This is a genomic window from Haloarcula sp. CBA1129 (genome assembly GCF_008729015.1).
Lineage (GTDB): Archaea > Halobacteriota > Halobacteria > Halobacteriales > Haloarculaceae > Haloarcula.
This window is the reverse complement of sequence record NZ_RKSM01000001.1, coordinates 2,521,981-2,630,330: the sequence shown is the minus strand read 5'-3', so window position 1 is coordinate 2,630,330 and position 108,350 is coordinate 2,521,981. Positions and strand designations below refer to the sequence as shown.

The following is a 108,350-nucleotide window of genomic DNA, read 5'->3' as shown; positions in this document are numbered from 1 at the left end:
GGCTCCGGATCGCCAAACAAATCGCCGAGGCCCACGGGTGGGAGATCCGTGTTACCGACAGCGAAGATGGGGGTGCCCGGTTCGAGATCATCGGTGTCGACTTCCTCGAGTGACGTGGTCCCCGCGAAGGACAGCGGCCGCTCCCCTACAGTACTACGGAGAATCTTCGGAACGGCGACCGATTGCTACAGGTCCTTGTTCTCAAAGACGTAGTAGCCGGCGACCAGCGGGACGACCAGCCACAGCAGCAGGTAGCCGATAACTGCGACAGTGCTGTACTGAGGCGGCAAGGCGGCGTTGGTACACTCGGCACCGGCCTGCGTTACTTCGAGTGTGCCACCCAGCATTTCCTCACACGTCACCTGCGGACTCGACGTGAGGAGGAGCCGCGAGCGGATCGGCGACCCCTGTAATACCTCTTGGACGAGCGTGCGGTACGCCGCGATGGGGCTCAGGAGCGAGACGAACAGTTCGATGTGAAGTTGAGTCACTTGGCCGATGTTCGCGTGGTCCGATAGCAGGTTTCCGAGGCCTGCCCCGAGGTTCGACCAGAACACCTGCAGGTACACGTAGATTCCGAGCGACGCCGCCATCGCCCGCCGAGCGGTCTTCATCGCCGCTGAGAGGCCGATAGCGAACGCCGTGAACACGACGCCGTATGCCATCGTGGCGAGCGCGAACAGCAGGAACGACTCCCACGCAATCTCGATCTCCGACGGGAGCAACACTAGCAAGGTTGTCAGGAACCCGACCGTGACCGGGATAAGCGTGATGGCGCTCCGGCCGACGAACTTGCCGGCGAGTAGTTCACCGCGCGTGTATGGGAGCGAGAGCAGTATTTTCAGAGAGCCACGCTCACTCTCACGGGCGATTGCAGCGTAGCCGATGACGATTGCCACAGCGGGAAGCAGCGGTGCTGCAATCGGCAGCGCAAAGCGGACGTATGCGTCCGTCGTCAGCGACGCTCCGGCCTCGGCGAACTGCTGGCCGATGTTGAAATACAGGCCCAGCACCGCCGGGAGCGCGAAGAGCACGATGAAGATGAGCGAGAGGACCCAGATCCACGGCGAGCGGACCGTGTCACGGAACTCCTTTTTCGAGATGGGGTACCAGTCGGCGAACTCGGAGTTCTTGATGCTCGTGTCGACGTCGCCGAGGAACTTCTTGACGGGGTTCTGTTCGGCGCTCATGCGTCGACCTCCGCCTGCTCTTCCTGTTGCTCGGTGTAGGCGGCGAACACTTCATCGAGCGAAGCTTCCTCGGTCTCGAAGTTGGCGACCTCGCTCCCGCTTTCCTCGACAGCGTTGAGAACGCCCATCTTCGCGTCGCTGTCACAGCCGACGGTGAGCGTGGTCCCGTCCGCAGTCACGGTCGACACCTCGTCGAGCCCCTCGATAGCCGCGACTGCGGCGTCGGTGCCGTCGCCGTCGGAAAGCGTCACACGGAGGACGGTGTCTCCGGCAGCGGCCTCGCGCAGCCCCGCGACGCTGTCTTTCGCGATGAGACGGCCGTCCTGAAGGATGCCGACCGTGTCACAGACGGCCTCGACCTGACCGAGGATGTGGCTGGAGAAGAAGACGGTCGCGCCGCGTTCGTTCTCCTCGCGGATGAGCTCCCGCATCAGCCGGGCCCCATTGGGGTCCAGTCCGGTTGTCGGCTCGTCCAGAATGAGGAGATCGGGTTCGCCGACGAGCGCCATCGCCAGCACGAGGCGCTGTTGCATCCCCTTGGAGTAGCCGCCGGCCTTGCGGTCGATGGCGTCGGCGATGCCGACCCGTTCGGCCAGTTCGTCGGCGTCGGCGTCGGCGTCTTTCGATTCGATGACAAAGGAGAGGTGCTGACGACCGGTGAGCCGGTCGTACACGTCGTAGCCTTCGGGGAGGACTCCAGTGCGGGCACGGATTTTCTTCGGTTCTTCGTGGATGTCGTGGCCGAGCACCGTCGCCGACCCGTCGGTCGCGCGGACGAAATCAAGGAGGATATTGATAGTCGTCGACTTCCCGGCCCCGTTCGGGCCGAGGAAGCCGAAGATTTCGCCCTCCTCGACGGTGAGGTCGACCCCTTGCAGTGCGGTGAGGCTCCCGAACTGCTTGGTGACGCCATCCAATTCTATCGCTGCCATACGGCCGGTTTGTGACGGCCGCGTGTATAGTCTTTCGTGTTCCAAATATCAATCAAAACACTCGACGCGCGGACTCTGGCCGCCACAACGGCCGTTCAGACTTCGGCGTCTGGGTCGTGGCGCTCGGCCATCCGCTGGGCCTCCGTCGCGTAGCGTTCCTGTGTCTCCTCGTCGTTTACGGGTTCGAGTCGCTCCGGCTCGACGTCGATGGCCGCCGTAATCCGCTTGCGCCTGAGTAGATTCGGCGAGAGCTGTTTGGTCAGGTGGCGGTCGCCCGCCGGGGGCGCGTAGATGAGCGTCACCATGCGCTCGTCGCCGAAACTAGAGCGTTCGACCAGCCAGCACTGGACCGTCTCCTCGTCGTCAGTCATTGCCGTACCGTTTGCAGGCCGGCGGTTTATATCTTACAACCCCCTCCTGAACCGCCGTTACCGGGTCACGTTCAGTCCCTGCTCGATGCTCGCGGTGAACTCCTCGTCGATGTCGATTGCGGTCTCGGCGTTCCGAACCGTGTTCGTCGCGACCACGCCCGCGTCGCCCGAACGGAGTCGGATGCCGGCCGCCGATGCGTTGCTGACCGTGTTCCCCGTGATGGTGAAACTGTACGGACGCTTCTCGGCTCGTACGTCGGTGTCATCCGCGTCTGCCGGAACGGTTCGCGCGAGGACGCCGACCGGACAGTTGTCGACCTGATTGCCCGAGACCGTGATGTCGGCCGACCGGGCTTTGGGAGTCCCGGCTACCTCCTCCCGAAGATGTGTCTCCTTGTACTCGATTTCGATGCCCGCCTCGCCGCCGGGGTCGGGCGCGAATTCGGTCAGGTCCCGGCAGACGTTCCCGACGATGGTCCCGCGCTGAGCTGGCGAGCAGGCGATGAGGCTGTGGCCGCCGTCGACGGCGACGTTCCCGATGACGGCGAAGTTCGAGACGTTGTACGGGGCGATGTTGTTGAACTTCACACCGACGACGCGATTGCCGGCGATGACTACATCGTTGGACTGCCGCAGGTCCCGGCCGCTGCCGGTCGGTGCGGCCCGGCTGGTGATGCCGTACCAGTTCGGGTTGACGACCTCGTTGTGTTCGACCGTCACACCCGTACACCGTGTGAACGACAGCGCCATCTGGAAGCCGTTCACCGTCCGGTTGCGGGCGACGTAGACGCCGTCGCACTGATCTGCCTGAATGGCCTGATTGTTCAGTTGGGTCCCGTTGGCGTCGAACTCGATGTCGGTGACGGCGGCGTTGTCACCGCGCACGCGGATGAGGTCGTGGCCGGCCGGCAGCGGGTTCGACTGTGACGCCGACGGCGCGGGGTCCTCGTCCGTCCCCGTCTGCGATGCGACGAAACGGGTTCCCTGCTGTCCGGTCAGTGTGGTGTTGTCGCCCATCGTCGCCGGCCCGCCAAAGCGGAAGGTATCAGCGCTCGCGATAACAGTCCCGCCGCTGTCCGGCATGGTGTCGAAGGCATACTGAAATGCTTCGTCGGCAGTGCCGCCGGTCGAGAACGCGACGCTGCCGCGGCCGCCATCGAGCACTAGGTACTTCGTCCTGTTTCCGTTTCCGTTCGCACTGCCGTTCGACTGGCCTGCTCCGGTCGTGACGAAATACACTGCCCCTGTCCCCGTCAGTCTAGTGCTCGCCTGTGCCTGCCCGGTGCCGCTGCACAGTCCGATGCCCGCCGCGGCACCGATACTCGACAGCACGGACCGACGTGTCGCCCGCCAGTCCGACTGCTGTGACCCGGTACTACCACTATTTCTGTCAACAGTCATGTATGGACGGCTGCCCGGCCGCTCGCAATAACCGCTTATAATAGCGGTCTGACCCGTACGTACCCGTCAATACCTGAACTGTCCGGCCCTGCTGACTTCGACTGGTGACTCTCTGGGTGCTCGGGTGATGGCGACAGGATACTTTCGTCTCCAGAACGCGACGTCTGGTCTCACTCTTTCCGCCGCTGACAGCAGATTTATGCCGACAGCGCCGGGACGATACGGTAATCCGACGTGGTCTCCGACGACTCGCCGTTCGATGATGTATCGGCAGACCGGGACTCTCTCCGGGTCCTGCTCACTGCCGTGTGTGTTGTCGCCGTAGTGCTGGCGACGGCAACGCTCCCGATTCTCGCGCCTAGTGGGTCACAGAGCCCGATGGAGTCACTTGTGCCGCTCCCACAGGAGAACCCGTTCGGGGAGGCTGGGGGGACCTCGACCGGCGGCAGCGGGGGGCAACTCGGCGCGCTGAACCCGGGGAGCCAGACCAGTGTGGGCGGGTCGCTCGACAGCGGCGACAGCCCGTTCCAGTCACAGGACACGGAGCCACATTTCACTGTCACGAGTTCCGAACCGGCGTACTGGCGGACCGGCGCGTACGAAACCTACACCGGCACGGGGTGGGACGGGCGCGCGGCCCCGCAGGCCTACGAGGGGCCGATGGCGGTCGACGGGATGGCCGATACGACAGTCGATTACGAGGTGCAACTGGCCAAATCCGCCACGTCGCTGCCGACCGTCTGGCGGCCGAAATCGGTGTCCCGCGATAATGTGATGGTCACCGAGTACGGCGCGGTCACGTCCGAGCGGCCGCTGCCCGCCGGCACGACCTACAGCGCGACCAGCGTGACGCCCCCCGACGACCCGGCGGTGCTACGGACGAGCGGGCGCGACTACCCTGACGCCATCGAATCGCGCTATACGAACGTGCCGGCGTCGACCTCGGCGCAAGTAGGGCCGTTCACCGACCGGCTGACCGAGGACAGCGGCTCGCCCTACGAGTCGGCGACGGCTATCGAGCAGTGGCTGGAGGCGAACAAGAACTACTCGCTGAATGTCAGCCAGCCCCCCGAGGACGACGTGGCCTCGGAGTTCATCTTCCAGATGGACGAGGGGTACTGCGAGTACTTCGCTACATCGATGGTGGTGATGCTGCGGAGTCAGGATATCCCGGCGCGTTACGTCGTCGGCTACTCGACCGGCGAACAGACCGGCCAGAACCAGTACACTGTCCGCGGGATGAACGCCCACGCGTGGGTCGAGGTGTACTTCGAGGGCGTCGGCTGGGTGCAGTTCGATCCGACGCCGGGCCGGGAGCGTCTGGCGTCCGAACAGCAGGCGATGCAAAACAGTAGTCAGGGGTACAGCGCGTCGGAGTCCGGCAGCCCTGACGAGGAGTTCGCCGTCGGGACGCCGACGGACGAGCCACAGACCGAAGCCCCGACTGACGGGGCTGGGCAGGAGTCACAGAGCGATGCAACCGAGGGCACCGAGGCGGGTGCAGACGGGACCGGTGACGGCGACGGAGCCGGCGACTCGGGCGACGGCGGGACGGTCTCTCAGTCCGGCGAGTACGTTATCGAACTCAACCGGACGGCGACACCGGGCGCGGCGGTGGCGGCAACGGTGACCCGCGACGGCGCACCGGTCGACGGCGCGGACGTGTACTTCAACGGCGAGCCGGTCGGAACGACGGGGCCGGACGGCACCGTTTCAGGGACGGTCCCCTACGAAGACGAACTGACGATCACTGTCGACTCAGCGAGTGACGAAGCCGCCCTCGCTGTTCCAGCCGTCCCGCGTGTCAGCGACCGCTCGTTTGCTGTTGCCGACCCGCAGGCCCAGCAATCGACGAACGCGAGCTACGAACTGAACACCAGCGCGTCGGTGACCGTCACCGGCGAGCAGGTCACCGGCGGCGAGGTGACTGTCACCGCGACTGTTGACGGCGTGCCGGTACGGGACGGCGATGTGCTGCTCGATGGCAAGCAGGTGGCGACGACGGACCGCCAAGGCCGTACAGCGGTCACGCTCCCGACCGAGCCCGGCAACGTCTCGATTGCCGTCGAGCGAGACGCTGTCAGCGGGAACACGACCGTCGTGCTCGAACGGCTCTCCGTGGCAACGTCACCGACGCTGCCCCTGTCCCTGCCCGTGGCCGGCCAGACGGTGAACGCAACGATGGGCGGGGACCCGGCCACGAACGCCACAGTCGCAGTCGGCGGGGAGCCGACAGCACGGACCGGCGCGGCCGGGCAGGTGACGGTCGGTCTGCCGTTCGCGGCCAGTACCGAGATTACCGTCTCGAAGTACGGTCAGACGGCAACGACGACGATTGGCGGCCTGTTTGTCAACGCCGCGGGAGTCGGGGTTGCTCTCGGCGTCCTCATCGCTGGAACGGTCGTCGGCGCTCGTCGACGGAACGTCACGCCGAGGACAGTCTGGGGATGGGTGCGGGCCGCACGCGAACTCGCCGTCGGGGCGCTCGTCGGCGTCGCGGTGGTGGCCGATGGTCTGCTGGGCCGCGTCCGAACACGACTCGAACTCACTGTCACAGCGCTCCGGGACCTGCTCGCCGGCCACCGGTCGCCGGCGGCGTTGCTCGACGCATTGCGAGCGTGGGTCACTGCACGCCTTTCAGCGGCCGAAGACGCTGCCACCGGAGCGGTGGCGACCGTCTCAGCGACAGCATCGAACGGGGACGACGAAACGTCCGCAGCTCGGGTCACCATCCGCGAGGCGTGGACGCGCTTCCTGACCCACGTCTCGCTCCGGCGATACTGGACGCGGACGCCCGGGGAGATCGCGACCCACGCCATTGAACGGGACGACCTCCCGCCGGCCGCGGTTCGGACAGTCCGGGACGCCTTCCGGGCGGTTGAGTACGGCCAGCGGGACCCACAGGAGCACGTGGCGGCCGTCGAGGATGCGATTCGGACCATCGAGGCACAGGCAACCGACGACACTGACAACACGACGGAGGAGCGGCCCTGATGCGCCTGCGAACGGTCGTGTTCGGGACTGGAGGGCTGCTGGCGACCACCGTCGCTGTCTTTCTGATTTTCGTGCCGACGGTCGCCGGCGAGTCGCTGGTCGCCGTGTTCGGTCGTGTTGCCCCGACGACCACCCTCCTCGTCGGGAGTCTGACCGTCGGCGTCTGTGCGGTCCTTGCCGGCTGGCTCGGTGGGCTTCTCGGCGGTGGCTCGCCGACCACCTTCGATGTGGCCGTCGACAGTCCGCCGGAAGCCGTGACGGCGACGGAGAGTCGGCTGGTCGCCGCCGACATCGACGCGGCCATCGACGACGCGGTTGCGGGCGATGACGCGGCGATGGACACGGTCACCGAGCGACTCACTGCGGCGGCGACGACAGCCTCTGCCATTGGAGCCGGCGTCTCACAGGCGTCCGCTCATCAAGCAGTCCGCGCGGGGACGTGGACCGACGACGCCGTCGCGGCGGCGATGCTCTCGCCGACGGAGCCCCAGTCGCTGCTGGCTCGCCTCCGCCTGTGGCTCGACCCGGAGAGCGAGCGCCGCCGCCGCATCCGCCGGACGGTCGACGCTATCGAGCGGGCATCGGGAGGTGAGCGCTGACAATGCATCGCCGTCTGCGGCGCTGGAGCGGCGGGCTCGCAGCCGCGCTGTTTCTCGTTAGCGTCTCGCTTTTGACTGCCGAGCCGCTGTTGCTCGCGGCGACTGCAATCCCGCTCACCTACGTCGCCTACGGTGCGCTCTCGCGGGTGCCGGCGGGAACTGACTTACAAGCAGCACGCTCCGTCTCCGACGCCCAGCCGACGCCGGGCGAACCGGTCGCGGTCGAACTCACCGTGACCAACACCGGTAGCAGTTCGCTGACCGACGTGCGGGTCATCGACGGCGTGCCCGAGGAACTGGCGGTCGTCGACGGGTCGCCGCGGCGCTGTCTCTCGTTGCGGCCTGACGAGAGCGCGACGCTGTCTTATGCTGTGATGGCAAAGCGGGGGACCTACACGTTCGACGCCGCCGCGGTGCGGGTGCGGACGCTGTCGGCCAGCGACGAAGTGACCGTCGACCTGCCCGTCGCCGGTGACGGGACGCTGACGTGCTCGAACACCGTCTCCGAGGTGCCGATGGCCGACGCGACGCTCCCGCGAGCGGGAACGCTTCCCACCGACACTGGGGGGAGCGGGCTGGAGTTCCACTCGACGCGGAGCTACCAGCCCGGGGACCCGGTCAACCGCATCGACTGGCGGCGCTACGCCAAGACCGACGAGCTGACCACCATCGACTACCGGGAGGAACAGGCCGTCAGGACGGTGCTGGTCGTCGATGCGCGGCCACCGGCCCGCGTGACGCCGGAACCGGGATTCCCGACCGGAGCCGAACTGTCGGCCTATGCTGCCGAGCGCCTGTTCGACGCGCTCTCCCGGACTAGCGTCGTCGCGAGCGTCTGTGCTGTGGGGCTCGCTGACTCTGATGTCCCCGGCGGGATCGGTCCCGACGGACTGGCGTGGGTTGACGCCTCGGGCGGCCACGCGGCCGCTCACGCGAGACAGCTGTTCGACAGCGTTGGCCGTGCCGCGGCCCGGCAGTCGGACGCCGACGCGGCCAGTGTCGCTGACGTGTCCGGGGACGCCTCTCCAGAGCAGCCCCGGGGCGGAGCTGCGAAGGTGACGACGGCCGACGGCGGCACCATCGAGGACCCGGACCTGCTCGCAGTGCTCGCTCGGCTCCCGCCGACCGCGCAGGTGGTCGTGTTCTCGCCGGCCGCCGACGACTGGCCCGTCTCGCTGGTGTCGTCGCTTGCGGTCCGTGACTACCCGACGACGCTGGTCAGTCCGTCGCTCGCCCGCGGGGACTCACTCGGTGCAGCTGTCGCAGGCACCGAACGCACTGCTCGCCTCCAGCGGGCTGAACTATCCGGCGCGACCGTTATCGACTGGGACCTCGACAGCCCAATCGATGTGGCGCTCCGCGCCTCGCTCGCGGACCTGTTCAGCGTGTAACTATGGAGGACACAAGCTCGTTCCCGTCCCGGATGCCACGGACCAGCTTCGCGACCGTCGTCGGCGTGACAGCGCTACTGGTCGCGGGTCTGCTGGGAACCGTGAGTGCCGACCGGGCCGCGCTCGTCGGTGTGGCCACTGGCGGTCTGCTAGCGCTATCGCTGTGGCTGAGCGGCTGGGACCGCTGGCAGGCGGTCGGGACCGTTCTGGCTAGCGTCCTCGCGCTCCCGGTCGCCGTCGGGCTTTCGGTCGCCACCGGCGGCGCGGTCGTTTCGCTCGGCGCCGAACTGTTCCCCGTTGCCTCACAGGCCGGCGTCCGACCGGCAGTTGTCACGCTGGTATCGCAGGTGGTTGTCGTCCTCGGCTGCCTGACCGCCGTCTTCGGTGCAACTGCGGCCACCCGCGGCATCGTCGACATTGAGCGGGTCGAGACATACGGTGGCGTCGTCGTACGGACGACCGCCGTTCCGTTCGCCGTTGCCCTCGTGTTGTTCGCGCGGGGGGCCGTCGACTTCTTGCAGTCCAACGCCGGGACACCGGGCGTCCAGCAGCTGACGGGTGACGTCCTCACTCGGGTTCTGGACCCGGTGTTCGACCCGGTTCCCGGACGGACGCATATTGCCATCTTCAGCCTATTGGTCGCACTCGCCGCTGCGGCGCTGACCCGCGGCCTTGACGCCTTACCGCTGGCCGAACTCGTTCCGGAAACGAGCGACGCCCCCGCCATCGACGGGACCGTCAACACCGTTTTGCGAACCATCCGATGGACGGAACTGCTCGCCTTACTCATTGTGCCGGTTGCCGGGCTAATCGAACTGACTCTCGGCCAGCAGTTCCTCACCCGCACGCTTCCGAGCGGGCTGTACGACCCCCTCGTCGCAGTCACGGCTGCACCGGGCCTCCGGGGCGTTCTCTGGTGGCTGGCCCTCGGCGGGACAGCCGTCGCGGTGGCCGTCTGGTTCCTCCGGCGGACGGTCCAGAGTTCGGCCGACCGCGTCGGGACCGTCCTCGCGCCGTACGTCGGCGGCGGCGTCATCACGCTCGCCGCGGTAGCGGTCGCAGGGCCGGCAGTCGATGCCATCGAAACGGCGCTCCGGGCGACGCCGGCCGCGGCGACCGTCGAGCAGTTCCTCGTTCCGATACTGGACGTGTACGGTCCCGAGACCGTCACGCTGGCGCTGGCCGTCGTGGCGCTGTTTTCAGTCATCAGCGCGACTGGACAGCTATGGGTGGCGCTGGCGACAAACTACTTGCGTGAGCAGACAGCCGGCATCACGCTCGCCGCGGCCGGGCTGTTTGGTGCGAGCGCCTTCGCTGCCACGCTTTCGGCGCCGACGTGGCTGGTGCTCGCGGGTCTGGTCGGTGCAGTCGTCGTCTGGGACGCCGGTTCCTTCGGGACGACGATGGGCCGCGAAGTCGGTACCGAGGCCGCGACGCGTCGCACAGAACTCGTCCACACCGGGGGAACGGTCGCGGTCGGCGGCGTCGGCGCGGCGGCGACGCTGGGTCTGGCCGGCGTCGCCCGGGGCGCTATTGCTGTCGAGCCATCGGTCGCTATGGCGGGCCTCGTGGTCTGTCTCGTCGCCGTGCTGGCGCTGGTGGCTGCGATACGATAGGACTGCACCGAACAATCCATTGTGGCGTGGTGACAAGCCAGCAGTATGACCGACCAGTCCCCGCTGGAGCGAGCCAGAGACAATGTGACTGAACTCGCCTCTCTAGCGGTCACCGGGTTCTGGCTCGTTGCTCTCCTCACCGGACAGGAGTGGTGGCTCGCGGCGCTGCTCGTTGGCTACGTCGTGATCGTCCCGCTGACGGAACTGTTGTACGGTGATCCGGACGAGGAGGAAGATATCGAGGAGGCGGACCCAGCGCCGTCGCGCGATGCTGGCGACGAAACACCGCTCGAACGCCTGCGCCGCCGGTACGCCGAGGGAGAACTGACTGACGACCAGTTCGAGCGGAAACTGGAGCGACTGCTCGAAACAGAGACGCTGGAGGATGTTGCGGACGGCGCGGCGGTGCGGGAGCGTGAGACCGAACGAACCTGAGAATCTAGGGACTGACGGCCGGTACTTCGACGCTGTCCAGCACGTCGTCGACGACGGTCGCCGGGTCGACACCGCGGACACCCGCGTCAGCGGTCAGCACGAGTCGGTGGGCGAACGCCTCCTCGACGACGGTTTTCACATCGTCCGGGACGGCGTAGTCGCGGCCGTCGAGGGCCGCAGCGGCGCGGGTGGCTTCGAACAGTCGCTGGATGCCCCGTGGAGAGACACCGACTTCGACGCGGTCGTCCTCGCGGGTGGCCCGTCCGAGTTCGACGACGTAGTCCCGGAGCGTGTCGTCGACGGTGACTGATTCGACGGTTCGCTGGAGCGCCGGGAGACGGTCGCCGTCGATGACGCTCGTGACGCTTGGCGCTTGCGCGGTCCGGTCGGCCCGCCGGTCGATGAGTTCGCGCTCGCCGCCGAAGTCGGGATACCCCATCGACGTTTTGACGATGAAGCGGTCCCGCTGGGCCTCGGGCAGGCCGAAGGTCCCCTCCTGCTCGACGGGGTTCTGCGTGGCGATGACGAAGAACGGCTCGGGCAGGTCGTGGGTCACACCGTCGACGGTCACCTGCTTCTCGCCCATCGCCTCAAGCAGCGCGGCCTGTGTCTTTGGCGGTGCGCGGTTGATTTCGTCCGCGAGAACGACGTTGGCGAAGACGGGGCCGGGCTGGAAGTCGAACTCGCCGGTGGCCTCGTTGAACACGTTCGAGCCGGTGATGTCGGACGGCAGCAGGTCCGGGGTGAACTGCACCCGCTTGAAGGAGAGGTCGAGCGCCGTTGCGAACGACTGGGCGGTGAGTGTCTTCCCCGTGCCCGGCACGTCTTCCAGCAGGACGTGCCCCCGGGCGAGAATCCCGGTCATGACGGTTTCGAGGAAGCGGTCGTCGGCGATGACAGCGTCCCCGACAGCATCGAGAACCTGCCGGCTCGTCCGCCCGGCAGTGTCGTGGTCCATACCGGCGTGAAGACAGCCATCGACAAATACCCTCTCCCTCGGTTTCGCCGGCGGGCGGACCGAGACCATGTCAGAATATCACAATCAGAGAGTATTGCCGTAACTCTGAGTTATAGATAGCTAGAGATATATGCATACTGCACATGACTAACGACTACGGATTCGGGACGCGCTGTGTCCATGCCGGTCAGGAGGAGCCGGACCCGGTCACAGGGGCGCGCGCGCCGCCCATCTATCAGACCTCGTCGTATGTCTTTGAGGACGCCGACACCGCGGCCGACCGGTACGCGCTGGAGGACGACGGCAACGTCTACTCGCGCTTTGACAACCCTACCGTCAGGATGCTCGAAAACCGCATCGCGTCCTTGGAGAACGCCGCTGACGCCGTCGCGACAGGGTCTGGGATGGCTGCTCTCGACGCCGGGACGTTCGTTCTCGCAGCCAACGGCGACAACATCGTGACGGCTTCGTCCATCTACGGCGGCACCCACTCGTACTTCTCGAAGGCCGCCAATCGCCGCGGCATCGAGACGCGGTTCGTCGACACGCTCGACCCGGACGCCTACGCCGCGGCCATCGACGAGGACACGGCCTACGTCCACTTCGAGACCATCGGCAACCCCTCGCTCGTGGTTCCGCCGATGGAGGAGATCGCTGAAGTGGCGCACGACCACGGCGTCCCTGTTTTCGTCGACAACACGTTCGGGACGCCGGCGCTCTGTAATCCGCTCGACCACGGCGTGGACCTCCTCTGGGAGTCGACGACGAAGTGGATTCACGGCTCCGGGACGACTGTCGGCGGCGTCCTCGTCGACGGCGGTTCGTTCCCGTGGGCGGAGTACCCCGAGAAGTTCCCGGAACTTGGCGGTGAGAACGAGGCCTTCGGCAAGAACTTCTCCGAGGCCTTCGGCGACCGCGCCTTCTCCGTCGCCGCCCGACAGCGTGCCCTCCGCTCGCTCGGTGACGGCCAGAAACCGTTCGACGCTTGGGCGACCCTCCAAGGGGCCGAGACGCTCTCCCTGCGAATGGAGCGCCACTGCGAGAACGCGATGACCGTCGCACAGCACCTTGACGACCACCCCGAGGTCGCTTGGGTCACCTATCCCGGGCTGGAGAGTCACGAAACCCACGACTTGGCACAGCAGTACCTCTCTGGCGGGTTCGGCGGCATCGTCACGTTCGGCCTCGAAGGCGGCTTCGACGCGGGGCGGCAGTTCTGCGAGGAGACGGAGCTCGCGCAGTTCCTCGCCAATATCGGCGACGCCAAGACGCTGGTCATCCATCCGGCATCGACCACTCACGCCCAGCTCAGCGAGGCGGAACAGCGCGCCAGCGGCGTCACGCCGGACCTCATCCGGTTCAGCGTCGGCATCGAAGACGCAGAAGACATCATCACAGACATCGACGACACAATCGAACGAGTCACATGAACGTCGAACACAACACCATCTCGCTCGGTGAGTTCGAGTTCGACTGCGGGGAGACGATTCCTGACCTCGAACTCACCTACGAGGCCTACGGGGAGTTCGACGGCGACAACGCGGTGCTGGTCTGTCACGCGCTGACCGGCAGCGCCCACGTCGCCGGCCGCGACCGGGTCGACAGCGCCGATCAGGCCCGCGCTTGGTGGGACGACATCGTCGGCCCGGGGAAGGCCATCGACACCACGGAGTACTACGTCGTCTGTGCGAACGTGCCGGGCTCCTGTTACGGCTCGACGGGGCCGAAAAGCGAGAACCCGGAGACGGGAGAGCCCTACGGCACCGACTTCCCGCCGGTCACCGTCACTGACTGGACCGAGGCCCAACGGGCGCTGCTTGACGAACTCGGGATTCCACACCTCCACGCCGTCGTCGGCGGTAGCGTCGGCGGCATGAACGTCATCGAATGGGCCAAGCGACATCCGGACCACGTCGACCGCATCGTCCCAATCGCTGCCGCCGCGCGACTGGACACACAGTGTCTCTCGCTCGATGCTATCGCCCGCCGGGCCATCACGACCGACCCGAACTGGAATCAGGGCCACTACTACGGCGAGGACGACGACCCGCCCAGCGACGGGCTGGCGCTGGCCCGCCAACTTGGCCACGTCATGTATCTCTCGAAGGCGTCGATGGAGCGCCGCTTCGGTCGTCGCGCCGCCGGCCGGGACGCCGTCCGTACGTTCCCCACCGACGCCGCGGGGGCCTTTTTCCCGTACCGTGACGTGGAGTCGTATCTCGATTACAACGCCGAGAAATTCACCGAGCGCTTCGACGCCAACAGCTACCTCTACCTGACGCGGGCGATGGACAACTACGACCTCGCTGCGGGGTTCGAGTCCGACGCTGACGCGCTGGCGGCCTTCGACGGTGACGCGCTGGTGATGTCCTTTACTGCTGACTGGCACTTCACCTCCCAGCAGGCGGAGGCGCTGGCCGACTCGCTCCGGGACGCCGACGCGAACGTCGCCCACCACGTCATCGACTCCGACCACGGACACGACGCGTTCCTCGTCGAACCGGACAACGTCGGGCCGCCACTGTCTGACTTCCTCGACGCGGGGGTCGACGGCAAGGCTGTGACCGACTCGGTAGTCGAAGACAGTCAGGAGAGCGACTTCGCGCCGGTCCACAACAGCCTGTTCTCGCGGTAGCGACGCGGGCGTATCAGCCGCCGACTGGCTGGTTCGGTTTCGCCTCGTCAATCATGCATGCTTTGTTTCACGGTAGCATTTAACACATTCCGACACGTCTGTCCCTATGTATGGCTGACATGACCACGAACATCGAAAGCGAGGAGTACTCGTTCGGACAGACGGTGTACGACGAGGACGGCAACGAACTCGGGACTATCCGCGGGTTCGACGAACACGGCTTCTACGTCACGGTCGAGGACGGCATCGAATCGCTGTCGAGCGAGCATCTCAGCGCCGGGGCCGCCGGTGAGGCAGAACTGATGTGGCGCTGCTGGGAATGTGGCGAGATGGGCCAGATAGAGGATATTCCCGATGAATGTCCGTCCTGTGGCGCACAGAAAGAGGACATCTACTACTGGCAGGAGGATTGAAACTACACCTGTTCGAACCGCTCGGCGTCGGCCGGTCCGACTGTCTCCCGCACGGTTTCGGCGGCCGACGGCGGAAGCGAGAACCGTAGCGTCGTCCAATCTCGCTCGAGAATCGCCCGCCCGTCGTCGTCACAGACGACCGCGTACACCAGCGTCTCGCCGTGGACTCGCGCCAGTGCGTCGAACGTCTCCGCCGTTATCGGCACCGTCCCGGTCGTGTGGGTGTCGGTGGCCGAGACCTCAGTGTGGTCCGCAATAGTCTCGACAGCGAACCGTTCGATACCGGGGTTGTCTCGTCGCCCCAGCCCGAGGTGGACGAACGCTTCTGTGGGGGTTCGTGGGGATGCATCCAGCACCGCCGAAAACAGGTCCAGCCCGACCGCTTCATCGGGGGCGGACAGTTCGAACCGGTGTCTGGCTTCGTCCTGTGGCCAACTCGGTCCCGGTTCGACGCCGCCGAGTCCCTCCCACGCCGCGACAATTGTCTCGGTCAGCCGGTCGATGCCGATCTCGTCGATGGCCCGAACTACCGCCGCAGCGTCGTCGGAATCGCCCATGCCCGTCTGTTCGTCGCTCGCAGGCAAGTGCGTGCTGATTCCGCCACGCCGGTGGTAGGTTTTTGTCCGGGCCGTCCCTGCTCGTCGGTATGGATATTGTCGTCGTCGGTGCCGGGAGCCTCGGCAGTCTCGTCGGTGGCCTGCTCGCCCGGGAACACGATGTGACACTCGTCGGACGGGAGCCACACGTGGGCAGTGTCACCGAAGACGGCCTCTCCGTCGTCGGAACAGAGCAGTTCCGGGTTCACCCCAGCGCACAGACGACGGTTCCGGCCAGCGCCGACCTCGCGGTAGTGACGGTCAAGGCCTACGACACCGCCGCCGTTGCGGCGGACCTCGCGGACTGCACGCTCGATGCCTGCCTCTCACTGCAGAACGGGATGGGAAACGAGGCGCGGTTAGCCGCTGAAATCGACTGTCCGGTGCTCGCAGGGACGTGTTCCTACGGGGCACGGCTTCGGGAACCGGGCACCGTCGCGTTCACCGGTCGCGGTGACATCGTGCTGGGGGACCGCAATAGCGGCCGGTCCGCGGTTGCCGACGATGTCGGGACCGCGTTCCGTGCGGCCGGTCTCGAAACGACCGTCGCCGCCGACATGCCGACCCGCCTCTGGGAGAAACTCGCCGTAAACGCCGGCATCAACGCCGTGACGGCGCTCGCTCGCGTGGCGAACGGCGCGCTCGCCGATTCGCCGGCCGACGCCGTCGCCGCGGACGCCGCCCGTGAGACGGCCGCCGTCGCCCGTGAGCAGGACATCGATCTTTCGGACGAGCGTGCGGTATCGCTCGTCGAGCGTGTCGTTGACGACACCGCCGCCAACCACTCGTCGATGTATCAGGACATCTCGGCCGGCCACCAGACAGAAATAGACGCTATCAACGGCTACGTCGCCGACACCGCCAGAGAGCCAGCCCCCGTGAACGAGACGCTTGCCCGTCTCGTCCGTACGTGGGAGCGATACCGCGAGCAATAAGCAATCGTGACGGTCCCGGCACGATGGACGGCGGTTACCGTACCAGTCAACGCAAGAGCGGCACACGGCTGTTCTGGAATCACACAACGACTATATACACGTCTCCTATGTGTGTCTCACATGACTCCACAGACCGACGGAATGGGGCCCGGAACGCCGCGTAGTGCTCTTGGCGGGACCGGTTCGCATGGCACGAGGGGGCCACTGGAATGACAGCGGACGACGCGAGTGGCAACCGCATCGTCGACTACGAACTGTTCGAGGTCCCGCCGCGCTGGCTCTTCCTCCGTCTGGAGACGGCCGACGGGACCGTCGGCTGGGGCGAACCCGTTGTCGAGGGCCGGGCTCACACCGTGCGCGCGGCCGTCGAAGAGCTGTTGGAGGCGTATCTCATCGGCGAGAACCCCGAGAACATTCAGGACCACTGGCAGGCGATGTATCGCGGCGGCTTCTACCGCGGCGGCCCGGTCCTGATGTCCGCTATCGCCGGCATCGATCAGGCGCTGTGGGACATCAAAGGGAAGCAACTCGGCGCGCCGGTCCACCAGCTCTTGGGCGGTCAGGCCCGGGACCGGATTCGGGTGTACCAGTGGATCGGCGGCGACGAGCCCTCTGACGTGGCCGACGCCGCCCGCGAGCAGGTCGAGGCCGGGTTCACGGCGCTGAAGATGAACGCGACGCCGGAAATCGAGCGCATCGACGACCCCGCGACGGTCGAGGCGGCCGCGACGCGCCTGCGTGAGGTCCGGGAGGCCGTCGGTCCCGAGGTCGACATCGGCGTCGACTTCCACGGTCGCGTCACGAAACCGATGGTCAAGCGCCTCGCGTCCGCGATGGAACCGTACGACCCGATGTTCATCGAGGAACCGGTCCTCCCGGAGCACAACGACGCCCTGCCGGCTATCGCCGCCCACACCGAGATTCCCATCGCGACCGGCGAGCGGATGTACTCGCGCTGGGACTACAAGGAGGTGTTCGAGAACGGTGCCGTCGACCTCATCCAACCGGACCTCTCCCACGCCGGCGGCATCACCGAGGTCTACAAGATCGCGTCGATGGCCGAGGCCTACGACGTGGCGATGGCCCCTCACTGCCCGCTCGGCCCGGTCGCGCTGGCGTCGTGTGTGCAGGTCGACGCCTGCTCGCCTAACGCACTCATTCAGGAGCAGAGCATCGACATCCACTACAACGAGACCACTGACGTGCTGGACTATCTGGCCGACCCGTCAGTGTTCGACTACGAGGACGGCTTCGTCACCGTGCCCACGGACCCCGGACTCGGCATCGAGATCGACGAGTCGTTCGTCCGTGAGCAGGCCCAGCAGGATGTCGACTGGCACAACCCGGTCTGGCGACACGACGACGGCAGCGTCGCCGAGTGGTAGTCCGGCGGCGATTCCCCGCCTCGCTTATCGGTGACTGTGTGGTGACAGTACGGACACACACCAAAGGAAAGGGCTCATATCCCGCGCCCGATACGTACCTGTATGGCCTCCTCAACGTCGTGGAAGCGCGATTTCGCGAGCGGCCTTATTATCCTGTTACCGCTGCTGGTGACGGTTTACGTTATCATCTATCTCTACTCTATCCTCGCGTCCGCGGCGGTTATCCCGGCGATTGACGCCAAACTGCTATCGGCGCTCGGTCTCCCCTCGGGAACGTCGTCTGTCGAACTCGCTCGGGTGTTCACGACGCTGATTATCTTCATCCTCATCGTGTTCTCCATCGGCTATCTGATGCGGACGGCCTTCGGCGACATCGTCGAACGGGCTATCGATGACGCGATGAATCACGTCCCCGGGCTCCGGGTGGTGTACAACGCTTCGAAGATGGCGGTCGAAACGGCCGTCTCGGGGACCGAAGACCTCCAGTCGCCGGTGAAACTCGAAGTGTGGAACGGGATGCGGATGACGGCGTTCAAAACGGGTCAGACGACCGACGACGGACGGGACGTGCTCTTTCTCCCGACAGCACCGAACATCACGACCGGTTTCGTCGTTGAGGTCGAGCCCCACCGCTACGAGGAAGTCGACGAACGCGTCGAAGAGGCGTTGACACGCATCCTCAGCGCTGGCTTCGGCGATACTGATCGGAGCAACGCCACGCCGATTCCGGTCGCCGACGAGGACGACCTCGCGGACGACTAACAGCGCCGCTCACCGCGCTCTCAGACGTAGTGGAACCACTCTTCGCGGTCGCCGCTCTCGATTACGTCGAAGAAGGCCGACTGGATCTCGTCGGTGACCGGTCCCTTGGTCCCTTCGCCGATCTCGTTGTCGTCGACGCTCCGGATGGGGGTGACCTCCGCTGCCGTACCGGTAAAGAACAGTTCGTCGGCGGTGTACAGTTCCCCGCGGGAGATCGTTGCCTCCTCGTGGACAGTGTAGCCCATCTCCTCGGCGAGCGTGATTGCGGTGTTGCGGGTGATGCCTTCGAGGATGCTCTCGGCCAGCCCGGGCGTGTAGATTTCGCCGTCCCGGACCATGAAGATGTTCTCACCGGGGCCTTCGGCGACGTTGCCCTCCTTGTTCAGGACGATGGCCTCGGTGTAGCCGTTCCGGCGGGCCTCCTCGCCGGCGAGCATGCTGTTGACGTACAGGCCGGTCGTCTTGATGTTGGTCGGAATCTGGCTGGAGGCGTGTTTACGCCAGGACGACACCATCACGTCGACGCCTTCCTCCAGCGCTTCCTCGCCGAGATACGCGCCCCACGGCCACGCTGCGATGGTTGTCTTTGTCGGGCAGTCCTTCGGGCTCACACCCAGTGAGTCGAAGCCGTAGTAGACGATGGGGCGGATGTAACACGACTCGAACCCTTCCGTCTCGATGAGTTCCGTCGTCGCTTCGGTGAGTTCGTCCTTGCCGAACTCGATGTCGAGGTCGTAGGGTTTCGCGGACTTGTACAGGCGGTCCAAGTGCTCTTCCCAGCGGAAGATGGCCGGTCCCTGCTCGGTGTCATAACAGCGGACGCCCTCGAAGACGCCGGTGCCGTAATGCAGCGCGTGCGTGAGAACGTGGGTCTGTGCGTCCTCGAAGTCGACGAACTCGCCGTCCATCCAAATCCGGTCGGTCCCTTCGAACATCTCCGGACGGTCGCTCATCGAACGACCCCCTCGGTAAGTCGACAGTTGCGGTGCCCGTGGGTGATGCCTCCTGCTGTCTCGTCGTGTGTCATATTTACCCCATTGATTCCCGTGGTTAAGAGTGTTGACGGTCCGAAGAGATTCCGTCACCGAACCGACGCAGTACTGTGCTGTTGCCCTGACAGGCGCTGGCTCAGTCGAACCGCTCTAGCAGGCTTGCGCCTTCGACGTACACGAGGCCCTCGCGGTCGGCGTAGGCCCGCGCCGCCGCCGGGGGCAGCGCCGCGCCGGTCTCGTCGTCCAGCATTTCACAGACGACGGCGGCCTCGGGCAGGTCGGCCGCGGCCGCGAGCGCGAGCGCGAGTTCGGTGTGGCCTTCGCGGTCGGACAGGCCGTCCGGGGCCGCTCGGAGAAGGTGGACGTGGCCCGGCGACCGGAACGCCTCGCTGAAGGCCTCGGGGTCGGGGTCGGTCGCGACGGCGGCCAGTTCCTGAATCGTCAGCGAGCGGTCCTCATCGGTAATCCCGGTGAACGTGTCGCGGTGGTTCACCGTCAGCGAGAACGAGGAGCGCTCGTCGTACGCGAGGTCGTGGTCGGCCGCGGTGGGGTGGTCGAGGACCTCCTGCATGAACGGCAGTTCCAGCGCGTCGGCGACGCGGTCCGAGAGGGCAACACAGACGAGGCCGCCGGCGTCGTTCCGCATCCGGGCGACGGCTCCGGGGGTGACGGCACCCGCCGGATAGACGAGGTCCGTCTCGCCTTCGCGGTCGGCGGCGTCGTGGACGAGCACTGGCTCGCCGCGGGTGAAAGCGGCGACAGCGTCGGCCACGCTGTCGGCGTCGACGGCAGTGTCCTCACTCCGAGACATGGACGATCACCTCGTCACCGTCGGCCAGTTCCAGCACCTCGCGGAGCTTCTCTGGTGCGATCACTTCGAGCTGTTCCTCGCCGTGGTGGGTCCGCTCGGGCGCGATGACGTGGGCCGGCTCGTACTCGCCGTCGCTCCCCTCTATCGAGGCGGGGTAGCAGTACGCAGGGCCGTACGTCCGCTCGTCGTCCTCCCAGCCCTCGATGGTGACGGGCTCGATAGCGCTCATCCGCGCTCGCCTGCGGACGCTTTCGGACGTAAGTTCGAGGTTGAGCGTGCCTGCAAACGGCTCGTACCCCAGCCGTTCGATGAACTGCTCCATGTAGCCCGGCAGCGTGATGTAGTGACGCCCTTCGCCCATTCCCGAGGTGACGACGCCGGTCAGGTCGACGCTGGCGTCGGCTTCGAAGATGCGCCGGTAGTCGGCGTACTCAGACTGGAGACGCCGTTCGCCGTCCCCAGTGAGCTCGACCTCCTGCCCGTCGCTCACAATGTCCCGGGCCAGCAGTCCGGCGTCTTCAAGCCGCTGGAGCCGCCGCGAGGCAGTCTGGTTCGAGGCGTCCAGCCGTTCCGCGAGATCGGCACAGGACACTTTCGTCGACTCGTCGAGCGCCCCGTCGAGGGCGAGCAGTTTCAGCGTCGCCAGCTCGTCCCGACCGACGCCCTGTCCCGTTGATTCAGCCATGCAGTCAGGTAGGGATTCCCGCCGGATAAGCATACCGAAGGTGGAATGCATTCCACTTTTGGAACGGCAAAAAACTGGTATAGGGTTGGTAGCAGAAGCGCGCCTAACGCTCCGTCACGAACACAATTTAAACCGCTGCCTAACACGTTCAGTCTCATCACACTGCTGTGATTGCGCTTCCCTATCGCCGTTGCAGCTAGTAGTCCACGAGCGCGTCCTGTTCCCAGAACTCGCTCGATTTCTCCAGTTTCGGGACCCACGTGTTCTCGTCTTCGGCGAGCATCGTCACGCGGGAGTCCTCGACCTCTTTCAGCACGTCGTGGTTGGGCAGGTACTCACCCATCTCCTGTGTGAACGCCCGGACCTCGCTGTGGTCGGGCATCGAGTCGCGGTCGAGACGGCCCCGCGAATGGCCGACGTGCATGTACGCCTTCATCTCGACGAAGTCCGCGTCAGCCCGGTCACACATCGCCGCGTACCACTCGGGGTGGTGCATGTTGTGGCCCTTGACCAGCGTCGTCCGGATGACGGTACGAGTGTCGTCCTTCTCGGCGAGCACGTCCAGCGTGTCGATGAGCGAGTCCCAAGCGTCGTCTTCCATCGCCTGCACCGTCGAATCGAACGTCCCCCGGTCAGCGGCGTCGACGGAGACGTACAGTTGCGTCGGGTCACACCGCTCCAGCATCTCCGTGTTGGTCCCGTTAGAGACGAGGAACGTGGTGATATCGCGGTCGTGGAACTCCTCGATGAGTTCCGGTAGGTGGGGGTACAGCGTCGGCTCGCCGTCCAGCGAAATGGCGACGTGGCGCGGTTCCATCGCCTGATCAAACACCTCGCGTGGGACCTCGTCGTTGCCGCCGAAGCCGGAGAGGAGTTTCCGCTGGAGTTCGACGGAGGCGTCGGCCACCGCCGCGGGGTCGTCCCACTCCACGTCACCGAGTTCGTAGGCGTGGCCGGCGTGGTCACGCCAGCAGAACACGCACCGCTCGTTGCATTTGACGACCGGCGTCATCTGGATGCAGCGGTGGGACTCGATACCGTAGAAGATGTACTTGTAACACTTCCCCTCGCCGCGCAGGGCGTTTTTGGTCCAGCCGCAGGTCTGGGCGGCCGTGTGGTTCTCGCTGTGGTAGGCCGGGTCCGAGACCTGTTTCGGACCGCCGTCCGCGTCACTCATTGCTGTCGGCTTCAACAGCCAGCGGCAAAAACTCCCGGATGTTGTGCGTCAGCCACGATACTTCTGGACTGTGGTGTGCGTGCCGGCTTACGTCAGTTTGACGATGGGGTTGCTCATGTGGTGGCCGACGACGTTCCCGTTTTCCATGATCCGGTCGTAGCCGTCGTCGTCGACTTCGATCCGGGTTTCGCTGTCCTTCTGCATCAGGTAGAGTGTTTTGTTCATACATCTGTGGATGCCCCTGATAGGCAAGACCGGAACTACTAGGTGTATAGATACGCGCTGTGAGGTATGCTATATGTATTAAACTCCGACGAAGATGTATCTCAGCCGGAAGATTTTGGGGCTTTGACGCTGAGTGTACTAGTATGGGTGTGTTTAACACAGTCTCCGAGCTATTCGACTCCGGAGAACAGCACTACCGATTCCTCTGTGACGACTGCGGGACCGAGTTTGCCCAGCGCGCGGCGACGGTCGAGGACCTGACCTGCCCGGACTGTGGCGCTGAGACAGTGCGACCGGCCGAGGCGGCGTGAGGCGGGCCGTGGTCGGCACGCGGCCGCCCCTCAGCGGCCGAGGTTGTAGAACTCGTCGTTCGGGCGGATGTCGGCGAGCTGTGCGAGGCGGTTCGAGAGGTTGAAGAAGGCGGCGACGCTGCCGATATCCCAGATTGCGCGGCGGCTGTAGCCGTGTTCCTCCAGCCGCTCTAGGTCCGCGTCCTCGATACGGGCAGGCGATTCAGTTAGTTTCACTGCGAAATCGAGCATCGCCTTGTGGGTCTCGTTGATATCGGCCGTCCGGTGATTTGCGGCGACCTGCTCGGCGAGCTTTGGCGCATCAGCGTAGATACGCAGGAGTGCGCCGTGGGCGACGATGCAGTACAGACAGTCGTTGATGCCGCTGACAGCGACGATTATCAGCTCGACTTCCTCGCGTTCCAGTGCTGTCTCCTCGACCAGTGCATCGTGGTAGGCGAAAAAGGCCCGGAAATGCGAGGGGCGATACGCCATCGCCGGGAAGATGTTCGGCGTGAAGCCGGCTCGCTCGGTCTCCTCCGCGATGCGCTCCTGTAGGTCTTCGGGAAGCTCATCGATGTCGGGCGTCTCGAACCGAGCCATCACCGTGTCTGAGTCTGCCATACCATCTGTCCGTCCGGCCCCGGCTTGAAAGTTGGTTGCCTGTCCAGTCATGGCCGCCGAGAGCCGGTGTATAGTTCTTCCGGGGACGTGGCACGAGGTCGAACAGCCACGCCGGCTCTTTTGCTAGACGGCGTGACTGTTCGCATGCATGTCAACGACGACAGAAACGACACAGACGTACGATGTCGGTACCGGCAACTGGAAAGCCGGCGTGCTCGGCGGTATCGCCGGAAGCGCCGTCATGGGCGCGTTGATTCTCGTGATGAACACCGCGACGCTCGCCGTCGCAATCCCGTCCCTGTACGGGCTCGCGCCGCCGCCGAGCCCGGCGGCTGGTCTCGTCGTCCACCTCTCGCACGGGGCTGTGATGGGCGTGGCCTTCGCGGGGCTGGCGAGTGCCCTGCATCTGGACACGTCCGGCAAACTGCTCGGGCTCGGTGTCGGCTGGGGCGTCGTCACGTGGGCCGTCTTCGCGGCGCTCGTGATGCCAATCTGGCTCGGTGCCGTCGGCTCGCCGGCCTCGCCGCCGTTCCCGAACTTCGCGCCGCCGTCGCTGCTGTGGCACGTCGTCTACGGCGCTGTCCTCGCGGTCGTCTACGCTGTGACCGCTGACCGCATCTGAGGCTGGACCGTACTTGAGCTGTCGCGGTCGCCGCTACTGCTTCTGAAACACGGTCCACTGCCGCTCGTCGGTCTCGGCGTCGGCTATCGCCTCGACTTTCTCACGCTGGAGGGCGTCTAACTGCGCGGTCGCCAGCCGAACCCACGCTAGAAACTCCTCGCGGAGCCGCTCCCGGACTGTTTCGGGCGGCTGTGGCGTATAGACGTACACATGGCCGCCTTCTGGCCTGATACGCCGGCGTTTCTCGATGACACCGAGGTCGGCGAGATGGTTGAGGTGCCGTGCAACGACGCTCCGGTCGTAACCGATCTGCTCGGCCAGCTCCGCCACGGTCAGCTCACCGCCCTCCATCACGCAGAGACAGACGTCCAGTTCGGTGCCGGACATCTCGAAGACGGTCTGTAGCAAGGTTTCGAGAGACGGCTCGCTGACCGCCGTGTCCCCTGTCTCGGTCGCCGCCATTGGCTCGCCACAGCACTCCGGCCGGTTGTCGCCGATGCCGACGCCGCCACAGGTCGCACACTCGAACAGCCGCGTTTCGTCAGCTGAGGGAGTCATACGTCGGGCTACTCACCCTGCCCGTAGAAGCTTCAGGTATGTTCGGGGTAACCAACACGGGACCTTGCGGGTCACGGTTTCTCCCCCGTGATAGAGATGTTAGTCCAAAGGTCTAAGCCCTCCCGGGACGGAATACAATTCACTATGAGCACCGAGACAGACGACGGCGGAGACGAGCTTCGAGAGCGAATCACGAACTTCCTGCGCCGCAACTTCCCGCAGATCCAGATGCACGGCGGGAGCGCGGCTATCGAGGAGATCGACCGCGAGGAAGGCAGCGTCACAATCCGCCTCGGCGGTGCCTGTTCCGGCTGTGGCATCTCGCCGATGACTATTCAGGCGATCAAGACGCGCATGACCAAGGAAATCCCGGAAATCAACGAGGTTACCGCCCGAACCGGGATGGAACAGCAGGAAGGCATGGCCGGCGGCAGCGGCGGCATGAGCCCCTCGTTCCCCGGCGAGTCCCGCGGCGGCGATGTCGGCGGCGACGAAGACGAAGGCCCCGAAGCGCCGTTCTGAGGTCAGCTCTCGCTCTTTCTTAGATCCGTGGTGAGCCGCAGGTGTGGAACCGCCTGCGCGAGTCGCTGTCTCTGTGTTCGCGTTTACAGAGACTGAGACAAACACTGCAGCAGCGAGTCACACAGATTAAGACGACGGGGCCAGACCGCGAGGATATGGAGACGGTCGACACGGTCGTCTGGGCGCTGTGGGCGATGTTGCCGGCGTATATCCCGAACAACGCCGCGGTACTCGCCGGTGGCGGCAGACCGATAGACGGTGGCCGAACGTGGGGCGGGCGGCGAGTGCTGGGTGACGGTAAGACGTGGCGCGGGACGCTGATCGGCACCGTCGCCGGGACGCTACTCGCGCTTGGACTCACGCAGGTCTCACCAAGCGTGAGCGCCGCACTTGGAACCGACCTCCCGACGTTTCCGGTCCGCGCAGGGCTTGGACTCGCTTTCGGCGCGATGCTCGGGGACATCGGCGCGTCCTTCCTCAAACGTCGGACGGGCCGCGAGCGCGGAGCGGCTTTTCCCGGGCTGGACCAGCTGGACTTCGTCATCGGGGCGTTGCTCTGTGCGTTCGTGGCCGCGCCGTCGTGGTTCACTGGGACGTTCACGCTCTCGGTGCTGGTCGTCGTCGTCGTTGCGACGCCGGTGTTACACGTCGTCACCAACGGCATCGCCTACCTGCTCGGCCTGAAAAACGAGCCGTGGTAACCGAGGCTGCCGTTACTGTCGCGTTCTCCCATAGAACGACACTCATAGCACACAACACCAATTGTGATGGCCCTGACCGATTCCCTCCCGGTCGTTAGCCGTGCCCCGCCGGTCATCCGACGCGCGACGGCTGCCGGCGTGCTCTGTACGGCGGTCTTTCTACCAGTCATGTACGTGCTCCTGCACGCGTACGTAGTCCTCACTGTAAGCGTCGGTCCCGTCGACACCCTCACCGAACTGATCGACTTCGCCCTCGTCGCCGGCGGCGTGACGACGTTCATCGCGGGGTTCGTCTCGCAGTGGGTGCTCGGAACTGTGCTCGCCGAGACGACTGCGTAACGACATCGAATCGACGAAGAAGTGCGTTTTTACGCGCTGGCCGAGGAGTGTCGAGTATGACAACACGCGGGGAGACACTGCAACTGGCGACGCGGGGCTCGGACCTCGCGTTACGCCAAGCGGCGACGGTCCGGGACGCGCTGAGCAGTCGTCGACTCTCGGTCGAACTCGTCGAAGTGGAGACGACGGGCGACCAGATACGGGACGAACTCATCCACCGACTGGGCAAAACCGGGGCGTTCGTTCGCAGCCTCGACGAGAAGGTGCTCGACGGCGAACTCGACGCGGCAGTCCACTCGATGAAGGACATGCCGACCGAACGGCCTGACAGCCTCGTCGTCGCGGCGGTCCCCGAGCGGGCCGCCGCCGAGGACGTACTGGTGACGCCCGACGGCCGCTCGCTCGATGAACTGCCGGAGGGGGCAACCGTCGGCACGTCGAGCCTTCGACGCAAGGCACAGCTGCTCGCTGAGCGCGACGACCTCACCGTCGAACCGCTTCGGGGCAACGTCGACACGCGTCTCGCGAAGCTGCTGGCCCCATCGCTCCAGCAGGAACATCAAGAGCGCCACGAGGCCGAACAGGAGCGGAAGGGCGACGCTGGCGACCCCGATACCGACGAGGAAGCAGAACACCCCTACGACCGCACCGTCGAGGAGTGGTTCGACGACCTCACCGAGTTCGAACGGCGGGCGATGGAACGGGACCCGGACACCGAGTACGACGCTATCGTGCTGGCGAAGGCGGGGCTCCACCGGGCCGGGCTCACGCGCTACGTCGGCATGGCCGACCTCGACCCCGACCGGTTCGTGCCGGCTCCGGGACAAGGTGCGCTGGCAGTTACTGCCGTCGACGGCGACCTCGCGCTGGACATCAAAGACCGGATCGACGATCCACAGACGCGCGTCGAAACGACCGTCGAGCGGACGATTCTCGAAGAACTCGGCGGTGGCTGCGTCGCGCCTATCGGCGTCCACGCCCATCTGGAAGGGGGCGTCGTCCACACGCGGGTCCGAGTGCTCTCACAGGACGGCACGGAGGAGGTTTCGGTCGGTCGCGACGTCCCGGCCGAGTACCACATCGACGCGGCACAGGACCTCGCGGCCGAACTCGCTGAGCAGGGCGCGGACGACCTCATCGCCGAGGCAAAGCGAGACTCGACAGACGCTGACGACGACGCCTCGACGGCGCGAGAGGAAGACGAATAATGACGGATACCGCGCCCGGCAAGGTGTATCTGGTCGGCTCCGGTCCCGGCGATCCGGACCTGCTGACGGTCAAGGCAAAGCGCCTGCTGGAGGACGCCGACGTAGTGCTACACGACAAGCTCCCCGGCCCCGAAATCATCGGGATGATTCCGGAGGAGAAACGCGAGGACGTGGGCAAGCGCGCCGGCGGCGAGTGGACGCCTCAGGAGTACACCAACGCTCGGCTGGTCGAACTGGCCGAAGCGGGTAACACTGTCGTCCGGCTGAAAGGCGGCGACCCGACCGTCTTTGGCCGTGGCGGCGAGGAACTGGCCCACCTCGCGGACAACGGGATTCCCGTCGAAATCGTCCCCGGCATCACGAGCGCCATTGCCGGCCCCGAAGCGGCCGGTATCCCGGTCACGCACCGCGACCACACCTCCTCTGTGTCTTTCGTCACCGGCCACGAGGACCCCACGAAGGACGAATCCGCCGTCGACTGGGCCGCGCTCGCGGCGACCGGCGGCACCCTCGTCGTTCTGATGGGCGTCGGCAAACTCCCCCAGTACACCGACGCCCTGCGCGAGGCGGGGATGGACCCCGACACGCCCGTGGCGCTCGTCGAACGCGCGACGTGGCCGGACCAGCAGGTCGCAACCGGGACCCTCGACACCATCGTTTCGGTCCGTGACGAGGCCGGTATCGAACCGCCTGCCATCACCGTCATCGGCGACGTGGCCGGCGAGCGCGACCGGGTGGTAGAGTTCTTGGAGGGGTACTGATGCGCGAGGAACCCCGCCTTCGCGTCGCCGCGTTCCGCCCCGACGACGACCGCCTCGACGGCGCGGTCGAACTGCTGGAATCGCTCGGTGCCGATCCGGTGCCGGACCCGATGCTGGCGGTCGAACCGGCGACGGCGGCCGGTGACCGCGGCAATAGCGATGAGCGTAACGTCGACGAGACCCCGGTCGTGCCGCGTACCGACGCCGACTACGTCGTCCTGACGAGCAAGACCGGCGTCGAACTCGCCGCCGCGGCCGGCTGGGGCCCCGGTGAGGCGACGGTGTGCGCCATCGGCGAATCGACCGCCGAGGCGCTCCACGAGGCCGGTTACGGCGTCGACATCATCCCCGCGGAGTACTCTTCGACTGGACTGGTCGAAACGCTGGCCGGGGCGGTGGCCGGCGCGCGAGTCGAAGTCGCCCGGTCGGACCACGGCTCCGCCGTGCTGACCGACGGGCTGGAGGACGCCGGGGCGTACGTCCACGAAACCGTGCTGTACCGGCTGGTCCGGCCCCCAGAGTCGGGCAAGTCCGCCGAACTGGCTGCCAGCGGGGACCTCGACGCGGCGCTGTTCACCTCCTCGCTCACTGTCGAGCACTTCCTCGACGCGGCCGCGGACCGCGGGGTCCGCGAGGCCGCTATCGACGGGCTGAACGAGGCGACGGTCGGCGCTATCGGCGAGCCAACACGAGAGACGGCTGAGGACGCCGGTATCTCGGTCGATGTCGTTCCTGAGCAGGCCGACTTCGAGGCGCTGGCCTGCGCGGCCGTCGAAGCGGCCGCACCGACACACCACGAGTAACGAATCTGGACTCGCTTCTGACGCCTCTGTGATGCTATTCTGCCGCTTCTCCGACGGCGTCGCGCTCGTCCATCTCGGCCCGCAGCGTCGCCAGTTCGTTCTCGACAGCGCGCTCGCTGGACAGCCGGTCGAGTTCTTGATCGATTGAATCGCCCCCGTCGAGTACGGATTCGAGCTGGCCGCTCGCTTCGAGTTCCTCCAGCGCGGCCGCACGCGCCTCCATCTGCTCCGTGCGCTCTGTCGCTCGCTCGATGGAGCGATGCACGTCGGCCATCGTATCACCCGCGCCGGTAAACGCCTCTGATACCCGTGTTGACGCCTCAGCGGCCTGATAGCGGGCCTTCATCGTCTCTTTCTTCGTGCGGAACTGCTCGATCTGGCTGCTGAGTTCGGCCCGCTTGCCGACCAGTCGGTCTTGGGTCTCCTGCAGGTCCTCAATCTGGCCCGTCAGCTCCGTGATCTGGCTGACGTTCACCTGCTTCTTTTCCAGCGCCCGGCGCGCGAGGTCATCACGCCCCTCCTGTAGGGCAGCCCGGGCCTGTGTGTCGTGTTTCTCGACGTTGGACCGCAGCCGCTGGCGATGAATCTCCAGACGTTTCTTCTGCGTGGTCACGTCAGCGACACCGCGGGTCACGTCCTGCAGTTCGTCCCGCATCTGCTCGTAGGAGTAGTCTAGCTCCGCCGTCGGGTCCGAGGTGCGGTTTAGCAGGGCATTGAGCTTGGCGCGGATCGCAAACGCAAACCGTCGGAGAAGGCTCATTGGGGCCGCTCCGCCGGACACATAACTCGATTCGGCACCGGCTGCGGCTCGGCCGTGATAGCACTCATGTCCTCTCGTATGGTTGATACCATTATAATAACAGGGTATTACTCGATTTAATTCGAGTTTACCCGACTAAAACGACGGAAATCCACGGCTATTCGATCTTACCGTCTGACTACTTGATGGGGTGCCGGAATCAACGAACAAGTGACGATGACACAAACCCTACTCCGGACGGCTGGGACGCTGGGACTCGCGCTGACGCTTTTGACTGGGACGGATTCAGCCGCGCCCGCGCTTGACACCGGCGACACAACGGACGCTGTCGGTCCGCCCAGCGGGCTCCCGGATCAGGTCCCTGACTTCGTCACGACGATCATCGAAGCGATTCAGGAGTTCCTCGCCGGCGGGAGCGACGCCAGCCCGGGACCGGGCATGAGTGAGGCGACAGGATGGGACGTAGGCCGATGAACAGGAGGCTACTCGCCGCTGGCATCGTCGTCGTGCTCTTGCTTGCGGGCGTCGGCGGGGCGTTCGTCGCCGGCACCGGCCCGTTTCAGGCGGAGAGCGGCGATTCGGACCGCTCGGAGTTCCCGACGGGGACCGCTGAAGCCACTGAGAGCGGCACCGCAAACACTGAGGGTGCTGCTGGTTCTGCTGTCGGCGCGGCCAGCACCCCGCCGTTCACGTTCACTGTCGATGCCATCGAGGAGTGCGGACAGACCTGCCGAGACGTGACCTCCACACTGACGAACCAGCAAAACAGCACGGCCGAGGATGTCACCGTCTATACGCGGATCTATGCGGGCAACTCGACCGACGGTGACGTGGTCTGGGAGGGCTCTGAGGACGTGGGCACGCTCGAAGTAGGGGGGTCTTACACCACGACCCGGCGCGTCGACCTGTCGTTCGGTGACGCTTTCGCCATCGAACGGGCGGGCGGCTGGATAACCGTCCGGACGACCGTCGAGACGGCCGACCGGGCGGTTTCACTCACTGACCAGCGGAAGGTCGCCTGACTGGCCATATCAGACCACTGTGAACGACTCCACGTCTGAACGTTTTTATCCCGGAGCGCACCTATCACCAGTACAATGACTACGACCGGCCCCGTTCCAGCGCTCGCGGACCGCGCGGCGGTATGTGCCGACCGACTTCGGCAGGCCGACCGCGTGTTGCTGGCCTCCCACATCGACGCCGATGGGCTGACCAGTGCCGCTATCGCCACCGCGGCGCTGTCGCGGGCCGGCATCCCCGTCGAGACCGTGTTCAAAAAGCAACTCGACGCCGCCGAAATCGAGAGCATTGCGGCCCGCGAGTACGACACCGTCCTGTTCACTGACTTCGGCTCGGGCCAGCTCGATGTTATCTCCGAGCACGTCGCGGCCGACGACTTCGAGGCGGTCATCGCCGACCACCACCAGCCTGCGGACCCGGCCGACTGCCATCCCGATGCGGTCGTCGACACCGACGGCTACGCCGACTTCGAGACCCATCTCAACCCACTCCTCGAAGGGATCAACGGCGCGTCAGAGCTTTCAGGTGCAGGTGCGGCGTACGTCCTCGCTCGCGCCCTCGACACGGAGGACACGGACAACCGCGATCTCGCCGCGTTGGCAGTCGTCGGCGCAGTCGGAGACATGCAGGCCGTCGGCGGCGAACTTGTCGGGGCCAACGCCGGCCTCGTCGAGGAGGGCGTCGCCGCTGACGTGCTGGAAGAGGGGACCGACCTCTCGCTGTACGGCAAACAGACCCGGCCGCTGCCGAAGCTGCTTGAGTACGCCACGGAGGTCCCGATTCCGGGCATCTCGAACGATCAGGCCGGCGCGACGCGGTTCCTCGAAGGTCTCGGTCTGGACCTGCAAGCAGACGGCGACTGGCGAACGTGGGCGGACCTCTCCGACGACGAGCGCCAGACCGTCGCCAGCGGGCTGGTCCAGCGTGCCGTCGAGCGCGGCGTCCCGGCCGACAAGATAGAGACGCTCATCGGCACGACCTACACACTGACTGCGGAACCGCGCGGGACGGAACTCAGGGACGCGAGCGAGTTTTCGACACTGCTGAACGCCACGGCCCGCTACGAACGGGCTGATGTGGGGCTGGCGGTGTGTCTCGGCGAACGCGACGCGCCGCTTGCGCGGGCGCGGACGCTGCTGTCGAACCACCGCCGGAACCTCTCGGACGGACTCACGCTCGTCAAGGAGCGCGGCGTCACCAAGGCCGGGACGGTTCAGTGGTTCGATGCCGGTGACGCCATCCGCGAGACCATCGTCGGCATCGTCGCCGGGATGGCGCTGGGGACCGACGGCGTCGATTCGGACAAACCCATCATCGCGTTTGCCAGCACTGACGCGGACGAGACAAAGGTGTCCTCGCGGGCGACCGGCCCGCTGGTGGGCCGAGGTGTCGACCTGTCCGTCGTGATGCGTGACGCCGCCCAGTCCGTCGGTGGCGATGGCGGCGGGCACGACATCGCGGCGGGCGCAACCATTCCGGCTGGTGAGGAAGCGGCGTTCATCGACGCGGCTGACGAGATTATCAGCGAGCAACTATCGTAACCGAAACCCAGCAAAACGAGCGGTACGGCGAAGTAGCACTCGGCAGCCGGTATCAGCAATAAAAGCTATACGTCCGCTTCTCCGAACACCCCACGATGGACTCTCGGGGCCTGTTCGATCTCGCGCTCGTGGTCGTCGCCGGCCTGTTAGCCTACACTGAGACCTTTGGCTTCGCGAACCCGCGGACGACGCTGCAAGAGATCATCACCGCTATCGCCGGGCTAGATATCCGCGTCTTTCTCGTTCTGGGTGGCATCTTCGGCATCTGTTTCGTTGCGTATCTCACGATGTATCTCCCCCAGAAGGACGCGCGCACGATTCAACGGTGAACATCGGGTCATCTTTATCCCCAGCCCCGTACCGTTCTGGCAATGACAGAGTTCGATCCCGAGAAGTTCGAGGACAAGTACGCGAACTACTTCCCGGAGCTCCAGAAGGCCTACAAGAACGCCTTCGAGCGGATGAACGACACGTACGACTCCGAACTGGTCCACGCGATTGACCAGCAAATCCTCAACGAGTCAGAACCGTTCTACGAGGACGGCGAGTTCAGCGTCGAACTACCCGAGAACCCGACAGAGCGGCTTTCGGCGGTCATCGTCGACGACGAGAAACTCGACGCCGTACTCTCCGAATACATCGACGAAATCGAGCGCGAACTGCGTCGCGTGTTCGACATCGACGACTGACTGCACCGGCCGCGGTTCGGCAATCGCTGTTTTGCTCTTGTTCTGTCAGTATATCCGACGAACGTCGCGGTGACGCCCTACTCGTCGGACCTCATGGTCTCATTCGGTTCGGATGCCGGGGTTGTGTCCGGCTCAGATGGTAGTGCGCCGCCACCGCCCATTCCGGTCCCGGGGAGCGAGCCGCCGGGTCCAGAATCACCGGATTCTGGTGGTTGTGGTGCGTTTGCGGGCGATTTCTCTCCCGTGACGAGGAAATCAAGCAGATTCCCGACCAGTTGCTCGTTGTCGGCCCGGTAGAGGAACTCCTGTGTGAACACGCTCGTATCACCGACGGTGACGACGTTCCCCGAGCGGGCAACGACGCCGTACGTGTCCTGTCGCCGGGTCTTCGAGAGCGTTGTCTGTTCCGTGGTCGTGAGCGCGGTGTCACCGCCCTGAACTGGGAGCGCGGCGTAGAAGACCGCTCGGTCGACGCCTTCGGTGAGTGCCGTATCGCCCGTCGGCGTCGCGTAGACGTTCTGGTAGTTGGTGTCGTACTCGTGCATGTTGTACAGGTAGCCGTTCCCGTACGAGAGGCCGTACTGGCTCGCCAGTGGGGACATCGGGTTGGTTACGCTATCCGACCGAATCGGGCCGAAAAGTCCAAAGCCGGCGGGACTCGCCTGTGACGGCTCGTTCAGCAAGAGCACGCGACCGCCTGCATCGCTGAATGCGGTCAGACCGTTCAGTTCGCTCTCGGTGTAGCGTTGTTCCGCACCGAGGACGACGAAGGCGTCAGCCGAACGGAGTGACTCGTTGAGCGGGCTTCCGCTCTGTCGTTCACCGACGTGGTAGCGCACCGTTGCTCCGTTTTGGGTCAGGGTCGATACAAGCGGCGTGAGGGCTTCGCGGTCGATATCGCCAGCGTGAGCGACGTCGATAACGACGACCTTCCCGGACGCGTCGGCCGACATCGAGAGCTCACCGCTCTCGTCTGCCGGCGTCGCGACGGACTTGTCGCTGTTGAACGACGGGGCGTTCACCTGAGTGACATCGGGGGCTGCCTGACCACCACCGCCAATCGCGACGGTGCCGACAACTACTGAAAGAACGAGTATACCGATGAAAAACCCTGCTCGGGCAACCGTACTCGGACGTGATCTATCGGCTGACATTTCAGGCACCTCCCTGTGCGCTGCTGTTGTAGACGACCTGCTGGTTTTCCGGCGTGCCGTATATCATGAGGAAGTGAACTGTGTCGACGCCCTGGAACGTGTACGGGGCGCCTTCGGCGGCGACAGTAGCGTTCCCACCGGCTTCACTGCCGCCAGTGAGAAGGAACAGCCCCCGTGGGTCCGCGGGGTTGTGGTAGACGACCTGATACTCCGAGAGTTCAGCGGCTTCGGCCGCACCAGCTATCGCGGCTTCGAGTCCACCGACTTCATCCGCATAGCCGGTCTGTACGGCGCGACCGCCTTGATAGGCTGACGCTTCAGCGACAGTCTCGCGGGAGACCTTGAGCCTGTCACCGCGTTCGGTCATGACCGCACCGACGAAGGCCCGCTTCATCGATTCGAGACTGGCGTAGTACTCATCGCGTGTCATGCCTCGATGGGCCTTGTCAGGTCCAGTTGTGGCGGCGGCGCTCAGACCGTCACTCGGCGCGGTTCCGATAACGCCGACGTGCCCGACGATACTGGCCGGCGTCACGTAGATGCGGTCGCTCGGGACCGCAGTGTAGTACGCGCCGGAGGCGGCGTACTGGTTGACGCTCGTGTACACCGGCTTCTCAGCCGAAAGCCGCTTGACCGCCAGATACATCGATTCACTGGCAGCGGCGCTCCCACCGGGGCTCGATACCCGGAGGACGACTGCTTCGACTGACTCGTTGGTGCGGAGCTCGCGGAGCTCCTGTATCGTGTCCTGTGAGCTAGAGCCGGAGATTGTTTCGTCGATGTTCACTACAGCGACGTACTGTTCGTCACCCTCGGCGACCGACGCCGCATACGGCACGACGGCGGCACCAATGAGAATGGCGATAACCGCAAGTACCGTATATGATTGGAGGGCAGCTGCGACCCGTCTATCGATTGGGTTGTTCATGCGACAACATTGATTCGCTGTCACGTCGTACTAATAAAAGCACAGCCTGAACTGCTGGCCCAGAAGTCGCCGTCCCAGCACGACATGAGAAGTTTCCTTACTGTCGACCTGCAACCGTCAGCTATGGATCAACGAAAGCCGCCAGCCACGGAAGAGGGCTGGTACGCGCTGCACGATTGCCGGAGTATCGACTGGGATGCTTGGCGCGAGGCCCCCCAGCGAGTCCGCGACCGTGCGCTCTCGGAGGGGATCGGCTTCCTCGACGCGTACGAAGCCGTCGAAGACGCCGAGGAGGGCCAGACGGCGGTGTACACCATCATGGGTCACAAGGCCGACATCATGATCCTCCACCTGCGGCCGACGATGGGTGACCTCGACGCTGCGGAACGGCACTTCGAGCAGACGGAGTTCGCCGCCTTCACCGAACAGGAGTTCTCCTACGTTTCCGTGACGGAGGCCTCGGGCTACACCGAGAAGTCACGCGAGTACTTCGATGGCGAGGTGGACGACGACTCCGGGCTGGCCCAGTACATTCAGGCCCGGCTCCACCCCGACGTGCCTGACGAGGAGTTCGTCTGCTTCTACCCGATGAGCAAGCGCCGCCAGCCGGACCAAAACTGGTACGACACCTCATTCGAGGAGCGGGCGGCCCACATCAAGCGCCACGGCGACATCGGTCGCGGCTACGGCAGCGAAGTGAGTCAGATGATCGCCGGCTCTATCGGCTTCGACGACTGGGAGTGGGGCATCACCCTCTGGAGCGACGACATGCGCCACATCAAGGAACTGCTGACCGAGATGCGATTCGACCCCTCGACCTCGCAGTTCGCCGAGTTCGGCCCGTTTTACGTCGGCCGGAAGTTCGACCCCGCCGAGTTGCCGGCCGTTCTGGCTGGCCAGCGGGTGCCGACTGACGACGAGTCGGTCCCGGAGACGCCGGCGGACGTTGCGGAACACGAGCACGCTCCGGCTGACACCGGCGCGAGTCATAGCCACACCGAAGAGCCATCGGCGGGCGATACGCAGGCGGGGGCACACGCCGGCGGCGACACCGGCAGTCACGGCGGGGCCCACCCCGGGAGCGCGGGTGAGGGCGATCATCCCCATTCCGAGGAGTCGTCCGAGGAAGATGACTCCGGATCGTCAGGTAGCTCGGGCGGCCGGCCAGATGTCTCAGCTGACTTCGAGGAGATCAATGACGCCGCACAGCGGCTCGGTCGGCTGGGACTGCACGAGGGCGACGCCTACGACGCCGGCGACTACGCGCTGGTGTTTCATTCCTCGGCGGACGCGGAGGACATCGTCGACGACGTGTCCGACCTCGAGAGTAACTTCGACCACTACGACCGCCACGTTCAGACGACCGTGCGCGCTGACAGCGGCCAGACCTACGTCGTCAGCATCTGGACGGCGAAAGACGCCGCCGAAACGGCGGCCGGGTTCCTGAAGGATATCGACGGGGTCGACGAACAGCTCGGCGGGTCCCTCGGTGAGGGGGCCGAGAGCGAAGAGACCGAGGGCGGCAGCGACGCACAGACCGCCGAATCGTCACAGTCCATCCGCGAGTCGCTCGAATCGGCGGGCGTCTACGCAGGGCAACCACACGGCGAGGACGTGTACGCGCTGGTCGTGTACTCCGAAGCCGACGCGGAGACGCTCGACGAGGAGGTCACAGACCTCCGGAGCGCGTTCGACCGCTACGACACCCACGTCAAGACGACGGTGTACGGCGACAGCGAGGGCGACCGCTCGGCCGTCGCGTCGCTCTGGGACACCGAGGACGCCGCGGGGACCGCCAGCGACTACCTCACCGACCTCCCCGGCGTCGTCGGTCGCCACGGCGAGGGCGACGGGTTCGGGACGATGGGGATGTTCTACACCGTCAAGCCCGAGTACCACGAGGACTTCGTCGAGAAGTTCGACACCGTCGGCGGGCTGCTCGAAGAGATGGACGGCCACCGTGAGACCTCGCTGCTGTTCAACCACGGTGACGAGAACGACATGTTCATCGCGAGCCAGTGGGACTCACAGGAGGACGCGATGGCCTTCTTCCGGTCCGACGAGTTCTCCGAGACGGTGAGCTGGGGCCGGGACGTGCTGGCAGACCGACCACGGCACGTGTTCCTCGCGTAAGCGCCCGGCTCCCATCGTTGTCCCGCGTCCGAATTACCGTCCGGCGACGAAGCGCAGCCGTCGGTAATCGACGGTCCACGTCTCGGTCTCTGCGTCGTACAGCTCCGGCCGCAGGCGCTCCTCGACTCCATTGAGAACGGCACCGTGTTCGCTGTCGTCCACGGGAGCGAGAACTTCGTCGCCGAACATCTCGACCCACTCGCGCAGACCCGCGGGACCCCCGTCCAGTGTGGTCGGCCGGTCGAACAGCCACGCCGCAGTGACCTCCAGCCCGTGTGCTTCGAGCCGCGGCGTGTACTCGCCGACGCTCGGGAAGTACCACGGATTCTCGGTGTCGTAGCCCCTGTCGGCGAGTTCGGCCCGCACAGCCGTTTCGACCCGTGTGATGTTCCCAGCGCCGCCGAGCTCCGCGACGAAGCGGCCGTCATCGGTCAGTGTATCGGCGACCATCGACAGGACGGCGTCGTGGTCCGCGCCCGGAATCCAGTGGAGTGCGGCGTTCGAGAACACGGCATCGAAGCGTCTTTCGGGCTCGTACTCCCGGGCATCGGCGACTTCGAACGTCGGCTCGGGGTTCTGTTCCCGGGCGCGGGTGACCATCTCTTCGGTGGCGTCGATGCCGACCACGTCAGCCCCGCAGTCGGCGATTTCGGCGGTCAGATGGCCGGTGCCACAGCCGATGTCGAGGACGAGCTCACCTGACTGGGGGTCCAGCAGTTCCACCACGTCCGCTCCGTACTCTGCAACGAAGCCGTGGCCGCCGTCGTAGTCGTCGGGGTCCCACTCGTTGTCGGGCATATCGGCTCTGGTGACTGGCAGCGGTGAAAAGATGTCGGCGGAGTGCGAGTTGTTCTCAGTCGTCGTCTTCGGTCGTCGTCCGGTCGATGTCCTTCTCGCCGAAGTAGATCTCTGCGCCGTCCTGTGCCACCTTCTCGGCGAGAACGGCGCACTTGACTCGCATCGGCGAGATATCGACGCCGAGCATCTCCGTGATGTCGTCGCGATCCATCGCTTCGAGGTCCTCGACTGCCATCCCGGCTAGCTCCTTGGAAAGCATCGATGCGGAGGCCTGAGAGATGGCACAGCCGTCGCCTTGGAAGGCGACCTGCTCGATGGTCTCCTCGTCTTCGTCGAGGACAACGTCCATCCGTATCTCGTCGCCGCACATCGGGTTCTCGCCGATGTGGGTAAACGTCGGGTCCTCGATTTCCCCGTAGTTCCGGGGATTCTTGTAGTGATCGAGGATCTGCTGCCGGTACATGTCCGAGCCACCGATACCCATAATTGAACTATGATACGGCTGTCAGTCGGAAAAACGTTCCGAGGTATCTGTTCGCACGCTGTCTGTCCGTTCGCCACAATAGCCATCTAAGGCCGTGCAAGCAGACGGACTGGCGGTACAGCAGCGGCAGGATTTAGTGTCGCTATCTGTTTCTATCATTCTGTGGAAGGGAACGATGCCCTGTCTCCGGGTACAGATGCCCCTGATACCCCCGCTGTTCGGCCCGTGGGGTTCGTCAGCGATGCGCCGGTGCTTCGACAGATTGGCGACCGGGCGCTGTACCTCGGGAACAAGCACGCGGCACGACCCGAGACACACGACCAGTCGTTCGAACACGTCCTCTCGGCGACGAGCGAGGCGTACCCGCTCACGACCGCCCACCACCCGCTCACGGACGGCCCGGGAAACGAATGGCCGGCGTTCGAGGCGGCCGTCGATACCGCCCGACGCTTCGTCCGAGCGGACGGTCCGGCACTGATTCACTGCAAGGCTGGCGTTTCCCGGAGTTCGACGCTGCTTGCGACCGCCCTCGCTGCTGAGGAAAGCCGGCCGCTCGCGGATGCGCTGGCGGACGTGCAGGCGGCTCGGCCGATTGCGACGCCGAATCCCGCACTGTACGAGCTAGCTGTGATCTACCTTGCTGCGGACCACTGCCTATAGCTTTCTTCTCGGGAGCCAGAGACGGTGGCACGATGCGACGATTCGATTCGGAGCGTCAAGCAAGAAACACATCTGCTCACGTCCAACGTGGACTGAGAGACTGACTACGCGAACAACTGCCGAGCGTCGTCGATAGCCGAAACGAGCTTGTCCACTTCTTCACGCGTGTTGTAGATGTAGAACGAGGCTCGCGCGGAGGCGGGGACGCCCATCTTGTCGTGGAGGGGCTGGGTGCAGTGGTCACCGGCGCGGATAGCGACGGCGGAGTCATTGAGAATCGAGGAGAGGTCGTGGGCGTGGACCGATTCGAGGTTAAACGCGACCAGTCCGCCGCGATCCGTTCCCGCGGGCGGGCCGTACGTCTCCACGTCGCCCTCGTCACGGAGCTGTTCCAGCGCGTACTGGGCGAGTTGCTCCTCGTGGCGCTGGATCCGTTCCATCCCGATGTCGTCGAGGTAGTCACAGGCTTCCGCCAGCGCGATACCCTGACAGATGACGGGCGTGCCGGCCTCGAACTTCCATGGCAGGTCGTTCCATGTGGCGTCCTCGAAGGTGACCTTCTTGATCATCTCGCCGCCGTAGAGGTACGGCTCCATCTCTTCGAGAATGTGTTTCTTGCCGTAGAGGACGCCGATGCCGGTCGGGCCGGCCATCTTATGTCCCGAGAAGGCCAGAAAGTCAGCGTCGATGGCTTCCACGTCGACGGGCCGGTTCGGGACGGACTGCGCGCCGTCGACGAAGATGTACGAATCGTGGTCGTGGGCGATGTCCGCCAGTTCCGAGACGGGGTTGACCGTTCCGAGCGTGTTCGAGACGTGGACGACGCTGACCATCGCCGTGTCGTCGGTGATGATTTCGCGGGCGTGGTCCATATCGAGCGTGCCGTCTTCGTCGACGCTGATGTAGCGGCAGGTCGCGCCGGTCTTCTTGGCGATCTGTTGCCATGTGACCAGCGAGGCATGGTGTTCCATCTCCGTCAGGACGACCTCGTCCTCGGGACCGAGTTCGTTCAGGCCCCAAGCGTAGGCGACGAGGTTCTCACTTTCCGTGGTGTTCTTGGTGAAGATGATCTCCTCGCGCTCGCCGGAGGCACCGATGAACTCGGCAACGCGGTCGTGGGCGTTCTCGTAGGCAACGCTGGCCTCCTGACTCAGCTGGTGGAGGCCGCGGTGGACGTTGGCGTTGGTCGTCCGGTAGTAGTCAGCGATGGTCTCGACGACCGGCTCGGGCGTCTGCGTGGTGGCCGCGTTGTCGAGATACACCACTTGCTCGCCGCCGAACTCGCGCTGGAGGATAGGGAAGTCCTCGCGGATACGCTCAACGTCCAGTAGTTCAGATTCAGCGTGTCCCATTGGTTCTATGCAGGGGCTCAACAGGCAACATTCCTTCGGTTCACCTAGAACTCTGCCCGTCCGAAACCAGTCTGTTTCATCTGGAATCGGACTCGGCGGCCATCGCGTGCTGTTCCCGGTAGGTCTCAAGCAGGTAGTTGTCCCAGACGAGGTCGCCGAGGACGTGGGCGTACAGGACGACGGCGGTAAACAGCGCCAGCGGCTCGGAGACGAGCCAGAGGCTGAACACGGCCGCGCCGCCGATGAGATGATGGCTGAGGAGGCGCTGGAGCGGCCAGAGGTCCTGCGAGCCGAAGATTTCGTCCTGATCGAGCACTACAATCTTCGGATTGCGGAGACAGCGGCGGAGCGCAGCCCAGTCGCCGGTCTCCAGTCGAGCCACAGCGAAGTGATCGAAGTCGATGGCGACCCCGACGACGACTGCGTAGCCGACGGCGGCCCACCAAGGAAGCGGGACCGGGAGGACGGCGACGCCGGCGGCCCCGACGGCTACAGAGACGATAGCGTGGTCTCTCGAATACATATCTGCAACTTCGATAGGCGTGCGCAAAGACTGTCGGGGTCCGGATCAAGGACGTGACAGCGACCGCAGCTACATCCAGAGCAACTGCGCGTGGCGCGTCTCGCCCAAATCGAGGACGTTCTCCTCGTCGACGAAACCGTGCTCGACGGCAACGCTGACGGCGTCGTCGCCGACGATGTTGGCGACGGAACACCGGGCGAGGCTGTCGACGATTTCGTCTTCGGTCGCTGTCTCGCCGCCGTAGAACTCCTCGTTGACGGTGAGCGACACGGGGCCGTTCTCGAACGTTTCGCCCATGATGTCGGGGTCACAGACCGAGACGAGCAGCCCCTCGTCGGTGTCGCGTTCGTTGAGTATCATTCAAGCAGCTGCTGTTCGGCCTCCTCGCGCATCTCGTCGACTTCCTCGGCCAGTTCCTCGGCGCGGTCGAACTCGCCGACCTCTTCGAGGGCACGGGCCTTCTCTTCGAGCACGTCGGCGTTGCGGAAGCCGAGGCGGACCGCGTTGTCGAACGCGTCGATAGCCTCGTCGGCCAGCCCGCGTTCGAGCAGGAAGAAGCCGCGGTTGTACCAACCTTCGCCGAAGCGGGGGTCGATTTCGACGGCGCGTTCGGCGTGTTCGAGTGCCTGCTCGGAGCGGCCGGATTTCCAGAGCGCGTATGCGAGGTTCGTCTCCGCCGTGGCGGCGTGGTCGGATTCCTCGTCGAAGTTGAGCGCTTCCTTGTACGCGCCGATGGCGGCGTCCCACTCTTCGAGTTCCGCGTGGGCCGCGCCCTTGTTCGTCCAAGCCTCCTGCTTGAGCCGGTCGTCGTCCGTGTACTGAGCGACGCGCTCGAACGTTTCGGCGGCCTGTTCGTGGCGGTTGATGTGCATATACTCTAGGCCGACGTCGAGCAGTTGCTCGGGGTCGACGGCGTTAGAGGAGATGTTCCGCTGGTCCAGTAGATCGGTGACGACACGCGAGTCGACGGGGTCGACCTTGTCCGGGTCCACTTCGAACTCCGGCGGTTCGAGGTCGAACCCTTCGTAGGGCTCGCCGAACCCCTGTCCCTCGGAGAAGGCGTGATCGTCGTCGTTGTCTGTCATACCCCCTGATTGACGGCCAATCCGGTTAAGGGCTACGTCCACGGCCCGTGAAGATTTAGGTGTCCTGCGGTCGATTCTCGGCTATGCGGGACCCATTGGCAGTAGACGCGTTGCTCGTCTTCTTCGGGGGTCTGTTCGCGGTCGTTAGCTGGGCTGCTATCACCTCGAACGAGGCCCCGCTGTCACTGCCCGCCGCTGGAGCGGGCGTTGCCGGGACGGTCGTTTTGACGGCTCTCGTCGGACGCTACTACGCGCAGCTATCGGCGCTCTGGCGTCGGGTGGCCAGTCCGGCCGAGACGCCCCGGGACCGAGCACAGGTGGGCCTCCTGATTATGGTGGCCATCCTCGCCCGGCTGTCCCTCGGTCTCCTTCCCGACACCGCCATCCCCGCTCTCTTCGGCGTCGCGGTCGCGATGGTCGCTCTGGGGCTCGGGCACGGCCTCTGGCGGTGGTATACGGGCCCAGACCACAGCAGCCACTGACTCCTTGCCGTAGCCTTCTTGCGGACCCGACCGGAACCGCTAGTTATGGCCAAACGCCTGTTCGTCGGCGTCGACCTCGACGGGCTCAGCGACGCTGTGGCGGCCGCTCAGGATCGGCTTGACGGGGTTTCGGGCCTCCGACTGACCGATCCCGAACAAGCTCACGTCACGCTGAAGTTCCTCGGCGACACCGACCCGGTCCGCGTTGACGACATCATTGCTGCCCTCGAAACCGCGGTCGAAGACAGCGACATCGCTCCGTTCGAAGCCGAGTTCGGCGGGCTCGGCGTGTTCCCATCGCTGTCCTACATCAGCGTCGTCTGGGTCGGCGTCCGCGACCGCCGGGGTCGCGCGGAACTGACCGCGCTGCACGAAGCCGTCGAGGACCGAACCACTGCTCTGGGATTCGACCCGGAAGACCACGAGTTCACGCCACACGCGACTATCGCCAGAATGGACCACGCCGGGGGCAAAGAGACGGTACAGAACGCCGTCGAGAACGACGATCCTGACGTGGGCCGCCTGCAGGTCGAGGAACTCCGCCTGAAAGAGAGTGTGCTTGGGCCCGACGGCCCGACGTATCGAACCGTGGAGTCCGTGGCGCTGTGACCGTGTGCCGTCACAGCTGGCGACTGCTCCCGGTACGAGTCCTATGTGAACGGTGCTGATGGCTATTTATCACCAGAATATTGTCAGGAAATGCGCGTCGGTATCGGGACCGTCGTAGCACTGGCGGTATCCGCGCTGAGGGCATGAATTAGGCATCTCTGTAGCTATGTACGGTGTACTGGCAGACTGTTTAGGCCGACCAAAACAAATCAGGTTAGTGATAATTTTTATCGGTCTGAGCGACGTAAGACCGATATGGTCGCCGTCGAGAACGTTGTTTTCGTGTTCGTCGCGGGGTTGCTCACGGCACTGGCTACCGGGCTCGGTGCGATCCCGTTTTTTCTCGTCGATGAGTTCTCCGACCGATGGAACGTACTGCTGTGGGGACTTGCCTCGGGAATCATGGTCGCCGCTTCGCTGTTCGGGCTCGTCCGCGAGGGGCTCGCGTATGGGTCGCCGCTGCTTATGATTCCCGGAATCCTCGCCGGTGTCGTGCTCGTCGTCGGTGCCCACGAACTTCTGGATGACTTCCAGCAGTCTCCAAAGCAGTTTGAGCAGGCGGATTTCAAGAAGCTCCTGTTGATTCTGGGCATTCTGACCGTCCATAGCTTCCCGGAGGGAGTCGCTGTCGGCGTCTCCTTCGCTGAACTCGGGCTGGAGTCGGCAACGCCTGAATCCGCCGTAGGTATCGTCGGCGTCTCCGTCCCGCTGCTGGCCGTGTTCATGACGGTCGCCATCTCTATCCACAATATTCCGGAAGGGACCGCCATCGCCATTCCCCTTCGCTCGCTGGGTGTCAGCGAGTGGAAGATGGTCTGGTGGGCGGTGTTCTCCTCGCTGCCACAGCCAGTCGGGGCCGTGATCGCGTACTACTTCGTCACGCTGGCGAAGGCATTTCTCCCGTTCGGCTTCGGCTTTGCCGCCGGGGCGATGGTGTATCTCGTGCTCACGGAGTTCGTCCCAGAGGCGCTGGAGTACGGCGACGGTCTCCCGGGTGGGGGCAAGCGCGAGCTGACCGCTGGCATCGCTGTCGGCGTGTTGGCGATGGTGCCGCTTGCGTTCGTTTAGAACGGGAGTTTGCTGCGGATAACAGTGAGATCGACGAAGGCCTGCAGCGGGTCGTCGTAGTCTTCAACGCGGGTTTCCATCCGGTAATTCGAGTGGTCGACTGCGAAAAAGTACGGCCCGGGTTCGTCCAGCGACTCCCGCGCGCCGTCGTCGTCCGTCGACGCTTCGTAGATGTCCGACCCTTCGGGCTGGATCGCTGTCTGGCTGAACTTGGGGTTCCCCGGCGGCGTCTCGTCGGGCTCTCGGCCCTTGATGAACGTGTCGTACTGTTCGAAATTTTCCCGATCGGTGAAGACGTACACGTTGAACGGGATGTCCGCCTTGACGATATACTGTATCTCGCCGCCGGGATCAGAGACGTCCGGGATCTCCGCTTTGATCCACGCATCGTGTGGCTCGACCCGGACATCCTGTTGCACGCTGACAACGACCTCGCCGCCACCACCCACACAACCAGAGCTGACGACTGTTGCACCGACACCCATTGTCTGGAGGAATCTCCGGCGCTTCATCCATTGATAATCAGGGTTATGCGCTACTTAGTTCTACGTCCGCAGTTATAGCCGCTGATAACGGGCTGTGACCGGTTCGAAAAGGAAGGAATTTAAACCACGGCGCGGAACAAGCACCATACCATGGGTAAGAAATCGAAGGCTACGAAGAAGCGACTGGCCAAACTCGACAACCAGAACAGTCGAGTCCCGGCTTGGGTCATGCTCAAGACTGACCGCGAGGTCCAGCGCAACCACAAACGACGCCACTGGCGGCGCAACGACACTGACGAATAATGAGCGCCAGTGACTTCGAGGAGCGTGTCGTCACCATTCCGCTCCGAGACGCGCGAGCTGAACCGAACCACAAGCGCGCAGACAAGGCGATGATCCTCATCCGCGAGCACCTCGCCAAACACTTCTCTGTCGACGAGGACGCCGTTCGCCTCGACCCCTCGATCAACGAGGCGGCCTGGGCCCGCGGTCGCGCCAACACGCCGAGTAAGATCCGTGTTCGCGCCGCCCGCTTCGAGGAAGAGGGCGAAGCCATCGTCGAAGCAGAGACCGCAGAGTAACGTTGCTCCGCGCGGCTTTCTCCGGGTCGTCGTACGTAGGTGTGTTCGCCCGTGCGACCGACGACTGCGTGCTGGTTCGCCCAGACCTAGACGAATCGCTGCTCGACGACCTGAGCGACGAACTCGAGGTGCCGGCCGTGCCGACCACCGTCGGCCGCTCCGGGACCGTCGGCGCGCTCGCGACCGGCAACGAGAACGGGCTGGTCGTCTCCGAACGCGTCCGTGAGACCGAGATCGAACGGATTCAGGACGTCGTCGACGTGCCTGTCACGCGACTGCCCGGTCGGATCAACGCCGCCGGTAACGTCGTCTGCTGTAACGACTACGGCGCGTACGTCCACCCCGACCTCTCACGGGACGCCGTGCAGGCGGTCAGAGACGGGCTAGACGTGCCCGTCGAACGCGGCGTCATCGCCGGTGTCACGACCGTCGGGACTGCCGCCGTCGCCACCAACAAGGGCGTGCTCTGCCATCCGAAGGCTACGGACGGCGAACTCGACGCGCTCGAAGACGTCCTCGATGTGCCCGCAGACATCGGGACCATCAACTACGGTGGCCCGCTCGTCGGCTCCGGGCTGATCGCCAACGACCACGGCTACATCTGTGGCTCGGACACCTCCGGGCCGGAGCTGGGCCGTATCGACGCGGCGCTCGGCTACATCGACTGACGCGGCTTTTTATCACGTTTCGTCCACTCAGGGCGGCCGCTGGTGGCTGAGCTTTTCCGCCATCACGCCCTGAACGGGCAGACCGCAGTCCCCACAGGCCCGGGACCGACTGGTCCCGCCCCGTTCCAGCGTTAGGTCCTGCCTGAACCGCAGGGCCACACCGCACTGGCACTGGTAGGTCGTCTCGCCCATGGTCACATGTTGGGACTACCCAGACAAATCCGGCAGGCCCGGCGACCATGATACTCCGTGTCAAAGAATAATATAGTGTGTGTAAAACTAGCACATATGGTTCCGCGAACCCCAGCCGTCGAAGACCAGAACCGCCTCGTCTGCCGGAAGTGTGACTACTCGACAGGTGTGCTCAGGCCGTCCTGTCCGGAGTGTGGTGGTGATATGGTGTATGCGCCAGAACCCAGCGAATAGAAGCCAAAGTATCCGTTCCCGTATTACGGGTCCCGTCGGTACGGGCTGGATAGCAGTGAGTGGCCCTTGGCTCTGTCGTGGACAGTTGCTTTACTGGAAAAAGGCGGAAGGGGAAGATACTTCCCTGCCCTGCCCGCACCTGCGTGTATGAGCACGTACACTGTTCGCGGTAGTTTCCCGGCCCGAGACGGCCCACAACAGTTCGAGAAGGAGGTCGACGCACCGAACGAGAACGTCGCTGAGGAGCGCGTTTACAGCGACTTCGGTTCCCAGCACAACCTCAAGCGCACACAGATCACGATTGAGGAGGTGGCAGCATGATGGGCGGTGGCGGCGGTGGCGGCGGCGGTCAGATGCAGCAGGTCGCACAGGAGATCGAGCAGATGGAGCAGGAAGTCGACGCCATCGACGAGGAGATCGAACGCCTCCGCGAGAAGCAGACTGACATCGACGAGGCCATCGAGGCCATCGAGACGCTCGATTCCGGTTCCACGGTGCAGGTCCCGCTCGGCGGCGACGCCTACATCCGCGCAACTATCGAGGACATCGACGAAGTCGTCGTCTCCCTCGGTGGCGGCTACTCCGCAGAGCGCGAGCAGGACGGCGCTGTCAGCACGCTGGAAACCAAGCAGGAGACGCTGGACGACCACATCAGCGACCTGCAGGAAGAGAAGGCCGAAGTCGAGACCGAGATGGAGGAGCTCGAACAGCAGGCCCAGCAGATGCAACAGCAGCAGATGCAGCAGATGATGCAACAGCAAGAGCAGGAAGACGAGTAAGGCCGCATGTTCGACGGACTGAAGGACAAACTCAGCGGGTTCACGAGTGACGTCGAGGAAGACGTTGACGACGACGCACTCGAGGCGGAGGACGAACCGGATGTCGACGAGGCTGATGGGGAAGCGCCCGCCGATCAAGCGGCCGACACCGAGCCCGCGCCGGAGACAGCGGACGCCGAACCGTCAGATGCCGAAACGGCGACGGCTGAGTCAGAGCCGGCAATCGTGGACGACCAGCCCGAGGCTGCTTCTGAACCGCCAGCCGCTGGCTCCGAGGCGACAGCGGAGTCAGCCACAGAGCCGTCTGCAGCAGTCGAAGAAGCGGACCCAAAAGAAGACTCCAAAGCGGATGACGCCGCGGAGACTGCGGAGGACGCGGAGTCCGAAGAAGACGACGACGACGACGGCGGCCGCGGGCTCGCCGCGAAGGCGAAGCTCATGGCGACCGGCAAGACGGTCATCGAAGAAGAGGACCTGCAGGGGCACCTCGACGACCTCGAACTGGCGTTGCTGTCGAGCGACGTGGAGATGAGCGTCGCCAACGAGATTCTCGACGGCGTCAAGGAGAACCTCACGGGCCAGACCCGTCGACGGCTCTCCAGTACGGGCAATCTCGTCCGGGACGCGCTCCGGGAGTCGCTGTACGACGTTATCAACGTCGGGCAGTTCGACTTCGACGAACGTGTTCAGCAGGCCGACAAGCCGGTCACCATCGTATTCACCGGCGTCAACGGCGTCGGGAAGACGACCTCGATAGCGAAACTCGCTCAGTACTTCGAGGACCGCGGGCTCTCGACGGTGCTCGCCAACGGCGACACCTACCGTGCCGGCGCGAACGAGCAACTGGAGAAACACGCCGAGAACCTCGACAAGAAGATCATCACTCACGAGCAGGGCTCAGACCCGACGGCGGTCGTCTACGACGCCGTCGAGTACGCCAAGGCCAACGATATCGACGTGGTGCTGGGTGACACGGCCGGTCGACTCCACACCTCTGACGACCTCATGGCCCAGTTAGAGAAGATCGACCGCAACATCGACCCGGACATGACGCTGTTCGTCGACGAGGCGGTCGCGGGGCAGGATGCCGTCAACCGGGCGCGGGAGTTCAACGACGCGGCCGAGATCGACGGGGCGATCCTGACGAAGGCCGACGCCGACCCACAGGGCGGCGCGGCAATCTCCGTCGCCCACGTCACTGGCAAGCCGATCCTCTTCCTCGGGACCGGCCAAGACTACGACGACCTCGAACCGTTCGACCCCGAGGAAATCGTCGACAGTCTCATCGGCGAGTAAGCATCAGACTTCGCGGTTCCTTTTGCTGCTATATGGCGGTGACGACAATCGCGGCTGCGAGAGTGCCCGTGGATACGGGGAGTGATGGAACCAGTTCTGGGACTGTCCGACTCCGACATCCCTCGGCTCATCAACTGCGCTGACCGCGCCAAGCACTACGGGACCGAACGCCCTCCGAACGAGAGCAGCAAGCGATACGGGTACGGACTCACTGAATCAACGATTATTGTGTTACTAAACTCCGGTCGAGTGGGCTTTGACTGCTGAACGGTCGTCTGACTCACAGCGCAGGGCCGGTACCAAACAGACAGCGCGGCCCCGGGTATGCAGATATATCCGCTTGCTAACTGCCGGGGAGCAGCGTGAATAGTTGTAACCTGATTATCCGCCCATATCGCTGCACGCCGAATTTCGGACGAGCGAACCACGGAACCGCCCGTGAACTGGCCAAAATCTCGGATTCGACATCGATTATGGACTGGAACAGACTGTGTACGCTTCTTTTCCGAACCGGCCCACCTTCGGGTGTGGCTAATCTGTTCCGTCGGCGCTCCACCCGAGACTTAGCAGGTCATTCATAAACCGCCCCGGTGAACTTCGTGTAAACGCTATGGAACGAATCACATCTCGACGGAACGTAATCAAACTCGCGGGCGGCGCACTCGTGTCGCTGGCTGGCTGTGGCGGCTCTGACGGCGGCAGCGGCGGTACGGCGACTGACGGCGGCGGGGCCGAGGCCCCGGGCACACCCACGGCCGAAGAAACCGACGCGATGACCGAAGCCGATACCGAGTCGGCGATGGAAACCGAGACTGGTATGGGTGCCGAGACGGAGGCAGAGACCGATATGGGTGTCGAGACGGAAACCGACGAACCCGGAATCGGAACCCCGGAAAACGAGACCGGACTATCCGGTAACGAAACAGGCCTGTCTGATAACGAGACTGAGATGCCGGGTAACGAAACAGGCCTGTCTGATAACGAGACTGAGGTGTCGGGTAACGAAACAGACCTGTCTGATAACGTGACCGAGATGCCGAGCAACGAAACAGACCTGTCTGATAACGTGACCGAGATGCCGAGCAACGAAACAGACCTGTCTGGTAACGTGATCGAGATGCCGAGCAACGAGACGGCGGCGGCTGAGAACGGAACCGACGAGTAGACAGCTGAACCGCCCGTCTATCCGAGAAGCGGCCCAAAGTCCGCCGCTACTCTCGGGCCGCCTCGACTGCGGCGACGAACTCCGCGGCCTGTTCGCGGACGCCGTCCATGTCGTCGTTCTCGATGGCTTCGTAGTTGACTAGCGCCGAGCCTGCGCCGACGGCGACCGCACCGGCATCGAAGAACTCGTCGACGTTGTCGACTGAGACACCGCCAGTCGGCATAATCGGCACGTCGCCCAGCGGCCCCTGCAGCGCGCCGATATGGGCCGGGCCGACCGTGTTTGCCGGGAACATCTTCAGGATGTCCGCGCCAGCCTCCATCGCGTCGGCGGCCTCCGTCGGCGTCATGACGCCGGGTATCGCGAGGACGCCCTCGCGGTTACACACGTCGATGACGTCCTCGTTTAAGTTCGGCGCGAGGACGAACTCCGCGCCGGCCTCGATGACGTTGCGGGCGGCGGCGGCGTCCATGACCGTGCCGGCCCCGATGATTGCGTCAGTGTCGTCGAGCGCCTTGTCGACGGCGGCGATCATGTCCGAGCAGCGCTTCGCGTCGGCGGTCAGTTCCAGCGCCGTGACGCCGCCCTCGTGGACGGCGGTCGCCACGTCGACCATCTTTTCTTCGGGAATCCCTCGCAGGACTGCCGTGACACCGCTGTCGACCAGCTGTTGTCGTACCGCTTGTTTGCTCGTCACAGGCGCAACTGTGATGGGGTAGCTGAAAAGCGTGTCTGAACCGCCGAGCCCCTCGCTACGCGTCTGGGTCGTACGGGCGCGCAATGTCGGTCGGCGGCGCGCCGACGCCCAGAACGGTTACCGACGCGTCGGCATCAGCGGGGTTGTGCGCACGGTGTGGGCTGTCCGGCTCGGCGACGAACACCTCACCAGCGGAGACCACGAACTCCCCGTCGGGCGTCTCGACGTGAAGTGCCCCATCGAGCACGTAGAACAGTTCCTCGCGCGTCTCGTGGTAGTGGTAGGTCCGCGAGAGGTCCTCGCCGGGTGCCATCTCGTAGGTGGCCGCGTGGAGTGCGTGAAGTTCGGTGGCGTCGGAGATACCCCGCCGGTCACAGGGGTAGTCCTCGGTTTCCGACAGGTCCTGCGGATCAATCTGATGATAGCCCATATCCTCGGTGGGGGCGTCAGCGGGCAAAAGCGTGCCCACGTCGGGTGTCAGGCGAACAGCCAGATGAGGACTGAGAGCGTTCCGATGGAGACCACCGTCGAGGTGAAGACGTTCAGCGAGGCGAACGCCGCATCGCCGCCGAGTTCTGTCGTGTAGACGTACGTCGACACCGCCGTTGGGGTGCCGAGCATCACGACCGCCGCGCCCAGCGCCGTTGCGTCCATCGACAGCGATGAGTACACCAGCCACGCCAGCGCCGGCATCCACAGCACCTTCAGCCCGACGACGCTGACGGTCTTCTGCAGGTCCGACACCGGGAGGTCCGTGTCGAGCGTCGCACCGATACATAGCAAGGCGACCGGGAGCGCCAGTTCTGCCGGTGGACCGAGCACACCGATGAGTGGCTCCGGAACGGACAGCGTCAGCACTGAGGCCGTGATGCCGGCCGCCAGCGCGATGAGTACCGGGTTCGTCACGAGCTTCTTGCACTCACCCAGCAGCGAGGCGTCGCTGCCGTTGATGCGGACCAGCAGGAACACCGTCACCGGGACGTGCGTGACCGCGCCGATACCGAGGATGACGCTGGCGACCGCTGTCGCGTCGCTCCCCATCGTCGCCGCCACCAACGGGAGGCCGAGAAACCCCATGTTGCTGTGGTAGGACTGGACGACAGAGACGCTGCGGCGGCCGGGGGACTCCAGCCGCCGGTGGACGAGCCAGCCCAAGATGACCGTCAGCGTGATGACGGCCCAGAAGCCACCGAGCAACGCCGGTGAGATAATTTCCCGCAGCGGTCGGTTGTACGTAGACCGGAAGATGAGTGCCGGTAGTGCAACGGTAAAGACGAGTGTGGTGAGGATATCCGTCCGTCGCTCGGTCAACAGCTCGAAGTGGCCGGCGGCGACGCCGGCCGAGAGAAACGCGATCATGAATCCGAGCTGTCCGAGAACGGCCATGTTGTCGTCAAGTCGGTTCGACCTTTTGACCGTTTCGTCACGGGCAGATTTGGCAGTACCCGTCTGAGACTACGGGCCGACAGCACGACAACAAGCCTTTACCCGCGTGGTCGCGTATCTCGCGCCAACAATGGTACTCGACGATCTTGGGAGTTCGCTTCGGGGGACACTTGATGACCTCCGGGGGAAGTCCCGGCTCTCCGAAGAAGATATCGAGGACATCGTCAAAGAGATTCAGCGGTCGCTGTTGCAGGCCGACGTGGATGTCGGACTCGTACAGGACCTCTCTGACAGCATCGAGACGCGCGCACTGGAGGAGGAACCACCGGCAGGGACGACGCCGCGGGACTGGGTCCTGCGAATCGTCTACGAGGAACTGGTCGATCTCGTCGGCGAGTCGACCGAACTACCACTCGAAGAGCAGACCATCATGCTCGCCGGGCTGTACGGGTCGGGGAAGACGACGACGGCCGCGAAGATGGCGTGGTGGTTCTCGACGAAGGGGCTCCGGCCGGCTATCATCCAGACTGACACGGACCGGCCCGGTGCGTACGACCAGTCCAAGGAGATGGCCGAGCGCGCCGAGGTCGACTTCTACGGCGACCCCGACGAAGACGATCCCGTGAAAATCGCCCGCGACGGGCTGGAAGCGACGGAGAACGCGGACGTGCGCATCGTCGACACGGCGGGTCGTGACGGCCTGAACGAGGAGCTCATCGAGCAGATCGAACGCATCGAACAGGAGGTCCAGCCTGATCGCGACCTGCTCGTGCTGGACGCGGCGATGGGACAGAGCGCGAAGAGTCAGGCCGCTGACTTCGAGGCGGCCATCGGCATCGACGGCGTCGTCATCACGAAGCTCGACGGGACCGCGAAAGGTGGCGGCGCGCTCGCCGCGGTCAACGAGACCGACTCAACCATCGCATTCCTCGGCGCTGGGGAGACAGTCAAGGACATCGAGCGGTTCGAACCCTCCGGGTTCATCTCCCGCTTGCTCGGGATGGGCGACCTCAAGCAGCTCACCGAGCGCGTCGAACGCGCGATGGAGGAAACGCAGGAAGGCGACGAGGAGGACTGGGACCCCGAGGACATGCTGGAGGGGCAGTTCACCCTCAAGGACATGCGCAAGCAGATGCAGACGATGAACAACATGGGGCCGCTCGACCAAGTGATGGATATGATTCCCGGCTTGGGCGGCGGGCTGATGGACCAGCTCCCGGACGACGCGATGGACGTGACCCAAGAGCGGATGCGGGATTTCGATGTCATCATGGACTCGATGACCGAGGAAGAACTGGAGAACCCCCGTGTTGTCGGCCAGTCCCGAACAAGACGCATCTGCCGCGGCTCAGGTAAGCCGGAGGAGCGGGTGCGTGAACTCCTCCAGCAGCACAAACAGATGGAGCAGATGCTCAAGCAGTTCCAAGGCATGGGCGACGGCGACATGGAGCGGATGATGAAACAGATGCAGCAGGGCGGCGGCGGCGGCATGGGCGGCATGGGCGGCGGCGGTATGGGGCCGTTCGGCGACTGACTCCGCTTTGCCGATCCGCGAGATGTGATCTGGGACGTTATTTTTGATAATCTATGTTCGAAATCCGGGCCAGAACTAAGGGTTGGCCCGTCCTACGGATGAAGCGAGTATGTACGAAATTGTCGCTGGGATAGACAAAAGCGAGGCTCGTGGGACCGCTATCGCGGAAGCGATAACCGAGATTCCGATGGACGCCAGTCAGGTCCGCGTCACGCTGCTGCACGACTTCGAGGAGAACCCCGAAGGGGCGTCCGTCGATCAGGTGGCCTCCGTGCGCCGGGCACGAGATGTCCTCGAGGACGCCGGTGTCGAGGTCACCTTAGAGGAGTCAAGCGGCGAACCCGCCGACGCGATCCTCCGGTTGGCTGACGAGCAGGACGCCGACATGGTTGTCGTCGCCGGCCGCAAGCGGACGCCGACCGGCAAGGTGTTGTTCGGGAGTGTCACACAGAGCGTGATTCTTGGCACGGACCGCTCCGTGCTGGTCTGTAGTGGCGAAGAAGAGTAACGCCGCAGTCAGACCCCGTACACTTCTTCGACTCGCTCCGCGAGCGGCGACGGGTCCGTCCGGCCAGTGATCTGTTCGACGGGCTCGCCGTCCTCGAACAGCACGACGGCGGGCGCCGCGTTGACACCGACCGACTGACAGAACTCCGGCGACCGCTCGCCGGCGATACCGGCGACTGGGACACCCTCGGGGAACGCGGCCAGAACCTCGTCTAGCTCCTCTTTCATCGCTTCGCAGGGCTCACAGAACAGCTTCCACACGGTCACGACACACCGGTCGTGGGCGTCGACGAAGGCCTCGTAGCTGTCGTCGTCGAGATGTTCGACCGCGTCGGGGACCGGCGTCTCCGGCCCCAGCTCGGTCGCCATCTGCGCCATCGTCGTCAGCTCCACGGTGGTGTAGGAGTCGTCGACGTTCGACCGCAGGGTCAGGAACGTGGCGAACTCCTCGCGCGACACGTCGAGTTCGTCGACCCGCTCGGCCGCTTCGGCGGCCGAATCGAGGCCGAACACGTCGGCAACGGACTCGTGGAACTCCGTCTCGCCCATCGTGACGTAGGTGTCGTAGTACACCCCGCGGTCGGCCTCGAACGCTTCCGTTGTGCTGACCGCGTCCGTCTCCTCGTCGATGACGACGACACCTTCCGACTGTAGTGCGTCGAGTAGTGCTTCGGCGGATTGGGTTTCCGACATTCAGACACCTAGGTACTTGTCACGCATCTCTTGATCGTTCTGCAGTTCCTCGGCGGGCCCCTCGAAGACCACTTGCCCGCGGTCCAGCACGTAACACCGGTCGGCGATTTTCATCGCCGCCACGGCGTTTTGCTCGACCAGCAGTATCGTCGTCCCGTCTTCGCTGATGCGCTCGATTGCGTTCTCGACGGACTCGATAATCTGTGGTGCCAGCCCTTCATATGGCTCGTCGAGCATCAACAGGTCGGTGCTCTGGTGGAGCGCGCGGGCGATGGCGAGCATCTGCTGTTCGCCGCCGGAGAGCGTGCCGGCCTTCTGGGACCGGCGCTCGTCGAGCCGTGGGAAGTACTCGTAGATCTCCTCCGTCGACATCCCTTCGTCGCGGAAATCGAGATTTCGACCCCATGTGTTCGATTTGTTGCGGACGGTGTCCGCGAGGTGCAGGTTCTCCGCGACAGTGAGGTCAGTGAACACGCGCCGTTCCTCGGGCACCAGCGAGATGCCGCGGACGGCGATGTCCTCCGGCGGGTCGTTGGTGATATCCGTTCCGTCGAACTGGATCGCGCCGCTCCGGACATCGGGCGGCGTCGCCCCAGAGATACACCGGAGCGTCGAGGTCTTCCCCGCGCCGTTACGGCCCAGTAGGGCCGTGATTTCGCCGTCGTCGACGTTCATCGACACGTCCTGTATGATGTGGCTCTCGCCGTAGTAGCCGTTGATGTTGTCTACGTCGAGCAGTGTCATTCTTCGACACCTCCTAGGTACGCTTCCTGTACTGCAGGGTCGTTCTGTACCTCTGTCGGCGTCCCTTCCGCGATAACTGACCCGCGGTTGAGGACGACAATGCGGTCGGAGATGTCGAAGACAATCTCCATGTCGTGTTCGACCAGCAGGAAGGTCAGATCGAGTTCCTCCTTGACTCGCTTGATGAGTTTGACGGTCGACTTGGTCTCGTCGGGGCTCATGCCGGCGGTCGGCTCGTCCATCAGCAGCATGTCCGGCTCGGCGGCCAGCGCGATGCCGAGTTCGAGCCGGCGCTTGTTCCCGTAGTCGAGGCTGTCGGCGTTGTTCTCCCGCTCGTCGTAGAGGCCGACCGACTCGAGGACCTCGTTCGCCAGTTCATCGACCGCCGGGTAGCTGTTCTGGTGCCGGAAGAAGTTGAACCGGAACGAGCCGTGCTCGGCCGCCAGCGCCGCGATGGTTGCGTTCTCCTTGACGGTCAGCTCGGGGAAGATAGAGGCTGTCTGGAAGGACTTACTCATCCCTCTCTGGACGACTTCGTGTGGGTCCATCCCGATGATGGAATCTCCTTGGAAGGCGATTTCACCGTAGCTCGGTTCGAGCCGCCGGGTGACGAGGTTGATAAACGTTGATTTCCCCGCGCCGTTGGGGCCGATGAGGCTCACACCTTCGCCCTGTTCGATCTCCAGATCCACCTCGTCGACGGCCGTGAGGCCGCCGAACTGCTTGGTGAGCTGTTCCGTTTTGAGAACCGTCATTCGTCTTCACCTCCGACAACCATATCACGAACGTAGTCGATACCGCCCCAGATGCCGTTGGGGAAGAGGACGACAGCGACGACGAACACAACACCGAGGATGAGATGCCAGAACGGGCCGAGCGTCTCGAACCCGCTGACAATGTTTTCGATGTACAGGTACAGCCCGGCGCCGAACAGCGGCCCGAACAGCGACCCAACACCGCCGAGGACGGTCATGATGACGATGCGACCGGACTCGGTCCAGTACAGTGACTGCAGCGGCACGTAGTTCCCCTCGATGGCGAACAGGCTCCCGGCGATGCCGGCGAAGGCCGCCGAGATGATGAACGCCATCAGTTTGTACCGCCAGACGTCCAGCCCGACGAACTCCGCCCGTCGCTCGTTCTCCCGAATAGCGCGGAACACGGTTCCGTATGGTGAGTGCAGGATGCGATTCGCCATCGCGACTGACAGCACCGTCATGACGGCGACGAACACGTACAGCATGTTGTCGACCAGCATCGTCAGCGGGAACGGCACGCCGCCGTGGATGTCGATGACGCCCAGCAGGTGGCCGATGTCCACGGAGGTGAAGCCGTTCTCACCGTTCGTGAGGAAGGCCAGCGGCGATGCCGCCAAATAGAACGACATCTGGCCGAACGTCAGCGTCAGGATAGCGAAGTAAATCCCGCCGCGGCGCAGCGACAGGAAGCCGACAATCCACGCCAGTAGTACCGCGAACACCGTGCCGGCGAGCAGCACCAGCAGCGGCGAGGTACTGACGCTTGCACTGAAGATACCAGCGGCGTAGGCCGCGCCGCCGAAGAAGACGGCGTGGCCGAACGATAGCAGGCCGGTGTATCCCAGCAGGATGTCGAACCCGACGGCGAAGATGCCGTAAATGAGCATCAGCGTCGCCAGCTGCGTGTAGCCGTCGAGGAAGTTGTTGAACAGGAACGGGAAGACGGCCACGCCCACAACTGTGAGCAGCACCGTCGATATCTCCCGGTCGCGGAAGCTGGCCCACCGGTCGGCAAGCCCGCCGGTGACCTCCGCATCCGCGTCGGCCGCTGCCGTGGCGGTCGCGTCGCGCGGTTCGTCGCTCATGAGACATCCACCTCCGAGCCCAGCAGGCCCTGCGGACGCACCAGCAGGACGAGGGCCGCGAGCGCGTAGATACCGACCTGACTCCAAGCGGCGTAGCCGGTCTGGATGAGGAGTACCTGCAGCGTGCCCAGCATCAGGCCGGCCACGACGGCCCCCTCTATTTTCCCGACGCCGCCGATGACGACAGTCAGGAACGCCGGCACCAACTGTTCAGTGCCGATGTTGGGATTGACGTTGGCGAGTGGGCCGCCGACGACGCCGGCCACGCCGGCGAGTGCGGCACCGATGCCGAAGACGACGAGGTATGGTCTGCTCAGTCTGATCCCTAGCAGGCGAACCATCTCGCCGTCGAGGGTACCGGCCTGGACAATGAGGCCGAAGTCAGTGTACTCGACGAGGGCGTACACCCCCAAGACGAGGACTGCGGTAATTGCGATGACGCCAAGCCGCCAGCGCGGGAAGTTCCCGACCACAGGCAGCGCTATCGGGCCGGATGCCCACGAAGGCTGTGGGAACGGCTGGCTACTCCCGCCCAGCAGTGCCCGGAGCATCTCTTGGACGATGATTGCGAGTCCGAACGTGACGAGAATCTGGTCGGTGTCGGGGCGGTCGTAAAACGCCTGTGCGATGAACCGCTCCATCAGCAGTCCGATAACGAACACGACAATCGGCACGATGATCAGTGCAGCGATGAATCCCAGTCCGATACCGTACGACTGGATTCCCCACTCCGCTAACTGGCCGTTATTCAACGGCACCTGTCCAGTTATGAACAGCCCCAGATACGCGCCGACGAGGTACAGTGCCCCGTGGGCAAAGTTGACGAACTTCAGCGTCCCGAGGATAATCGACAGTCCAACCGCGAGCAGGACGTAAATCGCGCCCTGTTGTAGCCCATTCAATAGGATGGTGAGGATATCCGCGAGTAGCGTCACGCCGGATTCCCCCCACCACACTCTTCTTGTACTATCTGCGTATTCCTAATCATGCTAGTTTTTGTGTATCAAGTAAGGCGAACTCATGCACTATAAATCATGAGGGGTACGGCCCCTGTCCGAATTGTGGCCTATTCGTCCCCGTACTCGCCGAGTTCGCACTCCGCGGCTGGCCCGGAATCGCATCCGTATCCGACGTCGTCCCGGGACGTGATCTCGACAATCTCGATGAAGTTCCCGTCGCCCTGCTCGCTCGCCGGGAGCCCCTGAGCGACCGGGATGTCACGCTGGGCCTGATGGTCGCAGGCACGCATCGTCTCCGCGCCCATGCCGATGTTGCTGTACTCGTAGTCCTCCAGTTGGCGGATGACTTCCGGCGGGTAGAACGTGCCCGCTCGTTCGGCGGCGGCCGCGTACTGGAGCGTCTGTGCGTAGGCGAGCTGGGCCGGTCCGGAGGGGACGCGGTCGTACTCGTCTTGGAACGCTTGCGTGAACGCGTTCGACGCCTCGTTGTCGATCTGGGAGTCCCAGGCAATCGTCCCGTAGATACCCTCGATGGAGCCACCGGCGGCCTGCGCCATCGGGCGGTTGTACAGCGGAACGACAAGCTCCATGTCCTCGTCGATACCGGCGTCGACGGCCTGCGAGACGGAGTTCGCGCCGTCCAGCCCGTAGTGGTTCAGCACGAGTACGTCCGCGCCGCTGTTTGCGGCCTCCGAGAGATACGAGGAGAAGTCGCTGGTCCCAAGCGGCGTCGGAACGCTGTCGACTTCCTCCCAGCCGATTTCCGAGAGGAACTGGTTCATCGAGTCCTGCTGGGTCTGGCCCCAAGAGTAGTCGGCGTACAGCTGGTAGAAGGAGTTGTCCGAGCCGTACTCGCTTTCAAGCACCGGGGCGAGTGCCTGTCCGGTCATGTACGCGTTGAACATCTCCCGGAACCCGTACCGGGCGCAGTCTTTCCCGGTCGTGTCGTTGGAGTGAGTCAGACAGGCCATGAACATGACGTTCTCCGACTGACAGAGCCCCTGCACGGCGATAGCCACCGCGCTGGAGGAGCCCCCTGAAATCATCACCACGTTGTCCCGGTTTATCATCCGCGAGGCGGACTGCCGGGCGGTGTCGGCGTCGGTCGCTGTGTCGCCGTTCACCGACTCGACCGTGTATCCGAGGACGCCATCGCCGCTGAGGTCCTCGAAGGTGTCCACCCAGCCACCCCCGTTGTTGAGGTGCTTCTGGGCGAGTTCGTACGCCCGAAGTTCGTCCTGTCCCTCCGACGAATAGGGCCCGGATTGTGGAACGTTGAACCCGAAGGTGACCGTGTCGCCCTCGACCGGGAAGTTTCCGAGTGCCGGGTAGTCGTCGCCGCCGTCGCCGCCACCATCACTGCCACCATCGCCGCCGTCGCCACCACCGTCGCCACCGTCGCCACCGGAACAACCGGCCAGTCCCGTCAGCCCTGCCACACCTGCGACGCCCGTACTCTTCAGCAACTGTCGTCGGTTGACCGATCTGCCATTAGTTGGCATGTTCCATACGGTGTCTGTATCTATCATAATAGTTTCGGTAGGTTAATCAACGATTTCACATCTATATACCGACAGATTCCGAATAAATGGCGATCCGTAGACTTCTTCCGACCTGAATGGTTTGTTATACCATGACGAGGGATATGGGGTGGCAGCTACTCGTCATCACTGTCGTCCTTACTGCAGGCTGTGGGGGGTTTGGGTTCAGCGATGCCGATGACTCGTCGACGCCGGTGACGCCTGCCCCAGTGCCGACCGGTTCCGTGACTCCGTATCCAGTTGGCGTCGGATCCACGGGCGTCACCAGTCCATCGCTCCTCGGGTCCGCTCACGGCGACCGACTCAACGGAACCGGGTACACGCTGACGATGAACCGAACTGTCCGCTATGCGAATGGGTCGTTGCGGTCCCACCTCCGCGTTCGTGTCGCGCTGGACGCGAACCGGACGCATCTCGCCAACATCTCTGTCCGCGGCCATGCGGCCCCGGTGCTCCTCGGTCGGCCGCCGGCGACCGCGTCGTTCTGGTCCGACGGCGACACGTACCTCCGCCGGCTCGTGCGCGACAATCAGACTGTCTACAACGAGTACGACCCGCCGGACAGCTACGCCGGAACGTGGCGGTACTGGGTCCATTCCGCCGCGCTGAACGGCCGTCCAGCCGCTGACGTCACTCGGACCGTCGCCCCGTTTAACACCCGGACCCTGCAGTCCCAGCAGTCAAACGGCACCGTCTACGTCATCAGGGGCGACCGGCTGCGGGACAACACGACCTCGACAGCGTGGGCGTCCCGGGAGAATGCGACGCTCGTCGCCCACGTCACTCGGTCGGGACTCGTCCGCGACTACCGGACTGCGTACACGACAACGGAGGGGGGCGAACCGGTCACCGTCACCAGAACTGTCAGATTTACCGCGGTCGGGAACACGACGGTCGGGCCGCCACCGTGGCGTGACAGAGCACAATCGGCTCCCGGTTGAGGGGGTGCCAGCGCTATCAGGGGGCTTTTTTTCGCTCGCCGTCCTTCGCCCTGCAATGACTGTCCGCGAGGTGGCACTCGAAGCCTACCGGGAGTCGCTCCCGGTGCTGGCGCTCAGTGCGGTCGGTGGCCTCTTCGCGGGCGTTGTCCTCGGTGGCATGGACGCAGAGTTACAGGATGTTGCGGGGCTGCTCGTACTCGTACCGGCACTGCTCGCTACTCGGGGGAACGTCTACGGTTCGCTCGGCGCACGTCTGGGGTCGGCGCTCCATCAGGGGCTCATCGACCCGCGGTTTTCCTTCGACGACGACCGCATCAACGCCGCCGTCGCGGCGGCGCTGGCAAACGGCGTGCTCATCAGCGGCGTCGCCGCGGTGATGGCTGTCGCCCTGCTCGCGCTGGTCGGGCGACCGTCGGCCCCGCTCACAACTCTCGTCGCTATTGCGCTTATCGCTGGCTTCGTCTCCGGACTGTTGCTGACTCTCGCTGTCGTGTCTGTCGTGTTCGTCGGGTACCGCCGCGGGCTCAATCCGGACACGCTGGCCGGCCCGGTCGTGACGACGACGGGCGACGTGGTCGGCATCGCGACGCTGCTGGGCGCGACCCGACTCGTCCTCGCGCTGGGGGGTGGCTGAGTGGCGGAGTTCGCCTCCCAGTGGTCGGTTTCGGGAATCGTCCGGACGATGTTCCCCATTCTGGTCGTGCTCACCGCTATCGAACTCGGGAGCGGGCTCGTCCTCGATACCTTCGAGGGAACGTTGTTGCAGTATCCGTCGCTGCTCGTGCTTGTCCCGGTGACAATCGGCATGGCAGGGAACCTCGGCAGTATCCTCGCGGCGCGGTTCTCGACGGCGTTCCATCTCGGACTCCTGTCGTTTTCGGCGACCGACGACCGTCTCGCCGGCAACGCTATCGCCACCGTTGCCCTCGCGGTGACGCTGTTCCCGCTTGTCGGTGCCGGTGCGTGGCTCCTCCAGACCGTCATCGGCGGCACTGCGCTCCCGCTCCGGACAGTCGTTCTCGTCGCGCTCGTCAGCGGGAGTCTGCTGGCTGTGCTGGCTATCGTCGTGACGACGGTGACGACCTACGCCGCCTACCGGTTCGAACTGGACCCCGACGACGTGGTCATCCCTGTCGTCACGAACGTCTGTGACGTGCTGGGCGTGGTGGTGCTGTTCGGCGCTGTCCGCGTGTTCGTCTGAGATTGGATTCGCGCCGCAGTATCGACGGTCCCGAGCGGTCGCCGCTGGCGGACACGCGACGGCCCCTCCCGCGAAGCGACTGTCGCTACCGATGGGCCTTTGCCGGCCAGCCCGCTACTTTCGGGCGTGCAGTCGCTCGTCGCCGCAGTGCTTGGCCATCCGGTAGTCGCTGTCCTCGGGGAGGTCGCCGTCCGGGTCCTCCGTATCACGTTCTTCCTCTCGTTTGGCGTGTTCCTCGCGGAGCTGGCGGTCGCGTTCGGGCTGGTCGAGAAGATCGCCGTCGTCTCGCGCTATCTCACGTCGCCGGCGAACCTCCCGGACGAGGTCGGCACTGCTATCCTGACGACGACGGCGTCGACGACCGCTGGCTACGGGATGCTCGCCGACTTCCGCGAGTCCGGCGTGCTGTCCGACCGCGCGACGATAATCGCCGTCACCATCAACACGTTCTTCGGCTTCGCACAGCATATCATCACGTTCTATGCGCCGATACTGATCCCTATTCTGGGGTTCAGAGTCGGGGTGCTGTACGTCGCCACTCGCGGACTCATCGCGCTGGCGATAACGCTGACCGGCATCGCGGCCGGTGCGGCCCTGCTGGACGCGTCAAACGTCGGTGGGTCGGCCGCCGGTGCCGGTCCGGCCCCCGACGGCGGGACGGCCGACGAGGCAGGTGACGTGTTCGACGACCGTCCGGACAGCCGCCGAGCAGCCATCAGGACGGCCTTGGACGCGACGGCCGAGAAAGTCCGTGACATCCTGCCGCGGCTGGCAGCTATCTACGCCGTCGTCTCGCTACTCGTGGCCTACGGCGACGAGATTCTTGCCCTCGCTGGCAGCGACGGGGCCGCTGTCACCGCCGCTGCCGACGGGTTTGCGGGACTGTTAGGGCTGCCCGGCGCAGCTATCCCTGTCATCGCCGCCTACGCCCTCGACACGACCTCCGGGGCGACGGTCATCGCACCGCTCATCAGAAACGGGACCTTCACCGCCCGGACCGCCGTGGCGACGATGCTTGTCGGCGGCATCATCTCGTTTGCCGTCTCGACGTTCAAGCGCTCGATCCCGTTCCAGTTCGGCATCTGGGGCCGGGAGTTCGGCTCGAAAGTCATCGTCGTCAACACGGGGCTGAAAATCGTCTGGATCGCGCTGGCGCTGGTCGTGTTGCTGTAGTCAGAAACGGTGCAGCGTCGCTACTCGAAGGTGTAGGCCATCATCACCTCGTCGACTTGCTCGCCGTCGACGGTGTAGTGGTTCCGGCGGATGCCCTCGGTGTGCCAGCCGTGGTCTTCCAGAAACACCATCGCGTTCTCCGTGATCGCCGGCACGCTGTTGTACAGTTTCCGGTAGCCGTTAGCCTTCGCCCAGTCCAGCCCGCGCTGCATGAGCCGGCTGCCGATGCCCCGGCCTCGCTGCTCCTCCCTGACGCCGACGGTGAGCTGGGCCGTCTCGCGAAGTTTGTCCAGTTGCGGGATGTCGAGGTGACACCAGCCGATGACCTCGCCGTCGACCGTGGCGACGAAGAACACTCTCGATTCGACCGTGTTGTGCCGTGTAACTGCGTCCTCGTACAGCAACTGCTCGGCGACGCTCTCGGCGACGACGTACGTACCATCGCTGGAGACGTTCCGAATGGTCTGGACGAGCCCCTCGAAATCGTCGTTGTGGGCCGGCCGAATCGTGTAGGTCAATTCGTCTGTGGTGTGTTGTTCGACGGACCCGACATCGAGCGCTAGCGTCAGGGTTCCGCCATCGTCCTCGATGTACCCCTTCGACAGGAGGTGTGTCAGCGCTTCCTCGAACGCCTCCGGCGAGAGGTCTACCATCTCACGGACTCTGTGCCGTGCCGCTGTCCCGTGTCGCTCGACGTACTGATACACCTCCATTGCCGCGCTCGTCTCGAATGTCGGCCGTTCGACAGCGTCCATATCGGGTATGTATACTAGCAGAATATTAACAATTGCTATTTGGTAACACAAAACACAAAATTCGACTGAGGCCCTTTCAGAGCACCTCCAGTCGACTGTGACGAGATGTGTCCGACTGTCGGCTCAGGCCGTGTCCGGAATCGGGTCGGAGATTACGACGGCGTCGCCTTCGATAACGCAGTTGCCTTCGGCATCGTCAACGGCCGTGGCCAGACGGAACCGGTTGTCCTTGATGCGTTCGACGACCTCACACCGGGCCGTGACCTCCTCGTCGATGCCGACGGGCCCCTGATAGCTCAGCTCTTGGGAGAGGTAGATTGTCAGCCCGGGGAGCCGCGCTAGGGCCGCGCTAATGATGCCGGACACGAGCGTTCCGTGGGCGATTCGGCGGCCGAACCGTGTTCCGTCCGCGAACGCTGCGTCGAGGTGGAGCCTGTTCGTGTCGCCGCTCGCCTCAGCGAACGCTTCCACATCGGCCTTGGATATCGTCTTGCTGAATCGAACGTGATCACCCACATCGATGCCGTCGGCGGTCCCGTAGCTCTCGAAGGTCCAGCTCTCGTCTTCGTACAGCGTGTCCGGCCGGGTGAACCGCTTTCGCTGTGGCGGCCCGTCAGCCGTTCCTCTCGTCCGAGTGAGGTGTGGGATGTAATCCGAGAGGTTGGTCGTCGTGACGATGCCGACGAGCGTCCCGTCCTCGACGACGGGCAGTTTCTTGATGTTGTTCGTCCGCAGCCGCTCGACGGCTGTTTCGATGTCCGCATCGGGAGAAACCGTCACCAGTTCCTTGGCCATCACGTCGCCGACCGTCAGTGCTCTGGTGTCACCCTCGGCCGCGGTGACCGCGACGATGTCGCTCTCTGTGATGATGCCGACGCAGCCGCCGTCGTCCTCGACGACGAGCGAGCCGATGTCCTCGTCGCGGAGCCGCTGGGCCGCCTTGACGACTGGAGCGTCGGGGCCGATGGTTCTGACCGGCGTCCGCATGATCTCTCTGACTAGCATCGGGACGAGCATTGTACCGGAAGCCAGACATGGCAGACGTATAACAGTCCGCCCGGTGACACCGGCACTCTTGTGTCGCCTGCTCCCGATATCCCGATGATGCACCGGCTCACGTTCGCTCTCGTTGTCCTCCTCGCGGTCGCCGCCGGCTGCAGTGGCTTCACCGACTCGCCAGCTCAGTCCGCGGGGACCGCCGTCGATGGCCGGTCGGCGGTCGACGTTCCAAACCCCGCTGTCACGGTGACCGTCACCGCTGTCGTCGACGGCGACACGATACAGGTCGCCTACGAGAACGGGACTGGTGACACGGTCCGACTCATCGGCGTCGACACACCCGAAGTCCACATCGAGAACGACCCAGCGGAGTTCGAGGGCGTCCCCGAGACCGACGCCGGTGCGTCCTGCCTCCGCGGGGCCGGCACGAACGCGTCGTCGCTCGCCAAGCAGCGTCTCCTCGGCGAGACGGTCGGGCTCGCGTTCGACTCGAACCTGAATCGGCGCGGCTACTACGACCGGCTGCTGGCCTATGTCGTGCTCGACGAGACGCTGTTCAACTACCGGCTCGTCGAGACCGGCCATGCGCGCGTGTACGACAGCGAATTCGAACGAGCCGAGCGGTTCTACGCGGCCGAGGAGTCGGCCCACTCCGAACGACGCGGGCTCTGGCGCTGCACAGAGCCACGCGCTGTGACCCAGACAGCTATCGCCGACGGCGGGACCATCAGTGAGAGTGCCAGCGGCCTCGCAATCACGGAAATCAACGCCAACGCGGCTGGAAACGATAACGAGAACTTGAACGACGAATACGTCACGCTCACGAACACCGGCGACGCGGCGCTTGATCTGTCCGGGTGGACGGTCAGCGACGATGCAGGTCACCAGTACACGTTCCCTCCCTTTTCCCTTGAGCCGAACGCGTCGGTGATGCTATACACTGGCAGTGGAAGCGATACTGACACCGAACGCTACTGGGGCCGGAACGGGGCGGTCTGGAACAACGACGGCGATACCGTTATCATCCGGAACGCCGACGGCGAGACGGTTCTGCGGCAGTCGTACTGACCACAGCGCGCCATGACAGTATAAATCGCTCCAGTGCTAATCACTCCCATGGCCATCCGACGGCTGACGCCGACGCCACGGGCGGTCGACTGGGGGCTGTTCGCGGCGGTGGCGACGTTGCTTGCCAGCGGTATCGCTACCATCTTCGCAGGCATCCCCAGCAGCGCGTGGGTAATCGACGTTCACGCGCTCTCCGGCGTGGTGCTGACGCTCCTGTTGCCGGTGAAGCTCCATCGCGTCTCCCACCGCGTCTCCCCAGCGCGGCTGACCGGCACTCGGATTCTCTCGGTCGGTCTGGCCGCGGTGACGCTGGGGGCGCTCGGCACTGGTGTCTGGTGGATTTTCGGCGGCACGCTCGACCTCGGCCCGTGGGGGCTGTTTCACCTGCACGTCGCGCTCGGCCTGCTGGTGCCGCCACTGCTACTGGTACATCTCCGCGCCCGGTTCTATTCCCCAGCACAGGCGACCCGCGGCGGCCGTCGAGACGTGCTTCGATATGCCGGGCTGGTAACTGCCGGTGCACTTCTCTGGCGAGTTCAGGGGCCAGTTAATGACGCCCTCGACACGGCCGGCGCTGACCGCCGCTATACCGGGTCACGGGAGGACGGAACCGACGACGGAAACCGGTTCCCCGTCACCAGTTGGGTCGCAGACGACCCGGACCCGGTCGACGCGACCGAGTGGTCGCTATCGGTCGCCGGCAGGGTTGCCAGCGAAACCAGCTATGCCGCCGACGAACTCTCACCGAATGCGACCGAAGCAGCGGTTCTTGACTGCACGAGCGGTTGGTACTCCGGCCACGAGTGGCAGGGCGTTCGCGTCGGGGACCTGCTTGACGCCGCTGACCCCGACGACGCGGCGGCGTGGGTCCAGTTCCGCTCTGTCACTGGCTACCGATGGAGCCTTCGGCTGTCGGAGGCCCGTAACGCTATGCTGGCCACCCACGTCGACGGCGAGCGACTGGCCCACGGTCACGGCTACCCGCTCCGCCTCGTCGCGCCCGGCCGTCGGGGGTTCCAGTGGGTGAAGTGGGTTGAGTCGGTGCGGGTCAGCAAGCGCCGCGAACTCGGGGAGTGGCTCGCGATATTTGTGAGCGGGTTCTGAGTGGGTCCATATGCGCAACAGTGGGGTGATCGCTTCTCTTCCGGGCCAGTCCCGCGTGGAAAGAGGAGACTACCTACAGTATCTATCTACTTCGGACGGGTACACCCCGACGCACCGTCCCTCTACGTTGACTCGGCGCTCGACACAGTACGACAGGGCCACCGGCCGAAAGAGCAGCTTACCATCCGTAGTTGTCACTGAAGCTACCACTAACGAAGTCCCGTGGAGCGGTAGCGGGGGTATGAACTGGCGGCAGCCCGCCCGACTCGCCGGCCCGTCGAACACCGCCGTCGCCCTGTGGGCGGTCGCCGTCGCCTTCTTCGGCGTCGGCGACCTCGTCACGACACTCGTCGGCTACAGCATTACCGGCGTGACGGAACTCAGCCCCGTGGTCAAGCTACTGTTGGAACAGCACGCGATGCTGGTGTTGACCGGACTGAAAGCGGCCGTCCTCGTTGGGTTTTTCGCCATCTGGAAATGGGTTTCTTGGCCGTATTCCATCGGTATCCCGCTCGGGCTGGCGCTTCTGGGTGTCGCAGTGACGGCGTGGAACACCGGTGTCATCCTCACTGCTGTCATCGGCTGACGAGGAGTCGGTTCGCACCACCGAACGAGCGTTTCAATCGCCGCCGTCGAGATCGATCTTCAGCGTTGCCGACTCGTCGACGGTGAGTTCCTCCGTCTCGTAACCTCGCAACTCCTGCTCTTCGAGCGTCTCCGGGTTGAATTTCGTTTCGCCCTCGGGAAGCAGGTAGCCGGCCAGCGTGACCGTGCAGGGTTCGGATTCTGCTGATTTGAGCGTCACGTCGACCTGTGCCGTGTTGTCGGACGCATCGAAGCCGAGCCCATCCCAGCTGAGCGTACAGCCGGCGGCCTCATAGCCGTCGTTCTGTTCTTCGAGGCCATACTCGTTGCTCCCGTCCTCGCAGACGCTGAAGTCCTCGAACTTCCGGTCGCCGTACGCGCCTTCGTCGCCGAAGTCCTCTATTACCTTGCCCTCCACGAGGTCGATCTGGTAACACTCCAGTCTGGCTCCGCAAAATGAGACGTTGCTGATCTCCGACTGCTGGCCGCCCGGGTTCTCCGGCGCACACAGTTGCTTCCCTTCCGGGTCATCGTCGTACGTCGCGGTGTCCGGACCGCCCTTGACGCACACCTGCTTGACCACGTCGTCGCTGGAGAACTCGAAGCATGTGACCTCGCCGTCGTCTTTCTCGGTCACGCTCTCGACTGTCACGCTGAAACTGTCCCCGTCCGACTCGAAGGTGTAGGTCTCGCCGTCTTCCGGCGCCCCCTCGATTTTTCCGCAGAACGTTCCGTCGGGGCACCCGTCGCAGGTACACGGACCGACACCGTTGTTGCCGTTCTTACCGCCGTTCCCGTTTCCGTTCGCGTGGTCAGGTTTCGCAGCACCGACTCCCGTCCCGAGCAACGCGGTCGCGGCTCCGCCACCGATGACACTGAGGAGGCGGCGGCGGTCGATAGACTCTGCTTGCCCTGTTTTGTCAATGTCCACCATATACCCCCTTCCCAATCAGGGATGTTAGTTATTTGATGATTATTCCACTTCCATGGTGACACTGCGACAGTACCATCCGCTTACCCCCGGTCGTGACCTCCGACGGAACGGCGCGTCCGCTCTGGGCGGTATCTGTCTCGGGACGGTCTACAGCCTGTCAGAGTAACGCGTCGACAGAATCCCAGAGGTCCGGTCCGCCGTTGTCGCCTGATTCGTAGTGAATCGGCACGAAGCCGGCGTTGCGCGCGCCTTCGACGTCGGTTTCGTACTCGTTGCCGACCATCACGTACTCGTCGGCCGGTAGCTCCGCCCGGACCCGGTCGAACGGCGCGCTGTCCGGTTTGTGTGCACCGACCTCATAGGAGGCGACAACGAGGTCGAACAGGTCCGTTAGCCCGTGGTGGTCGAGCTTGCCGAGCTGTCGCTTCCGGATGCCGTTGGTGACAATCGCGAGTTGGTTGTCAGCAGCAAGTGCGGACAGGCTGTCCCGAGCCGCGCTGGGGACGGTCGTCGACGCGTATTCGGTCTCTCTGAGCGTCTCGACCAGTGCATCGAGGTCGATGTCCGCCCCGGCCGCTTCGACGACGGCAGCCATCGACTGGCGGTACGGCTCCGGCTCAAGTGCCTCAAAGGCCGTGTAAAACACCTCTTTGCTCACCGCCCGGAGCTCGTCTGTGTACTCGATTCCGTGAGCCTCGACCGTCTTGCGGATGATGTTCTTGTACGGTTCCGGGTAGTGAACGACCGTGTCGTCGAGATCGAAACAGATGGTCGTCGTCATGTGTCCTCGTCGTAGACCGGCTGACCGTCCTCGGTCGGCGGGGCGACGTAGTCGATGTACTCCTCGGCCGACGGTTCGTGGACGGTCACGTTCACATGGATGTCTCCCAGTTCCGAGGGGTCACCGACTGCGAAGTTAATCCGCCCCTCGAACGCCGCTTGCTTCTTGACGTCGAACGCGAACGTGTCCCCCTCTAGATTGTCGAAAAAGACCGACCGGGCTGTGTCCAGAATTTCTCGCCGGTGGAGCAGCTCGGAGAACCCGTCCATCGTATGCACCTCGGCGACGAGTGCGCCTTGTTGCTGCGTCGGGTCCGCTTCGGGGAAGAGATTTCGGACCGCGTCAGCGACCCGGTCGGTCACCTCGGTGTCGTTGACCGGGGCTTCGATTCGGATGTCCACGGAGTAGACGGCGCTCATTGGTCGAACGCCTCCGGTCCGTCCCGAATCAGTGTACGGACGTTGCGCTGGAACGCAGCCAGCGTCTCCGTATTCTCGATTGTCAGGTCGGCCCTCTCGATAGCCTCACCCATCCCGAAGCCGAGTTCACGGGCGTCGCGGTCCTCGAGCGATTCGCCGCCGTCCTCGGCCGAGGCGTCCCGCCCACGGATATCGAGCCGGTCGGCGCGCAGTTCGAACGGGGCGTCAATCTCGACCAGCAGGAACGCGTCGCCAAACGCCGATTCGAACGCCTCGACCTCCACGTCCGACCGGATACCGTCGACGAGGACGGTGTCGTTCGCTTCGAGTTCCGCCTCGATCATCGGTAGCGAGCGCTCGGCGATGGCGGCGGGACCGTTCTCCTCTCGGAGCGCTTTTGCGACCGTCCCGTGGTCCGATGCGGGGTCTAGCCCACGGTCACGGCACTCCTCGCGGATGACGTCGCCCATCGTCACGACCGGCACACCCATCTCGGCGGCGACGTTCGCTGCCTCGCTTTTCCCGCTGCCCGGCAGCCCGACGATACCGATAACTGTCATTGCCGGGCGTAATCGAGCGGCGGGCAAAAGCCCTCCCGTTCGGATCGGTCTTCAGCGTTCGCGGACGACGACGAACTCCGCGAGGTCGCGCAGGTACTCCATCGACTGGGACTCCGGAGCGTCGATGGTCGATAGGGACTCTAAGGCGGCGTCGGATTCAGCCCGTGCTCGCTCGTTTGCCTCCTCGGTCGTCAGCTCTGTCACTTCTACCAGCGACGGTCGTTCCATCTCTGCGTCGGTCCCGGCCGGCTTGCCGAGGGTTTCGGCGTCGGCCGTTGCATCGAGCACGTCGTCGCGCATCTGGAAGGCCACACCGACACGTTCGGCGTACTGGCCGACCGCCTCGACCGTGTACGGGTCTGAGTCAGCAGCAATCGCACCCAGCTCCGCCGCGGCGCGGAACAGCGCGCCAGTTTTCCGGCGGGCCAGTTCCATGTACTCCTTCTCGTTGGAGGGCTCTGCGACCAGTTCCATCGCCTCGCCCTCGCCCAGTTCGACCATCGACTCGGAGACGGTCTGCATGGCGCGTTCGTCCGTGGAAAACAGGTTGAACGCTTCGCCGAGCAGACCGTCGGAGGCGATGATGGCTGGGCCGTGACCGAAGGCCTCCCAAGCGGCCGGCGATCCCCGACGGAGTTCGGACTCATCGATGATGTCGTCGATGACCAGCGAGGCGTTGTGGACGAGTTCGATGCCGACTGCGAAATCGACGGCATCGGACGGCTCCCCACCCAGCGCCTCACAGACTAGCACTGTCACCGTCGGCCGCACCCGCTTCCCCCCGGAAAGCGCCACGTGACGCACTTCATCTGCGAGTTCGTCCGGCTCCACGCTGTCGAGAACCGCCTCCAACCGCTCCTCGACCCGGTCTCGCCGGCGCTCGAGATACTCCATTAGCGCTTCCTTAGGACTACCACAAAAAGTACCTTGTCACCCGCGATTCAGTGTGTGGCCGTTACTGGAACTGCTCGGTGAGTGCTGGGACGACCTCGAACAGGTCGTCCTGAATGCCGTAGTCGGCGATATCGAAGATCGGCGCGTTCGGGTCGGTGTTGATGGCGACAATCGTATCCGAGCCCTTCATCCCGGCGACGTGCTGGACGGCCCCGGAGATACCGATGGCGATGTACACGTCCGGCGTGACGACTTTCCCGCTCTGGCCGACCTGTCGGTCCTTCTCTAGCCAGCCGTTGTCGATGAGGGGTCGCGAACCCGACACCGTCGCGTCCAGTGCCTCCGCAAGGTCGTGGATGATGTCTAAGTTCTCTTCTTCTTCGATCCCGCGGCCGACGGACACTAGCACGTCGGCGTCGGTAATGTCGATGTCGCCACCGCCGACCTCCTCGAAGCCTTTTACTGTGGACCTGACTGCGCTTTCGTCGAGGGTCGCGTCGAACGCCTCGATGGCGGCGTCACCGTCCGTTTCGATGGTCGGCCACTCGGCCGGACGGATGGTCACGGCCGCCTGCTCAGCGTGGACGTCGATTGTCGTCTCGGCTTTCGAGCCGTACAGCTCTCTGGTGGCGGTAAGGCCGTCCTCGGCGTCGATATCGACCACGTCGGTCACGAGCGGCCTGTCCAGCCGATTGGCGACCGCCGGCGCGTAATCGAGGCCGTTGACGCTGTTTGGCATCAGGAGGACGGTCGGATCCAGCTCCGTGGCCAGTTGCGTGACGACCTGCGTGTACACGTCGTGGTTGAACTCCTCACCGATGTCGACGGTGTGGACAGCGTCGACGCCCTCGCGGTTCAGGTCCGCCCCGAAGGCTTCGACATCGCCGCCGATGACGGCAGTGTGTAGCTCGCCGCCGAGTTGATCGGCGAGGTCGCGACCGGCTGCCAACTGTTCTAAGCTCACTGGTCGGAGTTCCCCGCGCCGGTGTTCGGCGATAGCAAGGACCGACATTAGCTGGTCACCCCCTTTTCTGCGAGCAATTCAGCCAACTCGGTCGCCGTCTCCTCGGCACTCCCCTCGAACACTGTCGCCTCACCCTCGGTTTCAGGCTCGTACAGCGAGGTCTGTTCGAGCGGACTCTCGATTCCGGACGCGTCAAGTCCGATATCCGCGAGGGCGTACTCCGTGAGCTCCTTGCTCTGGGCCTGCCGGATACCCCGAAGACTCGCGTAGCGGGGGTCGTTGATCCCGGTCTGTATCGTCAGCACGGCCGGGGTTTCGATGTCGGTGAGTTCCTCGACGCCGCCTTCCAGTTCTCGGTGGACGCTAGCGACACCTGCCTCCGGATCGAAGTCGAGATCGTTGACGACAGCGCCCCACTCCATGTCGAGCTTATCGGCCAGCGTGACGCCAGTCGCCCCGAACCCGTCGTCGGCGGACTGGACGCCGGTCAGCACAAGGTCGGGTTCCTCTTCGGCTGCGACGGCGGCCAACACCTGAGCCTTCGTCTCGGGGTCCAGCAGGCCGGCGTCGTCGAGTGCGTCGTCCCAGACACGGATCGCACGGTCGGCCCCTTTCGCCAGTGCCTGCCGGATTGTCTCATCCGTTTCGGACGGGCCGACGGTGACGGTGACGACCTCGACGTCGTCGTGGTCCTCCTTTATTTGGACGGCCTCCTCGACAGCGTACTCGTCCCACTCGTTGAGGTCGGCCGTGACGTAGCGGTCGTCGATTTCGAGTCCGTCGATCTCGAACTCGTCGTCGACGGCTGCCACCTCCTTTACCGTGACAAGGATTTTCATATTGGAGGTCCGACCGGACAGCGAATAAACGTTTTCGAACCAGAAACCACGCCCGGCTTGTTTACACTCACATAGTCCCGACAGTTACTCGTCGAAGTCGGTTATATCCTCGTCCGGGAACGAAATGAGGTTCTCCCGACCGATACGGAGCTTGTCGATGCGGCCCTCCTCGTCCATCGATGAGAGCAACTGCGACACCTTCGCGTTCGACCAGCCGGTCTCAGAGACGATACGGGCCTGCTTCATCCGTCCGCCGTTCTCCTCGAGGAGTCGCTCGACGCGTTCCTCGTCGCTCAGGAGTTCGACATCGACATCGTCCGAGGCCGCGGTGTCGTCCACTGGGACTGTCGCCCCAGCACTGTCGTCTCCATCGTCGTCCCCGGCTGCAACCGATGGCAGCGCGTCAGTGTATCCAGTCTTGAACATGTAACCGACGGCCCCAACGAGCAGCAACAGCAGTACGAACCCGCCGATCCAAGCCGAACCGATGCCGCTGAAGATCGATTCTGGGGTTTCCATCGGCGTCTGGGTAGTCGGTTGTTCACCAGTGTACACGACGGACAGGTACCCCGGTTCGAACGTCCGCCGCCCCTCGAAAACCAGTTTTCCGTCGTCGACAGCGCTGGGGGCACTCTCTACCCCGTACCCGGATGGCGGGGAGATAACGAGTCGCTGGTCTGCGGTTAGCGTCCCGAACCATGTGCCGTCCGTCGAATTGAACGCGTCGCCGACGACGATATTTTCGCCGCTAACAACAGCGAAGTTCGTCCACGTAAACTCGAGGATCAGTTGCCCCTTGCGGTCTGACACCTCGTATCGACGGTCGACGCCGGTAATCTCCATCTCCCGGCCGGTGACGGTGCTGGCCTCGTCGCTCGCCTTCCGGAACGACGGCAGCCACTCTGCCTCGGTGTCCTCGCTCGCGAACCGTTCGCCGGTGTCTCTAAACGACTCAGTTTCGGTTTCGTCGAGCGCGTAGGTATCCGTTACCGTCCACTTGGCATCGCCGTTCGATTGTATCTGAAGGGCAAACGTCGTGTTCTCCGCAACCGGTGCCGGTGTCCCGGTCGTCTGCTGGGCAGCGACGGTATCCACCGCTGCTGCCGCAAGCGGTGGGGTCGCCAACAGGGCAAACAGGACAAGGAGGAGGAGGGGGGCACCTGATACCCGCGGGGTCATTCTCGTTCATCGATGAACGTTCTGGGGGCAAAACCCTTTCCATCCGAGAATAAAACGTCAGACGACGCTTTGAAAGGTCTCGTGGCCTCTCAGGTGATTACTGTGATATGGAGAATGGGGGGATTTTTGTACGGTGGGCGAGTATTCGGTGCTGATGCGTCTCCTCCCCGCAGTCGGTGTGATCCTCCTCATGGTCGTCTCCGCGGCGACCCCCGTAACCGGGGTCGCCCCACCGGCCCAGACCGCTGACGGCAGTGACCAGTTGCCACAGATCACGGCTGTCGACAACACGACGAACCATCTCGCTATCCCGGCTAGTGATGTTCGGACGACGACGTACAACCGATCCTCGGTCGATGTCGGCGTGGCGGTTGCAACCGGATCCAGCGACCTTCGGAGCGATTACGCGACAACCACGTTTGAACGGCAGTTCTTCCAGCAGGACAGCGAGGCCGCTCGCGACCGCCTCGTCGACGAGACGTTGACCGATATCGAAAGCAAGCGAACAAGTCTGGAACAACGGAATCAGATCGCGATACGGCAGTACGCCAACGGTGCGATAACCGCTACGGAGTTCCTGCGACAGCGGGCACTGGTCGACGCTACGTCCCGCCAGCTGGCTGCTCGGCTTGGACGGATTCGGACGGCCACCGGTACCGCACCGGACTACTCGTTGTCTCCGGCCCAGCGCTTCCGACTGGAAAACAACAGGGGCGTGCTCAAGACGTACCGCGGCCCGATAAGTCAGCGTATCAGCGCTGAAACTGCCGGCAAGGTTGAGCCAAACGCGGTGTACGTTGAGGCGTCCTCGGAGGGATATATGCTGTCGACAGTCGTGGACGGCCAGTACACGCGTGAAACATATCTCGGGCAAGACCGCGAACAGACGGCAGTCGACCAGTTCGCACAGACCAACGACTCCCTCGGCGCGGTCAACACACGGGCTGAGACGCTCTACCCGTGGCTCTACAGCGAGCAGTACCCGTCCGTTCAGACATACGGTCGAAGTGCTATCTACCAGATTCAGGCTGATCACTCGAACGGACAACTGACAGCCTATCTCGACGGCGGTACGACGAACGTCTTCTACGAGACGCAGGCCCTCGAACTGACGACCATCGACCGATCGGAGGTGGCGACGAACGTGAACCAGTCAGTTCGCGTCCGCGTCCAGCAATCGTTCGAGTCCGGACCACTGCTCGTCTCGGTCACCGACAACAGTACGGGCTCTACGGCAGATGCGACTGTCAGAGTAAATGGGAAACGAATCGGGACGACCGGCACAGACGGCGTTCTCTGGACGGTCGAACCTCGTGGAGCGTACACGGTTACTGCCACAACACAGAACGGCGACCGAGTCTGGGTCACGGTCAGTGAATCGGTGTAGCGATGCGAGACTGATCGGCTCCACCTGTCGCGAATCAACTGCTGTTACTCGGAGACAGTAGCGATACTTCTACAATCGCTGTCACTCTGGAACTTCTGCAATCGTCGTAATCGCGCGCGGACTCCCCGGCCGAGACTGCCAGACCACCTTTTTCCGGTTCGGGTGACTGCTGGTCACCCTCACCGCAAAAACGTGGGCGAAAAAGCGGCCACTCGCTTCGCTCGTGGCGGCGGATTACTCTGGGACTTCTGCAATCGTCGTAATCGCACGCGGACTCCCCGGCCGAGACTGCTGGATATGGTGTTCGAACTGCTTGAACCCCGCCTCGGTGAACATCCGGTCGGCTTCCTCCTCGTCGTAAAACAGCATGATGGCGTCGGCCATCTTCTGGAAGACAGTCGAGTTCGGATAGTCGGGGCCGACGATGAGGACCTTACCACCGGGTTTGGTCAGTCGACGGCACTCAGCAAGCGCGTCGACGGGGTTGGGCCAGTACTCGATGGATCCCGAGGACCACACCGCGTCGAAACTGTCGTCTTTGAACGGAAGTCGCTCGGCGTCACCGAGATGATAGCGTACGTCGCCGAACTTGCCGAACTTCTCGAACGCTTTCGAGAGCTGGTGCGGGCTCTGGTCGAGCCCGTACACCGTATCGACGTGTTCGAGCAGACCCTCGGTGGCGAAGCCGGTGCCACAGCCGACATCGAGGACCTTGTCGTCGGGCGAAAGGTCGAGCATTGCGATCGCCTCGTCGCGCATCCGTTCGTCCCAGATGAAGGGGTTGATCTGGTCGTACACCTTCGAGAGATACTTGTAGAACGTCCGCGCGCGGGCCTTGTTCTCGAGGACTCCCATTACTGCCAGCTTAGGACTTGGCGGTGATAATTCCCCGGATTTTGGCCGGTCTATCACACAGGGAAACTTCGCAACTACCAAATAGCCGCTCTGGCAACGCTCACGTGATTAGAGAATGCCACGGCCAGAAGTTCTTGACAGGATACAGGAGGCCGAGCAGGAGGCCGACGAGATCGTCGCAGAGGCCGAACAAGACCGCGAAGACCGCATCGCGGAGGCTCGCGAAGAGGCGGAAGGAATCCGCGAATCTGCGCGGGAAGAGGCTGAGACGGCTGCCGAAGACCGTCTTGATGCGGCTCGCGAAGAGATCGAGGCCGAGCGCGAGCAGATCATCGAAGACGGTGAGAGCGCTCGCGACGATCTCGAACAGCAGGCCAGTGAACAGATCGACGAAGTAGTCGAATACGTCACAGACCTGTTTGAGGAGGCGGTACATGCTCAGACCTGAGAAGATGTGCCGCGTCTCGGTGACGGGGTCGAAACGCACGATGGAGCAGACTATTGAGGCCGTCCACGACCTCGATATGCTCCACGTCACCGAGTATGACGACTCCTGGGACGGCTTCGAACCCGGGAGCTCACTCGAGGGCACCAACGAGGTATCGGACAAGCTCGTTACGGTCCGCTCGCTACAGTCGATTCTGGACGTTAACGAGGAAGACGCGGGTCCGACCCGGGTCGTCACCGACGAGGCAATCGAGGACCAACTCGAAGAAGTCCGCACGGCAGTCAACGAACTTGACGACCGGCGCGACGATGTTCGGGACGAACTTCGCGCCGTCGAGGACCAGATCAATACGATGGCGCCGTTCGTCACGCTCGGCATCGATCTCGACCTGCTCCGTGGCTACGACTCGCTGTCTGTCGTCGTCGGCGAGGGTGACAGCGACGAGATCGAGGCTGTCCTCGCAGACAGCGACATCGGGACGTTCGAGCTGTTCACTGAGGACAGCGTTGTCGCCGTGTTCGCACAGGCTGAGGAAGACGCCTTGCAGGACGTGCTCGTCGGGGCCACGTTCTCTCGGCTCGAAGTCCCCGAGGGCGATGGCGACCCGACGGCGTATCTCGAAGAGCTGGAACACGAGAAACAACAGCTCGAATCGAAGCTCTCGACTGTCGAGGACGAACTCGATGAACTCCGCCTCGACCACGCTGGATTCCTGCTCGCTGCCGAGGAGAAACTGGCTATCGAGGCCCAGAAGGGCGAAGCCCCGCTCACGTTCGCGACGACGGAAAACGCCTTCATCGCCGAGGGCTGGATTCCGAACGAGCGCTACGAGGAGTTCCAGCGGGCCCTTTCGAGTACTGTCGGCGACGCCGTCGACATTGATCGGATCGAAATCGCCGAGTACGATAGCGAGGGACACGCGGAGTCCCACGAAGAAGTCGAAGGTGAAGGCGGCAACGGCGGCGAACCGGTCGGCAGTTCCGTTGACGCACCTGAACCGGAGAGCGAACGCCAGCCACAGGAGACCGTCGCCGATGGCGGTGTCATCACGATGGGTGACGACGCGCCGCCCGTCATTCAGGACAACCCGAGCGGCGTCCGTCCGTTCGAGGACCTTGTCGAAGTCGTCAACCGCCCGAAGTACGGCGAGTTCGACCCGACAGTCGCCTTCTTCCTGACGTTCCCGGCCTTCTTCGGGTTCATGATCGGTGACGTCGGCTATGGACTGCTGTACCTCGTGCTTGGCTACGGGCTGTACTCAGCGGTTGACAGCGATGTGCTGAAAAGTCTCGGTGGCGTTGGAATGTGGGCCGGTGGATTTACGATGCTGTTCGGCCTGCTGTACGGCGAAATCTTCGGCCTGCACACGATTTCGAACGTCGTGTGGCCCGCTCTCGGGTTCGAAGGGGCGCCGTTCCATAAGGGACTGCAGCCGGCGTACGGCGAGTACGCTATCGGATGGCTGACGCTGAGCCTTCTGGCCGGGATGCTCCACCTCGCTGTGGGATGGACGTTCGACTTCGTCGAGAACCTGAATCACGGCCTCTGGGACGCAGTCACCGAGAGCGGTTCATGGCTCCTGATGCTGTTTGGGCTCTGGGCGTGGGTGTTCTCCGGCGCAGCTGGCTCGGCACCGGACTTCCTCTACACCGCTGAGGAAGGTATCTTCGCTGGGAACCCGTTCCCGCTTGGTTTCGCTGGGCTCCCGGCTATTGACCTGTTCAGCGTCGGTGGGTTCCCGATATCAGCGTGGCTGCTGGTGTTTTTCGCCGGCCTCGTGCTGCTGGCGCTTGCTGACCCCATCGAAGTCGTCGAGTTCCTCAACGTGTTCGTGAACGTGCTGTCGTACACGCGACTGGCAGCAGTGCTCCTTGCGAAGGCCGGGATGGCCTTCGTGGTCAATCTGCTGTTCTTCGGCGTGTTCGTCACGGAAGACGGAGCGTGGCACTTCGGTATCAGCCATGCACCGAGCCACTACCTCGAAGAAGGGGTCTACCACGGCCACGAAGTCACAGAGGTCATGTTCGGTGGCCTGATGCACTCGGGCATCGCAGGTCTCGTCGGTGGGTTGCTCGTCCTTGTGCTGGGGCACCTCCTCGTCCTCGTGCTGGGCATTACCAGCGCCGGGCTGCAGGGTGTGCGTCTCGAGTACGTGGAGTTCTTCGGCAAGTTCTTCGAGGGCGGCGGCAAGCGGTACAATCCGTTCGGCTACGAGCGGACCTACACCACTGACGACTGACCGCTATCGATTTTGCTTTCCGTATTTGTCGGTCTCCCGGTAGCTCCTGCACTAACGTAGCATACTCGGGGGCTGGTACCAGATGACAACCGTGGTTGAGAGAGTGGCTAAACCCTCAGAACAGCATCTTGACGAAGTGTTTTGGGAAGCTTTATGAAGTCCGTGGAGTCACATACGCCTGTTCGGACACGAGCAACCTCAGAGAGGATCTCAACAACATGATAGAAACTATCGCACTCGTTGTCAACGCTGTACTGCAAGAAGGTGGCGCTGCTGCTCCGGCTATCCCTGCGGGGGCTGCTGCAGCCCTCGCTGTCGGACTGTCTGCACTCGGTGCGGGGTACGCAGAGCGTGGTATCGGGGCCGCCGCCGTCGGCGCCATCGCGGAGGACGAGAGCATGTTCGGCCGTGGGCTCATCCTGACAGTCCTGCCGGAGACGCTCGTCATTCTCGCGCTGGTCGTCGTCTTCATCCTCGGTTAACCACTTCTCCCTTTTCCAATAATGAGCCTTCAAACAGTCGTAGAGGATATCCGCGACGAGGCCCGCGCGCGTGCTCAGGAGATTAGCGACGAGGCCGACGAACGTGCCGAGGAGATCATCGCCGACGCCGAGGCCGACGCCGAGCAGATCCGTGAGGAACGCGAGGCTGAGGTCGAGCGGACCATCGAGCAGGAGCGAGAGCAGCGGCTCTCCTCCGCGAAGCTCGAGGCCAAGCAGGCTCGACTCAACGCCCGGCGTGACATCCTCGAAGACGTTCGTGGCGACGTCGAGGACGCGCTTGCGGCCCTCGAAGGGGATCGACGAGAGGAACTGACACGCGCACTGCTTGACGCCGCCGTCGATGAATTCGACGACAGCGACGAGCTGTCGGTGTACGGCCGTGCGTCTGACCAGTCGCTTCTCAAGGATGTACTCGAAGACTACGACGACGTGACGTACGCCGGCGAGCGGGACTGCCTCGGCGGCGTCGTCGTCGAGAGCAGCGAGTCACGAGTCCGTGTGAACAACACGTTCGATTCTATCCTTGAGGACGTCTGGGAGGACAACCTGAAAGCAATCAGCGACCGCCTGTTCGAAGACCAATGAGTTCGCGAACGGGAACGAGCGGCCAGGGAAGCAACTACGAGTACGTCATCGCACGGGTTCGCGCCCGCAGCGCATCCCTGTTCGACGATGACGACTACCGGAAGCTGGTCCGCATGGGGACGGGCGAGATCGCCCGCTTCATGGAGGAAACCGAGTACGAGACCGAAATGAACGCGCTCGGCTCCCGGTACGACGGCGTCGACCTCGTCGAGTACGCGCTGAACCGCAACCTCGCGAAACACTTCGACGACCTGCTTCGCTGGTCCGAGGGGGCGCTGTACGACTATATCGCCCGCTACCTGCGGAAGTTCGACGTGTGGAACGTCAAGACCGTCATCCGCGGGCTCTACTCGGATGCGGAGCGAACCGAGGTAGAGGACGACCTCATCCGGGCCGGCGAGTTCACCGACCGGCGCGTTGAGGACCTGCTGAACGCCGGCTCTATCGAGGAGGTTGTCGAGCAGCTCGACGACACTATCTTCGGTGACACGCTGGCCGAAGCGTTCGATGTGTACGAGGAAAGCGGCGTCCTCGTGCCACTGGAGAACGCGCTCGACCGCGCTTTCTACGAAACGCTGCTGTCGGGGCTTCCGGACAACCCGGAGATCGACAGCCCGACCGGGCTGTACGTCGAGTTTTTGGAGACGGAAGTCGACTTCCGAAACCTCCGGAACGCGCTCCGTCTGGCCCGTAGTGGTACGGATATCGACCCCTCGGAGTACTTCATCGAGGGTGGACAGCTGTTCGACGCACAGGAGGTCGCACAGCTATCGACGAATCTCGACCAACTGGTCAGCGCCGTTCGCGAGAGTAAGTACGGCGACGACCTCGATCAGGCGCTGTCGGCGCTCGAAGAGGCCGACAACCTCATCGACTTCGAGCGGGCGCTGGACGCGGCGCTGCTCGAATACGCCGACCGGCTCTCGAACCGCTATCCCCTGTCGGTCTGTCCGGTGTTGTCCTACGTCCTCGCCAAGGAGCGCGAGGTCGACAACATCCGGGCCATCGCCCGCGGTCGCGAGGCCGGCCTCGGCCCCGATGAAATCGAACAGGAGCTGGTAATACTATGAGCCAGGAAATAGGTGTCATCGGAAGCCCGGAGTTCACGACGGGCTTTCGGCTGGCGGGCGTCCGCAAGTTCGCGGACGTGCCTGCCGACGAGAAAGACGAGCAGCTCGACGACGCCGTCGAGGAGATGCTCAACGACGACGACATCGGCATCGTCGTGATGCACGACGACGATCTGTCGCATCTCTCACGCGGTGTCAGGCAGGACGCGGAGACGAGTGTCGAGCCGGTGATGGTCACGCTCGGCGGCGGTACTGGGAGCGGCGGACTGCGTGAACAGATCAAGCGAGCCATCGGTATCGACCTGATGGACGAGGACTAACCATGAGTCAAGCAACAGACACAGACGTCCGCGAGGACGGCATTATCGAAAGCGTCTCGGGACCGGTCGTAACGGCTCGGGACCTCGACGCCCGGATGAACGACGTCGTTTACGTCGGTTCGGAAGGGCTGATGGGCGAGGTCATCGAGATCGAAGGAAACATCACCACGATTCAGGTGTACGAGGAGACCTCCGGTGTCTCCCCCGGCGAACCCGTCGAAGGGACGGGCTCGCCCCTCTCCGTGGACCTCGGGCCGGGCATGCTCGACGCCATCTACGATGGTGTCCAGCGCCCGCTCGACGTGCTCGAAGAGAAGATGGGGTCGGCATTCCTCGACCGTGGTGTCGACGCACCGGGCATTGACCTGGAGAAGACCTGGGAATTCACCCCTGAAGTCGAGGAAGGCGACGAGGTCGAGGCCGGCGACATCGTCGGCACCGTCCCCGAGACGCCGAGTATCGACCACAAGGTGATGGTCCCGCCCGACTCCGAGGGCGGCGAAGTCGTCGCCATCGAGTCCGGCAATTTCAACGTCGAAGAGACGGTTGTCGAACTCGACAGCGGCGAAGAGATCCAGATGCACCAGGAATGGCCGGTGCGCCAGCAGCGCCCGACCGTCGAGAAGGAGACCCCGACGGAACCGCTCATCTCGGGCCAGCGCGTGCTCGATGGCCTGTTCCCGATTGCGAAGGGCGGGACGGCCGCCATTCCCGGCCCGTTCGGGTCCGGGAAGACGGTCACGCAGCACCAGCTCGCCAAGTGGGCTGACGCGGACATCGTCGTCTACGTCGGCTGTGGCGAGCGTGGCAACGAGATGACCGAGGTTATCGAGGACTTCCCGGAGCTTGAGGACCCGACCACCGGTAACGCGCTGATGGATCGGACCTGCCTCATCGCGAACACGTCGAATATGCCCGTCGCCGCACGCGAATCCTGCGTGTACACGGGTATCACCATCGCGGAGTACTTCCGCGACATGGGGTACGACGTGGCGCTGATGGCCGACTCCACCTCCCGGTGGGCCGAGGCCATGCGTGAAATTTCGTCCCGACTCGAAGAGATGCCCGGTGAAGAGGGGTACCCCGCGTACCTCTCCGCTCGTCTGAGTGAGTTCTACGAGCGCGCCGGCTACTTCGAGAACATCAACGGCACCGAGGGCTCCGTCTCTGTCATCGGGGCCGTCTCGCCGCCGGGCGGGGACTTCTCGGAGCCGGTCACCCAGAACACGCTGCGTATCGTCAAGACGTTCTGGGCGCTGGACGCGGACTTGGCCGAACGCCGGCACTTCCCCTCTATCAACTGGAACGAGTCGTACTCGCTGTATCGCGATCAGCTCGACCCGTGGTTCGAGGACAACGTCCGGGCCGACTGGCCGGAGACCCGCCAGTGGGCTATCGACACGCTCGACGAGGAAGCGGAACTGCAGGAGATTGTCCAGCTCGTCGGGAAGGACGCGTTGCCGGAAGACCAGCAGCTGACGCTTGAGATCGCCCGCTACCTGCGCGAGGCGTGGCTGCAGCAGAACGCCTTCCACGACGTGGACACGTTCTGTGAGCCCGAGAAGACCTACCGCATCATGGACGCTGCCAAGACGTACAACGATGCGGCCTTCGAGGCGCTCGATGCCGGTGTCCCGGTCGAGGAGATCACCGACATCGACGCCGCGCCACGGCTCAACCGTATCGGCGTCCAAGAGGATTGGAACGAGTACATCGACGACCTCGAAGACGACATCGAGTCTCAACTGCGGGAGCTGTACTAACAATGAAAGAGTATCAGACAATCACGGAGATCAGCGGACCGCTGGTGTTCGTCGAGACCGACGAACCGGTCGGCTACGACGACATCGTCGAAATCGAGCTCAGCGACGGCGAGACCCGCCGTGGTCAGGTGCTCGAATCCGCGAGCGACTACGTCGCCATTCAGGTGTTCGAGGGGACCGAAGGGATCGACCGCGATGCCTCGGTTCGCTTCCTCGGCGAGACGATGAAGATGCCCGTCACCGAGGACCTCCTCGGGCGGGTCATGGACGGGACCGGCCAGCCCATCGACGGCGGCCCGGAGATCGTCCCCGACGAACGCCGTGACATCGTCGGCGAAGCGATCAATCCGTTCTCCCGGGAGTACCCCGAGGAGTTCATCCAGACGGGTGTTTCGGCTATCGACGGCATGAACACGCTCGTCCGCGGCCAGAAACTGCCGATCTTCTCCGCCTCCGGTCTGCCACACAACGATCTGGCGCTTCAGATCGCGCGACAGGCGACGGTGCCGGAAGAGGAGGAAGGCGACGACGACGAAGGGTCCGAGTTCGCCGTCATCTTCGGCGCGATGGGTATCACGGCTGAAGAGGCAAACGAGTTCATGGACGACTTCGAGCGCACCGGCGCGCTGGAACGTTCTGTCGTCTTCATGAACCTCGCGGACGACCCGGCCGTCGAGCGGACGATCACGCCGCGGCTGGCGCTGACTACTGCCGAGTATCTCGCCTTCGAGAAGGACTACCACGTACTGGTAATTCTGACGGACATGACCAACTACTGCGAGGCACTGCGTGAGATCGGTGCCGCGCGTGAGGAGGTCCCGGGCCGGCGTGGTTACCCCGGATACATGTACACTGACCTGGCACAGCTCTACGAGCGTGCCGGTCGTATCGAGGGCCGCGAGGGCTCCGTGACCCAGCTCCCGATCCTGACGATGCCGGGCGACGACGACACGCACCCGATTCCGGACCTGACCGGGTACATTACCGAGGGCCAGATCTACATCGACCGCGACCTCAACAGCCAGGGCATCCAGCCGCCGATCAACGTCCTGCCAAGCCTGTCGCGGCTGATGGACGACGGTATCGGCGAGGGGCTGACCCGTGCCGACCATGCCGACGTGAAAGACCAGATCTTCGCCGCGTACGCGGAAGGTGAGGACCTGCGCGACCTCGTGAACATTGTCGGTCGCGAGGCGCTGTCGGAACTGGACAACAAGTATCTGGACTTCGCCGACCGCTTCGAGGAGGAGTTCGTCGATCAAGGGACCGACACGGCCCGCAGCATCGACGAGACGCTCGAACTCGGCTGGGACCTGCTCTCGATGCTCCCGAAAGATGCGCTGAACCGCATCGACGAGGACCTTATCGAGGAGCACTACCGCGAGGACGAGACCGCCGAAGCTGTCGAAGCCTAACGGCACGGCTTACTTTCTCCGGCAGCCTGCGATTTATACCATATATTTTGGGTACGCGACTGTTTAGCGTTGACCCCCTACACTAGGATGCACTATGCCAGAACCAGGGAGTGAAGCCATTTGGCTGTGGTTAGGTACAGCGGGCATGTTCCTCGGCATGCTATACTTCATCGCGCGCGGTTGGGGTGAGACCGACAGTAGACGCCAGAAGTTCTACATCGCGACAATACTTATCACGGCAATCGCGTTCGTGAATTACCTCGCGATGGCACTCGGGTTCGGCCTGACGTTTATCGAGTTCGGCGGGTCGGAACACCCCATCTACTGGGCGCGATACACCGACTGGCTGTTCACGACGCCGTTGCTGCTGTATGACCTCGGACTGCTCGCAGGCGCAGACCGAAACACCATCTACTCGCTCGTCAGCCTCGACGTGCTGATGATCGGTACCGGTGTGGTCGCGACGCTGAGCGCAGGTAGCGGCGTGCTGTCGGCCGGTGCGGAACGGCTGGTCTGGTGGGGCATTAGCACCGCCTTCCTGCTGGTCCTGCTGTACTTCCTGTTCAGTTCGCTGTCCGGTCGGGTCGCAGACCTCCCAAGCGACACGCGGAGCACCTTCAAGACACTTCGAAACCTCGTCACTGTCGTCTGGCTGGTCTACCCAGTCTGGTGGCTTGTCGGCAGTGAAGGGCTCGGCCTCGTCGGTATCGGTATCGAGACGGCCGGCTTCATGGTCATCGACTTGGTCGCAAAGGTCGGCTTCGGTATCATCCTGCTCCGTAGCCACGGCGTGCTTGACGGCGCTGCCGAATCGACCAGCACTGGCGCAACGCCTGCAGACGACTAACGACTGCCGTTCGCCGACTTCGTTTTTTGCGTGTCTGTCCGGAAGCGGCAGCACTCGAACCGAAATAACTGGAAACCGTTAACTGCCTACGTCGAAAAAAGTCCCGTAATGGCTAAGGACGTCAAACCCACGCGCAAGAATCTGATGCAGATCGAGGACCGCATCGAGCTGTCCGAGCGTGGGCACGACACGCTGGAGAAGAAGCGTGATGGCCTCATCATGGAGTTCATGGACATTCTGGACCAAGCACAGGACGTCCGTGAAGACCTCGATGGTTCCTACGAGCGGGCCCAGCGCGCAATCAACATGGCCCGAGCGATGGAGGGCGACGTGGCCGTCCGCGGGGCCGCCGCAGCGCTGAAAGAACACCCGGAACTGACGACCCAGTCCAAGAACATCATGGGTGTTGTCGTCCCGCAGATCGAGTCCAGCAAGGTCCGGAAGTCGCTGGACGAACGCGGCTACGGCGTCATGGGGACCTCGGCTCGAATCGACGAGGCCGCCGAGGCCTACGAGGAACTGCTCGAGAACATCATCCTCGCCGCTGAAGTCGAGACGGCGATGAAGAAGATGCTCGAAGAGATCGAGACGACGAAACGTCGCGTCAACGCCCTTGAATTCAAACTCCTGCCCGACCTCTATGACAATCAAGAGTACATCGAGCAGAAACTCGAAGAGCAGGAGCGCGAGGAGATCTTCCGCATGAAGAAGATCAAAGCCAAGAAAGAAGAGGAAGAGGACGAACTCGCAGCCGCGGAGGAAGCGGAAGAAGAGACCGAGCCGGTCACTGCTGACGACTGAGCGCGGTGTCCGTCCGACCGGTATCGTTTTTGCGCTTTCACGCTCGTGCTTGAGTATGTCCTGTCCCGACTGCGGCGGCGACCTCGTTTCGTTCCCAGTCCCGGCTGACCTCCGGCAGTTTCTCCCCGGAAACGCACGGGGGGCCAGCGTCTGCCGGGTCTGCCTTGCGCTCCAGCCGGAGACGGCCCCTCCGGAGGCTGTTCCGGATTTCGGGCTCAGTGACGCGATTCCAGACGACGACGGCGCAGCCGTCCCGCTGCTGTTGCTCGTCGGGCTGCTCGATTCGCTTGCGATGCACCGCGAGGAAATCACCGCGTTGCTGGAGCGAGTCGAGCGCGAGGGCGTCGACCCGCTACTGGTACTAGACCGCCTCGACTCCAGCTATGGGGAGGCGGCCCACGTTGACCTCGGCCGTCGTCGTCGGCAGCTCGAACAGTTGCTGTGAGCGGCTGGATCGCCTATTCTCCTCGAACCGCAATAGACAGAGCTGCTGTGGTCTCAGCGAAACTAACTGTGTCGTCGTCTACGCCGAAGAGTTGCTGGAGATACGAGAGCGAACGACGTGCGTTAGACGCCAGTCGAGTACCGCAGCAGGCCGGCGACGCCGCCGAAGGCGGTCAGCAGCTGTTCGCCCTTCTCGAAGTCTGTCGAGATGAACACCGTCTCGGTGCCGCGCTGGTCGGCCAGTTCCATCAGATGGTCGATGGCGTCCTCGCGCTCACCGTCCGCGGCGTCGACGGTAGCGCTACAGCGAGAGCACTCGTGGTCGTCAGTTTCGGCGTTGCTGTTGATCAGGTCGTACTCGTCGTGGCCGTTCTCGCAGGTGTAGGCGACCACGTCCTTCCGGAGGTCCTCGGAGATGAGTAGCTGTTCGACCGCGCCCATGTTGAGATTCTGGCGCGTCTGGTCGAAGCCGTAGGTGGCCTTGTCCCCGTTGTGGAGCTGCTTGAAGAAGTCCTCCATGAGCTCCTTGTCCCGGAGCATCTCGTGTTCGGCCAGCACCTCGTCGGCCGCGTCCACGAGGTCGTACAGCCCTGACTCGTCCGTGTACGCCACGTCGAACTTCCCGAGCACCATATCCTGTAGTTCGTGGTGGAGGTAATCGCCGTCGAGGAACTCGTCTTTCGTCGGCGAGGGGCCGCCGACGAGGATGCCGTCTATTTCGTGGCGGTCGGCGACGAACAGGTCGTTCGCCATGCCGGCGACCTCCTGATAGAAGTTGTCGATAGCTTCCAGCCGGAGGCGGGCGAATCGCTGGGCTGACTGGCCACCTTTTCGCTGCTTGCCCGGTACCAACGAGGAGGCGGATTTGACGGGCTCGACTCGTTTCCCTTTCAGCCAGCCGACGTTGGCCTCGCGCCGGTCGAGCACGACGAGGCCGAACAGCCCTTTGTCGGCCAGCATGTGCTCCAGCGGCTCGGTGAGGAACTCCGAGTCACAGTGATAGCGGAACGACTCGATGGGGTCCGGTGGTGATTCGAGGACTTTGGTCACCATGTCGGTCCGGCCGCCGCCGGTGTCGAACGCGCCCGAGAACACGACCAGTCCGTTGTCGGGTGGCCGCACGTCGTAGTATCGGAGTCGGTCCTTGATAGAGGTGAGCGCGTCTTGGACCGCGGTGCGGGTGTCCTTCGATTTGATGTTCGAGGCTTCGGAGTGCTCTTGGGTGACGTGGGCGACGACGTCGCTGATCTGCTTGTCCTCGGGCACGTAGATAGAGACGAGTTGGGTCCCCGAGCCCTGATAGTCCTTGAGCTCCTCGATTACCTTCCGGAACTCGTATTTTTGTTTGTCCGACTGCTCCTGTTCCTGCTGCTCGCTCATTACTCTACTTTGGCCGAGGTGGCGTAAGAACCTGTTGACAGCTGTGCGATTCGAGCAGAGCGAGAATCGCAGGACGAGTGAGCGGCGAATGAAATGAGCCGCGAGCAGCGAAACCCTGAGTGAAACGAAGGGGTTCGGAATTGCGAGCGGGGAGGACCGTCCCGCGAGCAGCGAGGGAGACGAATAGAGTGGGCGTTGTGCCCGAACAACAGAGTCGTACGGCCGTGACGGCAGATGTGATAATCGGGTACTCAGATTGGCCGTAGAACCGACGGCTCTCGGGTGCGTCTGGTTCGTGGTGGTCCAACAAATGACAGTCGCATTTATATGACTGCCTGCATTGTACCCAAGCAATCAGACTATGGCGGGGTATGTGTGTACGATTGCGGGCGGCAAGGGCGGCGTCGGAAAGACGACGACCGCGGTAAATCTCGGGGCTGTGCTTCAGGAGATGGACTACGATGTCGCCGTCGTCGACGCAGATCTTGGGATGGCGAACCTCGGCTCGATGCTCTCTGTAGAGCCAGAAAAGAGCCTGCACGAGATTCTGGCCGGCGAGGCTGCCGTGAGTGAGGCGTTGACTGATGCGCCGGGTGGGCTCACAGTGATTCCGGGTGAACAGTCGCTGGAGGCGTTCGCGGACGCTGACCCCGCAAAGCTCAGGAAAGTCATCAAGACGCTCCGAAATGCCTACGACGTGGTGTTGATCGACACCGGCGCTGGACTAAGCCATGAGGTCGCTGTGCCGCTGGGACTGGCTGACGGTATCGTCCTCGTCACGACTCCTGACGACGTTGCGGTGGGCGATACCGTTAAAACAGCCCAGCTAGCGAACCGCATCGACGGGACCGTTCTGGGCGCGATAATCAACCGCGCGACCCGCCATACGGATGTCGCGTCCATCGCCGAGCAGATGGAGTTCCCGCTGCTTGCGGTCATCCCGGACGACCCGCAGGCGACAACCGAGGAACCACTCGTACTCAACGCCCCCGAGAGCACGGCTGCAGACGCCTATCAGCGGCTGACAGAGGCGCTGGAGGGTGTGTTCTTCCGTGGTGAGAGCCCCGACGCTGATATCGAGACAATACTTGACGACGAGTGGTTCCTCGAAGACACCGAGGACCATTCTGATGTCGACGAAGATGAAGACTCTGGCGGCGTGTTCGGCCTGTTTAACTGATTTTACTGCCGTCGCTGGCGTGCTGGCTCACTCCGGAAGCGGCGGCCACAGTGTTGCGACTGTTTCTTGGATGAGTTGGGTCTGTGCCCGGCGCAGTCGCTCGGAGAGCGACGACGCAGAGATGTCCAGTTCTTGGGCCACGGCCTCCAGTGATGCACGTCGCGGAATTTCGAAATACCCCATTTCGTACGCCGTCCGTAGCGCTTCCAGTTGGCGGTCGGTGAGCCCGTTTCCGGGCGGTTTTGGTTCCGTCTCGCGGGTCAGCCGGTCCAATCCGAAGCCGGCGTTTTGCTGCCAGAACGAGGTGAACTCGGTGAATGCCGCTCGGTCGGCAAACCAGCCCATCTGTTGCCATCCGTCCACAGTCACGGTTATCTGTTCGATGATGGCGTCTGCAGTGGCGAGCGCTTCGAGCCCGTCGAGGTCGTCGATTTGGCCACCGAGTTGCTCTTCGAAGCTCAGCGCTGGCACTGCCTGATACCGGCGGGTGTCGCCGGCCGTCCCGATACGCGTCCACTCCTGCACGTCGTCGGCATCGGTGAGTGCCTGCTCGATAGCCCGCTTCGAACCGCCCGTCACGGTTGCAATAAACAGCGGGCGGCGACCGTGGTTGTACTGGAGCGAGAGTGAAATCGACGCTTCGGGAACCGCGTGCGCGACCGATACGAGCGGCAGCGCTTCACACTCGATCTGAAACTCTGCGATAAGCCCCATGGGGTACCGCTCTCCGCCGATGCTGAAGCACCTGTCGGAACAGCGAGTCGGTTGGGCGTCCACTTTCGACCCCTATTAAACGGCCCAAGCACTGAGAGAACGGCTTAGCCCGACTGCACCCGACCGTCATATTGTATGCAGCCGACACAGTCTGCAGACGAGATTGAAGTCGAGTTCGAACGCTACGGTGACGGCCAGCCGCTGCTGTTCTTACATGGCGGGATGGCACCCACGGCGTACTGGGAGCCAGTCATTCCACAGTTCGAAGGATACGGCGCTGTTGTCCCACAGCGTCCGGGGTTCGGGACCTGCCTCGATTCCCCCGCGGAAACGAGCGCTGGTGAGGTGCTGGACCGCGAGGCCAGCTACGTCCGAGCGCTTACCGACGCCGTCGACGGTGACCCGGTCCTTTTCGGACACTCTTACGGGGCGCTCACCGCTATTGAGGCCGCGACAGAGACACCGGTCGAAGCCGTCATCGCCTACGAACCGGCAGTACTGCCCGACACGTACCGAACGGAGGCCGACCTTGCCGACCGTATGGCGTCGCTCGTACAGAACGGGGAACGCAAAGCGGCGGTGAAACGCTACGTCGAGCAGGTCCTCCACCCAGACGGTATCGACGACCTCGACGCTTGGCTGGCGGAGTGGCCCGTCTGGCCCGACTGCGTGGACCTCGCCGAAGAGGTCGTCCGGATGAACCGGTCTGTCGAACAGTACCGGCTCCCAGACCGCCTCGATGTCGACGCGCCCACTCTCGTCCTGTCCGGCACCAACGGTCCGGACTTCCTTCGGCGGAGTGCTCGAAACGTACACGACGCACTGCCACACAGCCGGTTCGTCGAGTTCGATGGTGTCAGCCACAGCGGCCCCGCAGAGACACCAGAACTAGTCTCGGCGGAAGTCGACACGTTCCTGCAGAAATAGGCTGTTCGGGCAAACTAATAGCGACAGCCTGTCATACCCCGAACCTACATCGAGGTCGGCGCTTCGACACCTAGCGCGTCGAGCGCGTTCGCAATCGCGGTCCGGGTCCCATCGACGAGCGCCAGCCGTGCCGCGCGGGTCTCGTCGTCAGCGTCGAGAACCGGACACTCCCGGTAGAAGGCGTTGAACGTCTCGGCGAGGTCGCGGGTGTAGGTCGCGACGGTGTGTGGCGTCAAATCATCCGCGGCTGCCTCGATGACCGCGGGGAACCGGGCCAGTTCGCGGAGCAGCGCGCGCTCTTCCGGTTCCGACAGCGGGTCGAGGTCGGGTTCGTCGGGGATGTCGGCTTCCACGTCGTTCAGGATGCCACAGCAGCGCGCATGGACGTACTGGACGTACGGGGCAGACTGCGCCTCGAAGTCCAGCGCGCGGTCCCACTCGAAGGTGATGCCCTTGGTCGGCTGTTTCGAGACGATGTCGTAGCGGACCGCGCCGATGCCGACTTGGCGCGCGATGCGGTCGATGTCGTCCTCGTCGAGGTCGCCGCGGGTCCGGTCGTCAAGTCGGGATTCGACCTCCTCACGCGCGCGGTCGATGGCTTCGTCGAGCAGGTCGTCGAGGTCGATACCGGTCCCCTCGCGTGTACTCATCCCACCTTCGGGGAGGTTCACCCAAGAGTAAAACACCTGCCGGAGCTGGTCGGTGTCGTTGCCGAGCAGGCCCAGCGCGGCGTCGAGCTGGTCGGCTTGGAGCTTGTGGTCCTCGCCCAGCACCGTGACGGCGCGGTCGTAGGTGTCGAACTTCCACTCGTGGTGGGCCAGATCCCGGGTGGTGTACAGCGACGTGCCGTCCGAACGCAGGAAGACGAGGTTCTTCTCGAAGTCGGGCAGATCCAACTGCCAAGCGTCTTCCTCGTAGACAGCGCAGTCGAGTTCCTTCAGCCGGTCGACTAAGTCGTCTGTGTCGCCGTTGCGCATGAACCGCGTCTCCTTGACGAACTCGTCGAACTCGGCTGGGAGGCGTTCGAGCGTGGTCTGCATCCCACCGAGGACGGTGTCGACCACTTCAGCGACCCGCTCGTAGGTCTCCTCGTCGCCGTCTTCGAGGCCCTGCAGAATCGACTGGACTTCGGCCTCAGCGTCCTCGACTTCCTCGGGGTCGCCCTCTTCGAGAACGGTGTTGCCCTTGCGGTAGTACCGGACCATCTCGTACTCCGGGGACTCGCGCTCGGGTTCGGGCAGGTCGGCCTCGTCGAAGGTTTCGTAGGCCCAAGTGAACACCGCAATCTGGCGGCCTGCGTCGTTGACGTAGTAATGGCGGTCCACGTCGTAGCCGGCGTAATCGAGGACACGGGCGACAGCATCGCCGATAATGGGGTTGCGCGCTCGCCCGACGTGGACCGGTCCGGTCGGGTTCGCGGAGGTGTGTTCGACGACCACGCTCGTGTCGCGGTCGGGGAGTCGGCCGAACGTGTCGTCCGTGACTGACTGCAGGGTCTCGGCGAAATACGCCTCGCTCGGGAGGAAGTTGACGTAGGGCCCCTGTGTCGTCGCGTCGCGGACGTAGGTGAGCTCGTCGGCGTCAATCGCGTCGGCGATGTCACCGGCGACGTTCGGCGGCGCGGTACCGACCTCGCCGGCCAGCCGGAAGGCGACGCTCGATGCGAGCACGGCGTCGACGTCCTCCGGAGGTTCCTCGATACCGAGGTCCTCGGCCGGCAGGTCGAGGGCTGTGAGTGCGTCGGCGAGGGCGTCCTCGACCTCCGCACGGAGCTGCAGGAACATACGCCGGGCTTTCGCGGCGGGGAGTAAATGGGTAACGAAACCCCGGCCGTGTCAGACGGACTCCTGTACGTCGTGTCCACGTCGACCGCCGCGAGCCGGGCGGTCGTCGGGCGAAACAGTGATATCAGTCCGTCTCAGGTCAGCAGCCGCGGCCCGAACACCATCAACAGGAGGCCGCCGATCATCGAGACCGTGATGGCGATGGAGACGGCTGTCGTCACCCGCCGGCCGTCCGAGACCGGTAGCCGCGAGACGAACGACTCGGTCGACGCCCGAAGAATGTGGCCGCCGTCGAGCGGGAACGTCGGGATGAGGTTGAACTGGCCGATGACGAGGTTGATCCAGCCGGTCCAGAACAGGACGTTCGCGAGCAGGAACACCGGCGTCGTTCCGAGTGCGCCGAGCGGGCCCTGCACAGTGTAGAAGTTCGTCGCGATTCCGGTGAAGCCGGCGAAGTTGTAGCCAAAGCCACCGGCGACGCCGATGAACGGGAGCAAGAGCGTGCTGAAAATCCGTTGCGCAAACGAGAACTCAGAGACTGACGTGGGCGTGTCTGGCGATCCGCCGAGGAATTCGAGGAACGCGGCGGCGGGGTAGGCGTCGATGCCGAAGTCACTGACTTGAATGCCGCTGATGCCCTGCTGGATACTGACGCCGATGATGCCGTTGTCCACCTGTTCGCTCTCGGCCATCGTCACCTCGTAGGTCTCGCGGGAGCCGTCGACGTAGCCGATGAGAGTCACGCGGTCACCGGGTTCGCCACCCTCAAGCGCCTGCATCAGCGCGGTCCCGCTGTGCGTTCGCTCGCCGTTGACTTCGGTGATTATCATGCCGTCGCCGTCTGGTGCCCCCTCTGCTGCGAGCGGGCCGTCCTCCGCGACCAAGACGTATGCACCGAGCGGGGTCGTGACTGTCTCCCCGGACTCGGTTTCGAGCGTCGCGACGGGATGCTCGCTGGCCGTCTGTTCGAACTCACTGCTGGTAGCTACGGCAGTCCCGTTGACGGAGACAATCGTCTCGCCGGTGCCAAGTGGTGCGCTCTGGAGGGCCGCCGAGACGACGACGGACCGCTCGACGGTGACGGTCTCTGCGTCCTTCCGTGCCACCTCGACAGTCTGAGCATCACTCTCGGCGAGCACCGCTTCGAGTTCCTGCTGGTTCTCGACGGACTGGCCGTCGACCGCCGTGATGACATCGCCAGAGACGATACCCGCCTCGGCCGCAGGCGTCCCGTTGACTGGGCTCCCGACCGGAACGCCGTCGACGACGGCGACAGCACCGGCGACCGGCCCGAACAGCAACAGCAGCGTGATGATCGCCAGCGCGAAGTTGTTGGTCACGCCGGCCGTGTACATCCGGGCCTGCGCGCCGCGGTCGGACCGCAGGAGTTCGTCTTCGTCGGGTTCGACGAATGCCCCAATCGGGATAATCGCCAGCAGGGCAAGCCCCATCGACTCGATGTCGATGTCCTCGACGCGACAGAACAGTCCGTGCCCGCCCTCGTGGACGATGAGGCCGAGTAACAACCCGAGTACGATTTCGGGCGCGACCGACAGGGGGAGGAAGTCGTTGACGCCGGGAATCGCCAGCGCGTTCCGCGGTTCGTTCAGTGCGGAAGGCTGGGGATTGACGAGCGCTTGGTAGGCACCGAGCGCAACGAGGAGGAACGAGCCGACCATCACCACGAGACCGAACCCGACGCCGAGGTTCCCCCAGGCTCGCCAGAACCGCTTTGGCCGTGCGAGCCAGTCGAGCACCGCCTTGCCCTTCTGTGTGTGAATCGTCGTAATCGGGCCGCTAAACCGGATATATTCGGGGATAACGCCGCGGGTCCGTAGCGCCATCGCGAGGAGGGTGTAAGCGACAAGGCCCGCGAGGACCCACGTCAGCGTACTCACCATTTATCAGAAAATGGGTTTAGCCAATCAAGAGGGTTTGGTTTGGGACACACTGCTGGCACATAGCAGCCAACGGTGAAGTGACCGCGTCGCAAACAGCCACACAATGTACGACCACATTCTCATTCCCGTCGACGGAAGCGACGAATCCACGGCGGCCGCACGGCGCGGTCTCGCACTGGCAAAGGACTTCGACGCGACTGCCGAGGCAGTCCACGTCGTCGAACAGCGCGCACTCTCACTCACCCGAACGGACCGCGAGAGCGGACACCTCCGGGAACACGGCGAGTCTGTCCTCGCGGACATCGAGTCACTCGCTGCCGATATCGGCCAGTCCGTCACGACAGAGTTGCTGGAAGGGAAACCGAGCGCGCGGATAGACGAGTACGCTCGCGAAACCGATGCAGGGCTCATCGTCCTCGGCCGACAGGGGATGACCGGTCTCGGGAAGCGACTCCTCGGCGGCATCACCGAGCAGGTCCTGCATCGAACTGCAGTACCTGTGCTCGTCGTTCCGGGAGCGGAGGGGACAGGAACGAACGGATTCGATTACTCGCGGATACTCGTTCCGACTGATGGTAGCGAGAACGCCAACACGGCGACACGACACGGCGCGGCGGTTGCAGACTGTTACGACGCCACAGTACACGTCCTCAACGTCGTGGATATTCAGGCAGCTGGCGGGGCGTTCAACGCCGGTGGGCTGAACGAGACGTTCATCGAACGACTGGAGGACAACGGGCGTGACGCCGTCGCAGCAACTGCTGACGCCTTCCAGACGTCGGCCCCAGACTCATCGGTTGAAACGGCAGTGACACGAGCAGACACGCTCAACGGCGTCGCTGCCGGGATTCGCGAGTATGCCGCTACCCACGACATCGATCTCGTCGTCATGGGTTCCCACGGCCGTTCGAACCTGAAACGCCAGTTGCTCGGCAGCGTCACCTCGCAATTGCTCCGAACTATCGATGTGCCCGTGCTAGTGACGCCCCGGCCGACCTGATAGGTGTACGAACCACCCGTTCTATGTTCTGTGAGAACGTATCGCAAACAAGTGTCCGGCAATGCCAGAAACCTGTGGTATCTGTGGCGAGACGGTTCCGTTCGACGCTACGGTTCACGCGATGATTCACACTCATAGCGAGACGGGCGTCATCGACGTGTACGTCTGTCAGGACTGCTACGACGAGCGCCTCGGGCCCATATTTGAGCGGGCCGAGACGCAGGAACAGTCGCCATGAAGCTGCTCTTCCAACAGGCTGCTACGGACAGGTAGGGACTTCCTACCCCGGCTACTCGTTCCGACGGAAGCGCTCCACGACGAACTCTCGGTCAAGTTTCGCGACGAACGTCCCGAGCTGGGGGCCTTCGGTGTCGTCGAACAGGAGCCGGTAGCCGGCCGAGAAGAACTCGCCGATGTCGATGTCGTTGCGTTTCGCCGTCTCGTAGATCTCGGCCTGAATCGCCTCGCCGTCGTGGCCCTCTGCGATGAAATCGGCGAGTTCGTCCAGCGCGGCCGCCGTCGCGTCGTCGAAGGACACGTCGGGGATCTCGGCGCGCTTGAGCTCATAGTTGAACTCATTGTTTGTCAGACTGGCCCACTCTTGGGCGCGCTCGACGCGGGCGAGCGCCCCCTCGACGGCCCACTCCGGTGCGTCGTCGGGAATGTGCCCTTCCCTGCGGGCGATTTCTTCCCGGAGCTCGGGGTCGTCGGTCATGCCAAGGACTGCCGCGAACGTGTAGGGAATCCGAACCCGCTGTTCGCGCGGTTCGTCCACGACCATCGGGTAGGCCCGCTCTGCGAGTTCCATCTCGTCTTTGCTCCCGTCTGCCTCACCGAAGTAGCGTCGCTCGAACCGGTCGAACTCGTCGACGAGCTGGTCGACGTTCTCGATGGAGAAGTCCCGCTGTTTCCGCGGGTCCTTCACGAAGAAGTACTTGAACACCTCCGGTTCGAGGATATCAAGCACCTCGTCGACGGTGATGACGTTCCCGGAAGAAGAGGAGAGCGGTTCGCCGTCGAGCGTGAACCACTCGTACACCATCGGGACCGGCGGCTGGATGTCCAGTACGTTCTCGGCCACGTCCTCGCCAGAGGGCCAGGAGCCCTCGGCGTGGTCCTTGCCGAACGGCTCGAAGTCGACGCCCAGAATCTCCCACTGGGCGGGCCACTCGAAGCGCCACGGGAGCTTTCCGTCCCGGAGCGACGCCGTCCCCTCGTGGCCACAGCCCTCGATGGTCTGGTCGCCGGCCTCGACGTCTTCACAGACGTAGGTGAGTTCGCCGGCGTCGAGGTCGACCGACGTGACGCCCTCCGTGAGCTTCCCGCACTCCTCGCACTGGGGGAGGAACGGGACGTAGTCGTCGTCGACCTTGTTCTGGTACTCCGCGAGCACGTCGCGGGCCCGGTCGGCGCGTTCGAGCACGCGACGGGTCACGGGTTCGAACTCGCCGTCGGCGTACAGCTCGGTGTTCGAGACGAACTCCACGTCGACGCCGACCAGTTCGGCGCTTTTCCGCAGGAGCGTCGTGAAGTGGGCACCGTAGGAGTCACAGCAGCCGAAGGGGTCCGGGATGTCGGTGTACGGTTTCCCGAGGTTCCGGCCGAGCGCGCCGGCGTCGACCTCACCGAGGCCGACGACGTTCCAGTCGAGGTCGGCGAGCTGGCGGGGGACCGCCCGCAGCCGGTCCTTGTCGTCGGCGGTGAACACCTGCCGGACTTCGTGGCCCCGGTCCCGAAGCGCCTCGGCGACGTAGTAGCCCCGCATTATCTCGTTGAAGTGGCCGATATGGGGCACACCCGAGGGGGAGACGCCGCCTTTGATGACGACCGGTTCGTCCGGGTCCCGCGCTTCGATAGCGTCGGCGACGGAATCGGCCCAGAACGCTCGGCTACCGCCGCGACCGACCTCGTAGGGATCTTCCGCCATCTATGCCTCCGGCAGGATTTCGGACCCGTCGAACTCACCGTCTTCGACCGCACGCACGACGCGTTCGGGGTCGGTGCCGTCGAGCACCATCGTCCGGATGCCGGACCGCTGGATGATTTTCGCGGCCAACAGGTCGACAGGTGCGCTGCTGCCAGCGTCCATCTCGATGTCGGCGATAACGTCGACGAGTTCGCTCGCGCTCAGTTCGTCGAACCGCGTCGCGTCGTCGTCCTCGTTCGGGTCGGCGTCGTAGACGCCCGGGACTGACGTGGCGTACACGAGTAGGTCCGCGCCGACATACTCTGCAAAAGCGGCCGCCACAGCGTCGGTGGTCTGTGCGGCGACGATGCCACCGAGGACTGGGATGTCCCCGCGACGGATGGCTTCTCGGCCCTCGTCGTAGCTCTCGGCGGGCGTGGGTGCCGCGCGGTCGTCCAGCGCGGCGATCAGCAGCCGACCGTTCAGCCGCGTGACGGCGATGCCGAGTTGGTCGAGTTCGATCTCGTTCGCGCCGAGGTCTCGGGCGCTGCCGATGTAATCCCGTGCGGTCGGTCCGCCGCCGACGACGGTCCCAAGCGTGTGCCCCTGTGCATCGAGCGACTGGATGGCGTCAGCGTAGTCGGCGACCCGGTCCGCGTCGAGGTCCGGGGCCAGTACGCTTCCGCCAATGGAGACGACGACTTTCATTAGCCCGCCGTAACCGCGATGCACTCTTAAGGGTTGTCAAGGCCACTGATCGCTGTCTCTCTAGTCAGACTTTTTGTTCCCCACAGCTTCTGCTGTTGGTCGCATACCCCGGAGACCGTCCGTCTGACGTGCGCCCGATGTGCTGACGCGTGTCTGACGATTCTGTCACTCTACCAGCGAAATATGCCGTTTATTGGCGTCCCAGAAGGTGATATCTCTCTTTCACAGACCGTTCAAAACACCGCGGAACCAGACCCTATCTATGGGCTAAGAATGCTTTGTAAAACGTCTAAAAGAATCTGGAACCGTCGTAAAAAATGCGTTTTAGCTCGATTTGTCCTGAAAGTGACCGAAGTGACCTGAAGGTTCCTCCCTTTATATACTCCCGGCGGGGTTACGATTGAGTGAGGTGACAAAGATGAGCGCTACCGCAACGCCCTCCGGCGAGGAAGAGCCCTCCAAAGAAGAGCGACTGAAATCGTTCCTCGCAGAGAAGGCAAGTGACGGCGAGATGTATTTCAAGAGCAAGTTCATCGCTGATGAAGTCGGTCTCTCCCCAAAAGAGATCGGTGCCCTGATGGTCAAGCTCAAGGACAGCGCGTCCGAGATCAATGTCGAAAAGTGGTCGTACACGAGCGCGACCACTTGGCGTATCGAGCCGGCGTAGGTGACTGGTCCCCGCGTACAGTTCTCGGCTGACCATACCTGCCAGCGGTGTGATCGTTCGCGGAGTATTTGTGCCCGCATCGTTTACGAGTAGCTGATGAGTGGCTCCGCCGCCGACCCGCCGTCGCCTGATCGACTGGCCGGCGTATTCTCCGTCTCGTCAGTGCGGCGGACAGATGGAACCGTTCGGTATATCGGCGACCCGCTAGTGCCACCAGCCGCCGTCGCTGAGCAACTCAGGCCGGTGTTCCGACAGCGGGGCTACGACGTTCGGCTCGAAGAACTCGGCCCTGCGAGCAACGGCGGCACTACTGTTGTCGGCGGTCCGGGCGTCGATGACTCGATTGCCGCCACCGGTGGCGCGTCGAACGCGCGCCCGAACCAATATGCACTGGTAGCTGAGCCTGCCGACACGGACACTGGCGGCATCCCGTGGCTCAACATCGGGCTTCTCTTCGCGACCATCGCGTCGACCCTCTACGTCGGCGCGACCGCTTGGTACTACATCCCAGTTGCCGAAGACCCGCTTCGTGTGTTCGAAGCTTGGCCGTTCGTGGTCGCGATGCTCGGCGTGCTCGGCATCCACGAACTGGGCCACTACGCCGCGGCCCGCTACCACGGCGTCGACGTGACGCTTCCGTACTTCATTCCGTTCCCGTCGTTTCTCGGAACGATGGGGGCGGTCATCAACATCCGCGGGCGCATCCCCGACCGGACGGCGCTGTTCGATATCGGCGTCGCCGGCCCGCTCGCCGGACTCGTCGCGACGACAATCGTCACGGTCATCGGTCTCTCGATAGACCCGATTACCGTTCCGGAACGCGTGGCGAACAGCGACACCGGTGTTCTCATCACCTTCAACTATCCACTCCTGTTTCAGGCGCTGGACGCTCTGGTGAACGCGCTGGGGCTCGGATCTGAGATCGGCCCCGGCGAGTCAGTGCACCCCATTGTATTTGCAGGCTGGGCTGGGATGTTCTTCACGTTCCTGAATCTGCTCCCGGTGGGGCAACTCGACGGTGGCCACATCGTGCGGTCCATCGCTGGACAGCGTCAGGAAACCATCGCTGCCGCCGTTCCCGGTGCGCTGTTTGCACTCGCCGGCTACCTGTATTTCACTCGCGACCCGCCGCCGGTCGGCTTCGGCGTCTGGGGGCTGTGGGTGTTCTGGGGCCTGTTCGCTACCGGGCTTGCGTACGCCGGTCCGGCCCGCCCGACCGTGGACGCGGCGCTTGACCGACGGCGGACGCTGCTTGGCCTGTTCACGTTCCTGCTGGGGCTGGCCTGTTTCACGCCGGTCCCGTTCGAGATCAGCGCGGTCTAATAGCTTCCGCGTCGCGCCGACCCGCTTTCAGTGTGAGTAGCCTCGGTCAGGCAGCGCCTCGCCGTCGAGCGTGACGCCGCCTTCAGTGACCGTTCCGATCCGGTGGAGCGGGCACGGAACGGCTTCTCTGACCGCGGAAACGTCGGATTCGGGCAGCGTACACACTAACTCGAAGTCCTCCCCGAAGAAGACGCCCAACTCTTTGCGTTCCTGCTCGGTCTCCGCGAGCTCGTCGACCTGCGGGTCTATCGGGAGCGGTTCCTCGACAGCGAAGCCACAGCCGCTGGCCTCGGCAAGCTGGTGAAGTGAGCGAGCCAGCCCGTCGCTCGAATCCATCATCGCCGTCGCATGTGGTCGGAGCGCGATACCCTCGCGCACGCGAGGTTGGAACTGAAACAGCTCGTTTGCCCGGCCAATATCACCCCGGTCGAACAGTTCGATGGCGGCGGCTGACCGGCCGAGCGTGCCGGTGACACAGACTGCGTCACCGGGTGAAGCGCCCGAGCGCCGGACCGGGTCCGTGGCCGACCCGATGGCCGTCGTCGCGACGGTGAACTCGTCGTGGCTGTCCAGATCCCCGCCGACGTACTCCGCGTCGACCGCGCGACACACGTCCTGTGCGCCGTCGACGAACGCCGCGAGTTCATCCGCCTCAAACGATGGTGCGCCGTACGCGGCCACCGCGGCTGTCGCGTCGGCTCCCATGGCGGCCACGTCTGACAGCGAGGCGGCGACAGCCCGCCAGCCGGCCGTATAGCGGGTCGTCCCCGGTGGGAAGTCCGTCCGCTCGTGGAGCATGTCGGTCGTGATGACCTGCCCGTCCACGACGGCGCAGTCGTCGCCCGCGTCGGGTAGCCGGTCGGCGAGGTCGGCGAGTGCAGCCCGCTCGTCCATACCCGGCCGTCGGGGCCCCGGGGCTAAACCCTCGGGGATATCGGCCGGCAGGACAGGGTCGGTGGGTTGAAACCGGAGACCGCCAATCCAATCCACATGGATGGGAACCGGATGGCGACGGTCGTCGGGTTCACAGCGGCACTGGCCGTCCTCGCGGGGCTAGTGTGGCTTGTGGGCATCGGCGAGACGCTGGACGCGCTCACGACGGCGGACCCGTGGGCGCTTCTCGCCGTCGCGGGCATCGCCATGCTCTGGCTCGCCGCGTGGGGGCTGGCGCTGTGGACGGTCCTGCAAGCGCTCGGCGCGCCGATGGCGCCACACACTGCTGTTCTCGTGTTCGTCGCCGCCGTGTTCTCGAACAACGTCACGCCGTTCGGGCAGGCCGGCGGCGAGCCACTGAGTGCGCTGTTGATATCGACTGCCGCCGACACTGAGTACGAGACCGGGCTAGCGGCCATCGCCACCGTCGACACGGTCCACTTCCTGCCGTCGGTCGGGTATGCCATCGTCGGCTTCACGTTTGTCGCCGCCGGTGCGGTCCAGTTGACCCGGAATCTGGCGTTTGCCGCCGGTGCTGTCGCGGTGCTCGCTGTTGGCATCCCCACTGTCGCCGTCCTTGGCTGGCGACACCGGGACCGCGTTCAGGCGGCGGTCATTCGCGGTGTCGTACCGGCCCTCGCTGCGCTGTCGAACGTCGTTCCCCGGTGGTCACCGCCGTCTGCCGAAAACATCGAGGCGCGAATCGGGGGATTCTTTTCGGCTATCGAGCGCATCGCGACCGACCGGCGGACTGTCCTCCAGACCTTCGGCCTCTCAGCGTTCGGCTGGGCCTGTCTGTCGGCGTCGCTGTGGACGTCGCTGTACGCCGTTGGGACGCCGGTGTCGGCCGAGGTCGTTTTGCTCGTCGTCCCCGTCGCGAGCATCGCAAGCGTCGTGCCGCTCCCCGGCGGGTCCGGCGCTATCGAGACGGTGCTCGTAACGCTGCTGGTCTCGACAGCTCCGATTTCGGCCGCTGTCGCCACGTCGGCGGTGCTGATCCACCGTGTCGGAAGTTACCTGTTGCCGACGGTTATCGGCGGCGGCGTCGCCGCTGCGCTCAGTGTCGACCGGGCCGCATCGCCCGAGGAGTGACACCTTGTGGTTCTCGATTGGAGGGAGCATCGCTGCCCTACAGGCGAGTGAACGGTTCACGCCCGCCGACTGCGAACGACGCGTTTAAATGACGGCGACGGAAAGAAATCTGCAATGGCTACACTCTACGACGTTCCCCCCGAGGAACTCATCGAGGCACTCACGGAGACGCTCGCAGACGAAGACGACATCGAAGCGCCGGACTGGGCAGAGTACACCAAGACCGGCGTCGACCGTGAACTCCCACCCGAGCAGGAGGACTTCTGGGCGCGGCGCGCGGCCAGCCTCCTCCGAAAGGTCGCCGTCGACGGCCCCGTCGGCGTCAACGCGCTCCGCTCCGAGTACGGCACCTCAAAACAGGGCACGACCCGCTACCGCGTCCGCCCCCACCAGAAGACCAAGGGCTCGGGCAACATCATCCGGACGGCGCTCCAGCAGCTCGAAGACGCCGGCTACGTCGAGACCAGCGAGAACGACGGCCGCCGCGTCACCGGCGAGGGCCGCAGCCTCCTCGACGACACTGCAGGCGACCTCCTGACGGAACTCGACCGTCCGGAACTCGAACGCTACGCGTAACTGACGCCTTTTTCGCTGTTTTTCAGTTGGCCCGTAGCTCCTGCTCCGAAATCGTTTTCCGACCGACTCCAGTACTTTCATGCAACTATGAGTGGCGACCCCAGCGAGGAGGAACTCGAAGAACTCCGCAAAAAGAAGATGGAGCAGCTCAAGGAACAGCAAGGCGGCGAGGGCGAGGCCCAAGAGGCGGCCCAGCAGCAGGCCGACGCCCAGAAACAGGCCGTGCTGAAGCAGAACCTCACTGACGGCGCACGCAAGCGGCTCAACACGGTCAAGATGTCGAAGCCGCAGGTCGGTGAACAGATCGAACAGCAGGTCGTTGCGCTCGCCCAGAGCGGCCGCGTACAGGGCCAGATCGACGAGGACCAGATGAAGGAACTCCTCTCGGAGCTGACGCCGGACTCCAAGAGCTTCGACATCAAGCGTCGGTAGATGCGTTGTGCCCTGTTGTACAGCGGGGGCAAGGACTCGACGCTGGCGGCGCTCTTGCTCGACCCTTTTTACGACGTGACGCTCGTCAGCGGCTCCTTCGGCGTCTGTGACACCGACCCCGCCCGGGAGAGCGCGTCGGCCGTCGGCTTCGACCACGTGACGGTCGATCTGGACCCAGACGTGGCCCACGACGCCGTCGATCAGATGCACGACGATGGTTACCCCCGCAACGGTATCCAGCAGGTTCACGAGCACGCTGTCGAAACCGTCGCTCGCGGTGACTGGGTCGCGAATGCCGACGGTATCGATACTTTCGACGCCGTGGCTGACGGTACCCGACGCGATGACCGGGTTCCCACCATCGAACGGCCGCTCGCCCAGAGCGTCGAGGACCGCTTCGGCGTGGACTATTTGGCTCCGCTTGCGGGTATCGGCCGCGGCGCTATCGACGCGATGGCCGCCGACCGGCTCGTCGTCGAGAGCGGCCCGAGCGCCGACGTTCCGAAGGCCGACTACGAGGTCGAACTCCGTGCGCTCCTGCGGGAGCGCTACGGCGAGGGCGCTGTGGCCGATATCTTCCCTGAACACACGCAATCCCGCGTGCGTGGGCTTCGGTAGCCGTCGGTGGTGCGGGTCCCGGGCGCGTCCTGTCTGGCTAGGCGATGTCCCGACTGGTGTCGACGCTGATGCGGTCAGTGAGGTCGAGGCAAATCGGTTCGGTGAGTGCTCGGCCGCCACGAACCTTCGGGACGAAGAGCCTGTTTTCGATGGCGTCGTCGTTTCGCTCCGTTTCGAGATCGAACACAATGTCGCTCGTGTACTCCGTCCGGTGGCGCTGTGACGGCGTGGCGCTGTGTTTGAGCGCGTACAGAACCGCGACGCTGTCGGTCTGTGTGAGTCTGGATTGCAGCGTTTCGAGGAAGGCCCGAAACTCCCCTGTGTCGGCGCGCTCAAGCGGCTCGACCGGGTCAACGACGAGAAGCGACTCCGCCGTCAAGCTCTCGACGTGGGCGAGCGCATCACTGACTGGGGCTTCGCGGTCCAGTTGGCTGACAGCGAGGTCGTCGTAGGTCCCCCGCTGGGACCGCAGCGCCGATGTGACCGTCGTCGGTGCCTGTTCGCCGGAGAGATACACCGTCTCCTGTCGGGCGACGAACTCGGAGAGAAACAGCTCCGCCTGACTCGCCGGCTCGGCGAGCAGCGTGACGAGGCTTCCGGCCGGGATGCCGCCGTTGAGCTTCCGGTCGAGCGCTCGAACCCCTGTCTCGAATCGCTGTGTCACTGTCCCACCCCACGGTGCGTCCACCGATTCACTGCCCATCCCATACAGCCACCCTCGGTCGGGTGAATCTTTGTTGTCACCTCTCTAATACGGGCTGTTTCCCACGTAGTCAGTCTCTAGCCCTCGTACTGCCAGCGTCTGCTGGCACGTCCGCCCGTCATCGATAGATCGCTGGCAAACGTAGTAGCGCACCCCATCTTAGCGAGTCTCTACCGGTCGGTACCGGTCCATAGTTTGCGGCTCTGGTCAGCGTGAACGAACAGGTTCAAGCGCGCCCTCGCTGTAGACGCGGGTATGTACGACTCCGTCAAGGGCTTTCGCGATTTCTACCCCGAGGAGATGCAGGCTCGGCGGTGGGCCATGGATACGCTGGAAGACGTTGCACAGCGCTACGGCTTCCGGGAGATCGGCACGCCGGCCATCGAGCCGACCGAGATGTATGTCGACAAGAGCGGCGAGGAGATCGTCGAGGAACTGTACAGCTTCGAGGATAAGGGTGGCCGCGAGGTCGCGCTGACGCCGGAACTGACGCCGACCGTCGCGCGGATGTTCGTCGCCAAGCAACAGGAACTCTCAAAGCCCATCAAGTGGGTGTCGACGCGACCGTTCTGGCGCTACGAGGAGCCCCAGCAGGGCCGGTTCCGCGAGTTCTACCAGACCAACGTCGACATCTTCGGGTCGGCGGAGCCGACAGCTGACGCCGAGATTCTGGCCGTCGCCGTGGACATGCTCACCGACCTTGGGCTGACGGCCGAGGACTTCGAGATCCGCGTCTCCCACCGGGACATCCTCGCGGGCGTGCTGGAGTCCTTCGGGGCTGATGTGGACGTGCCCGAGGCGATCCGAGCGGTCGACAAGCGGGCAAAAGTCGACCACGACGACTACCTCGATGCCCTCGTCGACGCGGGACTCAACTACGGACAGGCCGACACGTTCGACGAGATGCTACAGATTGACGCCGCCGAGATCGATACGCTCGCGGACCTCACCGGCTCCGAAGATGTCCGCGCAGCAACTGACAACCTTCAGGCAGTGCTCGATGCGGCCGAGGACTTCGGCGTCCGCGACCACCTCACCGTCTCGCTGACGACCGCCCGCGGGCTTGACTATTACACCGGCGTCGTCTTCGAGTGCTTCGACTCGACGGGCGAGGTCTCCCGGTCGGTGTTCGGCGGCGGCCGCTACGACGACCTCATCGAGGGCTTTGGCGGCCAGCCGACGCCGGCCGTCGGCTTTGCGCCCGGCCACGCCACACTCCAACTCCTCTGTCAGCGGGCCGGCGTCTGGCCCGCCGAGGAGCTGTCGACGGACTACTACGTCCTGCAGGTCGGCGACACACGCCCGACCGCGGCCCGCATCGCCCGGGACCTGCGCGAGCGCGGCCACGTCGTCGAGAGCGACGTCGCCGACCGCTCGTTCGGCGCACAGATGGGCTACGCCGACGGCATCAACGCCGAGACGGTCGTCATCGTCGGCGAGCAGGACCTGGAAAACGACGAGGTGACGCTCAAGGAGATGGACGACGGTGAGCAGGTCAGCGTCCCGCTCTCGGCGTTCCCCGGCGACTACGACCGGCCGACGTTCGAGGACTTCGCGGAGTAACACGGCCGAGCGGGCGGCCCGCGACAGTAGCTTTTTGCGACCAGCGTGTTGAGTAGCCGACATGCAGCTCCCCTCCATCGCCCTCCCGAGGTGGAAGCTCGTCGCGACCATTGCGATACTGTCGACGGGTCTTGCAATGCTCTCGGGTGCGGCCGGTCTCGGCAATGTGATTGCACCGATTTCGATCATCCTCGGCTGGTTTATTCTGGCCCCGCTCGTCGCCCTGTTGGGTTCGAAGTTACCGATGATCGAGCCACCGGAGACCGACTCCGATCTGGATGAATCCGAGACCACTACGGCCCCGGAGTCGACGGTGGACCCCGTTGATCATCTCAGAGAACGCTACGCTCGCGGTGAACTGACGGACAGCGAGTTCGAGCAGCGACTGGACCGCTTGCTGGAGACAGAGTCCCTTTCGGCGAACAACGAACCCGTGGATAGCGAGCGCGGTCGTGAGCTCAATCTCGAAACCGAATGAACCCCCTCCAACGGCGGTTGACTTCTCTCCGTTAGGGTACGACTGGTGGGACCCGCTCTCAGCGACTACATTTTTGCGACACTATCCCACTGTTACCGTCAGCAGGTGGCACATATTCTCGACTGTCGGGCGATATCTCTGCGGTCAGAGCGCCCGCTCCATCTCCATCTCCACGCGCTCTTTGGCGATGGTCTCGAAGCCGACCGACTCGTACAGCGCTCGGGCGACGTGGTTCGTGTTCGAGACGGAGAGCCAGACGCGGTCGAGCCCGTTTTCCTGTCCGTAGCCAAGGAGTACGCGAATGAGCTGTGAGCCGATCCCGGCGTGCTGGTAGTCCGGATGGACGAAAATCGCCAGTTCCGAGGTGTCCTGATACGGAACGAGGACGGCGTGGCCGACGGCTTGTTCTTCGTGCCAGACAACGACGTTCAGACCGTTTTCGACAAGGTTTGGCAGCCAGTCGCGGATGTCCGCTTCGGTCCGGGGTGGGACCCCCTGTGATCGGGAATCGGGCCCGAAGTCAGCATACATCTCCACCAGTGGGTCGATGTCGCCGTCATAGTCCTCGATTGTCACCGTCCGCCCGTCGTGGTCGGTGACCGTTTCGGGCGGGCGGGGGAAGTCGTGATCCGCCGCGGCGGCATTGGACATACTCCCTTCTTTGTCCTCAGGACGCCTAAGTTCGTCTATCCTTCCCAGCAATTGAGATTCGGGCGAGACAAGTGGCTCGCAGTCGAGAAATCGGTATGCGCGCCTATCGAGTGGCCTACGACGGCCGACCGTATCACGGGTTCCAGCGCCAGCCCGATGTCGACACTGTCGAGGGGCGACTGCGCTCGGCGCTCGTCCGCCTCGGCGTCTGCGAGCGGGGCGACGGCCTGCCGGAGCGGTACGCGGCTGCCGGCCGGACCGACGCCGGCGTGTCCGCGCGGTCACAGACCGTGGCCTTCGACGCGCCGCCGTGGCTCTCACCGACGGCGTTCAACGGCGAACTCCCGGCTGCCGTTCGCGTGTGGGCCAGCGCCGATGTCCCCGACAGCTTCCACGCGACCCACGACGCCGCCGAACGCACATACACCTACTATCTGTACGCGCCGACGGACACAGACCGGCCCGGACGCGACCCCGTCGACGACACGCGGTGGGCCGACATTGTCGACGCGCTCGCTGGTACCCACGACTACCACAATCTCACGTCCGACGACACCGGCACTGAGCGGACCGTCGATATCGACTGGACGCGGGACGGGCAGTTCCTCGTCGTCAAGTTCACGGCTGGTGGATTCTGCCGCCAGCTGGTCCGTCGGCTCGTCTCGCTTGCGTCGGCTGTTGCGGATGGGTCGGCCCCGCTGTCGAAGGTCGACCGTGTCCTCTCGCCGGAGCCCGTAAGCGGCCCTGACGGGGTCCCACCGGCCCCACCCGAACCGCTGGTACTGACTGATGTCTGCTACCCGGACGTGACCTTCACCCGGGACGAGGACGCCGCCGCAGATGCGCGGACGGTCTTCGAGCACCGACGCGCGAACGCCCGAACAACTGCGCGGGTGGCCGGCCACATCACCGACGGGCTGTAGTTCCCCGTCGCTGAAACGAAGGCTTACTTCGGCCCCGTTCCAAGAGCGGGCTATGAGTTCGGTACCCGCACGGAGCGACATCGACGAGGCGTACAAGTGGGACCTCGACTCCCTCTATGCCAGTGACGAGGACTGGGAAGCCGCCTACGAGGAGGCAGAGGCGCTAATCGAGGACCTGTCCGCCTACGAGGGGCGGGCCACCGAGGACGCCGCGACCCTGCTAGAGACACTAGAGACCTACGAGGAACTGATGCGGACGGTGTCGAACGTCGCCGCCTACGCCCGGATGCGCCGGGA

At 64.1% G+C, this 108,350-nt stretch carries 126 protein-coding genes (2 of these 126 only partly in view); 73 read left to right on the top strand and 53 right to left on the bottom strand.

From position 1 onward, the window contains the following. Positions 1–113, top strand: partial view of a PAS domain S-box protein gene (locus Har1129_RS13305; protein ID WP_151101100.1) — the 3' end only. Its footprint begins 2,086 nt before the window's first position; only the last 113 of its 2,199 coding nucleotides appear in the window; its start codon lies beyond the left edge, outside the window; the stop codon is at positions 111–113. A 72-nt stretch (positions 114–185) separates the two neighbouring features. On the opposite strand, the gene Har1129_RS13300 is transcribed toward Har1129_RS13305, so the two are convergent. From Har1129_RS13300 to Har1129_RS13285, 4 genes are all read right to left on the bottom strand, one after another. Next, on the bottom strand, positions 186–1,190 hold the full coding sequence (locus tag Har1129_RS13300) for an ABC transporter permease (protein ID WP_151101099.1): 1,005 nt from the start codon (positions 1,188–1,190) through the stop codon (positions 186–188). After that, the gene (locus tag Har1129_RS13295; RefSeq protein WP_151101098.1) at positions 1,187–2,122 is read right to left on the bottom strand and encodes an ABC transporter ATP-binding protein; all 936 of its coding nucleotides are present in this window, start codon (positions 2,120–2,122) and stop codon (positions 1,187–1,189) included. Before Har1129_RS13295 ends, Har1129_RS13300 begins: the two co-directional genes overlap by 4 nt. A 95-nt stretch (positions 2,123–2,217) precedes the next feature. After that, positions 2,218–2,493: a hypothetical protein gene (locus Har1129_RS13290; RefSeq protein WP_151101097.1), complete on the bottom strand. Its 276-nt coding sequence runs from the start codon at positions 2,491–2,493 to the stop codon at positions 2,218–2,220. Between the two features lie 57 nt (positions 2,494–2,550). Then, a complete protein-coding gene (locus tag Har1129_RS13285) occupies positions 2,551–3,894 on the bottom strand; it encodes a right-handed parallel beta-helix repeat-containing protein (RefSeq protein WP_151101096.1) in 1,344 nt (447 codons plus the stop codon). A gap of 234 nt (positions 3,895–4,128) precedes the next feature. On the opposite strand from Har1129_RS13285, the gene Har1129_RS13280 reads away from it, so the two are divergent. Genes Har1129_RS13280 through Har1129_RS13260 form a run of 5 tightly spaced genes read left to right on the top strand, consistent with a single transcriptional unit; the run spans position 4,129 to position 10,929 of the window. After that, positions 4,129–6,888 carry a transglutaminaseTgpA domain-containing protein gene (locus Har1129_RS13280; protein ID WP_151101095.1) on the top strand — a complete coding sequence of 920 codons (2,760 nt, stop codon included), beginning with the start codon at positions 4,129–4,131 and terminating at the stop codon, positions 6,886–6,888. Continuing rightward, positions 6,888–7,487, top strand: coding sequence for a hypothetical protein (locus Har1129_RS13275; RefSeq protein ID WP_151101094.1), 600 nt, complete (start codon positions 6,888–6,890; stop codon positions 7,485–7,487). Before Har1129_RS13280 ends, Har1129_RS13275 begins: the two co-directional genes overlap by 1 nt. Positions 7,488–7,489: 2 nt before the next feature. After that, positions 7,490–8,878: a DUF58 domain-containing protein gene (locus Har1129_RS13270; protein WP_151101093.1), complete on the top strand. Its 1,389-nt coding sequence runs from the start codon at positions 7,490–7,492 to the stop codon at positions 8,876–8,878. A gap of 2 nt (positions 8,879–8,880) precedes the next feature. Next, the gene (locus Har1129_RS13265; protein ID WP_151101092.1) at positions 8,881–10,494 is read left to right on the top strand and encodes a hypothetical protein; all 1,614 of its coding nucleotides are present in this window, start codon (positions 8,881–8,883) and stop codon (positions 10,492–10,494) included. A 45-nt stretch (positions 10,495–10,539) separates the two neighbouring features. Beyond that, the gene (locus tag Har1129_RS13260) at positions 10,540–10,929 is read left to right on the top strand and encodes an SHOCT domain-containing protein (RefSeq protein WP_151101091.1); all 390 of its coding nucleotides are present in this window, start codon (positions 10,540–10,542) and stop codon (positions 10,927–10,929) included. A 4-nt stretch (positions 10,930–10,933) separates the two neighbouring features. Here the strand turns inward: Har1129_RS13260 and Har1129_RS13255 are convergent, their stop codons facing one another. Next, entirely contained in the window at positions 10,934–11,887 is a 954-nt protein-coding gene (locus Har1129_RS13255; RefSeq protein ID WP_151101090.1) for a MoxR family ATPase, read from the bottom strand. 143 nt (positions 11,888–12,030) lie between these two features. Between Har1129_RS13255 and Har1129_RS13250 the strand changes: the two genes are divergently transcribed. The 3 genes from Har1129_RS13250 to Har1129_RS13240 all read left to right on the top strand — a co-directional run bounded on the left by Har1129_RS13250 (position 12,031) and on the right by Har1129_RS13240 (position 14,935). Then, entirely contained in the window at positions 12,031–13,317 is a 1,287-nt protein-coding gene (locus Har1129_RS13250; RefSeq protein ID WP_151101089.1) for an O-acetylhomoserine aminocarboxypropyltransferase/cysteine synthase family protein, read from the top strand. Then, on the top strand, positions 13,314–14,522 hold the full coding sequence (gene metX, locus Har1129_RS13245) for a homoserine O-acetyltransferase (RefSeq protein ID WP_151101088.1): 1,209 nt from the start codon (positions 13,314–13,316) through the stop codon (positions 14,520–14,522). Before Har1129_RS13250 ends, metX begins: the two co-directional genes overlap by 4 nt. 110 nt (positions 14,523–14,632) lie before the next feature. Further along, on the top strand, positions 14,633–14,935 hold the full coding sequence (locus Har1129_RS13240; protein ID WP_151101087.1) for a rubredoxin-like domain-containing protein: 303 nt from the start codon (positions 14,633–14,635) through the stop codon (positions 14,933–14,935). A 2-nt stretch (positions 14,936–14,937) separates the two neighbouring features. Here Har1129_RS13240 and Har1129_RS13235 read toward each other — a convergent pair whose 3' ends face one another. Then, on the bottom strand, positions 14,938–15,492 hold the full coding sequence (locus Har1129_RS13235) for a hypothetical protein (RefSeq protein WP_151101086.1): 555 nt from the start codon (positions 15,490–15,492) through the stop codon (positions 14,938–14,940). Positions 15,493–15,581: 89 nt separating this feature from the next. Between Har1129_RS13235 and Har1129_RS13230 the strand changes: the two genes are divergently transcribed. From Har1129_RS13230 to Har1129_RS13220, 3 genes are all read left to right on the top strand, one after another. Next, positions 15,582–16,466, top strand: coding sequence for a ketopantoate reductase family protein (locus Har1129_RS13230; RefSeq protein WP_151101085.1), 885 nt, complete (start codon positions 15,582–15,584; stop codon positions 16,464–16,466). Positions 16,467–16,675: 209 nt separating this feature from the next. Further along, the gene (gene dgoD, locus Har1129_RS13225; RefSeq protein ID WP_151101084.1) at positions 16,676–17,851 is read left to right on the top strand and encodes a galactonate dehydratase; all 1,176 of its coding nucleotides are present in this window, start codon (positions 16,676–16,678) and stop codon (positions 17,849–17,851) included. 102 nt (positions 17,852–17,953) lie between these two features. Next, positions 17,954–18,613 (top strand): DUF502 domain-containing protein, encoded by a 660-nt coding sequence (locus Har1129_RS13220; RefSeq protein WP_151101083.1) that lies wholly within the window; start codon positions 17,954–17,956, stop codon positions 18,611–18,613. A 20-nt stretch (positions 18,614–18,633) separates the two neighbouring features. On the opposite strand, the gene Har1129_RS13215 is transcribed toward Har1129_RS13220, so the two are convergent. The 5 genes from Har1129_RS13215 to Har1129_RS20640 all read right to left on the bottom strand — a co-directional run bounded on the left by Har1129_RS13215 (position 18,634) and on the right by Har1129_RS20640 (position 22,503). Then, positions 18,634–19,566: a branched-chain amino acid transaminase gene (locus Har1129_RS13215; protein WP_191906171.1), complete on the bottom strand. Its 933-nt coding sequence runs from the start codon at positions 19,564–19,566 to the stop codon at positions 18,634–18,636. 175 nt (positions 19,567–19,741) lie between these two features. After that, positions 19,742–20,416 (bottom strand): 3,4-dihydroxy-2-butanone-4-phosphate synthase, encoded by a 675-nt coding sequence (gene ribB / locus Har1129_RS13210; RefSeq protein ID WP_151101082.1) that lies wholly within the window; start codon positions 20,414–20,416, stop codon positions 19,742–19,744. Further along, complete coding sequence (locus tag Har1129_RS13205) at positions 20,403–21,101, bottom strand: DUF120 domain-containing protein (RefSeq protein WP_151101081.1); 699 nt, start codon at positions 21,099–21,101, stop codon at positions 20,403–20,405. Before Har1129_RS13205 ends, ribB begins: the two co-directional genes overlap by 14 nt. A 196-nt stretch (positions 21,102–21,297) precedes the next feature. After that, positions 21,298–22,278: a 4-demethylwyosine synthase TYW1 gene (gene twy1 / locus Har1129_RS13200; RefSeq protein WP_151101080.1), complete on the bottom strand. Its 981-nt coding sequence runs from the start codon at positions 22,276–22,278 to the stop codon at positions 21,298–21,300. Positions 22,279–22,365: 87 nt separating this feature from the next. Beyond that, a complete protein-coding gene (locus tag Har1129_RS20640) occupies positions 22,366–22,503 on the bottom strand; it encodes a hypothetical protein (protein WP_004964745.1) in 138 nt (45 codons plus the stop codon). Between the two features lie 143 nt (positions 22,504–22,646). Here Har1129_RS20640 and Har1129_RS13195 point away from each other — a divergent pair, with 143 nt between their 5' ends. Next, positions 22,647–22,814 carry a zinc ribbon domain-containing protein gene (locus tag Har1129_RS13195; protein ID WP_151101079.1) on the top strand — a complete coding sequence of 56 codons (168 nt, stop codon included), beginning with the start codon at positions 22,647–22,649 and terminating at the stop codon, positions 22,812–22,814. A gap of 30 nt (positions 22,815–22,844) precedes the next feature. Here Har1129_RS13195 and Har1129_RS13190 read toward each other — a convergent pair whose 3' ends face one another. Then, positions 22,845–23,417 carry a peroxidase-related enzyme gene (locus tag Har1129_RS13190; RefSeq protein ID WP_151101078.1) on the bottom strand — a complete coding sequence of 191 codons (573 nt, stop codon included), beginning with the start codon at positions 23,415–23,417 and terminating at the stop codon, positions 22,845–22,847. 148 nt (positions 23,418–23,565) lie between these two features. Between Har1129_RS13190 and Har1129_RS13185 the strand changes: the two genes are divergently transcribed. Beyond that, positions 23,566–24,039 carry a DUF6789 family protein gene (locus Har1129_RS13185; protein ID WP_151101077.1) on the top strand — a complete coding sequence of 158 codons (474 nt, stop codon included), beginning with the start codon at positions 23,566–23,568 and terminating at the stop codon, positions 24,037–24,039. A 33-nt stretch (positions 24,040–24,072) separates the two neighbouring features. Here the strand turns inward: Har1129_RS13185 and Har1129_RS13180 are convergent, their stop codons facing one another. Then, positions 24,073–24,597 (bottom strand): helix-turn-helix domain-containing protein, encoded by a 525-nt coding sequence (locus tag Har1129_RS13180; protein WP_151101076.1) that lies wholly within the window; start codon positions 24,595–24,597, stop codon positions 24,073–24,075. Between the two features lie 144 nt (positions 24,598–24,741). Between Har1129_RS13180 and Har1129_RS13175 the strand changes: the two genes are divergently transcribed. The 6 genes from Har1129_RS13175 (at position 24,742) to Har1129_RS13150 (ending at position 28,931) form a co-directional block, all read left to right on the top strand. Further along, a complete protein-coding gene (locus tag Har1129_RS13175) occupies positions 24,742–25,119 on the top strand; it encodes a NifU family protein (RefSeq protein WP_151101075.1) in 378 nt (125 codons plus the stop codon). Between the two features lie 155 nt (positions 25,120–25,274). Continuing rightward, positions 25,275–25,820: a CDP-2,3-bis-(O-geranylgeranyl)-sn-glycerol synthase gene (locus Har1129_RS13170; RefSeq protein ID WP_151101074.1), complete on the top strand. Its 546-nt coding sequence runs from the start codon at positions 25,275–25,277 to the stop codon at positions 25,818–25,820. 66 nt (positions 25,821–25,886) lie between these two features. Next, entirely contained in the window at positions 25,887–26,159 is a 273-nt protein-coding gene (locus Har1129_RS13165; RefSeq protein ID WP_151101073.1) for a hypothetical protein, read from the top strand. 56 nt (positions 26,160–26,215) lie between these two features. Further along, positions 26,216–27,367, top strand: coding sequence for a hydroxymethylbilane synthase (gene hemC, locus Har1129_RS13160; RefSeq protein ID WP_151101072.1), 1,152 nt, complete (start codon positions 26,216–26,218; stop codon positions 27,365–27,367). After that, complete coding sequence (cobA, locus tag Har1129_RS13155) at positions 27,367–28,128, top strand: uroporphyrinogen-III C-methyltransferase (RefSeq protein WP_151101071.1); 762 nt, start codon at positions 27,367–27,369, stop codon at positions 28,126–28,128. Before hemC ends, cobA begins: the two co-directional genes overlap by 1 nt. Next, positions 28,128–28,931 carry a uroporphyrinogen-III synthase gene (locus tag Har1129_RS13150; protein WP_151101070.1) on the top strand — a complete coding sequence of 268 codons (804 nt, stop codon included), beginning with the start codon at positions 28,128–28,130 and terminating at the stop codon, positions 28,929–28,931. The genes cobA and Har1129_RS13150 overlap by 1 nt, the downstream gene beginning before the upstream one ends. 34 nt (positions 28,932–28,965) lie before the next feature. Here the strand turns inward: Har1129_RS13150 and Har1129_RS13145 are convergent, their stop codons facing one another. Then, positions 28,966–29,691: a PspA/IM30 family protein gene (locus Har1129_RS13145; protein ID WP_151101069.1), complete on the bottom strand. Its 726-nt coding sequence runs from the start codon at positions 29,689–29,691 to the stop codon at positions 28,966–28,968. A 216-nt stretch (positions 29,692–29,907) separates the two neighbouring features. Between Har1129_RS13145 and Har1129_RS13140 the strand changes: the two genes are divergently transcribed. The 5 genes from Har1129_RS13140 (at position 29,908) to Har1129_RS13120 (ending at position 32,941) form a co-directional block, all read left to right on the top strand. Then, entirely contained in the window at positions 29,908–30,165 is a 258-nt protein-coding gene (locus Har1129_RS13140; protein WP_151101068.1) for a hypothetical protein, read from the top strand. Continuing rightward, on the top strand, positions 30,162–30,713 hold the full coding sequence (locus tag Har1129_RS13135) for a hypothetical protein (protein WP_151101067.1): 552 nt from the start codon (positions 30,162–30,164) through the stop codon (positions 30,711–30,713). The genes Har1129_RS13140 and Har1129_RS13135 overlap by 4 nt, the downstream gene beginning before the upstream one ends. Before the next feature lie 75 nt (positions 30,714–30,788). Continuing rightward, the gene (locus tag Har1129_RS13130; RefSeq protein ID WP_151101066.1) at positions 30,789–32,252 is read left to right on the top strand and encodes a DHH family phosphoesterase; all 1,464 of its coding nucleotides are present in this window, start codon (positions 30,789–30,791) and stop codon (positions 32,250–32,252) included. Between the two features lie 95 nt (positions 32,253–32,347). After that, entirely contained in the window at positions 32,348–32,581 is a 234-nt protein-coding gene (locus Har1129_RS13125; RefSeq protein ID WP_151101065.1) for a hypothetical protein, read from the top strand. A 42-nt stretch (positions 32,582–32,623) separates the two neighbouring features. Further along, on the top strand, positions 32,624–32,941 hold the full coding sequence (locus tag Har1129_RS13120) for a DUF5783 family protein (RefSeq protein WP_151101064.1): 318 nt from the start codon (positions 32,624–32,626) through the stop codon (positions 32,939–32,941). Positions 32,942–33,018: 77 nt separating this feature from the next. On the opposite strand, the gene Har1129_RS13115 is transcribed toward Har1129_RS13120, so the two are convergent. Further along, on the bottom strand, positions 33,019–34,095 hold the full coding sequence (locus Har1129_RS13115; RefSeq protein WP_151101063.1) for a DUF4350 domain-containing protein: 1,077 nt from the start codon (positions 34,093–34,095) through the stop codon (positions 33,019–33,021). Between the two features lies 1 nt (position 34,096). Then, positions 34,097–35,023, bottom strand: coding sequence for a S49 family peptidase (locus Har1129_RS13110; protein WP_151101062.1), 927 nt, complete (start codon positions 35,021–35,023; stop codon positions 34,097–34,099). A 123-nt stretch (positions 35,024–35,146) separates the two neighbouring features. On the opposite strand from Har1129_RS13110, the gene Har1129_RS13105 reads away from it, so the two are divergent. After that, positions 35,147–37,156: a heme-binding protein gene (locus Har1129_RS13105; protein ID WP_151101061.1), complete on the top strand. Its 2,010-nt coding sequence runs from the start codon at positions 35,147–35,149 to the stop codon at positions 37,154–37,156. 33 nt (positions 37,157–37,189) lie between these two features. Here the strand turns inward: Har1129_RS13105 and Har1129_RS13100 are convergent, their stop codons facing one another. Both Har1129_RS13100 and Har1129_RS13095 read right to left on the bottom strand, forming a co-directional pair. Next, positions 37,190–37,954, bottom strand: a complete 765-nt coding sequence (locus tag Har1129_RS13100; RefSeq protein ID WP_151101060.1) for a trans-aconitate 2-methyltransferase — start codon at positions 37,952–37,954, stop codon at positions 37,190–37,192. Between the two features lie 55 nt (positions 37,955–38,009). After that, positions 38,010–38,438, bottom strand: a complete 429-nt coding sequence (locus Har1129_RS13095) for an iron-sulfur cluster assembly scaffold protein (protein WP_151101059.1) — start codon at positions 38,436–38,438, stop codon at positions 38,010–38,012. Between the two features lie 225 nt (positions 38,439–38,663). Here Har1129_RS13095 and Har1129_RS13090 point away from each other — a divergent pair, with 225 nt between their 5' ends. Beyond that, positions 38,664–39,098 (top strand): dual specificity protein phosphatase, encoded by a 435-nt coding sequence (locus tag Har1129_RS13090; RefSeq protein ID WP_191906198.1) that lies wholly within the window; start codon positions 38,664–38,666, stop codon positions 39,096–39,098. A 104-nt stretch (positions 39,099–39,202) separates the two neighbouring features. Here Har1129_RS13090 and Har1129_RS13085 read toward each other — a convergent pair whose 3' ends face one another. The 4 genes from Har1129_RS13085 to Har1129_RS13070 all read right to left on the bottom strand — a co-directional run bounded on the left by Har1129_RS13085 (position 39,203) and on the right by Har1129_RS13070 (position 42,058). Next, complete coding sequence (locus Har1129_RS13085) at positions 39,203–40,450, bottom strand: aminotransferase class V-fold PLP-dependent enzyme (RefSeq protein ID WP_151101058.1); 1,248 nt, start codon at positions 40,448–40,450, stop codon at positions 39,203–39,205. A gap of 76 nt (positions 40,451–40,526) precedes the next feature. Further along, complete coding sequence (locus tag Har1129_RS13080) at positions 40,527–40,973, bottom strand: hypothetical protein (RefSeq protein ID WP_151101057.1); 447 nt, start codon at positions 40,971–40,973, stop codon at positions 40,527–40,529. 69 nt (positions 40,974–41,042) lie between these two features. Then, positions 41,043–41,333 (bottom strand): DUF424 domain-containing protein, encoded by a 291-nt coding sequence (locus Har1129_RS13075; protein ID WP_004518341.1) that lies wholly within the window; start codon positions 41,331–41,333, stop codon positions 41,043–41,045. Continuing rightward, complete coding sequence (locus tag Har1129_RS13070; protein WP_151101056.1) at positions 41,330–42,058, bottom strand: tetratricopeptide repeat protein; 729 nt, start codon at positions 42,056–42,058, stop codon at positions 41,330–41,332. Before Har1129_RS13070 ends, Har1129_RS13075 begins: the two co-directional genes overlap by 4 nt. Before the next feature lie 83 nt (positions 42,059–42,141). Between Har1129_RS13070 and Har1129_RS13065 the strand changes: the two genes are divergently transcribed. From Har1129_RS13065 to Har1129_RS13055, 3 genes are all read left to right on the top strand, one after another. Beyond that, the gene (locus Har1129_RS13065; RefSeq protein WP_151101055.1) at positions 42,142–42,540 is read left to right on the top strand and encodes a hypothetical protein; all 399 of its coding nucleotides are present in this window, start codon (positions 42,142–42,144) and stop codon (positions 42,538–42,540) included. 45 nt (positions 42,541–42,585) lie between these two features. Further along, entirely contained in the window at positions 42,586–43,149 is a 564-nt protein-coding gene (thpR, locus tag Har1129_RS13060; protein WP_151101054.1) for an RNA 2',3'-cyclic phosphodiesterase, read from the top strand. Between the two features lie 255 nt (positions 43,150–43,404). Further along, on the top strand, positions 43,405–44,217 hold the full coding sequence (locus Har1129_RS13055) for a ZIP family metal transporter (RefSeq protein ID WP_151101053.1): 813 nt from the start codon (positions 43,405–43,407) through the stop codon (positions 44,215–44,217). Here Har1129_RS13055 and Har1129_RS13050 read toward each other — a convergent pair. Next, a complete protein-coding gene (locus tag Har1129_RS13050; RefSeq protein ID WP_151102145.1) occupies positions 44,214–44,666 on the bottom strand; it encodes a hypothetical protein in 453 nt (150 codons plus the stop codon). The two genes, Har1129_RS13055 and Har1129_RS13050, sit on opposite strands and share 4 nt — an antisense overlap. A 186-nt stretch (positions 44,667–44,852) precedes the next feature. Between Har1129_RS13050 and Har1129_RS13045 the strand changes: the two genes are divergently transcribed. From Har1129_RS13045 to Har1129_RS13035, 3 genes are read left to right on the top strand one after another with little or no spacing between them, the layout of a single operon-like run. Continuing rightward, on the top strand, positions 44,853–45,005 hold the full coding sequence (locus tag Har1129_RS13045; RefSeq protein WP_004518346.1) for a 50S ribosomal protein L39e: 153 nt from the start codon (positions 44,853–44,855) through the stop codon (positions 45,003–45,005). Beyond that, on the top strand, positions 45,005–45,283 hold the full coding sequence (locus Har1129_RS13040) for a 50S ribosomal protein L31e (protein ID WP_004964660.1): 279 nt from the start codon (positions 45,005–45,007) through the stop codon (positions 45,281–45,283). The genes Har1129_RS13045 and Har1129_RS13040 overlap by 1 nt, the downstream gene beginning before the upstream one ends. 2 nt (positions 45,284–45,285) lie before the next feature. Beyond that, positions 45,286–45,951 carry a translation initiation factor IF-6 gene (locus Har1129_RS13035; protein WP_151101052.1) on the top strand — a complete coding sequence of 222 codons (666 nt, stop codon included), beginning with the start codon at positions 45,286–45,288 and terminating at the stop codon, positions 45,949–45,951. 27 nt (positions 45,952–45,978) lie between these two features. Here Har1129_RS13035 and Har1129_RS20635 read toward each other — a convergent pair whose 3' ends face one another. Next, entirely contained in the window at positions 45,979–46,143 is a 165-nt protein-coding gene (locus tag Har1129_RS20635; protein WP_191906170.1) for a hypothetical protein, read from the bottom strand. 96 nt (positions 46,144–46,239) lie between these two features. On the opposite strand from Har1129_RS20635, the gene Har1129_RS20630 reads away from it, so the two are divergent. The 5 genes from Har1129_RS20630 to Har1129_RS13015 all read left to right on the top strand — a co-directional run bounded on the left by Har1129_RS20630 (position 46,240) and on the right by Har1129_RS13015 (position 49,617). Then, the gene (locus Har1129_RS20630; RefSeq protein WP_191906169.1) at positions 46,240–46,377 is read left to right on the top strand and encodes a hypothetical protein; all 138 of its coding nucleotides are present in this window, start codon (positions 46,240–46,242) and stop codon (positions 46,375–46,377) included. Between the two features lie 147 nt (positions 46,378–46,524). Beyond that, on the top strand, positions 46,525–46,698 hold the full coding sequence (gene rpl18a / locus Har1129_RS13030; protein WP_004594032.1) for a 50S ribosomal protein L18Ae: 174 nt from the start codon (positions 46,525–46,527) through the stop codon (positions 46,696–46,698). Next, complete coding sequence (pfdA, locus tag Har1129_RS13025) at positions 46,695–47,156, top strand: prefoldin subunit alpha (RefSeq protein WP_191906168.1); 462 nt, start codon at positions 46,695–46,697, stop codon at positions 47,154–47,156. The genes rpl18a and pfdA overlap by 4 nt, the downstream gene beginning before the upstream one ends. Positions 47,157–47,162: 6 nt before the next feature. Then, positions 47,163–48,452: a signal recognition particle-docking protein FtsY gene (ftsY, locus tag Har1129_RS13020; RefSeq protein ID WP_151101051.1), complete on the top strand. Its 1,290-nt coding sequence runs from the start codon at positions 47,163–47,165 to the stop codon at positions 48,450–48,452. A 610-nt stretch (positions 48,453–49,062) separates the two neighbouring features. Then, positions 49,063–49,617 carry a cell wall anchor protein gene (locus Har1129_RS13015; RefSeq protein ID WP_151101050.1) on the top strand — a complete coding sequence of 185 codons (555 nt, stop codon included), beginning with the start codon at positions 49,063–49,065 and terminating at the stop codon, positions 49,615–49,617. Positions 49,618–49,663: 46 nt separating this feature from the next. On the opposite strand, the gene Har1129_RS13010 is transcribed toward Har1129_RS13015, so the two are convergent. The 3 genes from Har1129_RS13010 to Har1129_RS13000 are packed head-to-tail and all read right to left on the bottom strand — an operon-like array spanning position 49,664 to position 51,700. Then, positions 49,664–50,314 (bottom strand): bifunctional 4-hydroxy-2-oxoglutarate aldolase/2-dehydro-3-deoxy-phosphogluconate aldolase, encoded by a 651-nt coding sequence (locus Har1129_RS13010; protein ID WP_151101049.1) that lies wholly within the window; start codon positions 50,312–50,314, stop codon positions 49,664–49,666. 55 nt (positions 50,315–50,369) lie between these two features. Next, positions 50,370–50,744: a cupin domain-containing protein gene (locus Har1129_RS13005; RefSeq protein WP_151101048.1), complete on the bottom strand. Its 375-nt coding sequence runs from the start codon at positions 50,742–50,744 to the stop codon at positions 50,370–50,372. 47 nt (positions 50,745–50,791) lie between these two features. Next, positions 50,792–51,700, bottom strand: a complete 909-nt coding sequence (locus Har1129_RS13000; RefSeq protein WP_151101047.1) for an AEC family transporter — start codon at positions 51,698–51,700, stop codon at positions 50,792–50,794. Positions 51,701–51,830: 130 nt separating this feature from the next. Between Har1129_RS13000 and Har1129_RS12995 the strand changes: the two genes are divergently transcribed. Next, on the top strand, positions 51,831–53,234 hold the full coding sequence (locus Har1129_RS12995) for a signal recognition particle protein Srp54 (protein ID WP_151101046.1): 1,404 nt from the start codon (positions 51,831–51,833) through the stop codon (positions 53,232–53,234). Between the two features lie 109 nt (positions 53,235–53,343). After that, positions 53,344–53,742: a universal stress protein gene (locus Har1129_RS12990; RefSeq protein WP_151101045.1), complete on the top strand. Its 399-nt coding sequence runs from the start codon at positions 53,344–53,346 to the stop codon at positions 53,740–53,742. Positions 53,743–53,750: 8 nt separating this feature from the next. Here Har1129_RS12990 and Har1129_RS12985 read toward each other — a convergent pair whose 3' ends face one another. The 6 genes from Har1129_RS12985 to Har1129_RS12960 form a co-directional block, all read right to left on the bottom strand. After that, on the bottom strand, positions 53,751–54,434 hold the full coding sequence (locus Har1129_RS12985; RefSeq protein WP_151101044.1) for a co-chaperone YbbN: 684 nt from the start codon (positions 54,432–54,434) through the stop codon (positions 53,751–53,753). Then, positions 54,435–55,178, bottom strand: coding sequence for an ABC transporter ATP-binding protein (locus Har1129_RS12980; protein WP_151101043.1), 744 nt, complete (start codon positions 55,176–55,178; stop codon positions 54,435–54,437). After that, complete coding sequence (locus tag Har1129_RS12975; RefSeq protein WP_151101042.1) at positions 55,175–55,933, bottom strand: ABC transporter ATP-binding protein; 759 nt, start codon at positions 55,931–55,933, stop codon at positions 55,175–55,177. Before Har1129_RS12975 ends, Har1129_RS12980 begins: the two co-directional genes overlap by 4 nt. Further along, on the bottom strand, positions 55,930–57,021 hold the full coding sequence (locus tag Har1129_RS12970; RefSeq protein WP_151101041.1) for a branched-chain amino acid ABC transporter permease: 1,092 nt from the start codon (positions 57,019–57,021) through the stop codon (positions 55,930–55,932). Before Har1129_RS12970 ends, Har1129_RS12975 begins: the two co-directional genes overlap by 4 nt. Next, positions 57,018–57,956 carry a branched-chain amino acid ABC transporter permease gene (locus tag Har1129_RS12965; protein WP_151101040.1) on the bottom strand — a complete coding sequence of 313 codons (939 nt, stop codon included), beginning with the start codon at positions 57,954–57,956 and terminating at the stop codon, positions 57,018–57,020. Before Har1129_RS12965 ends, Har1129_RS12970 begins: the two co-directional genes overlap by 4 nt. A gap of 131 nt (positions 57,957–58,087) precedes the next feature. Further along, positions 58,088–59,482 (bottom strand): substrate-binding protein, encoded by a 1,395-nt coding sequence (locus tag Har1129_RS12960; protein WP_151101039.1) that lies wholly within the window; start codon positions 59,480–59,482, stop codon positions 58,088–58,090. Positions 59,483–59,613: 131 nt separating this feature from the next. Here Har1129_RS12960 and Har1129_RS12955 point away from each other — a divergent pair, with 131 nt between their 5' ends. The 4 genes from Har1129_RS12955 to Har1129_RS12940 all read left to right on the top strand — a co-directional run bounded on the left by Har1129_RS12955 (position 59,614) and on the right by Har1129_RS12940 (position 62,836). After that, entirely contained in the window at positions 59,614–60,462 is an 849-nt protein-coding gene (locus Har1129_RS12955) for a hypothetical protein (protein WP_151101038.1), read from the top strand. A gap of 55 nt (positions 60,463–60,517) precedes the next feature. After that, on the top strand, positions 60,518–61,096 hold the full coding sequence (locus tag Har1129_RS12950; RefSeq protein WP_151101037.1) for a magnesium transporter: 579 nt from the start codon (positions 60,518–60,520) through the stop codon (positions 61,094–61,096). After that, positions 61,097–61,663 (top strand): magnesium transporter, encoded by a 567-nt coding sequence (locus Har1129_RS12945; protein WP_151101036.1) that lies wholly within the window; start codon positions 61,097–61,099, stop codon positions 61,661–61,663. It begins immediately after the preceding gene. Between the two features lie 126 nt (positions 61,664–61,789). Beyond that, on the top strand, positions 61,790–62,836 hold the full coding sequence (locus tag Har1129_RS12940; RefSeq protein WP_151101035.1) for a nucleoside recognition protein: 1,047 nt from the start codon (positions 61,790–61,792) through the stop codon (positions 62,834–62,836). 20 nt (positions 62,837–62,856) lie between these two features. On the opposite strand, the gene Har1129_RS12935 is transcribed toward Har1129_RS12940, so the two are convergent. Continuing rightward, on the bottom strand, positions 62,857–63,591 hold the full coding sequence (locus Har1129_RS12935; protein WP_151101034.1) for a GNAT family N-acetyltransferase: 735 nt from the start codon (positions 63,589–63,591) through the stop codon (positions 62,857–62,859). Positions 63,592–63,714: 123 nt separating this feature from the next. Further along, the gene (locus tag Har1129_RS12930) at positions 63,715–64,608 is read right to left on the bottom strand and encodes a CBS domain-containing protein (protein ID WP_151101033.1); all 894 of its coding nucleotides are present in this window, start codon (positions 64,606–64,608) and stop codon (positions 63,715–63,717) included. An 84-nt stretch (positions 64,609–64,692) separates the two neighbouring features. Here Har1129_RS12930 and Har1129_RS12925 point away from each other — a divergent pair, with 84 nt between their 5' ends. The 3 genes from Har1129_RS12925 to Har1129_RS12915 all read left to right on the top strand — a co-directional run bounded on the left by Har1129_RS12925 (position 64,693) and on the right by Har1129_RS12915 (position 67,348). After that, a complete protein-coding gene (locus tag Har1129_RS12925) occupies positions 64,693–65,658 on the top strand; it encodes a lamin tail domain-containing protein (RefSeq protein WP_191906167.1) in 966 nt (321 codons plus the stop codon). A gap of 48 nt (positions 65,659–65,706) precedes the next feature. Continuing rightward, a complete protein-coding gene (locus tag Har1129_RS12920) occupies positions 65,707–66,762 on the top strand; it encodes a molybdopterin-dependent oxidoreductase (RefSeq protein WP_151101031.1) in 1,056 nt (351 codons plus the stop codon). Positions 66,763–67,003: 241 nt separating this feature from the next. Further along, complete coding sequence (locus Har1129_RS12915) at positions 67,004–67,348, top strand: hypothetical protein (protein ID WP_151101030.1); 345 nt, start codon at positions 67,004–67,006, stop codon at positions 67,346–67,348. A gap of 33 nt (positions 67,349–67,381) precedes the next feature. Here the strand turns inward: Har1129_RS12915 and Har1129_RS12910 are convergent, their stop codons facing one another. The 8 genes from Har1129_RS12910 to Har1129_RS12875 all read right to left on the bottom strand — a co-directional run bounded on the left by Har1129_RS12910 (position 67,382) and on the right by Har1129_RS12875 (position 73,917). Beyond that, on the bottom strand, positions 67,382–68,281 hold the full coding sequence (locus Har1129_RS12910; protein WP_151101029.1) for a hypothetical protein: 900 nt from the start codon (positions 68,279–68,281) through the stop codon (positions 67,382–67,384). Positions 68,282–68,438: 157 nt separating this feature from the next. Continuing rightward, positions 68,439–69,062, bottom strand: a complete 624-nt coding sequence (locus tag Har1129_RS12905; protein ID WP_151101028.1) for an HAD family hydrolase — start codon at positions 69,060–69,062, stop codon at positions 68,439–68,441. Beyond that, positions 69,059–69,481, bottom strand: a complete 423-nt coding sequence (locus Har1129_RS12900) for an RNA-binding domain-containing protein (RefSeq protein WP_151101027.1) — start codon at positions 69,479–69,481, stop codon at positions 69,059–69,061. The genes Har1129_RS12905 and Har1129_RS12900 overlap by 4 nt, the downstream gene beginning before the upstream one ends. Next, positions 69,478–70,041, bottom strand: coding sequence for an AAA family ATPase (locus tag Har1129_RS12895; protein ID WP_151101026.1), 564 nt, complete (start codon positions 70,039–70,041; stop codon positions 69,478–69,480). Before Har1129_RS12895 ends, Har1129_RS12900 begins: the two co-directional genes overlap by 4 nt. A gap of 51 nt (positions 70,042–70,092) precedes the next feature. Further along, positions 70,093–70,935, bottom strand: coding sequence for a polyprenyl synthetase family protein (locus Har1129_RS12890; RefSeq protein ID WP_151101025.1), 843 nt, complete (start codon positions 70,933–70,935; stop codon positions 70,093–70,095). A 61-nt stretch (positions 70,936–70,996) separates the two neighbouring features. Next, positions 70,997–71,947, bottom strand: coding sequence for an electron transfer flavoprotein subunit alpha/FixB family protein (locus tag Har1129_RS12885; protein ID WP_151101024.1), 951 nt, complete (start codon positions 71,945–71,947; stop codon positions 70,997–70,999). Continuing rightward, the gene (locus Har1129_RS12880; protein WP_151101023.1) at positions 71,947–72,738 is read right to left on the bottom strand and encodes an electron transfer flavoprotein subunit beta/FixA family protein; all 792 of its coding nucleotides are present in this window, start codon (positions 72,736–72,738) and stop codon (positions 71,947–71,949) included. Before Har1129_RS12880 ends, Har1129_RS12885 begins: the two co-directional genes overlap by 1 nt. A gap of 84 nt (positions 72,739–72,822) precedes the next feature. Then, positions 72,823–73,917: a hypothetical protein gene (locus tag Har1129_RS12875; RefSeq protein ID WP_151101022.1), complete on the bottom strand. Its 1,095-nt coding sequence runs from the start codon at positions 73,915–73,917 to the stop codon at positions 72,823–72,825. A 154-nt stretch (positions 73,918–74,071) separates the two neighbouring features. Here Har1129_RS12875 and Har1129_RS12870 point away from each other — a divergent pair, with 154 nt between their 5' ends. Further along, a complete protein-coding gene (locus Har1129_RS12870; protein WP_151101021.1) occupies positions 74,072–75,304 on the top strand; it encodes a hypothetical protein in 1,233 nt (410 codons plus the stop codon). Between the two features lie 234 nt (positions 75,305–75,538). Here the strand turns inward: Har1129_RS12870 and Har1129_RS12865 are convergent, their stop codons facing one another. After that, a complete protein-coding gene (locus tag Har1129_RS12865) occupies positions 75,539–76,159 on the bottom strand; it encodes a methyltransferase domain-containing protein (protein WP_151101020.1) in 621 nt (206 codons plus the stop codon). Between the two features lie 115 nt (positions 76,160–76,274). On the opposite strand from Har1129_RS12865, the gene ahaH reads away from it, so the two are divergent. From ahaH to Har1129_RS12810, 11 genes are all read left to right on the top strand, one after another. Further along, complete coding sequence (gene ahaH / locus Har1129_RS12860) at positions 76,275–76,607, top strand: ATP synthase archaeal subunit H (RefSeq protein ID WP_151101019.1); 333 nt, start codon at positions 76,275–76,277, stop codon at positions 76,605–76,607. Continuing rightward, positions 76,594–78,846, top strand: a complete 2,253-nt coding sequence (locus tag Har1129_RS12855) for a V-type ATP synthase subunit I (RefSeq protein WP_151101018.1) — start codon at positions 76,594–76,596, stop codon at positions 78,844–78,846. The genes ahaH and Har1129_RS12855 overlap by 14 nt, the downstream gene beginning before the upstream one ends. A gap of 218 nt (positions 78,847–79,064) precedes the next feature. Next, positions 79,065–79,328, top strand: a complete 264-nt coding sequence (locus tag Har1129_RS12850) for a F0F1 ATP synthase subunit C (RefSeq protein ID WP_151101017.1) — start codon at positions 79,065–79,067, stop codon at positions 79,326–79,328. Positions 79,329–79,349: 21 nt separating this feature from the next. Next, the gene (locus tag Har1129_RS12845; protein ID WP_151101016.1) at positions 79,350–79,934 is read left to right on the top strand and encodes a V-type ATP synthase subunit E; all 585 of its coding nucleotides are present in this window, start codon (positions 79,350–79,352) and stop codon (positions 79,932–79,934) included. Beyond that, positions 79,931–81,004 (top strand): V-type ATP synthase subunit C, encoded by a 1,074-nt coding sequence (locus Har1129_RS12840; RefSeq protein WP_151101015.1) that lies wholly within the window; start codon positions 79,931–79,933, stop codon positions 81,002–81,004. The genes Har1129_RS12845 and Har1129_RS12840 overlap by 4 nt, the downstream gene beginning before the upstream one ends. Then, entirely contained in the window at positions 81,001–81,324 is a 324-nt protein-coding gene (locus Har1129_RS12835) for a V-type ATP synthase subunit F (RefSeq protein ID WP_004518388.1), read from the top strand. The genes Har1129_RS12840 and Har1129_RS12835 overlap by 4 nt, the downstream gene beginning before the upstream one ends. A gap of 2 nt (positions 81,325–81,326) precedes the next feature. Beyond that, positions 81,327–83,087 (top strand): ATP synthase subunit A, encoded by a 1,761-nt coding sequence (locus tag Har1129_RS12830; protein ID WP_151101014.1) that lies wholly within the window; start codon positions 81,327–81,329, stop codon positions 83,085–83,087. A 2-nt stretch (positions 83,088–83,089) separates the two neighbouring features. Then, positions 83,090–84,502, top strand: coding sequence for an ATP synthase subunit B (locus Har1129_RS12825; RefSeq protein ID WP_151101013.1), 1,413 nt, complete (start codon positions 83,090–83,092; stop codon positions 84,500–84,502). A 94-nt stretch (positions 84,503–84,596) separates the two neighbouring features. Beyond that, entirely contained in the window at positions 84,597–85,349 is a 753-nt protein-coding gene (locus Har1129_RS12820) for a bacteriorhodopsin (RefSeq protein WP_151101012.1), read from the top strand. Positions 85,350–85,457: 108 nt separating this feature from the next. Then, positions 85,458–86,150: a V-type ATP synthase subunit D gene (locus Har1129_RS12815; RefSeq protein WP_127013723.1), complete on the top strand. Its 693-nt coding sequence runs from the start codon at positions 85,458–85,460 to the stop codon at positions 86,148–86,150. Between the two features lie 55 nt (positions 86,151–86,205). Next, positions 86,206–86,595 (top strand): DUF6276 family protein, encoded by a 390-nt coding sequence (locus Har1129_RS12810; RefSeq protein WP_127013722.1) that lies wholly within the window; start codon positions 86,206–86,208, stop codon positions 86,593–86,595. Positions 86,596–86,717: 122 nt separating this feature from the next. Here the strand turns inward: Har1129_RS12810 and prf1 are convergent, their stop codons facing one another. Then, a complete protein-coding gene (gene prf1, locus Har1129_RS12805; protein WP_127013721.1) occupies positions 86,718–87,974 on the bottom strand; it encodes a peptide chain release factor aRF-1 in 1,257 nt (418 codons plus the stop codon). 361 nt (positions 87,975–88,335) lie between these two features. Between prf1 and Har1129_RS12800 the strand changes: the two genes are divergently transcribed. After that, complete coding sequence (locus Har1129_RS12800) at positions 88,336–89,154, top strand: P-loop NTPase (RefSeq protein ID WP_127013720.1); 819 nt, start codon at positions 88,336–88,338, stop codon at positions 89,152–89,154. Between the two features lie 27 nt (positions 89,155–89,181). Here the strand turns inward: Har1129_RS12800 and Har1129_RS12795 are convergent, their stop codons facing one another. Next, the gene (locus tag Har1129_RS12795) at positions 89,182–89,868 is read right to left on the bottom strand and encodes a helix-turn-helix domain-containing protein (RefSeq protein ID WP_127013719.1); all 687 of its coding nucleotides are present in this window, start codon (positions 89,866–89,868) and stop codon (positions 89,182–89,184) included. A 135-nt stretch (positions 89,869–90,003) separates the two neighbouring features. Here Har1129_RS12795 and Har1129_RS12790 point away from each other — a divergent pair, with 135 nt between their 5' ends. After that, positions 90,004–90,795, top strand: a complete 792-nt coding sequence (locus Har1129_RS12790; protein WP_127013718.1) for an alpha/beta fold hydrolase — start codon at positions 90,004–90,006, stop codon at positions 90,793–90,795. A gap of 44 nt (positions 90,796–90,839) precedes the next feature. Here Har1129_RS12790 and argS read toward each other — a convergent pair whose 3' ends face one another. Continuing rightward, the gene (argS, locus tag Har1129_RS12785) at positions 90,840–92,579 is read right to left on the bottom strand and encodes an arginine--tRNA ligase (protein ID WP_127013717.1); all 1,740 of its coding nucleotides are present in this window, start codon (positions 92,577–92,579) and stop codon (positions 90,840–90,842) included. 134 nt (positions 92,580–92,713) lie between these two features. Then, entirely contained in the window at positions 92,714–94,480 is a 1,767-nt protein-coding gene (locus tag Har1129_RS12780) for a site-2 protease family protein (protein WP_151101011.1), read from the bottom strand. Between the two features lie 103 nt (positions 94,481–94,583). Between Har1129_RS12780 and Har1129_RS12775 the strand changes: the two genes are divergently transcribed. Together Har1129_RS12775 and Har1129_RS20625 are read left to right on the top strand one after the other, a co-directional pair. Beyond that, positions 94,584–95,480: a universal stress protein gene (locus Har1129_RS12775; protein WP_151101010.1), complete on the top strand. Its 897-nt coding sequence runs from the start codon at positions 94,584–94,586 to the stop codon at positions 95,478–95,480. Positions 95,481–95,541: 61 nt separating this feature from the next. After that, complete coding sequence (locus tag Har1129_RS20625) at positions 95,542–95,718, top strand: hypothetical protein (protein ID WP_191906166.1); 177 nt, start codon at positions 95,542–95,544, stop codon at positions 95,716–95,718. Positions 95,719–95,769: 51 nt separating this feature from the next. On the opposite strand, the gene lysS is transcribed toward Har1129_RS20625, so the two are convergent. Together lysS and pyrH are read right to left on the bottom strand one after the other, a co-directional pair. Further along, positions 95,770–97,407 carry a lysine--tRNA ligase gene (lysS, locus tag Har1129_RS12770; protein WP_151101009.1) on the bottom strand — a complete coding sequence of 546 codons (1,638 nt, stop codon included), beginning with the start codon at positions 97,405–97,407 and terminating at the stop codon, positions 95,770–95,772. After that, positions 97,408–98,094 carry a UMP kinase gene (gene pyrH / locus Har1129_RS12765; protein ID WP_151101008.1) on the bottom strand — a complete coding sequence of 229 codons (687 nt, stop codon included), beginning with the start codon at positions 98,092–98,094 and terminating at the stop codon, positions 97,408–97,410. A gap of 418 nt (positions 98,095–98,512) precedes the next feature. Between pyrH and Har1129_RS12760 the strand changes: the two genes are divergently transcribed. Continuing rightward, complete coding sequence (locus tag Har1129_RS12760; RefSeq protein ID WP_004518404.1) at positions 98,513–98,761, top strand: hypothetical protein; 249 nt, start codon at positions 98,513–98,515, stop codon at positions 98,759–98,761. A gap of 96 nt (positions 98,762–98,857) precedes the next feature. Further along, positions 98,858–100,084, top strand: a complete 1,227-nt coding sequence (locus Har1129_RS12755; RefSeq protein ID WP_151101007.1) for a site-2 protease family protein — start codon at positions 98,858–98,860, stop codon at positions 100,082–100,084. Positions 100,085–100,111: 27 nt separating this feature from the next. On the opposite strand, the gene thiL is transcribed toward Har1129_RS12755, so the two are convergent. Next, the gene (thiL, locus tag Har1129_RS12750) at positions 100,112–100,978 is read right to left on the bottom strand and encodes a thiamine-phosphate kinase (protein ID WP_151101006.1); all 867 of its coding nucleotides are present in this window, start codon (positions 100,976–100,978) and stop codon (positions 100,112–100,114) included. A gap of 96 nt (positions 100,979–101,074) precedes the next feature. On the opposite strand from thiL, the gene Har1129_RS12745 reads away from it, so the two are divergent. From Har1129_RS12745 to Har1129_RS12730, 4 genes are all read left to right on the top strand, one after another. After that, positions 101,075–102,109, top strand: coding sequence for a lysylphosphatidylglycerol synthase transmembrane domain-containing protein (locus tag Har1129_RS12745; RefSeq protein ID WP_151101005.1), 1,035 nt, complete (start codon positions 101,075–101,077; stop codon positions 102,107–102,109). 114 nt (positions 102,110–102,223) lie between these two features. After that, positions 102,224–102,685 carry a 30S ribosomal protein S19e gene (locus Har1129_RS12740; RefSeq protein WP_053966456.1) on the top strand — a complete coding sequence of 154 codons (462 nt, stop codon included), beginning with the start codon at positions 102,224–102,226 and terminating at the stop codon, positions 102,683–102,685. 87 nt (positions 102,686–102,772) lie between these two features. Beyond that, complete coding sequence (locus Har1129_RS12735) at positions 102,773–103,117, top strand: DNA-binding protein (RefSeq protein ID WP_151101004.1); 345 nt, start codon at positions 102,773–102,775, stop codon at positions 103,115–103,117. Continuing rightward, a complete protein-coding gene (locus Har1129_RS12730) occupies positions 103,118–103,735 on the top strand; it encodes an alpha hydrolase (protein WP_151101003.1) in 618 nt (205 codons plus the stop codon). It abuts the gene before it with no gap. 37 nt (positions 103,736–103,772) lie between these two features. Here Har1129_RS12730 and Har1129_RS12725 read toward each other — a convergent pair whose 3' ends face one another. Further along, on the bottom strand, positions 103,773–104,438 hold the full coding sequence (locus Har1129_RS12725) for an ATPase domain-containing protein (protein ID WP_151101002.1): 666 nt from the start codon (positions 104,436–104,438) through the stop codon (positions 103,773–103,775). Between the two features lie 255 nt (positions 104,439–104,693). Here Har1129_RS12725 and hisS point away from each other — a divergent pair, with 255 nt between their 5' ends. Together hisS and Har1129_RS12715 are read left to right on the top strand one after the other, a co-directional pair. After that, on the top strand, positions 104,694–106,001 hold the full coding sequence (hisS, locus tag Har1129_RS12720; RefSeq protein WP_151101001.1) for a histidine--tRNA ligase: 1,308 nt from the start codon (positions 104,694–104,696) through the stop codon (positions 105,999–106,001). 61 nt (positions 106,002–106,062) lie between these two features. Continuing rightward, positions 106,063–106,479 (top strand): SHOCT domain-containing protein, encoded by a 417-nt coding sequence (locus Har1129_RS12715; RefSeq protein ID WP_151101000.1) that lies wholly within the window; start codon positions 106,063–106,065, stop codon positions 106,477–106,479. A 144-nt stretch (positions 106,480–106,623) separates the two neighbouring features. Here the strand turns inward: Har1129_RS12715 and Har1129_RS12710 are convergent, their stop codons facing one another. Continuing rightward, positions 106,624–107,130, bottom strand: coding sequence for a GNAT family N-acetyltransferase (locus Har1129_RS12710; RefSeq protein WP_151100999.1), 507 nt, complete (start codon positions 107,128–107,130; stop codon positions 106,624–106,626). Positions 107,131–107,225: 95 nt separating this feature from the next. Between Har1129_RS12710 and truA the strand changes: the two genes are divergently transcribed. Both truA and pepF read left to right on the top strand, forming a co-directional pair. Beyond that, positions 107,226–108,053 (top strand): tRNA pseudouridine(38-40) synthase TruA, encoded by an 828-nt coding sequence (gene truA, locus Har1129_RS12705; protein ID WP_151100998.1) that lies wholly within the window; start codon positions 107,226–107,228, stop codon positions 108,051–108,053. A gap of 52 nt (positions 108,054–108,105) precedes the next feature. Continuing rightward, a protein-coding gene (pepF, locus tag Har1129_RS12700; RefSeq protein WP_151100997.1) for an oligoendopeptidase F crosses the window boundary here: on the top strand, positions 108,106–108,350 show its 5' portion. 1,546 nt of this gene lie beyond the right edge of the window; 245 of the gene's 1,791 nt are visible here — the first part of the coding sequence; its start codon is at positions 108,106–108,108; its stop codon lies beyond the right edge, outside the window.

Coding starts and splice junctions, on each gene's coding strand:
- Har1129_RS13300 (WP_151101099.1), bottom strand. CDS start 1,190: ATGAGCGCCGAACAGAACCCCGTCAAGAAGTTCCTCGGCGACGTCGAC.
- Har1129_RS13295 (WP_151101098.1), bottom strand. CDS start 2,122: ATGGCAGCGATAGAATTGGATGGCGTCACCAAGCAGTTCGGGAGCCTC.
- Har1129_RS13290 (WP_151101097.1), bottom strand. CDS start 2,493: ATGACTGACGACGAGGAGACGGTCCAGTGCTGGCTGGTCGAACGCTCT.
- Har1129_RS13285 (WP_151101096.1), bottom strand. CDS start 3,894: ATGACTGTTGACAGAAATAGTGGTAGTACCGGGTCACAGCAGTCGGAC.
- Har1129_RS13275 (WP_151101094.1), top strand. CDS start 6,888: ATGCGCCTGCGAACGGTCGTGTTCGGGACTGGAGGGCTGCTGGCGACC.
- Har1129_RS13270 (WP_151101093.1), top strand. CDS start 7,490: ATGCATCGCCGTCTGCGGCGCTGGAGCGGCGGGCTCGCAGCCGCGCTG.
- Har1129_RS13265 (WP_151101092.1), top strand. CDS start 8,881: ATGGAGGACACAAGCTCGTTCCCGTCCCGGATGCCACGGACCAGCTTC.
- Har1129_RS13260 (WP_151101091.1), top strand. CDS start 10,540: ATGACCGACCAGTCCCCGCTGGAGCGAGCCAGAGACAATGTGACTGAA.
- Har1129_RS13255 (WP_151101090.1), bottom strand. CDS start 11,887: ATGGACCACGACACTGCCGGGCGGACGAGCCGGCAGGTTCTCGATGCT.
- Har1129_RS13250 (WP_151101089.1), top strand. CDS start 12,031: ATGACTAACGACTACGGATTCGGGACGCGCTGTGTCCATGCCGGTCAG.
- metX (WP_151101088.1), top strand. CDS start 13,314: ATGAACGTCGAACACAACACCATCTCGCTCGGTGAGTTCGAGTTCGAC.
- Har1129_RS13240 (WP_151101087.1), top strand. CDS start 14,633: ATGGCTGACATGACCACGAACATCGAAAGCGAGGAGTACTCGTTCGGA.
- Har1129_RS13235 (WP_151101086.1), bottom strand. CDS start 15,492: ATGGGCGATTCCGACGACGCTGCGGCGGTAGTTCGGGCCATCGACGAG.
- Har1129_RS13230 (WP_151101085.1), top strand. CDS start 15,582: ATGGATATTGTCGTCGTCGGTGCCGGGAGCCTCGGCAGTCTCGTCGGT.
- dgoD (WP_151101084.1), top strand. CDS start 16,676: ATGACAGCGGACGACGCGAGTGGCAACCGCATCGTCGACTACGAACTG.
- Har1129_RS13220 (WP_151101083.1), top strand. CDS start 17,954: ATGGCCTCCTCAACGTCGTGGAAGCGCGATTTCGCGAGCGGCCTTATT.
- Har1129_RS13215 (WP_191906171.1), bottom strand. CDS start 19,566: ATGAGCGACCGTCCGGAGATGTTCGAAGGGACCGACCGGATTTGGATG.
- ribB (WP_151101082.1), bottom strand. CDS start 20,416: ATGTCTCGGAGTGAGGACACTGCCGTCGACGCCGACAGCGTGGCCGAC.
- Har1129_RS13205 (WP_151101081.1), bottom strand. CDS start 21,101: ATGGCTGAATCAACGGGACAGGGCGTCGGTCGGGACGAGCTGGCGACG.
- twy1 (WP_151101080.1), bottom strand. CDS start 22,278: ATGAGTGACGCGGACGGCGGTCCGAAACAGGTCTCGGACCCGGCCTAC.
- Har1129_RS20640 (WP_004964745.1), bottom strand. CDS start 22,503: ATGAACAAAACACTCTACCTGATGCAGAAGGACAGCGAAACCCGGATC.
- Har1129_RS13195 (WP_151101079.1), top strand. CDS start 22,647: ATGGGTGTGTTTAACACAGTCTCCGAGCTATTCGACTCCGGAGAACAG.
- Har1129_RS13190 (WP_151101078.1), bottom strand. CDS start 23,417: ATGGCAGACTCAGACACGGTGATGGCTCGGTTCGAGACGCCCGACATC.
- Har1129_RS13185 (WP_151101077.1), top strand. CDS start 23,566: ATGTCAACGACGACAGAAACGACACAGACGTACGATGTCGGTACCGGC.
- Har1129_RS13180 (WP_151101076.1), bottom strand. CDS start 24,597: ATGACTCCCTCAGCTGACGAAACGCGGCTGTTCGAGTGTGCGACCTGT.
- Har1129_RS13175 (WP_151101075.1), top strand. CDS start 24,742: ATGAGCACCGAGACAGACGACGGCGGAGACGAGCTTCGAGAGCGAATC.
- Har1129_RS13170 (WP_151101074.1), top strand. CDS start 25,275: ATGGAGACGGTCGACACGGTCGTCTGGGCGCTGTGGGCGATGTTGCCG.
- Har1129_RS13165 (WP_151101073.1), top strand. CDS start 25,887: ATGGCCCTGACCGATTCCCTCCCGGTCGTTAGCCGTGCCCCGCCGGTC.
- hemC (WP_151101072.1), top strand. CDS start 26,216: ATGACAACACGCGGGGAGACACTGCAACTGGCGACGCGGGGCTCGGAC.
- cobA (WP_151101071.1), top strand. CDS start 27,367: ATGACGGATACCGCGCCCGGCAAGGTGTATCTGGTCGGCTCCGGTCCC.
- Har1129_RS13150 (WP_151101070.1), top strand. CDS start 28,128: ATGCGCGAGGAACCCCGCCTTCGCGTCGCCGCGTTCCGCCCCGACGAC.
- Har1129_RS13145 (WP_151101069.1), bottom strand. CDS start 29,691: ATGAGCCTTCTCCGACGGTTTGCGTTTGCGATCCGCGCCAAGCTCAAT.
- Har1129_RS13140 (WP_151101068.1), top strand. CDS start 29,908: ATGACACAAACCCTACTCCGGACGGCTGGGACGCTGGGACTCGCGCTG.
- Har1129_RS13135 (WP_151101067.1), top strand. CDS start 30,162: ATGAACAGGAGGCTACTCGCCGCTGGCATCGTCGTCGTGCTCTTGCTT.
- Har1129_RS13130 (WP_151101066.1), top strand. CDS start 30,789: ATGACTACGACCGGCCCCGTTCCAGCGCTCGCGGACCGCGCGGCGGTA.
- Har1129_RS13125 (WP_151101065.1), top strand. CDS start 32,348: ATGGACTCTCGGGGCCTGTTCGATCTCGCGCTCGTGGTCGTCGCCGGC.
- Har1129_RS13120 (WP_151101064.1), top strand. CDS start 32,624: ATGACAGAGTTCGATCCCGAGAAGTTCGAGGACAAGTACGCGAACTAC.
- Har1129_RS13115 (WP_151101063.1), bottom strand. CDS start 34,095: ATGTCAGCCGATAGATCACGTCCGAGTACGGTTGCCCGAGCAGGGTTT.
- Har1129_RS13110 (WP_151101062.1), bottom strand. CDS start 35,023: ATGAACAACCCAATCGATAGACGGGTCGCAGCTGCCCTCCAATCATAT.
- Har1129_RS13105 (WP_151101061.1), top strand. CDS start 35,147: ATGGATCAACGAAAGCCGCCAGCCACGGAAGAGGGCTGGTACGCGCTG.
- Har1129_RS13100 (WP_151101060.1), bottom strand. CDS start 37,954: ATGCCCGACAACGAGTGGGACCCCGACGACTACGACGGCGGCCACGGC.
- Har1129_RS13095 (WP_151101059.1), bottom strand. CDS start 38,438: ATGGGTATCGGTGGCTCGGACATGTACCGGCAGCAGATCCTCGATCAC.
- Har1129_RS13085 (WP_151101058.1), bottom strand. CDS start 40,450: ATGGGACACGCTGAATCTGAACTACTGGACGTTGAGCGTATCCGCGAG.
- Har1129_RS13080 (WP_151101057.1), bottom strand. CDS start 40,973: ATGTATTCGAGAGACCACGCTATCGTCTCTGTAGCCGTCGGGGCCGCC.
- Har1129_RS13075 (WP_004518341.1), bottom strand. CDS start 41,333: ATGATACTCAACGAACGCGACACCGACGAGGGGCTGCTCGTCTCGGTC.
- Har1129_RS13070 (WP_151101056.1), bottom strand. CDS start 42,058: ATGACAGACAACGACGACGATCACGCCTTCTCCGAGGGACAGGGGTTC.
- Har1129_RS13065 (WP_151101055.1), top strand. CDS start 42,142: ATGCGGGACCCATTGGCAGTAGACGCGTTGCTCGTCTTCTTCGGGGGT.
- thpR (WP_151101054.1), top strand. CDS start 42,586: ATGGCCAAACGCCTGTTCGTCGGCGTCGACCTCGACGGGCTCAGCGAC.
- Har1129_RS13055 (WP_151101053.1), top strand. CDS start 43,405: ATGGTCGCCGTCGAGAACGTTGTTTTCGTGTTCGTCGCGGGGTTGCTC.
- Har1129_RS13045 (WP_004518346.1), top strand. CDS start 44,853: ATGGGTAAGAAATCGAAGGCTACGAAGAAGCGACTGGCCAAACTCGAC.
- Har1129_RS13040 (WP_004964660.1), top strand. CDS start 45,005: ATGAGCGCCAGTGACTTCGAGGAGCGTGTCGTCACCATTCCGCTCCGA.
- Har1129_RS20635 (WP_191906170.1), bottom strand. CDS start 46,143: ATGGGCGAGACGACCTACCAGTGCCAGTGCGGTGTGGCCCTGCGGTTC.
- Har1129_RS20630 (WP_191906169.1), top strand. CDS start 46,240: ATGGTTCCGCGAACCCCAGCCGTCGAAGACCAGAACCGCCTCGTCTGC.
- rpl18a (WP_004594032.1), top strand. CDS start 46,525: ATGAGCACGTACACTGTTCGCGGTAGTTTCCCGGCCCGAGACGGCCCA.
- pfdA (WP_191906168.1), top strand. CDS start 46,695: ATGATGGGCGGTGGCGGCGGTGGCGGCGGCGGTCAGATGCAGCAGGTC.
- ftsY (WP_151101051.1), top strand. CDS start 47,163: ATGTTCGACGGACTGAAGGACAAACTCAGCGGGTTCACGAGTGACGTC.
- Har1129_RS13015 (WP_151101050.1), top strand. CDS start 49,063: ATGGAACGAATCACATCTCGACGGAACGTAATCAAACTCGCGGGCGGC.
- Har1129_RS13005 (WP_151101048.1), bottom strand. CDS start 50,744: ATGGGCTATCATCAGATTGATCCGCAGGACCTGTCGGAAACCGAGGAC.
- Har1129_RS13000 (WP_151101047.1), bottom strand. CDS start 51,700: ATGGCCGTTCTCGGACAGCTCGGATTCATGATCGCGTTTCTCTCGGCC.
- Har1129_RS12995 (WP_151101046.1), top strand. CDS start 51,831: ATGGTACTCGACGATCTTGGGAGTTCGCTTCGGGGGACACTTGATGAC.
- Har1129_RS12990 (WP_151101045.1), top strand. CDS start 53,344: ATGTACGAAATTGTCGCTGGGATAGACAAAAGCGAGGCTCGTGGGACC.
- Har1129_RS12985 (WP_151101044.1), bottom strand. CDS start 54,434: ATGTCGGAAACCCAATCCGCCGAAGCACTACTCGACGCACTACAGTCG.
- Har1129_RS12980 (WP_151101043.1), bottom strand. CDS start 55,178: ATGACACTGCTCGACGTAGACAACATCAACGGCTACTACGGCGAGAGC.
- Har1129_RS12975 (WP_151101042.1), bottom strand. CDS start 55,933: ATGACGGTTCTCAAAACGGAACAGCTCACCAAGCAGTTCGGCGGCCTC.
- Har1129_RS12970 (WP_151101041.1), bottom strand. CDS start 57,021: ATGAGCGACGAACCGCGCGACGCGACCGCCACGGCAGCGGCCGACGCG.
- Har1129_RS12960 (WP_151101039.1), bottom strand. CDS start 59,482: ATGCCAACTAATGGCAGATCGGTCAACCGACGACAGTTGCTGAAGAGT.
- Har1129_RS12955 (WP_151101038.1), top strand. CDS start 59,614: ATGACGAGGGATATGGGGTGGCAGCTACTCGTCATCACTGTCGTCCTT.
- Har1129_RS12950 (WP_151101037.1), top strand. CDS start 60,518: ATGACTGTCCGCGAGGTGGCACTCGAAGCCTACCGGGAGTCGCTCCCG.
- Har1129_RS12935 (WP_151101034.1), bottom strand. CDS start 63,591: ATGGACGCTGTCGAACGGCCGACATTCGAGACGAGCGCGGCAATGGAG.
- Har1129_RS12930 (WP_151101033.1), bottom strand. CDS start 64,608: ATGCTCGTCCCGATGCTAGTCAGAGAGATCATGCGGACGCCGGTCAGA.
- Har1129_RS12925 (WP_191906167.1), top strand. CDS start 64,693: ATGATGCACCGGCTCACGTTCGCTCTCGTTGTCCTCCTCGCGGTCGCC.
- Har1129_RS12920 (WP_151101031.1), top strand. CDS start 65,707: ATGGCCATCCGACGGCTGACGCCGACGCCACGGGCGGTCGACTGGGGG.
- Har1129_RS12915 (WP_151101030.1), top strand. CDS start 67,004: ATGAACTGGCGGCAGCCCGCCCGACTCGCCGGCCCGTCGAACACCGCC.
- Har1129_RS12910 (WP_151101029.1), bottom strand. CDS start 68,281: ATGGTGGACATTGACAAAACAGGGCAAGCAGAGTCTATCGACCGCCGC.
- Har1129_RS12905 (WP_151101028.1), bottom strand. CDS start 69,062: ATGACGACGACCATCTGTTTCGATCTCGACGACACGGTCGTTCACTAC.
- Har1129_RS12900 (WP_151101027.1), bottom strand. CDS start 69,481: ATGAGCGCCGTCTACTCCGTGGACATCCGAATCGAAGCCCCGGTCAAC.
- Har1129_RS12895 (WP_151101026.1), bottom strand. CDS start 70,041: ATGACAGTTATCGGTATCGTCGGGCTGCCGGGCAGCGGGAAAAGCGAG.
- Har1129_RS12890 (WP_151101025.1), bottom strand. CDS start 70,935: ATGGAGTATCTCGAGCGCCGGCGAGACCGGGTCGAGGAGCGGTTGGAG.
- Har1129_RS12885 (WP_151101024.1), bottom strand. CDS start 71,947: ATGTCGGTCCTTGCTATCGCCGAACACCGGCGCGGGGAACTCCGACCA.
- Har1129_RS12880 (WP_151101023.1), bottom strand. CDS start 72,738: ATGAAAATCCTTGTCACGGTAAAGGAGGTGGCAGCCGTCGACGACGAG.
- Har1129_RS12875 (WP_151101022.1), bottom strand. CDS start 73,917: ATGACCCCGCGGGTATCAGGTGCCCCCCTCCTCCTCCTTGTCCTGTTT.
- Har1129_RS12870 (WP_151101021.1), top strand. CDS start 74,072: ATGCGTCTCCTCCCCGCAGTCGGTGTGATCCTCCTCATGGTCGTCTCC.
- Har1129_RS12865 (WP_151101020.1), bottom strand. CDS start 76,159: ATGGGAGTCCTCGAGAACAAGGCCCGCGCGCGGACGTTCTACAAGTAT.
- ahaH (WP_151101019.1), top strand. CDS start 76,275: ATGCCACGGCCAGAAGTTCTTGACAGGATACAGGAGGCCGAGCAGGAG.
- Har1129_RS12855 (WP_151101018.1), top strand. CDS start 76,594: ATGCTCAGACCTGAGAAGATGTGCCGCGTCTCGGTGACGGGGTCGAAA.
- Har1129_RS12850 (WP_151101017.1), top strand. CDS start 79,065: ATGATAGAAACTATCGCACTCGTTGTCAACGCTGTACTGCAAGAAGGT.
- Har1129_RS12845 (WP_151101016.1), top strand. CDS start 79,350: ATGAGCCTTCAAACAGTCGTAGAGGATATCCGCGACGAGGCCCGCGCG.
- Har1129_RS12840 (WP_151101015.1), top strand. CDS start 79,931: ATGAGTTCGCGAACGGGAACGAGCGGCCAGGGAAGCAACTACGAGTAC.
- Har1129_RS12835 (WP_004518388.1), top strand. CDS start 81,001: ATGAGCCAGGAAATAGGTGTCATCGGAAGCCCGGAGTTCACGACGGGC.
- Har1129_RS12830 (WP_151101014.1), top strand. CDS start 81,327: ATGAGTCAAGCAACAGACACAGACGTCCGCGAGGACGGCATTATCGAA.
- Har1129_RS12825 (WP_151101013.1), top strand. CDS start 83,090: ATGAAAGAGTATCAGACAATCACGGAGATCAGCGGACCGCTGGTGTTC.
- Har1129_RS12820 (WP_151101012.1), top strand. CDS start 84,597: ATGCCAGAACCAGGGAGTGAAGCCATTTGGCTGTGGTTAGGTACAGCG.
- Har1129_RS12815 (WP_127013723.1), top strand. CDS start 85,458: ATGGCTAAGGACGTCAAACCCACGCGCAAGAATCTGATGCAGATCGAG.
- Har1129_RS12810 (WP_127013722.1), top strand. CDS start 86,206: ATGTCCTGTCCCGACTGCGGCGGCGACCTCGTTTCGTTCCCAGTCCCG.
- prf1 (WP_127013721.1), bottom strand. CDS start 87,974: ATGAGCGAGCAGCAGGAACAGGAGCAGTCGGACAAACAAAAATACGAG.
- Har1129_RS12800 (WP_127013720.1), top strand. CDS start 88,336: ATGGCGGGGTATGTGTGTACGATTGCGGGCGGCAAGGGCGGCGTCGGA.
- Har1129_RS12795 (WP_127013719.1), bottom strand. CDS start 89,868: ATGGGGCTTATCGCAGAGTTTCAGATCGAGTGTGAAGCGCTGCCGCTC.
- Har1129_RS12790 (WP_127013718.1), top strand. CDS start 90,004: ATGCAGCCGACACAGTCTGCAGACGAGATTGAAGTCGAGTTCGAACGC.
- argS (WP_127013717.1), bottom strand. CDS start 92,579: ATGTTCCTGCAGCTCCGTGCGGAGGTCGAGGACGCCCTCGCCGACGCA.
- Har1129_RS12780 (WP_151101011.1), bottom strand. CDS start 94,480: ATGGTGAGTACGCTGACGTGGGTCCTCGCGGGCCTTGTCGCTTACACC.
- Har1129_RS12775 (WP_151101010.1), top strand. CDS start 94,584: ATGTACGACCACATTCTCATTCCCGTCGACGGAAGCGACGAATCCACG.
- Har1129_RS20625 (WP_191906166.1), top strand. CDS start 95,542: ATGCCAGAAACCTGTGGTATCTGTGGCGAGACGGTTCCGTTCGACGCT.
- lysS (WP_151101009.1), bottom strand. CDS start 97,407: ATGGCGGAAGATCCCTACGAGGTCGGTCGCGGCGGTAGCCGAGCGTTC.
- pyrH (WP_151101008.1), bottom strand. CDS start 98,094: ATGAAAGTCGTCGTCTCCATTGGCGGAAGCGTACTGGCCCCGGACCTC.
- Har1129_RS12760 (WP_004518404.1), top strand. CDS start 98,513: ATGAGCGCTACCGCAACGCCCTCCGGCGAGGAAGAGCCCTCCAAAGAA.
- Har1129_RS12755 (WP_151101007.1), top strand. CDS start 98,858: ATGAGTGGCTCCGCCGCCGACCCGCCGTCGCCTGATCGACTGGCCGGC.
- thiL (WP_151101006.1), bottom strand. CDS start 100,978: ATGGACGAGCGGGCTGCACTCGCCGACCTCGCCGACCGGCTACCCGAC.
- Har1129_RS12745 (WP_151101005.1), top strand. CDS start 101,075: ATGGATGGGAACCGGATGGCGACGGTCGTCGGGTTCACAGCGGCACTG.
- Har1129_RS12740 (WP_053966456.1), top strand. CDS start 102,224: ATGGCTACACTCTACGACGTTCCCCCCGAGGAACTCATCGAGGCACTC.
- Har1129_RS12735 (WP_151101004.1), top strand. CDS start 102,773: ATGAGTGGCGACCCCAGCGAGGAGGAACTCGAAGAACTCCGCAAAAAG.
- Har1129_RS12730 (WP_151101003.1), top strand. CDS start 103,118: ATGCGTTGTGCCCTGTTGTACAGCGGGGGCAAGGACTCGACGCTGGCG.
- Har1129_RS12725 (WP_151101002.1), bottom strand. CDS start 104,438: ATGGGCAGTGAATCGGTGGACGCACCGTGGGGTGGGACAGTGACACAG.
- hisS (WP_151101001.1), top strand. CDS start 104,694: ATGTACGACTCCGTCAAGGGCTTTCGCGATTTCTACCCCGAGGAGATG.
- Har1129_RS12715 (WP_151101000.1), top strand. CDS start 106,063: ATGCAGCTCCCCTCCATCGCCCTCCCGAGGTGGAAGCTCGTCGCGACC.
- Har1129_RS12710 (WP_151100999.1), bottom strand. CDS start 107,130: ATGTCCAATGCCGCCGCGGCGGATCACGACTTCCCCCGCCCGCCCGAA.
- truA (WP_151100998.1), top strand. CDS start 107,226: ATGCGCGCCTATCGAGTGGCCTACGACGGCCGACCGTATCACGGGTTC.